Source organism: Pseudovibrio sp. W74 (genome assembly GCF_001623085.1).
Lineage (GTDB): Bacteria > Pseudomonadota > Alphaproteobacteria > Rhizobiales > Stappiaceae > Pseudovibrio.
The window spans coordinates 221,992-307,407 of the sequence record NZ_LMCJ01000021.1 but is presented as its reverse complement, the minus strand read 5'-3'; the positions used below and the strand labels follow the sequence as shown (position 1 = coordinate 307,407).

Below are 85,416 nucleotides of genomic sequence, written 5' to 3'. Positions count from 1 at the left end.
CCAGCCACCATGGTTGTGGCTGGCCCGATGATGACAGGGCGCCACAAAGGCGAGCGCCTCGGCGCTTGCACCGACTGCCGCCGTTTTTGGGCGCAATACCGCGCAGGCACGGTGGATGAGCCCGAGATCAATCAGATCGAAGGCCGATTGGCGACCACCGCCGGCACCTGCGCTGTGATGGGCACCGCCAGCTCCATGGCCGTGATTGCTGAAACTCTTGGCATGATCCTTCCGGGCTCAGCTGGCATCCCGGCAGTGCATGCTGATCGTCTGCGTAATTCAGAGGAGACTGGTGTTGTCGCCGCCAAAATGGCACTTTCTGAGAACGCTCTGACACCAGACAAAATCATGACCCGTGAAGCGGTCGAGAACGCTCTGCGCGTATTACTCGCCGTTTCCGGCTCGACCAACGCGATCATCCATCTGACGGCAATTGCCGGACGTCTTGGCATCGACATTTCACTGGACCGCATGAACCAGCTTTCTGATGAGACACCCGTGGTGGTGGACCTGAAGCCGGTTGGTCAGGGGTATATGGAAGATTTCCATTCCGCTGGCGGTCTGGATGGTGTTCTGGACGCGATCAAAGACAAAGTGCATCGCAGCCCGATCAACATTGAAGGCGTAAGCCTAGGGGATCGTCTGGATACACCAAAGGCTGATCCATTTGACCACAACGTGATCCGCACTGCTGACAATCCGGTTGACCCGCAAGGAGGCCTGATCGCACTGAGTGGCTCACTGGCACCAGAAGGCGCAATCCTGAAACGCGCTGCCGCAACGCCTGAACTGCTGGAGCATGAGGGCAGGGCGGTTGTGTTTACGTCTCTGGAAGACCTCGCCAATCGCATCGATGACCCTGATCTGGACATCAACGCCGATGACGTCATGATACTGCAAAACGCAGGCCCGCGCAGCCCATCTGGCATGCCAGAAGCAGGCTATTTGCCAATCCCGAAGAAGCTGGCCCGTGCTGGCGTGAAGGATATGGTGCGTATTTCGGATGCCCGCATGAGCGGCACAGCCTTCGGCACCATCGTGCTGCATGTAACGCCGGAAGCTGATCTGGGCGGGCCGCTGGCACTGGTGCAAAACGGCGATCGCATTCGCCTCTCTGCCAAGGCCAAAAGCATCAGCCTGTTGGTTTCAGAGGAAGAATTGGAACGTCGCCGCGCGGCCTTCACCTCACCAAACCCGGAACCAGCCCGCGGCTATAAGCAGCTTTACCACAACACGGTTTTGCCAGCGACCAAGGGATGCGATTTCGACTTTCTGCAGAAGGTCTGAGAGTATTTATAAACGCAAGTGGGCAGGGTTTCTCTGCTCACTCCTCAGCGCTAAGTTACGCAATTTCAGCTTGCTTTGAAATGCTGGCGATTGTGCGCAGATTACTCATTTCTGAGGAGGTTGGAGACCCACCAGACGGCAGGCGAACTCCCGGCAAAGTGCACACGTCCAGCATCTCTTTCACCACACCTCTGAACCGGATCCACTCCACCACATCCCCTGTGGCAAGGTTGATGACCTGCACTCCGCACCATGGGTCTGCATCGCGTTTCCTCAACTCCTCATCCAACGGCAGGCCTTTGAATGAACCGTCACGCGGCAGGGAGAGGCCAACGATGGCGTGGTTGTTGTGAAACGCCAGTCCGCGTGCGAACCCCGGCAGAAAACAGCGCGGCTGAAACGTGCCACTGGCAAGGTCAATAGTGCCAAGATAGCCCGTGCCTGAGTTAACCACCCACAGCTCACCCTTATGCCAACGCGGTGAATGCGGCATGGAGAGTTTTTCGGTAATGACCTCATTGCTGGCGATGTCAATCAGGCAGCCGCCTTCCTCCCGGCGATCCCGCCACCCGTTGATCACATCAGCCCGGCTGACCATGGTCACATAGGCTGGCTTACCATTCCTAAGCGCAATGCCATTCAGATGGCATCGATCCTCAGCAGCGTGTTTGGAGATGAAATCAGGGGTCCACCAAGGGGCAAACGAGTGGATGGGATGTAAGGTTGAGAGACAGGAGTACATGGTGTTTGCAAAGACGATACTGCCATCGTCCAGGGTCACGATGTCATGAATGTCCAGATCCCCCGTCGTGTGTGCTACACGAGGCACATAATACTTATCCGCGTCTCCCACACGCTGGTCTTGTTCCAGAATATTCTCAAACCGGATCACCTGATTGGCTGTACCGAGGATCAACCGTTGCGGTTCTGCCCAAAGGCCCATGGCGCGGCCCGTGCCGATGGCATGAAAATGAATACCACCACTGGGTTTGACACCCACCAGAAATAACTGCCCTGTTTGATAGGAGGAAATGGCAAGCGAGACCTGATTGGTGCTGAGCCAGATCGCCATGCCACGAGAGCACGAGATATCGTTGGGCTCCAACCGCGCCACTGGTTCTGCATTTTGCGCAGGGTTGTGTGTTGAACCAGCCATCTCATCCCCTTTTAGATTACGCTTGCAACAATCTGGGACTATAGGCCCATCCCGCAGGAGGGGCCTCAGCGAGTTATGAGGGCTCGATATCTACGAGGCTTAGAATTTGATCGTAAAATCTAACTCGATGACATGAATGGTCGCGTTGTCACCAAACTGGCCATTGTATTCTGCATTTACAAAAAGGTTGTCAGCAGCGCGGGCATCAAGGCCAACTTCCAGCTCAAATGCATCCTGCGAGATTGGTGCCCCATCCACTCCAAAGGCAGTGCTGCCCGCAAAGGCCAGCAAGGCCGAAGGATCAACATCTCCATAGGCGTGGCGCCAGCTGAGGGCTGCATTGACGTTGAACAAGTCATAGACGTTATAAGCACCCCGCACACCCAGATTGGTGAAGGTGCTATCAAAACTGCCGCCTTGTTTCGTCAAGGCCGCTGTTCCGCCATTCTCCGCAAAGCCGTCTGTGTGTACGTCGATATAGGAAACACCAAGGAAAGGCTCAAACGCGAACGCCTCCATAACAGGAAACTCATAGTTGGCTTCAGCATAAAACTGCCAACCACGGCCTTTATAGCTGCTGTGCTCACGCTCGTTGATGGTCGAGAAGTCCACCGTTCGCGACCCTTCAAGGAAGTGCCAGTTGTAAATACCCGCCAGAACAAAGCCGATATCTTTGGCCACAGTCTCTCCATAGATGCCGATGGTCCATGTTGTTGCGGAGCCGCTGGAGGAGCGCGCATCCTGTTTTACATTTGTGCGGCCATAACCACCCAGAACACCCGCGAGCGTTTCCTCGGCAAATTCCCGGTCATACCCAAAGAGCAAACCGCCCAAACTGTTATCCAATGACGCGGTATCACTGGTTCCAAACGTGTTGGACCATGCCCCGTAACCAATGCCCCAGAAGTCGTTTCGGCGATCTTCTTCCGGCTCTGTGGGATCTTCCGGAGCAAGCGCCGCTGTCACGGAACCAAGTGAGGCGTCTGCATTGCGGATACGGTTGTTGATCAAGGCCATCCGGCGATAATTGTTCTCAACCAATGCTCCCTGAATGGAGGCATAGATTTCACCGGAAAGATCATCATAAGCCGCCCGCGCTTCAGCTCCATTGGAAAGAGCAAGCACCGCTTGAGGCAAGGGCGCAGAAAGTGGCAAGCTGTCCAAGCCAACACACGCTGCCGAGCGTTGGTTTTCCGTATCTGCCAAACCGCAGAAGTTGCTGGCAAGTTCTGCCGCGCTGAGTGTGACCGTGGTTCCGCCGTAGTTCAACGTCCAGTCAATGAACAAGGTATCTTCCACACTGTCAAACGTTCCAGTGATACCGCCAGCCGCATCAACAATGGTAAAGGTACCAACAGGGGCAAACGTTGCTCCGCTGGTTCGCACTACACCGCCATTCAACGTGCCATCACCGGAAACATCCAATGTATCGCTTGCAGTCATTCCCGCATTGAACGTGACGATATAGGTCCCATTGGCATCATTTTGGAAGTCACCTGTGATATCTGTTTCCTGAACAACATCATCTCCCCCTGGAGAGAGAATACCAGCGTTGGTGAGTAAATTACCTGCACCCAGAATGATCTCATCCCCTGAGTTAAACCTTGCTCCACTCAGGTTGTTGAACGCGTTGGTGCCCGCATCTAAGTCGATGCCATTGGTTGACGTGAGCGTGCCTGAGTTGTTGATCGTGTCATCCCCAGTCCCGCCTTTAATGTCGTCAACAACGCCTGAGATTGCGTTGGTACCAGTCAGGGTAAACGTCGTGTCACCGACTGTCTGAATGTTAATGCCAAACGATTGTGCATTGATGGTGCTGTCTGTCAGGTTGACCTGAAAACTATTCGCCGGATTATTTCCGTCGGCAACCAATATCCCATCCGAGTTTGTACCATTAGCATTGATCGTTCCGCTGTGTGTTACAGTCGCGGTGTTCTCGGAGTACACCATGATACCATGCGCAGCGTTACCACCCGTAGTAATGGTCCCACTCTGATCAATCGTGACAGCTCCCACACCACGAGCGCGGGCAAAGATGCCATCTGCATTGGCTCCAGCCGTCATCAATGCTCCCACGTGCGTAATGTTAACATCACCTGTTCCATCAGAACGAGCAAACAGAGCTCCACTGGATCCACCTGAGGTCTCCACGTTGCCCGTCTGGGTTATCGTTATGGCACCAGTGCTGCTGGATTCAGTGGTCGCATAGATCCCTTCCGCATAATAGTTGCCTGTCGTGGTGATATCACCGGTATGCGTGATCGTAACTTCTTCTGAGAGAATAGATTCAATGCCCCGGCTGTAGTACCCGTCCGTGGTGATATCACCCGTAAAAGTGATAGTCGCAGTATCAGCAAATACAGCTCCGACCCCAGGCTCAAACATGCTTTCGTTCTTAGGGTTATTTCCGCTGTTAAACGTCTGACTATCGACATTCATCACCTGAACACCAGAGGAATACTGGCTCGTTGTCTGAATATCGCCAGAGTGCGTGATGGAAACATCCCCACCAATCGGCTCCACCTCAATAGCGTTCCGGCCATCCGTTATGATGCTGAAATCACCCGTATCGCTGTTGATGGTGATATCGCCATTGGAAACAACCAGGATACCTGGAAACGCGAAGGACGGAGCAATATTCGACGTCACGTTTTCAATGATAAAGTTGGTATAGACGCCCGCTCCCCCGTCGATATCAACCCCAACCGATAAGTCACCTGAACAGGTCACCGTCGATCCATTGATAGAGCACTGGGGTTGAGGCGACACAGATTGCGCGCGCGCTGGCATGATTGCCACACTCGGCAGCACAATGATGGCCGTAGATAGAAGAAGAGATTGATAGAGACCGCCGGTGTTCAACATCCGTGCAGGTCTGAAAGATGTGACGACGCCGCTCATTTAAAACCTCAAGCTACAAAACTAAGGCACTTAAATTTCTCGAGATACGCCGAGTACTGCTCTCTCTTCTGACAATGTGCAGGTTTGTCAGGTAGATACGCGTTAACAGAAGGGGCTGGCCTGCGAATGGTTTTCCATCAACGCAGACCGTTCGATTCCATCAACAAAGAGATAGGGGCAAACCTTAACGGGGCACTCTTTTGTCACAAGCTTTGAAAAGTGAGGGCACTGGTTCAACTGGACTCAACTGACGAGGCGCAAAAGAGATTCATGGCGGAGTCAAGTTGTAGAACTTACTGTCATGCCTATGTGCTGCGCATATTTGTGGAGGTTCGATAAACCCACAGAGGCAGTACAATACATAATTTGTAGGCAGCCCATATTTCTTAACCTACTGTATATGCGTGGGTTTTCATCGTAACAGTGGAAAGCCACCTAAACTCACATCACATATCAGTGAAGGTGCCTAATCAAAACAATCGATAAGGCATTCGTTAACTCCTCTTCAGCTAGGGGATCTCCCTTATATTTGCTTAGGGGAGAGCATCATGTCATTTCTAGGGAGAGTTGTAGGCCATGTGTCTGCTGCCATTGTATTGGGGCTGACCTCATTTCCCCTGAGTGCTGCAGACATCAATTCACTCAAAGAGCAATATCGCAGACCGCTGGAGATCCCGTTTCCAGAGAGCGCGCCGTATTCTCCGCAGATGGCGACCCTCGGCAAGATGCTGTTCTTCGATCCGCGCTTGTCTGGCAATAAAAACATCAACTGCGTCAGCTGCCATAACCCATCTTTTGGCTACGAGGTGCCTGTTCCGACCGCCGTTGGGTCTGCCAACACCTTGCTTGGGCGTCAGGCTCCAACAATCCTCAACGCCGCGTGGGTTGCTCCAATGTTTTGGGATGGCCGTGCCGAGACGCTGGAAGAGCAGGCCGCCGGACCGATCACCAACCCGGAAGAGATGGACGGCAAGTTTGAAGCCATCGTCGAAATTCTGGATGAGATTCCCGGTTACAACAAATGGTTTGGCCTCGTCTTCCCGCAGGATGGCATCACACGCGACACTGTGCTGACCGCAATCGCCACGTATGAGCGCACGGTTGTTTCCGGTTGGTCCCCGTTTGACCGCTGGGTTGAGGGTGACGAGGGCGCGATCTCAACCTCTGCGAAACGCGGGTTTGAGCTGTTTAACGGCAAAGGCAATTGCGCGCCTTGCCATACTGGTTGGAACTTCACCAACAATAAGTTTCATGACATTGGCACACCGACCGAAGACATTGGCCGCGGGCTTTATGAGGAAGACAATCCCAAAGCTCAGTTTGCTTTCAAAACTCCGGGCCTGCGCAACCTGACCTACCGTGCGCCATTCACCCATAACGGCAGTATTCCTGATCTGGAAACCATGATCGCGCATTACAATGCTGGCGGCATAGAGCGTCCATCCCGATCCGAGCATGTACGTCCGCTTGAGCTGTCTGAACGGGAAGTTCAGGACCTCAAGGCATTCCTTGTTTCGCTCACCGCCGAGCGGACTGAAACACCAATGCCAACGCTGCCAAACTAAGGGCCGGATCCATGACTATTCGCAGTAAAATCTTCATTCCGATCCTGAGCCTCATCATCGTCGCTATGGCGCTGATGGCATTCCTCGTCTGGCAGGCAGCCGAAGGCCGTGAAAACCTTGGCCGTGTAACGCTGAAAGCGCTGGAAGCACAGCGCCTTTCCTTCACCATCGTCAACGACTTCGAACACGCCAAAGAAGTTGTCGATACAGCTCTGGCCATGACCACCTTCATCGAGCCCGAAGAGTTTCGCCGCGAGTTCAAAGACATCAACGCGTCTTTGGGTATGGACATTGAGGAGACGCTAGAGGTCGCGCTCAATAACGAAATGCGGCAGGCCGTTGTCTCAGCGCAGACCAGCTTTAAAAACTGGAGTAAAGACGCCGCTATTTTGCTGGGTGTTACTCCGTCGCGCATGATCCCGACCAAAGAGAAGATCGAGCGTCACAATCAGGCACTTCGGGCTTCCATCAACGCAATTGTATCGTCTACAGTTACCGCCAGCCAGTCAGCTTTGGCGCAGGCCAATGCAGAGGCACGACGGCTGAACATCATCTCTCTCAGCTTTGCATTGATCGCAGGTCTTGGCGGTCTTGGTTTTGCTCTCTGGCTGGCTAACAGCCTCAGCAAACCAATCGTTTCGCTCACTTCCAAGATGGATGAGCTTGCCTCCGGCGCGGTTGATGTTGACCTCAATCTGGCTGCCCGCAAAGACGAAATCGGCAAGATGCAGGATGCGGTCATGGTGTTCCGCGAAAATGCCATCGCCCGCCGCGAGTTGGAAGAACGTGCAAAGGCCGAACGCTCCCGCGAACAATCTCGCCAACAGCAAAAAGAAAAGGTTGTCGAACAGTTCCGCGTGGTATTGGAACGCAATGTATCCATGCTCTCCAACCAGTCTATGGAAATGCGCAGCTCTTCTGAGCGCCTGTTCGATGTTGCCAATCAGGCAACCCAGCAGGCCAACAGCGCGGGGGAAGCCTCTGCCAGCGCATCGCAAAACGTAGAGACCGTTGCAGCTGCTGCAGAAGAGCTTTCTGTTTCCATCCAGAAGATTTCTAGCCAATCCACACGCGCTAATACGCTAGTGACGTCTACCTCTGAAATCGCCCAGACCACGGACAACGAAGTCATTGCACTTGCAAAGTCCGCTGAGCAGATTGGAACTGTCCTCAACCTCATTCGTGACATTGCCGAGCAAACCAACTTGCTGGCCCTCAACGCAACCATTGAAGCTGCGCGGGCAGGGGATGCTGGCAAAGGCTTTGCGGTGGTGGCAACAGAGGTGAAAACTCTGGCAAGCCAGACAGCACACGCCACCGAGGAGATCTCAGCGCAGATCAACGACATTCAGAGTTCAACCCGCAGCACCGTAGAAGCCATTGGCTCCATCACAGCGGCGGTGAAAGAAATCAGCGAGCTGACATCCTCCATCTCTGACGCCGTTGAACAACAACAAATGGCAACCGCAGAAATTGCCGAGGCTGTTCAGGCTGCCTCCGACGGAACAGCACTAGCCGCCAGCAACGTTGTCTCCGTCAGCGGCGCTATCAACGAGACAACTACAGAAGCGGGAGCTGCCAACCAGTCCTCAGCCCTGCTGGAACAGGTCACCAACGACCTCTCCGCCGAAGTAGACACCTTCCTCACCCGCATCGCAGAAGAAGACACTCTGCAGGCAGCGAGAGCTTAAGTGAATTAAAATACCCCTGAAATCTTAACCCAGCTTTCCGAGGTATTTTATTGATCATCAACTTTAGTTTGCTAACGGATTGCGTTTAAAGCTTTCCCAAACCCTTGCAATGGAATGTCGACTATCTGCTCTTTTCCCGGGGAAGGCGCAAATTTGATCATCAACTTACTTCCCTTGCTCCAACTTCTTAACAGATCGGCATTGAGCTGCTTAGAGCTGAAGCAGCCACGCGCATCGCATGTATTGATCGGCAAAGTTTCCTGAAGTTTTTCATCTAAGAACAACTGCCAGCCTGCACTCAAGTGAATACCTAAAGGCCCCTGAATCAATAGGTATGGCTTACGATTGCTTGGCGGTGCAACGACCTCAAACTTGAAGAGAAGCTTCTTTGATTTCTTTAAGGATATGGTTTGGACAGCCACGCACCGCAGCCCTGAAGCCTCTCGCGAAACACCTTCACATTTTGTCTGCCAAAATGACGCGCCTGCAGTTGCATCCTGTACGAACCCAGGCGTCATAACTAAGCTACAAGCTAAAAATACCAAAGTTTGAACCCGTACTCGTCTCGCAAACTTATAGGCACTTCCAAACAAACCCATCACCATTTGTAACTGACCCCTGCATGGAGTTGTCCAGACTGTGCTGCACCTGTCGTGATGTAGCTTGCATTGATCTGCGCATTCAGATTGTCAGACAAAGACATGTCTATCCCGAGAGAACCTTCAAAGGCGTTGCGTCCGGATGTTGCAGCAGCAACATCCCATGAAAGACTTCCCAGAGAACTCTTTACCGTTGGAGTATGAGCATTTCCGAAGCCATGCAGCCAAAACGCTCCAGCATTAATATTCAGAAGCGTCTCACCAAGCTCAAACTCACCACCGATTTTTACTCCGAACTTCGTTGAACCAGAGAAACCTTCGAAGGCCTCTTGCTGCAAAGTCACCACTGCTTCACCGCTCTCTTGGAACTTTTTGCGTTTCGCAAACTCTGCACGCAACCCAACGAGTGGTGAGAGATAGAAGGAGTTTGCCGAAGTTTTCGACATCCAGTCAGAAGCCAAATCAACTTCATGTCCTAGCTCAATATCTGCATATGCTGTATATCCAGATGACTTCCCGCTTAGATCATATGATTGGTTCGATAATCGAACCGAACGATCTGCCTCAAAGTTATCCCAGGACACACCTGTCAACACAGTCGCGTAAGTAGAGTCTTGAAGGAACTTTAAATAACCATATCCGTAATAAGACTCTGTTTTGCCCGATCCGTCAGACTTCCCATCAACTGTGTTTGACGAAATCCCGGTTCCGAGCCCTGCAAGTACGTTTTCCGACAGCGGCATGTCGAGACCAAAGAGGAAGCCGCCAGATCTGGATGTAAAACCGTTTGCATATTGATCAGCATCTACTTCAGCATATTCCCCCATAGACCGGGCCCATAAGCCAAACTGACGGCCCCCTTCCACTTGGGAAGGTACCGCATTTTCAAGCACAGCTGTATGCTGCAAGATGCTGTCACGCACCAATCGATTAGCAAATCGTGCACCTGAAATTGATGATGCGTAGATGCTTCCAGAGACTTGCAGAAGTGTATCACTCGTCTGAGAAGCATTTAAACCCAGTAGCCCATTGTACAAACTATCAAGATCAGCATTACCAGTACTCAAACCACTTTGAGCACGCCGTCCATCAAGTGCGTTAGCAACGGCCACAGCATCAAGCTTTCCCGTCCCCTGAGCAAGTTGTGCATAGCTATTTGCAGCAACGTAAACAGTGACGTCGTTTTCATTGTAAACGACATCTAGGCGCCTGTTTTCATTAAGCCCGTTTGTAGGCTGTTTCACCAGTGCATACGCCCCATCAACGCCGCCTTCCGCAGTCACTATACTAAATGAAGTACCAATCTTTGGCGTATAAGTATTCGTCGCAGCCCCAGTAATACCACGCAGTTTCAAATCCAGCGTTCCGCCTGCTGTGTATACACTGTTAGCGCCAGTCAACACCAATCGATCATAGCTGCCCGCACCTGCTCCCGTGCCAGTCCCATCAATTTCAGCAAGGAACGTACTACTTCCATTTTGTGTTACATTCCCATTCACAACCATTGTGCCTGGAGAGTTACCAGGAGAGATTGTTCCACTGATGTCAAGATCACCCTTAACCGATCCAGAACCTGTAAGAACTGCTCCATCTGCAACCATCAACTTGCTGTCGCCGACATCTAAGTTAGAGCCCGAGGCAAGATGAACTTCGCCATCTTGAACATTGAAACCACCATTGAGCTGGTTTTGGTGTCCGGTAAATGTCATTTTACCAGAACCTTTCTTATTCAATGCGCCTGTCCCACTAACTTTTCCAGTTAGAGAAATGTCGTTTCCGTCTGTATCGAAGGTTCCCCCGTCTTCAGCAACATTGAAGTCAACATTCAATGCTCCGCCCGTTGAGACTTTCAATGTCCCCCCCTTGAATGTAGAGGTTACTTTGCCTTCGTTAAGGTCGTCTGTTGAGTAGCTGTCCTGAGCTGTATCAATATCACCGAGGATATCAGCGTCATCTTCAATGACTTTCAGCGCATCATCGATATCAGTTCCAAAGATCAATGAATAAGTGAAAGTAACAGTCTCGCCTGCCAATACGCTTGCCCAATAAAAACCAAGACCGATTGTATCATCACTACTAGAATATTTACCTGCATTACCACCATTGTAGTAAACTAAGCCGGAATCAGACCACGGCCTGCCAATACCTGCGCCAGAATTATCATGCCCTGTCACGAGCCCGATAATAGACTTAGAAGCAAGCGCTTCTGAATAGACAAAGTTATAGTCTTCTTCATTGATTACATAGTTGTTTGTGGTTGAAGTGTCACCAGCTTGCTGAACTACATCTGGGTCGGTGAACACTCCATAATAGACATCCGCCATATCTATATTTGCAGTCATCGAGATAGTCACACTGACGTGCTTATCATCATCGTTGAATGCAATGTCCTGCTCTAAGGCAGTATCTGTATTTGCGTAATTGAAGACAACACGATTGTCAGTTGTTCTGCCGTTGTATTCTATGCCGCTATAGTCCGCTAACGTACCAGGTTCCACGCTCGGAGAAGTATTGTTGGACGTAACTCGAGAAAACTCATTGTACTGTACATCATATCCATAATAGGGACTGCCTGGCGTAAGATAATCGTAGGCATCATTAAAGGTGCCTGTGCCCGTTTCATCATATTGGATTCCCGGTTTGACATTGCTCCCATATCCGAGCGTGCCATTTTCACTCACACCAAATTTGATGTAGTTCCCTTCGAAAATCATGGATCCCGCAGCTAAGGCAGAGTTTTGCGTATCAGCGTATGCGACCGCGCTTAATAGTATGGTCGTCGTGAGCAATAAGTTCTTGAAAAGCATCGAAAGACTCTGATTTTAAACTAGGCATTTTTACGTTAATCAGAACCTATGCACTCATAAATTGCATAGCAATACCTCAAACCAACGTTGCACGGCCTCAGGTATCTCAATCCTAGAGATATCTTCAACACGTCATGTGCGATGAAGAATTATCGATAAAAATAAATTTAAATAAATATTTATTAGATTAATTATTTCAGCACATTAATTCGATGCAGGTTGCATTAATGAAAGTTCTAACAATCACTTCTCGTTACCTGGCTACCCCAATTATTTTCTATCAGGAATTTGGGGGTAAATAGAATAAAAAGTCTACAAACTTCATTTGGCAAGTGATGTTTTCTTAGGCAACCACCTCTCCCACCATTACTACCTTCGGCTGATTGGCACCAAAACTCAAATTCCACCTGTGTTACAAATCCGTACAATTTTTGGGTTGCGTGATTTTCATATTAGAATATTAGAAAGTAATAATTAACAAGTCACAGCAGAGGTGGTCCTGTGACCCATCACAATGCGCCAAACAAAGATCTGCCTTTGGAAGACACGGGCATTTCGTCTATTTTGGGTAATGCTCGCAAGGGTTTGCCATTCAAGCGGATTATTCTGCTTGTTCCTGTCTTCATTGCTATCATGTTCACCGGTGGTGTCATGGGCATGTACTTCCAACCTGCTGGCCTACGCCTGTTTTATGAGATGACAGGGCTGGAGCCGGGCGGCGGAAGCAATCAGAAAATTGCCGTTCCAATCAACACGACAGTGACCAAGGAAGACATCAAAGCGCTGGAAGCTGGTGCTGTGGTGGCGCTTGGTAAGCTGATCCCGCGGGACGGCGTTTCTACCATAGCCTTGCCATTCGGAGCAGGGGATGCCCGCATTGCGGAGTTGCCAATCTCAGTCGGCGATTGGGTTGAGACAGGCACTGTGCTCGCCTTGTTGGACAATCGCCCTTCACTGGAAGCCAGTGTTGAGGCAGCCAAGGCGGAAATAGCGGTTTCTGAAGCTTCCCTCCGGCAGGTCCAGCTCTCTATCACAGCCAGTCAGGTGGAGAACGAAGCCGATCTTAACCGTTCCAAAACCAACGCGGATCTGTCTCAGGCGGAACTGGAGCGCACCAAGTCTCTGTTTGCCCGTAAGGTGGTTACACAAGCGCAACTGGACCGCGCAGAAGCTGAAGCCGAAAGCGCTTTACTGGATGTAGCTCGCAAGGTGGCAACCCTGCAGCGCTACAGTGGTTCAGCCGATCTCTCTCAGGCGGATGTAGAACTCGCCAAACGCAAGTTACAATCAGCTGCAATCGCTTTGCGCACCGCTGAAGTAGACCTCGAAAAATCTGTTGTCCGTGCGCCGTTTGATGGCACCGTGCTGGATCTGCTGGTGCAACCCGGTGAGCGTCCATCTTCTGCAGGCCTCATTGAGTTTGGTAACACCCGCGAAATGACTGCGGAAATGGAGATTTACCAGAACCAGATTGGCCGTCTGAACATCGGCGATGCTGTCATCTTACGCGCAGAAGCTTTGACGCAGGAACTGCGCGGAACGCTGACAGAGATCGGGCTGATCGTCGGACGACAAAACATCATTAGCGTAGACCCCGCCGCAAACACGGATGCCCGTGTGGTGACAGTCGTTGTGACGTTGGACGAGACATCATCTGAACTGGCGGCGAACCTCACCAACCTGGAAATCCTCGGATACTTTCAGCCAGCAAACGATGAGGCAGCGAAGTGACTCGTTTTCTCACATGGATGCTGGGCCGATTGCCTATTGGCTGGTTGCAGTTGACGCACAACAAAGGACGCTTTGCCGCCGCACTGGCTGGGGTGGCTTTTGCCAACGTGTTGGTGTTCGTGCAGCTCGGCATGATGGGGGCTCTGACTGGCTCCACTTTGCAGCCCTATGAGCTGTTTGAGGCGGACATTCTGATTTCCGCATCTGATGCAAAATCCCTCACCGAAGGCGGCAATGTTGCTCGTGTGCACATGCTGCAAGCGTTGACCCTGCCGGAGGTCGCAGCAGCAGCTCCTGTTTACATTGCCAAGGTGGACTGGCGCGTACAGAAAGACCAGATCGCTGGTCTGCAACTGGTTGGGCTTCCCATTGAGGCCATTGACTTCATGGCTCCTGTGCTGCGCCCTCAGTTTTTGCAGCTGGCTTTGCCCGATACTGCACTGGTGGACCGCAAAACACGTGGTGGAACAGAGGAGTTCTTTAACTCCCTCTCACCGGAAACACCTGCTGTGTTTGAAATGAACAACAGGCAGATCAAACTGATCGGCACCTTGCAGATTGGCGCTGGGTTTAGTGCCGATGGCAATCTGGTGATGTCTGACCAGAGCGTCTTGCGGCTCTCACCCTCCCGCAGTTCCGGTGCGCCAGACCACATCTTGCTGAAGGTGCAAGAAGGCGCTTCTGTTGAGCGAGCGGTTGAACTGCTGAAGCAGGTATTGCCTACAGATACCCTAAAAATTCGCAGCTTTGCCAAAGCAGCATCCGACGAACAAGCCTACCAAACCTCAGAAAAGCCAGTGGGCATCATCTTCGGGTTTGGCACCATCATCGGCGTGCTGGTGGGCATTGTCATCGTGTATCAGGTTCTCAGCACAGATGTGGCCGATCACCTGAAGGAGTATGCAACCTTCAAGGCGATGGGGTTTAGTCAAGGGTTCTTCCTCAGCATCATCTTTGAGGAAGCCATGGTCCTTGCAGTGCTTGGGTTCTTCCCCGGGGTGTTTGCTGCCATGGGCATTTACAAAATGCTGGCATTGAAATCCGGTCTGCCTGTGGGGCTCACTCTGGCGCGGGCACTCATTGTATTCCTTGGCACGTTGGCCGCCTGTGCACTTTCTGGAACCATTGCAACGCGTCGATTGGCTCATGCTGATCCAGCTGACCTGTTCTAGGAGGGTCTGATGATGACATACACACCACATGCTCCAATCAGCGTCTCCGGTCTCAACCATTGGTTTGGCGAGGGGGAAGCCCGCAAACAAGCTATATTCGACGTTAACTTCGAGATCGAAAAAGGTAGTTTGACCGTGCTGATGGGGCCGTCCGGGTCCGGTAAAACCACGCTATTGACGCTCATGGGTTGCCTACGTGATGTACAGAAAGGCCAACTCGCCTTACTGGGACATGAACTGCACAGTGCAGACGAGACGATGAAGATCATGTTGCGGCGACGCCTTGGCTTTATCTTTCAGGCGCATAATTTGCACGAAAGCCTGACGGCGACCCAGAACGTACTGATGGGGTTGCAGGTTCACCAAAACGGCGTGAAGGCAACCGTTGATGCGGCACAGCAGGAGAAGGCTGCACGGCATATGCTCAGCATTCTGGGCCTGGAAGATCGCAGTGATTATCTGCCCGCCCACCTTTCCGGCGGACAAAAACAACGCGTTGCTATCGCGCGCGCACTGGTTTCCTCACCAGATATCATCTTTGCAGATGAGCCGACGGCTGCTCTGGACAAGGACACCGGGCTAACAGTGGTCAAGCTGCTCAAAGAGCTGGGAGAGAAGCGTGGCATCACCACGGTGATGGTCACTCATGACAACCGTATCCTGCGATTGGCGGATCGTATTCTGACCATGGATGAGGGGCATCTGGTTGAGGAAGCTGTGCCTGCATGATCTCTCAAACGAATACATGCAAGCGCCCGTTACACCTTGCGACAAACTATTACAACATTCCCGTTGAAGCGATAGTTGGCTCAACTATTCTAACCTCTAGCAAGCTCAAATTATTCTTATACGGGTATATACATAACTAGACTATGCAAAGACAAGAAATAGACAATGGCCGCTAATGCGATGCCAGAAGATTTATTTCAGATAGAACAATCAAAACAAAAACACCCCCATCAAATACTAGGCAATCACCAAACACGGAGAAATCCATGCGTAAACTATTGATCACTGCGCTGGTCGCTATGACTGCAACTTCAGCTTTTGCGGCAGACACAACCAAAGACGACGTCGTAGAAGCCCGCCGCGCTTACTTTACTCTGCTTGGGCATGATATGGGCGCTCTGGCAGCCATGGCAAAAAGCGAAGTTGAGTACAGTGCTGAGAAAGCAAAAGCGGCTTCTGGCAACATGATGACTGTTGCCAGCTACAATGCAGCTGGCCTGTACACTCCTGGCACATCCAACGCCGACCTGCCGGGAAAAACCCGCGCCCTTCCGGTGATCTGGGAAGACATGGCTGGCTATCAGGCCAAGGGAAAAGAATTCTATCAGGCACTTGTTGCATTGAATGATGTCGCTGGCGAAGGTCGTCCTGCATTGGGCAAAGCACTCGGCAAACTTGGCGGCACCTGCAAAGGCTGCCACAAAGAATTCCGCGCGAAGGACTTCTAAAAATGACGGTTGCGAGCGCTGATCATTCTTTGGAAACGCAGAAGAAAACAGGGGCCTCTGTTTGGGACCTGCCACTGCGCCTGTTCCATTGGCTTTTCGCAGGCTGCGTTGCCGCCGCGTGGGGTTTGGGCAAGTTTGGGCCAGACGTGATGACGCTGCACTTCTGGTTTGGCTATGCAGTGCTCGCCCTCATTGTGTTCCGACTGGTCTGGGGGTTCATTGGCTCAGAGACAGCTCGTTTCTCAAGCTTTGTTTACAGCCCCAAAACGCTGTTCTCCTACATCGCAAAACTGCCAAAACGGCAGGCAAGCAACTGGAAGGGACATAACCCGCTTGGCGGCCTGTTCGTTTTCCTTTTGCTTGGAGTGATTGGAGCGCAGGCGGCACTGGGACTGTTCGCAGATCCGGAGGACTACATCAATGTTGGGCCATTGGCCTCGTGGGCGGGGATAGACAGCGCCCGCACTGCATTGGCGTGGCATGGCATATTAGCCCGTGCAACGCTCATTCTGGTGGTTCTGCACGTGGCAGCGATCTTCTTCTACCGTTTGTGGAAGCGGGAAGATCTTGTCACCCCAATGATCACAGGCTATCGAAAAGCCAAGTGATCTTCGCAATAAATCAGACCGGGGCAGCAACATCTGCTCCGGCTTTTCTTTGCCTAAGAGGTTTCAGTTTCCCGCGCTTTAGCCGTCCGTTTGATCGGCGGTTCCTCAATCGGGTTATTGTCTATCATCCAGGGTTTGTAGCTGATCTCCGGATTGTTCGCCCGCTTAAGCACACTCGGATGAACGTGCGGCTGCCCGCGTTCTCGTGCGTTCAGATCCAACCGCGGCCACATTCTTTGCTTCACTTTGTAGATGTACTCAAAGATGCCTTCACGCGGATTATGGATCGTGCCTGTCTCATCCGGATTTAATTTGGCAACCAGCGCTTTGCGACTGCTTTCATGAATACGCAAGCCGTTCCGTTCTGCGTGCTCCAGCATCCAATTGAATGTGATGTCTGAAAGTCGGGAATCCTCATAGCCACCGCCAATATCAGTGTGCACACCTGCAAACCAGGTTTGCTGCATGATCTGGTTTGGCGCGGTACTCTCATTCCACAGGACAGGATGGAACACCTCACGCTCATCATCAATGGATAGGGCGTGGTAAGCATTCTTCACGGCTGCAGGCAATGTCAGGTCATGGAACTCATGTTTGAAGCCGGGGAGCTTGTTGATGGCAGCTGAAAGAGGCTTCCATGGCAGGCCAAGCGCTGCGACCGTATCCCACACGCCGATAAACTCAACATCTGCCCACATATTGTGGTGCTTTTCGCGAAATTCCTGTGCTTTGGCTTTTCGCGCATGACAATCACTGATCTGGTAAATCTTGTAAGCTTTGGCGATCAGTTCTGGTCGGGATTTGGGTAGGATGCCGAACATCTCGATGAAACCTGCAAGGCTGCGCACGGTGGTGGCGCCGCGGCTGAAGCCGAACAGGTAGATCTTATCCTTGGCCTGATAATTCTCGAAGATGAACTGATAGCATTCCATCAGGTTCTTGCTGATGCCAAGCCCGGTGGCATTGCCCAGTAAACGCGTAACACGAGAGCGGTGCGCTTTCGTGCCCAATCCGCGATCATAAAACAGCACTTGCCGTTTGGTTCTGTTTTCGCAAATCCTGAAGAGCTTATAGACGTTCGTGTCCGGACCTTCGCCACCCTCTTGACCGGTTCCGTCTGAAAACACCACTATGTTCTTCGCCATGGCCTACCTCCCAAAACTGCAGTGTCACTTAAACTTAATCAGCAAATACAGGTAAGTACAGCTTATACGGGTATCTACACCTCATGCACCCCACACATTCTCATGAGCCAGACAAAAAGAAACCCGGAGAGGGGGATCTCCGGGCTTCTGTTTTAGAAGAGAGGGTTCGGATGGAGGTGGCTGTCCTAGCCCTTATGCTTCTGGCAAAAAGGCCAGCCCCTCTTCTTTGAGGTGGATGAAGGCTTCTGCGCCTGTTGGAATAACCGTTGCACTCAGATTGTGATCAATGGCGAACAGCTTGCCAAATCCGGTGTTGAGGGAGTACTGGATCTGGTTGCCGAGATAAGCTGCGTAAGCAATGCTCGCAGCGATGCCATTGGCCCCATCTTGTGTAACGGTGATGCCTTCTGGACGGATCGCCAGCTTACCGTGCTGACACGCCGGACCAGAGTAAGGCAGAACAACAGAGGCCCCACCAACTTTCAGTGAAACTGTGCCTTCACTGAAACCTGCAATCTCACAATCCACCACGTTTGCATCACCAATAAAGTCCGCAATAAACGCGGAATTCGGCTGGTTGTAGAGCTCACGCGGCGTACCCGACTGTGCAATCTCCGCTTTGTTCATCACGATGATGCGGTCAGAAACAGCCATCGCTTCTTCCTGATCATGCGTCACATAGACAGCGGTCAGGCCAAGCTTTTGCTGGATTTCGCGGATCTCTTCGCGCACGTGACGACGCAGTTTCGCATCAAGGTTGGAAAGCGGCTCGTCAAGCAACAGCACTTCCGGCTCCAGCACCACAGCGCGAGCAACTGCCACACGCTGCTGCTGACCACCGGAAAGCTCACTTGGCAGGCGCTCGCCGTACCCAGCCAGACCAACCATCGCCAAGCCTTCTTCTGCTTTTGCTTTGGCTTCCTTGGCAGGCACCTTGTTGACGCGCAGACCGTAGGACACGTTGTCGACCACACTCATATGCGGAAAGAGCGCGTAGGACTGGAACACCATGGACACATTGCGGTACGTTGCGGTCAGGTGAGTGACATCCTTACCACCGATGTAGATGGTGCCTTCAGTTGCGGCTTCCAACCCGGCGATGAGACGTAGGGTGGTGGTTTTGCCGCAACCACTTGGGCCCAGCAGAGTGACAAGCTCGCCCTGCTGGATTTCCAGATTGAGAGGCTTCAGCGCGGTGACAGAACCGTATTTTTTGACGACATCCCGGAACTGTACAGAGCCTGCTTTTTGCATAATAGACATGATTTACTCCAGAAACTCTAGGATTAAGCTGAAGCCAGCTCTTTGTTTTTGTTTGAGGTTTGCAGACGGTTCTGACGACGCAACTTGCGCTGCCCAATGACGACCTGCAGCAGTAGGATTGCCACGAGCATGGTGATGATCAGCACAGAGGAGTACGCAATCGCGATACCGTACTCGCCATGTTCAACACGGCCCACGATGAACGAGGTTGCCATGTTGTGGCGCGCACTCACCAGGAAGATCACCGCACTCACAGACGTGATGGCACGAACGAAGCTGTAAGCCAGAGCTGCGAGGATTGCTGGTCCCATCAAAGGCAGGATCACCTTGCGAACAGTGGTGAAGCTATTAGCACCAAGCGTGATGGAGGCTTCATCAAGGCTCTTATCCAGCTGGGACATAGCCGCGATACCACCGCGCACACCCACAGGCATGTTGCGGAATACGAACACGATGATCAGGATGATACTGGTGCCAGTCAGCTCAATTGGTGGTGTGTTGAAGGCCATGATGTAAGCCACACCAATCACAGTGCCCGGAATTGCAAAGCTGAGCATTGTGCTGAACTCAAACAGGTTCTTGCCAGCAAACTTCTGACGCACCAGCAGGTAGGCAGTGAGCAAACCAACGACAGCGGTGAGTGGAGCCGCGATGGTGGAGATGGTGAGCGTGGTGAAGTAACTGTCCCACGCCACACCCGTCCAGCGGATACCGTTGTTGAAGCTGACAGAGAATGCCCGAATGTAGTGATCCAGCGTGAAGGTGTTATCATAACCCCAAAGCTTCACGAAGCTGCCGAATACGATCATGGAATAGACAACAGCTGTGAACGCTGCCCATGGCAATGCAAAGCCGTAGCATGTCCATTTAAGCGCAGAGTTCAGCGGTGAATGCTGGCCGGAGTCAGCCTTGCCTGTCACAGTCGCATAGGATTTTTTGCCAAGCCACAAGCGCTGCGCCACAAAGGCAGACAGGGTGAGCATGAGCAAGACGACAGCCAGAACAGCCGCTCTGGATGGATCAGCCACAGCACCGACAATGGCAAAGTAGATCTCGGTCGACAGGACGTTGAAGTTGCCACCCAGCACCAACGGGTTGCCAAAGTCGGCGATACTTTCAATGAAGCCAAGCAAGAAGGCATTTGCCAGACCCGGACGCATCAGAGGCCATGTGACGTTCTTGAAGGTCTGCCACTGAGTAGCGTTGAGGGTTTGAGAGGCTTCTTCCATGGAAGGGCTGACGCCCTCAACCACACCGATGAGTACAAGGAAGGCAATCGGCGTAAAGGAAAGCAGCTGCGCGAGATAAATGCCGGAGAAACCGTAGAGCCAACGGCTTTTCGAGATGTCAAAAACATCATGCAGCACATCTGTCACTACACCAGCGCGGCCGAACATGAGGATCAGCGCCAGACCAATCACAAAGGGAGGAGTGATGATTGGAATAATGGTGAGAATGCGCAGCAGTTTTTTCGCAGGAAACGCGGTTTTGGTCGCGACCAGCGCAAAGGCAAGGCCGAGGAGGGTTGTACCAGCACCGGTGAGCACTGCGAGGAAAACAGAGTTCCAGGCTGGACCACAGGTTTTGCCGCCAGCAAGGCAGGCAAGGCTCCAGATATCACTGGAGAAGAAGCGTGTGAAGAACAAGGCAATATCAATGCCTCCATCACTTGCTTCAAACGCGCGGATCAGGATCTGGGAGACCGGGTAGAAAACGAAGGTAATCACCAGAGCAATAATGAGGCCGATGCTGCCAACGATGAACGCATCACCACGGCCCTGACCAAGACCTGAAATGCTGGTGGTGAGGATAAAGAGGAGAGCCCCGGCGGTTATCATCGCCCCAGATCCGAAGCCAACCTGACCTGCTGCAGCTGAGCCGAAGTTGAGAGTATCAATGAACAGCTCTGGTCCGACTCTGCCAATTGCAAAGCCCTGCGCAAACAACAGAGCAAGGCCTGTCATAGACAGAATAACAAGGGCCTTTGCCCGGGTGCGTTCGTCTTTCAGCAAAGCAAACGACAGACCGATGCCGACGAATGCCAATGCTAATGGAACAAACCACCAGCGGCCATAAAGCAGAGCTTGGAAGAGGGCAGGTGCGGCGTCTTCGCTAAGGAATTCGCTGAACAACCAGCTAAAAGACCAAAAGCCGCTTTCTACTGAGTACCAGGGAAATATGCAAAATCCCACTATTCCGGCAGCGAGCCAGAGCGCAATTGTCTTTCGCATGATGTTGATCCGAGAGTTTTGTATTGGCGCAAGCGCGAATACGATGCAACGCATATGGGGTGAAGGGCGGACAGAGAATAAGTCCGCCCTTCAACGCTCGATTTACTTAGTGAGAAGCGTTTTTAACTTCTTCGTTCCAGCGCTTCAGCAGGCGCTCACGAGTGGAACGCTCGCCATATGTTGCAAAGTCGTAGTCGATCAGCTTGATGCTTGCCAGATCTGGAGACTCTGGAGCAACGGATGCTTTGGAGTTGGAAGGAACCTGGAAGGACTTCACTTCAACAGAACGGGATTGAACGTCTGGACGCAGAGCGTATTCAACGAACTGCTTCGCCAGTTCAGGGTGCTTTGCACCTTTGATCACGCTCACAGCGCCAACTTCGTAACCAGTACCTTCACAAGGCGCTACGATCTTCAGCGGGAATCCGGAACCTGCCAGTTTCACCATGTCATGCATAAAGCCGATGGAGATGGTGGTTTCACCGCGAGCAGCAGCTTTACTTGGTGCGGAACCGGATTTTGTGTACTGGTTTACGTTCTTGCCGATTTCGGTCAGCAGACGATAGGCCTCATCTTCACCAAACAGCTGAACAAATGTTGCCAGCTCAGTGTAAGCAGTGCCGGAGCTGTTTGGGTTCGCAACCTGAATTTCACCAGTGTAAGCAGGGTTTGTGAGATCTTTCCAGCAAGCTGGAGCTGGCAGGCCGCGCTCTTCCAGAACTTCAGCGTTATACGCAATGCCGAGTGCGCCAGCGTAGATGCCAACAGTGCCACCATTTGAGATCTTGTGCATGTTGGAAGCCCAGCCCAACAGGTCGCTGGTGTCAACACCCGGATCCTGCGTCAGGCCTTCAAACGCTGCGATCAGGTGTGGATCGCCAGTACCGCCCCACCAAACGTCAATCTTAGGGTTGCTTGCTTCTGCACGCACCTGAGCGAGTGTTTCGCCAGTGCTTTTGCGCACCATCAGAACTTCATTGCCGGTTTCATCCTCAAAACCGCGTGCCATCAGCTCACACCAGTCCTGCTCAGCACCGCAGACCATGTTGAGTTCTTCAGCAGAAGCAGTTGCTGGAAGTGCAGCAAGAAGGCCAACAGCAGCAAGACCACCTAAAAGAGCGTTTTTCATTATCTTCTCCCAAGTCTAAACGCATGTAGGTGTAACAACTTACAAGTACACCCACATAATCCCATAACTTGATTAGAAAATTACATGAAACATCACAGGAGTGCTTATGATTTACAGTTAAGTATGTTCCTATTTAGCAGATATATATTTTAAATGTTACATTTATTACAGAAATGAGTTACATATGAAATATTAGAATTATTGATGACAAGGCACTTTCCCGTGCATTGTCGCCGCAATCTGAAGAAAATCAAAAACGACCTCCAAGTATGCGTCTGGGAGCATGGTACGGGTTGCGAGGAAGGTTACTTAAATGACCGAGAGTTGGGATGGGTCACCCTCAAAGGTAGCTGTCGTTGATGACGACCCGGCTATTCGCGAGGTCTTGCAGGAACTGCTGCATGAATACGGGTTTCAGGCACTGCCATGCCACGGAAGCAAAGAGCTTATCGCGCTCAAAGAGCTGGAAAGCCTTGATCTGGCAATCATAGATCTGAAGTTGGATGGTGAAAGCGGCATGATGCTCGCTCAACGCCTGCGAACATCCTACGATTTTCCTATCATCCTACTCACCGGCACAGGTGATGAAGTAGATAAGATCGTCGGGTTGGAAACGGGTGCAGATGATTTTCTGATGAAGCCGTTCAATCCACGCGAACTGATCGCTCGCATTCGTGCCGTTCTGCGCCGTTACAAGCGCAACGTTCCTGCAGAACCGGAGCCAACAGTCGCGCTCGCTGCACCTCAAGCTCCCAGCGCTGGGATCATTCCTCTCGGTGAACTCTCTTTCATCTCCGATGAACGGCGGTTACTGGACAAGAACCTACGGGAAATTAGCCTGACCAATTCTGAGTTGCGCCTACTGGAGTTTCTCATAGAGAATCCGAACCGCCCGATTGATCGCGTAGAACTGCTGGAGTATCTAGGGGGCGATCTTTCCCGCTATATGGACCGCACCGTCGATGTTTTAATCCTGCGTTTGCGCCGGAAGATTGAGGCCAATCCATCCAAGCCGGTCTTTTTGCAGACCCGCCGCGGCAAAGGCTATGTCTTCGCACTGGATGAAGCCGCTGTAGATCTGCCATGACCCTTCTGCCCCAACGCTTGAAAGCTCTGCTTTCCATCAAAACACGTTTGCTGGCAGCCATCACGCTGCTGACTTTTGCAACACTGTTTGCAGGATCGATCGCTTGGTACTGGCTGGACCAAGCCAACGTGAAACTCGTTGGGCACTACCAAAAAACCATTGAAGCAATCGCAAGCTCACTCCAACTGGCTAATAAATCAGCAGGTCTGGTGAGTTCAGCTCCCTTCATCCTGAACCTTTCCTCGGTCTATCAGATTGAGAACGAAGGCTCTCGCTTGCTTGTTGAGCTGAGTAAGGCAGAACAGCAATATCGAGACAACTTTCCGCTTGCACGGCAACAGGGCAGTCTCGGGCGTTTTCTGCCGCAAGTGCAGCAAAACCTTTCGCTCATGCGCTCTCAGGTGGCTGTGCTGGTCAACGCAGCCCAGCAAATCAGCGAGTCTGAGGATCAGGTCCGCACCCTGCTTGTTGATCTCACTAAGATGGAGCGCCTCGCAGTCAAAAATTCCTCTACGTTCTACCAGAATGCAGAGGAACGTGAGGCGTGGCAGGGGATTGGGCAAGCAGCGAATCTGCTGATTTCCGCAGCTCATGTGACCGATTTCCTCAGTCTGGGCGAGCTGCGTCGCCGCTATCATCTGCAGATGGCCGAGCTGGAAGGCGTATCAGCCCCTGAGGTTCAGGAGGCTGTTGCAGTTCTGAAGACAATAGCAGAGGACAACGCAGGCCTTTACGCCATCCGTCATCTGGCAATGGCGGGACAACTGGAAGCTCGCAACGCACTTTTCAAAATCAAATCCAGTGCGCAAATGATCAACCAGCTGGTGGCTGAATTTGTACGCCTGTCCGGCAACGAAATCGCCAAACAACGGCAGGAAACATCCTCCTACATCTCCAGCGCACAGCTTGTTGTTCTGCTCACAGGCATCGCAAGTATTCTGCTGGCTTTAATGTCGGCACACTACATCGCCGGATATGTAACCAAAAACATCAACCGCATCTCCCATGCCATGTCCAGTCTGGCAAAGGGCAATCACACCACCGTACTCCCACGTCCTACACGGCAGGATGATGAGATCACGCGGCTGTTGCACTCTTTCCGCATTTTCCGCGCCAACTCCATTCGGTTGCGCCGCATTTATGGCCAGTTGCAGCGTAAGACAGAGCTGTTCGAGACCACCTTTAACTGCATTGCTGAAGGGCTGGTTCTGACCAACGATGCCCATGATATGACGGCGTGGAACCCACGGTTGGCAGAAACGCTTCGCATCAGTGAGGCGGAGATCGATACCGCCAAAGACATTCGTGTACTCATCCAGAACTCAGGGTTCAGATGGAAGGATGAAAACGTCCGCCCACATGGCACGCGCTTTCGCTTTGCAGAACTGATAGATGATGACGGTATCCTGATCGAAGTGCGCAAAAGCCCGCTACCTGAAGGTGGCGCAGTCTGGTCATTTTCTGATGCAACGGACCGTCGCTTTGTTCAGGAACAGGCGCAACAAAAGCAGAAACTGGAAAGTCTTGGGCAGCTAACGGGTGAAGTGGCCCATGACTTCAACAATATCCTGACTAGCATCTCTGGCAGTGTCGGAATAATTGAGCGTAAAAGCTCCAAAATCATTGATCTGAAAGGTAACATCCAGCGCATTCACAGCGCAGTAGAGATGGCCACCAACCTGACACAGCGCTTGCTTGCCTTCGCCCGCAAACAGCACCTTGAGCCAGAGGTCGTTGAGATCAACCATCTCATTGAGAGTGTGGCTGAGATCATTTCCTTGAGCATCGATGAACGGATTGTCCTGACGACAGATTTACCGGAGGTCTCAACCTATGTGCGCATCGATCCCGGCCAGCTGGAAAGCGCTCTGCTGAACCTTTGCATCAATAGCTCCCATGCCATTTCAGATGCGGGCACCATCTCTATTCATGTCGTCGTCAATGGGTCCGAGAGCGTTTCCATCAGTGTGACTGATGATGGGTGCGGTATGGATCAGGAAACGTTGGAGCGTGTTTATGAGCCCTTCTTCACTACCCGACGTACCTCTGCAGGATCTGGGCTTGGGTTGAGTATGGTTTTCGGCTTCATTAAGCAATCTGGTGGGGAAATGGGTATCACCAGCGAGAAGAAGGAGGGGACAACAGTAACCCTCGTCATTCCGCAGGCTCCAATGGAAGATTTTGTACCCAACACCGCGATCACATTTGACCAGCCTCGCCGCATTCTGGTGGTTGAGGATGATCTGCAAACTCTATTACGCGCCAAGACTATGCTGCAGGAGATGGATCTAATCTGCATCGAAGCCAACAGCTACGGCTCTGCCAAGGTCCTTATCGAGAACGGAACCAAGTTTGACATTCTTTTCACGGATGTTCAGCTTGAAGATGGCAAAATCGGATGGGATCTTGCTGAAGCCAGCATCAAAGCCTGCGCAGACCAAAAAGTGGTCGTCACCTCAGGCCGTTTCCCCAAAGCACTGGAACCACAAACACAGAGTTTGGAGCGGATTACACGACTGGCTAAGCCTTACAGCAAGGAGCAACTGGCCGAAGCTTTGCTCAGCCAGATAAAGCAGTTTGAGGCTGCTGACTAAGGCTTTGCATCAGTGCCTGTTCTCTGCCCAAAGCGCATCAATGAATTGATGTTGATCACAACCTGCATGACAAGCCTGCGAAAGAGCATAACACCGAGCATCATGACAAAACTCTCTGTCTTTCATACTGCAACCCTTGCCAGCTAATGCCGCTGCGCCGCACTCAGGTTCAAGGGCATGCGAAGCGAGGCCTTCAGAAAGGTCGGTTTTCTTCGGTTCAAACAATCTTGATAAAGAAAGCATAGTCAGTCGCCTTTATTCTACGAAGTTTTCGCGGAGAACCACGGGCAGGAAATGGATCAGGTAAAGAGTGAAAGCGAGCGCAAACAGGCTCCAGGCCAGTGGCATTACATCCAGATCTGGGAGAAGAAGTGGGCCGAGCGAACGGACCAGACAAGCACTTATGAGGGAGAGGATCGCTGCTCCAAGCAGCTTGGAAAGCTTCAGCGAGTACCCTGCGTGTCGCAGACCAGCGATGGTCAAAACCATAAAGGTCGCCAGAGATAAACCACCGATGAAGATCATATGCTGACCGGAAACGTAAGAACCAGCTGACAGCAGTCCCAGCAATCCGCCAGACTCCAAGGCAAAGCCAACTCCAAAGAACCAGTAGACCAGGTAGAGCGCTTTCGCGAAGGTGGTTCGCAAAGAGCCCGCCACATGCCAGTCCTGCAAGATATTGAGCACTGCGCAGGCAGAGGCCAGCGCCAACCATCCTTGCAGAGCATCAGAGACACCCAACACCTTGGCAAGGGTAAACGCGGAGATGCAGAACAACGCCGCACGCCTCATTGGTGGACGCGGAACAAACACAGCGCCATCCTCTCGCGTGGCCAACGCATCATTCACAATCACCATGGAAACCGGAGCAAGAGCCGTGAGGACCATCAGGACGAACGCACCCTCAGCAATCGCGAGTCCCTGATTGAGAACGCCAATCTGCGTGTACTCCCAAAAGCAAACAAGTTGCGCCACGCAAAGCAGAAGCACCGGCCACATGAGATGGCGCATCTTGGCACGCCAGAGCCTTGGCAAAATAACAATCAGCAGTGCAGCAGGAAGGAGAGCCTGAACCACAAAGACAACAGTTGGCGAAAGCGCGCCAAGCATCCAAAACGCAACGCGGCCCATCAGCCAAAGCGCACCCAGCCCCGCCAATTGTGCGCCCGCAATCTTTGGTGTGTTTGACCAAGAGGGGACAGCAGTCGTCAAAAAACCTGCCATCGCACCCGTGAAAAAGCCAAAGAACATCTCATATTGATGGAAGAGGAGAGGATCTGCATCCAGCGGAACTGGCAACACATCAGCAAGCACAAGCCCCCATACGACGATGGAGAACACCGCATAAAGCGCTGACAGTGGAAAGAAGACGCGGAACCCTTCAGAAAACACCGGAGCATCAAAAAAAGAAGCCTGCTGTGCAGGCACATGGGAAAGCTCAGTCATACGAGTTGCTCCCAATTGCTCATGTTGAACAGCTGCGCAATCCGATCATCAGCCAGCAAGCTCACCTCAAGTTCCAAAAGGTTTCGACGCGTACGCTCCGAGCGAGCCAGTGGCACTTCATATTCCTTGGCAAAATGGCCCGGATCCGGCGCCATGACCAAAACACGGTCGCTCAAAGCCAAAGCCTCTGTCACATCGTGAGTGACCATCAGAACGGAACACTGTTTCTCATCAACTTCATGCAACACCAATCGGTAAAGATCGCGGCGGCGGCCAATGTCGAGAGCGCTAAACGGCTCGTCTAAAAACAGCAGATCAGGTTCTACCGCGAGCGCACGTGCCAACGCTCCACGCTGACGCATGCCACCGGAGAGCTCTGAGGGATACTTGATCAGATCATCCTCAGTGAAACCCATGGCATAAGCGACGGCCCGTGCTTTCTTCATACGCTGGAACTTGGAGAGCTTTTGTCCCTGAAGACCAAAGCTGATGTTGTTCAGAAGGCTCTTCCATGGCAGTAACCGGTGTTCCTGAAACAGGATCGCCGTTCGATCTGCAGTGCTTGAGATCTTCCCGGAACTTGCCTCAATCAACCCTGCTGCAATGCGTAGAAAAGTCGACTTCCCACATCCAGATGGGCCGATGATACTGACTACTTCCCCTTTTTTCAGCTCCAGCGCACTCGGTGCCAATGTTTGCTGCAAAGGATGATAGCGGTGGTCTTCCACTGAGACAGATAAAACGGTTGGCTTTGTGTCTGCTGCGCCACTTGGCACGACGGAGAGCAGGGGAGCTGTATCATTCAGCATGCTTCCAACCCTCCACATAATCTTTCACCGGGTTGAGCAACATACCTTCGATGACCAGCAACAGCCCAACAACCACAACAATCCACGCCATGGTGGATGCTGTATCAATGTTGACGCGCGCTTCCGCAAGGCCTGCGCCAATGCCACGCGTGCTGGAGAGAAGCTCTGCCATCACCACAACTTTCCAGCTCAACCCCAACGCTGTTGCCCATGCCGGAAAGAGGTAGGAGACGATTTGCGGTGCCTGCACCTGCCAGAACCGCTGAACCAGCGGCACATGAAAACTCTGCGCCATCTCATCCAGCTCCTTCTCCCGCATCCGCACGCCTTGCAAAGCGCCTGCGAAAATGAGCGGTATCGTTGAGATGAATACTGTAAAGATCGGCGTGCCGTCATCGCCACCAAACCACAGCAGCGCGAGCACGATCCATGCAATCGGCGGCACCCCAAGGGCCACAGTGATAAACGGCTTACAGAGTAGCGACAGTGTGTTGGACCAACCGGCTATCAGGCCAAAGAAAATACCAAACGCGCTGGCAAGCAGAAAGCCAGCAAAGGCCCGCTTGGCAGTGATCAGAATGTATTCGAGCCCGGATGGCAAAGCGACAAGATCCACCAACCGGCTCAATGCTTCCAATGGCGCAGGCAACACCAAAGACCCGAAGGTCTCAAAACCGACTTGCCATAGCGCGAAAATGAGAAATACCCCGGCAAGTGTGCCCCAACCACTCCAAAGTTTACTCATTAACGTCGATAGCATGTGATGGATCATCAGGTATGTTCTCGTTGTGTGTTGGGCTCAGCAGACCAGGTGACCGTAACCTTTGCGCAGCCTGCCAAGCCTGCTTCGCTACAGATAGAAGTCTGCGTTTGGCAGTTTTCCGCCAATGATAGATGGGTTCTTTTCCGCCAGAATGGAGTAGAACTGCTCCAACTCGGCCTGAATGTCTTTGGCACGCTCTGCTGTCAGATGCGTATGCGGAATGGACTTGGCGATCACAGGCGCAGGAAGCGTGATGCTTTCAGATGCAACAGCCGCCGCTTCCTTGGGGTTTGCCTTCACCCACTCAGTGCCGGTGACACAGGCTTTGTGGAAGCCTTCAATCAGCTCTGGCTGTGCATTGAGCAGATCTTCATGCACCATCATGCCTGCCATCGGGAAGCGACCTTCGCCGCCCGTCACAGACGCCCATTCACTGGCCAGATCGATAGAACGATGGATCGACTTGCCCATCTTTTTGCCTTTGACCATACCCGCTGTCGCAGCTGGCTCTGGCAGAACGCAATGCTTGATGCGACCTGAGAGCAGAAGCTGTAATGCTTCAAACGGGGTGCTGACATAGTGCAAGGAGTAGTCTTTGCCCTCAGTCAGCCCGTTTTGCTCCATGACACGACCAAACACCAGGTCCGGCATATCATTTCGGAAGAACATGCCGATCTTCTCACCGGCCAGATCCGCAGGGGACTTCACAGAACCATCATAACTGAGCACGTAAAGCATGCCCCAGGTCATAATGTTCAGCATCTTCACGGGCAGGCCTTTGTTGGCAAGGTTCGCGGCAACATAAGACGGGGTGCCCGCCAATTTCCAGTCACCGGAAACGAAACCAGCGCGCAGGACATCTGGTGACTTGTAAACGGAGAAATCTACTTTCTCTGTAAAGTCAGAGAGCAAGCTTTTATTGGCAATGTAAGACAGCACAACAGATGGCCCCACTGGCGGACCATGCAGGGCCAGCGCCGGATTTGCCGCTTGTGCTACAAATGGCAGCGTACTACCCAGAGATGCTGCAGCAGTAAACCCTGCAGTGTGTGAAAGAAAAGAACGACGTGTGATCATTTTTGAGTTTCCATCGAAACGGGATAGAAAGCGAACAGCTCGCAAATGCGAATGAATTGCAATTACTGTAGATCACGATCACTCCTTCGCTTATTTGACAAAAGTCAATAACCTGAAGATTAAACTCATATTAAAACAATTTAAGATGTGAAACCCTGCCTAAAGGCTCCAAGATGCGCGGGAGCTTTGTGCGACTTGCCCGAAATCGCACAATCTCTCTTTGTAGGGGAAAGCCTCCCACGCACCTATGTTCCTGCAATTATGCAGAAACTAGGTAAACTGTTGCATGGTCTTTTTGAGTCTCAGCTTTTGGAAGAAGTTGCCATTTCCGGAGGGGAGGCGCTTGGTCACGAACTTACCCTCATAGGCGTCAAAGTGATGATACCACGGCGCTGGCTTCAATGGCCCGCGACCCAGCAGCAGCTTAATGGCTTGCGCTCCAACCACCCCAGCAGCCAACTGGCAACCCGCAGCAGTGGATGGGCCACGCTCCTCCTTCAGGTTCAGTTGAGAGGTGTCCACCAGTGAATGGCGATGCAACGCGCTTGGTGCCAAACCCAACAAAAACTTGAAGTACTGATGTAACTCATCTTCCCCTTCGAACTGGAAATAGTCCTCAAAGCTCATGCCATCCGGAGTAAAACACAGATATGCAGTGCCCATACCAAGCGGAGCAGCCGTAACCGCTGGAATCCCAAGGTCGCGGCACTTTGCAAAAACCTTTCTGCGCATACCCAGCACAAAGAAGTCGAAGCCATCGACAAACATATCAACGCCTTCCAAAAAGGCATCTATGTTCTCATCGGTTACACCATCGGGAAAGGCCCGCAGATCCACCTCCGGATTAATGTTACGCACCTGTTCAGCCATCACTGAAACCTTAGGTTCTTGCAGGGTGCTGACAGTGGCCCCAATCTGGCGATTAAAATTGACGATGTCGAAGTGATCGAAATCAGCCACGCTGAACGCACCGATTCCCAATCGAGCCAATGTGACAGCATGAATGCCGCCGACACCGCCCATACCAGCGATCGCAACACGCTTACCACGCAGAGTTTGCTGCTCTTCCGGTGTCACCCAACCAATGTTGCGGGAAAAAGCAGCGTCATATGAAAAGCCTGCACATGTGCCTGACTTAGACCCTTGTGCTTGAGATGCAGCTAAAACAGTCAACATCTTCCTCCACTAATAAAATTTCCAATCAGTGCGAGTAATAAAACCGCACACAAACAAATATTTATCGATTGCACGCAAACTTATTGTACAACCTGAACAAGTTTATCTTTCACAAACTAAGTATATGTCAATACTATTTATAATATTAACGTTAATAATATTTTTGCTCTATTCAAATCAATAAAGTCATATCAGATTTATAACTTTAGCTAATATCGATTTTTATTCTCACTTGCACAACGTTGTTCAAGTAAAGGTTATTGAGCATGAGCAATACAATTAAATCAGAAACAGCCCACGAAGCCCAAAAGGCACGTCGTTTTTCCATTCACAGAAGAAGGGTGAAGCTGCAAAACACACCGCCCGAGAATGTTATTTTCAAGCTCGCGGACACACCTGATGAACTCTCTCAGGTTTGCAGATTACTCTACGAGTCCTACACTCAAGTCGGCTATATGAGGGAGGACGGAAGCGGCTATCGGTTCACCCCGTTTTATGTCCTTCCATCCTGTTACACACTCATTGCAAAGCAGGGTGATACCGTCATTGGCACCACCACCATCATCATCAAATCTCTTGAAGAACTCCCCGTGGAGCAGATTTTTTCACTCAAACACATTCAACGCTGGAACCGCCGGATTGCCGAAGCATCCTCACTAACTATTCATCCTGATTATCGCTCACAGGATGGCGCACTCATCCACGCTCTATTGAAGTACATGTTTCAAGTTGCCCGTGAAGATCTGGGCATCCACGATCTTGTGATGGCCTCCACTCCAAAACACATGGTTTTCTATGAGGCCCTCCTGCTCTTTCGCAGATTGAGTGAGGAGGTGATCGATGCGTTCGATTATGTAAACGGCACAACCGCGACGGGGGCCTATCTAAATTTCACAGAAATGCACCAAGACTATGCGGCGATGTACAAAGACGCTCCGGACGAGAAAAACGTGTTCAAATATTACATGGAATACGAATTCAGCAGCTTCCAAAGCCTTAGCAAAGTCACCTCCGCTTACAACGGTAATCGTTGGCGCCCAGAACACCTTGACCACTTTTTGCACGGACTAATTCAAGGCGCTAACTCGCTCACACGAGAAGATCTTGACCTACTTCGCCGTCACTATCCTTCCCATGATTACGACGAAATTTTCGCTCGTCATAGCCTTTCAAACGCGGCAGCTCTCATTGATACGAACGCAACAGGTGTCATCCAATCCAGCACTGGCAATAAGACACCTATCATCCTCCGCCGTATAGAGGAGGATAGGATTCACCTGACTTCAGAGCGGCCATATGAATTACTTGAAGGGAAAGAACTCCAGCTTCTCCACCAGAATCAACAGGCAGAGCCAATTCGGGTTCAATCCATCACGCTCACTGGAGGGTTAGATGCCACAGCACGATATGACCCAACATCGTCACCTGGCATTATGGCTTTGCTGACAAACAAACAAACAATTTCGTCTCCAGAAGAAGAGACGACCTCAAAAGCACAAAGCTATCAAGGGGATGAGCTTGCTCATGTAGGATAGGCTCAAAGATACCCAAACTGCACGAAATCAAGTTAACCTCTCTTGCGGTAAATGCGCAAAAACACATTCCTCATAATAATTGTGCGCATTCGCCGCAGGGGTAACCTTGCGTAGATCAAACCAGTATTATTACAGTTTGATATGAGAGTTTTCACATAGCTGAAAAAACAGAAGCGCAAGGAAGACCCCAGATGAGAATTGCTTACACCCTACCAAAAGGGAAACTGGTGCTGACAGAGCTTTCCGAGAAACTTCGGAAAAACGGCATACGGACCTGCGGTATCGTGCAGGCAGATACGGTCAACGAAGATCGCCATCGCTGCGACATGGACGTTCTGGTCCTCCCAGACGGACCACAGATCTCCATCACACAATCCCTTGGCAAAGAGTCTTCAGGCTGCCGGTTAGACACATCAGCCCTCGCGCAAGCTGCAGGCGAAGTTACTCAGCGGATCGACGAGCCGTTTGACGTGTTTATCCTGAACAAGTTTGGTGAGCAGGAAGCCAATGGCAGCGGTTTTCGTGATTTGATTGTGAAAGCCCTGGAAAGCGGAGCATCTGTCCTTGTTGGTACCAACCACATCAACATCGATGCTTTTAAAGAATTCTCCGGTGGCATGGCAGAGTTCGTAGAACCAAACGTTACTGACCTCACCGCTTGGGTTGAAAATCGCTAGGCACTGATAACATGGATCATTCGCCATAGCCGTTGCGAATGATCCTCTCTATTCCCAATACGTAAGAGTGGTAATTATTCTTCACCTCTTTGCAACGCAAAGAGTTTTGAGGAGATAAGCTCACGGCGCTGTTGATCCTGTCCGAGACGGAAAGACGTCTCCACGAAATCAATGTGCCGATGCGCGGCCTCTTCAGCCTTTGCGCCATTTCGCGTGAAGATAGCCCTGCCGATTTCCTCGTGCTGCTCTAACAGCTGCTCCCCAGTCCCATCAATAGAGCGCAAGAATTCGCGATTATAGAAGACACCCTTCTGCGTCAGCTCATAGATGGAAGACATCATATGAATAAGCATGGCATTGTGACCTGCATCCACAATCGCCAAATGGAACGCGATATCATTCTTCTTTGAAGCAATATCGTCGCCATTGGCCTGCGCTTCCCTTAGATTTACGAGAATAGCCTCAAGTCGCTCAAGATCCAGTTTGGTTGTACGCTCAGCGGCCAGACGAGCTGCAAACCCCTCCTGAACGCGTCGATATTCAAGGTAGTCATAAAAAGCCGTCTGATTGCGGCTGATCAGATTGATCAAGGCAGGGCTCATAGCTGCACTGATAAGAGGCGCTATGAACGATCCTTCACCGTGACGGATAGCAATGAGGTTGGAATCCTCCAGCCGCTTCAGTGCTTCACGAACCTTCGGACGAGAGACACCCATACGCTCAGAAATATCTCTTTCAGAGGGCAGCTTAGTCCCCTCTTTCAGCACGCCGGCCAAAATGAGTCCCTCAATCTGCTCAGTTACAGAATCCACCACTGTATCGTGGTCGATAGGCTCAAAAAGATAATCTACAGACACCATTTCACACTTCCTGCCGGTCACAATTCCAATATTGGTCGATTTTATTTTCCAATTCAAGGGGAAGAGTGCCGAGAGCCACAATATTGATATATCAAAGCATGTATTACGCACTAATACGTTGTTTTACAGCGAATTTTCTATCCCTTAGGTATACAAACCCAACAATTCTACGCATCCACACCATTAGTATTTACCCCCGTGTCAAGCCCGAAAAACGGCTAAAACTGCAAAATATATTTCTTGATTTATTTCAGAGGTCAATATTATTTACCATTAGTCAGCTGCTTGGGAGGACAGCGCAAAAGCGCGTTTAGCAGCCGAATGCCATTTGGAGGAAACATGAAAAAATCTGTCTTAAGCCTTGCTCTCGCCGCCTCTGTAGCTGCATCTGTGCTCGCAGCTCCTATCGCAAACGCAGCCGACAAGCTGCTGCTGAAGACACCAATTGCCTTCTCTACCTCTCTGCCAGGTTTGGGAAGCCCAATTCCTCGTGTCGCTGACCAGCTGAAGCTGATGTCTGGCGGCACCATCAAAATGAAGGTGTATGAGCCGGGCAAGCTGGTTCCACCATTTGAAATTCTCGACGCTGTTTCTTCAGGCAAAATCAATTCCGGCTACACAACAGCTGGCTATTGGGCTGGTAAAATTCCTGCAGCTCCGCTGTTCTCTGCTGTTCCTTTTGGCCCAGAAGCTGGTGAATATGCGGCTTGGCTTTACTACGGCAACGGCCTGTCCCTGTACCAGGAAATGTACGATCAGGCTGGCTACAACGTAAAAGTTATGCCATGTGCGATCATCGCTCCAGAGACATCCGGCTGGTTCGCTAAGGAGATCAATTCTCCTGAAGACCTGAAGGGCCTGAAAATGCGCTTCTTCGGCCTTGGTGGTAAAGTTATGCAGAAGCTTGGCGTTGCAACTTCTCTGCTGCCAGGCGGTGAAATCTTCCCGGCGCTTGAGAAAGGCGCGATTGACGCGACCGAATTCTCTATGCCTGCCATTGACGCACGCCTCGGCTTCCACAAACTGGTAAAGTATAATTACTTCCCAGGTTGGCATCAGCAGGCAACCGTCTTCGAACTGCTGATCAACAAAGACGTTTGGAACAAAGCAAGCGACACTCACAAAGCGATCATTGAGAACGCATGTAAGGCATCTGTCACCGACAGTTTTGCTGAAGGTGAAGCAATCCAGCACGAAGCTCTGCTCGACAACGTCAACAACAACGGCGTTCAGATCAAGCAGTGGTCTCCTGAAATGCTCGACGTGTTCCGTTCAACATGGAACGACGTTGCTCAGGAAGAAGCTGCAAACGATGCATTCTTCGCAAAGGTTCTGACTGACCTCAACCAGTTCCGCGATAACTACAAAATCTGGAAAGAAAACGCGTTCCTGCCGCGTAAGTAATAAAAACCTGGGAGCGGCTTTTCTTTGCCGCTCCCATTTCTACTATTGGCCTCAGCCTTCCAGACCAGATAGTTGCGGCGTTGACCTGCAAGAGTGAATGCTATGATAAAAAATCCTCAGGACACTTCAGATCCAATTGAGCTCTTTGAAGAAATTCTCGAGCACGAAGACACTGACAAACAACCCATAGCCGTTGCACTGGATCACTTTGTAAAAGGCGTTGGCCACGTTGTAATGTGGGCCAACCTGCTGCTGATCCTTGCAATCGTCACTCAGGTAACAATGCGTTATCTGTTTAACTACAACTTCCCTAAGCTTGATGAACTTCAGTGGCACATCTACGGTCTGGTGACCATGGTGGGCATCTCCTACGCGCTGGTCACAGATAGCCACGTAAGGGTGGATCTGCTGCACATGCAGCTGAGCCCGCGGACACAACGCTTCATCGAAATCATCGGCATTTCTGCGCTTTTGGTTCCTTTCATCTACCTCATGGTGGATCAAGGCTATGACTATTTCTACGACAGTTTCCGTGTGAGCGAACGCTCCTCCAGCCCAACTGGCCTGCCTGCGCGTTGGGCACTCAAAGCGGTGATCCCGCTAAGCTTTGTTCTGCTGGGAGTTGCAGCACTCGCCCGCCTTATTCACGACGTTCACGCAATCTGGGTCGACAGTGAGAGCGAGCGGAAAGGGAAGGACATCCGCCTGATCCTCCTCGCATTCCTTGGCTTTGCTATTGTTGCGTATGGCTTGTCTTTCCTCGTCGAGACCACCGAAGAAAAACTCGTCATAGCAATGTTCCTGAGCTTCATCGCACTGCTCTTTTCCGGCTACCCAGTTGCATGGGTGCTGGCGGGCGTAGGCATTGGTTATTGCGGCTTGGCTTACCTGTTTGACAATGACTACATGGTCTGGACCGGCCTTGAAAGCACCTTCACCGGCCTCGACTATCTGACATTGGGCGCTACCGTAAACCGTGTTTATGCGACCATGTCCAATGCTGTTCTTGTTGCTCTGCCTATGTTCATCTTCATGGGCCTGATGTTGGACGAAAGCGGCGTGGCTGAACGCCTTATGACCTCCATGCAGAAGCTGTTTGGTACAGTACGCGGCGGTCTCGCGATCACGGTGACGCTGATCGGCATCATCCTAGCAGCCTCTACCGGCATCATTGGTGCCTCTGTTGTGCTGCTCGGTGTGTTGTCTCTCCCGTCCATGATGCAGCAGAAGTACTCTAAGTCACTAGCTGCGGGCGTGGTGTCTGCATCTGGTACATTGGGCATCCTCATTCCGCCATCCATCATGCTGGTGATTATGGCAGACCAGATGGCGCTGTCCGTTGGTGACCTGTTCATGGCAGCAGTCTTCCCGGGCATCATCATTGGCATGCTGTATCTGGTGTACATCTTCGTTGTTGCTCTTGTTAAACGCGATGCAGCACCAGTGCCAGAAGGCGCGAAGGCACCAGATTGGCACGCGATCAAGGATGTTTTGATCGCCGCCCTTCCAACCTTGTTGCTGATCCTTGCCGTGCTGGGCTCTATCTTCGCAGGTCTGACCACGCCAACAGAAGCTTCCGGCATCGGTGCACTCGGCGCAACTCTGCTGGCACTCGGCTATCGCAAGCTTACATTCCGCAAGTTGGTCAACGTGCTGAAGTCGACCTTCAACACCACCGCTTACATCTTTGCCATCTTCCTCGGCGCAACCATTTTCTCCTACGTCCTGCGTGAGATGGGCGGTGATGCGTTGATCGAAGAGATGGTGGCTTCCACCGGCTTTGGCGCCAACGGAACAGTTCTGTTCATCCTGTTCATCGTTTTCCTGCTCGGCTTCGTGTTGGATTGGATTGAGATCACGCTGATCGTGTTGCCTCTGATGCGTCCAATCATCAACGGCCTTGGCCTCGATATTGGTGGCTATGGGGTGATTGATGAGCCTGCACTGATCTGGTTCGTAATCCTTGTTGCAGTCACCCTGCAGACTTCGTTCCTGACACCGCCCGTTGGCTTCGCCTTGTTCTACCTGAAGGGCGTGTGTCCGCCTGAGATCAAACTGACAGACATCTACCGCGGTATCATTCCGTTCGTATTACTGCAGTTGCTGGGCCTAATGCTGGTGTACTTCCTGCCTCCATTGGCCACATGGCTGCCATCCGTCGCCTATTAGGATGCCGAGATGAACAACGCAGAGCTGATCAAGCAGTTTGAGAAAGTCGTTGGCACTCGCCACGTTCTCAGCGACCCGAAAAAGACAGAGCGGTTCCGTAAAGGGTTCCGCTCTGGAGAAGGGGAGGCGATTGCAGTCGTACGTCCCGGCACGCTGTTAGAGCAGTGGAAGGTGCTGGAAGCCTGTGTTGCGGCAGATAAGATCGTCATCATGCAAGCCGCCAATACCGGACTGACGGAGGGCTCGACGCCAAAGGGGACTTATGAGCGCGATGTCGTGCTCATCAACACCAACCGGATGACACAGATTCAGGCTCTGGACGACGGCAAGCAAATCATCAGCTTTCCCGGCTCTACTCTGTTCGATTCGGAGAAACTACTGGCTCCACTGGGTCGCCAGCCACACTCGGTCATCGGCTCGTCCTGCATTGGCGCTTCCATCATTGGTGGTGTCTGCAACAACTCTGGCGGCTCGCTCATTGAGCGTGGTCCCTCTTACACTGAGCTTTCTCTGTTCGCACAGCTCAATGCGGATGGTGAGCTGGTTCTCGTCAATCATCTTGGGATTGAACTTGGCAACTCAGCTGAGGAAATTCTGAGCAATCTGGAAAGTGGCAATTACGTTCCAGCTGATGTGAATGACACCAACCAGAAAGCGTCAGACAGTGAGTACCACAGCCGTGTCCGCGATGTGGACGCCGCGACACCGGCGCGTTTTAATGCCGATAAACGCCGTCTTTATGAGGCCAGCGGCTGTGCTGGTAAGCTTGGCGTGTTTGCTGTTCGTCTGGATACGTTCCCCAAAGCAGGTGCTGAAAAGACCTTCTACATTGGCACCAATGATCCAGCAGAACTGACTGAGCTGCGCCGCCATATCCTGTCGAACTTTGAGAGCCTCCCGGTTTCTGCGGAGTACATGCACCGCGAAGCCTATGACATCTCAGAGAAGTACGGCAAAGACACCGTCGTTATGATCAACCACCTCGGCACAGATCGCCTGCCGACTTTCTTTGCTCTGAAGGGGGCGGTGGATGCGTATCTGAACAAGATCAGCTTCCTCCCAAAGAACCTGACGGACCGCTTCATGCAAGTGCTTGCGAAGGTCTGGCCGGATGTTCTGCCAAAACGCATGTCTCAGTATCGCAGAGATTACGAACACCATCTCATCCTTAAGATGAGCGACGAAGGCATTGATGAGGCAGGAGCCTTCCTAAAGGATTTCTTTGCATCTCGTTCAGGTGACTTCTTCGCTTGTGATGCGACTGAAGGCAAGATGGCCGCACTTCATCGCTTTGCAGCAGCAGGTGCCGCAATCCGTTACAAAGCGGTGCACGAAGATGCTGCAGAAGACATTCTTGCACTGGATATCGCACTGCGTCGGGATGATCGCAGTTGGTTTGAGCAATTACCTGCGCATATCGAAGACAAGCTGATCCATCGGCTCTACTATGGCCACTTCATGTGCCATGTGCTGCATCAGGATTACATCGTGAAAAAGGGCGTAGATGTGGCAGCCCTCAAGCAGGAAATGCTTGAGATTTTGGACACACGCGGCGCGGAATATCCGGCGGAACACAATGTCGGGCATATCTATAAAGCCAAACCGGACCTGGTCGAGTTCTATAAGTCCATAGACCCGACAAACAGCTTTAATCCGGGTCTTGGCAAAACGTCCCGTTGCAAACACTACCACTGACACAAAGGCCAGAGTGTCTGCTCTGGCCTAAATTCTTTTGGTGCTTTCTCGCGCTGAAATAGTGTAGCTCAAGTCAACAATCGGAGTCGAAGGCACACCTTCCTCGCCAATCACCATTGCACCGGCAAGACGACCGATCTCTCGCAACGGAGTGGTCACCGAGGTGATGCTTGGGACGGTCTCGGATGAGATGCCCAGATCATTAAAACCGCAAATGCCAAGCTCTTCAGGAACCTTGATGCCACGTCGCTGACATTCAAACAGCACACCCACAGACAAGTCATCGTTGTTGCAAAAAACTGCGTCGCACTCGGGGAACTGCGAGGTGAGCTTATCCAGCAACGTTGCACCCAACCGCACGTTGGAAGGCTCGTTCGTCACCGCAATGCACTGCTCGCGTAGCTCGCCATTGTCTTTGATTGCTTTTTTGAAGCCAGCCAGACGTTTCAGAGAACGCGGGTCCATTTGCGCGCCAATGAAGCCGATGTTTTTGTAACCCGAATCGATCAGATGTAGCGTCGCCGTCTCTGCGGCCTGATCATGCGAGAAACCAACAATCATGTCGATGGGTTTCGGGCTGATGTCCATAATTTGCACGACAGGAACGCCTGCATTCTCAAGCATTTGCCTGGTTTCTTCAGTTTGCTCAAGACCAGAAATAATCACGCCGGAGGGAGTAGGGTTCAGGAATGATCGCAGGATGCGTTCTTCTTCCTGCGAGTCGTAATTGGTGTAACCGATCTGCATATTAAAGCGCGATCCGTGCAACGCATCGCTGATTCCGCCAAGCACATCAGTGAATACGTTGTTGGAGATGGAAGGGACCATAACCACGATGGAGCTGGACTTATTTGACGCAAGAGTAGAAGCCGACTGGTTTGGCACATAGCCAAGTTTTTTCACAGCAATTTCAACTTTCGCACGCAATGCCTCAGACACCTTTTCCGGTGAGCGAAGTGCGCGGGAAACTGTGATTGCGCTAACGCCAGCTTCTCGTCCAACATCTACAAGCGTTGGTTTTGGCATCAAAAAATTCTCCCTATTCCTGAGCGCCTTTGTAGATATTTCAGATACCTCTTGCAAAATGATTGCGCAATCATTTATGATCAAATTCTCTTAGGAGGAAAATTAGGGCCGTGGAAGACTATAAAAAATCAGTATTTGTCGTCATGGGTGTTTGTGGCGTCGGCAAAACTTCAGTGGCACGCGCTTTGGCTACGTGTTTACCGGCGACCTATGTCGAGGCCGATGATTTTCATCCTGAAGGCAATATTGAAGCAATGGGTCGGGGGCATCCGCTAACGGATGATATGCGCCGACCTTGGCTGAATGATCTTTCGCAAGCGATCGTTGACTTAAACAAACAAGAAGCAACACCTGCTGTTGTTGTTGCGTGTTCCGCCCTTAAGCGATCTTACCGTGACATCATCCGCACTTATTTGCCTCATGCCTGTTTTATCTTCCTTTCAGGATCAAAAGATATCATTCGCGAAAGAATGCTCAATCGGCAGGATCATTTCATGCCACTTGAGCTGCTGGACAGCCAGTTAGAAATTTTGCAGCCTCCGTCTTTGGACGAGCTGCACATCAACGTCGACGTGAGTGGCGCTAAAACTGACATCATCAATCAAATTTTGCGCCAGATCATGCCGGAAACTGTGGCCTAAGGCCGCCAATATCGAATACTCTTCAGGGAGGTACTGTGAGTATGAAGTTTTTGAAATTTGCAGCTGCAGCAGTCATTGCAGCATCCACCGCCACAACGGCACTTGCAGCAGATTATTCTCTGCGTTTCCAGTCTTCTGACCCGGCTGGTAACCCAAACTTTGAACTTCAGCAGGCTTGGGCAGCACGTGTTGGCGTTCTTACCAACGACCGTGTTAATGTTGAAATGCTGCCAGTTGGCACAATCGTTCAGCACACTGAAACTCAGGACGCTGTTGCAGCAGGTATCATTGACGGTCACATCACTGACACCTCTTACTTCACCGGTAAAGATGCAGCCTTCGGTCTGATCGCAAACCCGGTTGGTGCATACGGTTCTCCATCCGAAATGCTCAATTTCATGGAGTATGGCGGCGGCAAGCAGCTGATGAATGAACTGCTGAACCCATATGGTCTTCAGTTCATCGGTGCAACCACTCCTGGTCTTGAAGCATTCATCTCCAAGGTTCCTCTGGACGGCGTTGATGACCTGAAGGGTCTGAAAATGCGTGCTCCAGAAGGTCTGGTACAGAACGTATTCGCTGCTGCAGGCGCAGCACCTGTGAACCTGCCAGGTTCTGAAGTGTTCACCGCGCTAGATAAAGGCGTGATCGACGCAGCAGACTACACAGTGTTCTCAACCAACCACCAGCAGGGCATGCATGCTGTAGCAGGTCATCCGGTGTACCCAGGCTTCCACTCCATGCCATTGGTTGAAGTTTCCATGAACAAAGAAACATGGGACAGCATGCCAGCCGACATTCAGGCTATCATGGAAATGTCTGTTCGTGACTTCGCACGTGACATGACTGCTCAGCTGTCCATGCGTGATGCTGTTGCAGTAGCAGAAGCTATTGCAGATCCAAACATCACCGTTCACAACTGGTCTGCAGAAGAACGCGCTAAGTTCCGTGCAATTGCACGTTCTCAGTGGGAGAAAGTTGCTGAGAAGTCTGATAACGCAAAACGCGTTTACGCGGTACTGTCCGCTTACCTGAAAGAGCAAGGTCTGCTTGCTCAGTAAGCTGATTTAAATCGCGTGAAACATACCGGACCGTCAAGTTCCCCGACGGTTCGGTACCTAGCGGGGAGGCAGGGTGAATGTCAGATCACGAAGAAAAAGACGCTGGCCAAAGAGCCATACCTGAAGCGGGGCTGTTCGGGCGCATAATAGCAAAACTCAGCGCACTCTTTTCACTTGCAATCGTATCGTCTGCGGCAATTCTGATTTTTGAAGTCGCAATGCGGTATCTGTTTAATTCACCAACCATTTGGGCCCACGAAACCGTCATCTTCCTGACGGCGACAACATTCCTTTTTGGTGGTCTTTACTGCGCATCGACGAACAAACACATCCGTGTGGTTCTGATTTACGATGCACTCTCTCCCGAGCTTCGGCGTGTCTTTAACGTTGCTATCTCCATTGCCTGTGCGCTCGCCAGCGCCTTGTTTTCCTGGGCAGGCTGGCTCGTTGTAAAACGCGCAATCTGGACACCCGCCGGTGATTTCCGTCTGGAGACCTCCGGCTCTGCATGGAACCCGCCAACACCAGGTCTGCTAAAGCTGTTCCTGCTTGGTATCCTTATTCTCATGTGCCTGCAATTTGCAATTCTGGCCGTCAACTACGCTAAGAAAAAATGACCGATTTACTCGTCCTGATCCCGGATTTTAAAGCTCTGGGCATCGAGCTGGCTACGGTTCTGATGTTCGGCTCATTGCTTCTGCTGCTGCTGACGGGCATGCCTCTTGCTTTCGTCACACTGCTTGTTGCTCTCATTTTCGCACTGGGCTGGTTCGGCCCGGGCGCCGTGCCGCTGATCGTCAGCCGCATCTTCAGCTTCGTGAACTCCTTCGTTTTCGTCTCCGTTCCCATGTTCGTGCTTATGGCCGCGATCCTGGATCGATCGGGCATAGCCAAGGACCTGTTTGACGCCATGCGCCTCGTTGGTGGGCGTCTGCGCGGTGGCATCGCTATCCAGACACTTCTCGTGGCTGTTGTTCTGGCGGCCATGTCCGGCATCATCGGTGGTGAAGTTGTTCTACTCGGCGTCATCGCCCTGCCGCAGATGCTGCGTCTTGGCTACGACCGCAAACTTGCCATTGGCGTATGCTGTGCAGGTGGTGCACTGGGTACAATGATCCCGCCATCCATCGTGCTAATCATCTACGGTCTGACAGCGAGTGTTTCTATCGGCGATCTGTTCACGGCAGCGTTCTTCCCAGGCCTGATGCTTGCAGGCATGTACGCCGCCTATATTCTGATCCGCGCCTATTCCAACCCTGAAGTCGCGCCAATTCCAGAAGCTGGCGAGATCCCAATCGCGGAAAAAATGCGCCTCCTGAAAGGCCTGTTTCTTCCGATCCTCGTTGTGGTGTTCGTTCTTGGCTCTATCTATGGCGGCATCGCGAGTGTGACTGAGGCGTCTGCCATCGGTGTGCTCGGCGTAACCATCTCAACAATCATCCGCCGTGAATTTTCAGTCAAGCTCATCATGGGGGCAGCTAAGCAGACCTTATCAACTGTTGGTATGATCGTTTGGATTGGAGTAGGGGCCTCTGCACTGGTCGGCGTGTTCAACTTGATGGGTGGTATCCGCTTTGTTCAGGCGCTGATCACAGGTATCTCCGACGATCCAACCGTCGTGATCCTGTTCATGATGCTCATCCTGTTCGTGCTTGGCATGTTCCTGGATTGGGTTGGCATCGCATTGCTTACCATGCCGATCTTCGTGCCAATCGTCTCACAGCTTGGTTACGATCCAATCTGGTTCGGCGTTGTCTTTGCCATGAACATGCAGGTGAGCTTCCTGTCACCGCCATTTGGACCCGCGGCCTTCTACCTGAAGAGCGTGGCTCCGCCCGATATAAGTCTGGGCGAGATTTTCAGAGCATTACTGCCATTCATCATGATCCAGATCGTAGCCGTCGCCCTGCTGATCATCTTCCCCGGCATCGCAGTCAGCTAACAAAAACAATAACCACGCTGAAGAAAGAGCCTGCGACCACCGCAGGCTCTTTTGTTGTTTAAGCCTATCTGCTTCTGGCAGTCACCCACTGCAGCACAATCTTTATTTGCAGTATTATGCTAGATCACCCACTCTCGTTCTAAACGAAGCAACGTATCGACAGTGCCCAGTTTCTGAGAATAGTCCTCTCTCAAAGCGCCCAAGCGATCTGTCGGGTAGGGACCCGGGCCAAGCAAAGAGAGCACAGATTTCAAGTCTTCAGACAAACGTTCCAGCTCAGGCTGCAGATGTTCAACTTTCTCCCAAGCCTTTTGCGCATTTTCTGAATTAACTTTGGCATGCAATTCAGCTTCATGACCCCAGCTGCTTACAACTCGCGGGTGCGTCGCCTCAAAAGTTTGCAAGGCATCTTCTGCCACAGGTAACCAAGAGAGATCCTGCTCGCTATGAGCTTGCTGATACGCTTCTATTTTTGCCTGGCTTTCTTTTAGCTGAGAAATAGCATCTCGCACTTCAATCTGTTTACCAGTCAAATAATAAAGGCTCACCAACACATCGTCTGGCGGCATTGTAGACTGCTTGCCAGCAGGAATAGTTAAGTCTAAAACGGCGGAAAGGCGGGTCTCCAGCAGCTCCAGCTCATGCAAATTCTTTAGTTTGGGCTCTGTCATCAACTGAGGATCAAGCTGCTCAAACTCAGAAACTTCATGCGATAGAATCCTCGAAACCTCATAGGCTTCAGACTCTCGCGCATTTGTATTGTGATGAACAGAGAACTGAGAGAGTGTATGATATGTCTTAGAAACCAGTTCACGTAGCCTCCCAAGGACAGAACTGTCTGCATTGCCCTGTTTTTCAGCTCTGATGACCGTTTTACATTGCTTACCCAGCTCGATAATCGCAAATGCAGCATCACCTTGCGATTCGTTTTTTGCACGCTGCACCAAGACGTTACGCACATCACCAAAAGAGTTTCGAATGTCTTTTTCGGTCACTTGCCGCTCAGAGCGCGCACCTCGGCCATCATATTTAGGATTTGAAACCACATCTTTCAGTACAGATCGGGCTTCACTTTCCTCAATCAGACTATCCTGGATGAAAGAAAGAGAACCTGCTTCAGCGGCATCAGGTCGCTGATTGATGGTGTTCTGTAGTCCGTCCATAAAGCGGGAATAATCTGTTTCAACCGCCGCGAGCCCCGGGATCTTAACTGCGTTTCCTTCATCATCCCTGCTAATTTTCGTTGAATGCCATAGTCCAGCATTTGGCATGTGGTTCTCATCACGAAGCCCTTGTTCAACGCCAGAAAGCAAGGTTGCACCAACCGAGAACACATCGCTCTTTTCGGAAGTTTGGGGATGTCTCGGGTGTACCTCAGGGGCTTTATAGTCTTCGGTAAACCCTTTAGCTGTCTCTCCAGCTTTGGAGTGTAAACCAAGGTCAATTATTACAGGCTCACCAGTTTCTGCGCTCACTACGTAATTGTCTGGTTTGATGTCATTGTGAACTAAACCAGCCTTACTGATATGACCGGTAACATCCAACAGTTTCTGCCCGATGTATTGAACACTGCCCCAATATTGCGCGCTGGAGATATCCCCCGCCTTCCACGCTTGATTCAATTTGCGCATGGTGACACTGCCACGATCGCCAACAACTTCATCCATCACCAAGGCTTCTTTGACCAAACTACCGTAGGGTACCGAGGCCATCCCATAAACTTTCCCTAGGTTTGGGTGCTCACCTGCGTTTTCATAGATTGTCTTATATGCACTCAGTTCAGCCTTCAGGTGCCCGGCGGCAACAGTTCTCTCAATTTTACCGACCAGATTGTGACCATCTGCTGTCGTATAGGTTGAGATATGGCTCTCACCCTCTGCAAACTTCTCAGTAATATTTGGCTTTAATGTCGAAAGATCTGGCGCATCTCCCACTACCGGTTCCCCAACCCAGTCATATGATTTAGGGAGAGTTTCTGGGACTGCTTTTAATGCAGCAGTGCCATTCAGTAAGGGCGATTTCAGCGTCACTTGCGGCAGCTCCTTTCGAAGCTGCTCAAGTTGCTGCTCCCGGTTTCCCTTGAAACTCAGAAACTGCTCTTGCGTTTCAACACCAAGGGAGGAGCCTTTATCAGATGTATAGAGCTTAACCGACTCATTTTGCGCGGCGGTTTCAGCCTCAACAAGTGTATGAAGGATCGGAGAAATCGGCTGAGATACAATACTGGTGCTGGGCAATGGCCTGTCTTTCAAAAAATGGACACACCACTTGCATAAATCAGGGAGACGACCTCCGCTGTATCAATCGATACATGCAACCCACACTAACGAACACTTCAATAATAGCCACACATCTTAAAACGCAGATGTTCCATGCAACCAAACACCCAGTTTCGCAGAACCAACCTTATGGAACTAATTTGACCACTTGATCGAACATCCCATGCTTGGGATCTGTTTTCAGGTCCTCGACCTGTTTCAGCAATTAACTGCATAGCGTCCAAAAGCTCGGTTTTGCGTCCGGTCGGGTCGTTAAATCCTGCATCATCTAAGCGGCCACGATATTGTAGCTCACTTTTGCTGTTGAGACCAAAGAAGTCTGGCGTGCAAACTGCACCATATCTCTTTCCTACTGTTTGGTTTTCATCAACCAGATAAGGAAATTCAAAGTCATACAATTGCGAAAAGTCTTTCATCTTACGCGGAGCATCTGCGGGAACAGAGTGATAGTCATTGGACATCACTGCTAAAACCCCAAAGCCTTCAGAGATGAGCAAGCTGGTATCTGCCGCCAACCGATCTCCAATCGCCTGCACATAAGGGCAATGGTTGCAAACAAACGCAAGCAGGAGCCCCTTTTCACCAATACATTCCGACATGGTGAAACTATTTCCATGAGGGTCCTTAAGCGCAAAATCCGGCGCCTTCCAACCAAAGTCACAAACAGGAGTATTCAGAAGCACAATGCCACCCTTTAACTAATTGATCTATCTAGAGGTTGTCATAGCTTGGTAAGCAATGTCTATTAGAATACCCAACCCAAGAGTTCGAACCTGCACTCTCGCGGTCCGATGTTCTCTTACAGTTTGAGTATGAACCCCAATGCAAAGCACTAAGTCCTGCTTCGCACCGATTACAACTCCCCCGCCTCTTCCAGCACTTTTCTTGCGCTGCGGAAGCATTCTACTCCGGCGGGGACGCCGGCGTAGATGGCGACGATGTGGCAGGCGGCGCGGATTTGTTCTTTCGTGACGCCGTTGCGCAGTGCGCCTTCGCAGTGCAGTTCCCATTCGTGCATTTTGCCGAGTGCGCCGATCATGGCCAGATTCATCAGGCTGCGGGTTGGTGCATCGATAGCGTCATCTCCCCAGCCGAAACCCCAGCACCATTCGGTCATGGCTTCCTGAAACGGACGATTGAAGTCGTCCGCCTTTGCCAGGTTGGCCTCTACATAGTCAGCGCCAAGGGTTGCTTTGCGTTGTTTCAGGCCTTTTTCAAACCGGTCAGACATTCTTGTTTTCTCTCTTAAACGCTGATGCAGATGTATTTCATCTCAACATAATCTTCGATACCGTACTTGGAGCCTTCGCGGCCAAGTCCGGATTGTTTGACGCCGCCAAATGGTGCAACTTCAGTGGAGATCAGACCGGTGTTGACGCCTACCATGCCGTACTCCAGTTCTTCCGCCACTTTGTAGACCGTGGAGAGATCATTGCTGTAGAAGTAAGAGGCCAGACCGAACTCGGTATCGTTCGCTGCTGCAATGGCGTCATCAACTTCCTTGAAGCGGAACAGTGGAGCAAGCGGACCGAACGTTTCTTCTCTTGCCACGTCCATCTCACCGGTCACATTGGCAAGAACAGTTGGCTCAAAGAAGGTGCCGCCTTTGTCGCTGCGCTCACCACCGCACACAATTCTCGCGCCGTTCTCAAGTGCATTCTTGATGTGGGATTCCACCTTTTGAACGGCAGCTTCTGTGATGAGCGGTCCGATGGTCACACCGGATTGGAAGCCATCACCAACACTCAGGTTACGAACAGCATCCGCAAGTTTTTTGGCGAAGGCGTCGTAAACACCATCCTGTACATAGATACGGTTGGAGCAAACGCAGGTTTGGCCGGCATTGCGGAACTTGGAAATCAGTGCACCTTCAACGGCCTTGTCCAGATCTGCATCATTGAACACGATAAACGGTGCATTCCCGCCCAGTTCCAGAGAGAGCTTCTTAATCTGGTCAGCACTTTGGCGCATGAGAATGCGGCCAACATTTGTAGAGCCGGTGAAGCTGATCTTCTGAACAATGTCGTTGGTGCACAGCTCTTCACCGACTGCAACGGCATCCGTTGATGGAAGGATGCTCAGCACGCCTTTCGGAATGCCAGCTTGTTCTGCCAGCAATGCCAAAGCAAGCGCGGAGAGAGGTGTTTCAGCAGCAGGTTTTACAATCATCGCACAGCCAGCAGCCAGTGCAGGCGCAGCTTTGCGAGTGATCATCGCATTTGGAAAGTTCCATGGTGTGATCGCTCCAACAACCCCGACTGGTTGCTTGATCACCATGATGCGTTTATCTTCCTGATGTCCCGGAATAGTGTCGCCGTAAACACGCTTTGCTTCTTCGGAAAACCATTCAATGAAGCTGGCGCCGTAAAGGATCTCACCTTTTGCTTCTGCAACCGGCTTCCCCATTTCCGCGGTCAGTATGGTTGCAAGATCATCTGCATTTTCAACCAGCAAGTCGAACCAGCGTCTCAGAACCTGTGCACGGTCCTTGCCTGTGCGCTTGCCCCATGCTTTTTGAGCAGTCTTCGCGGCGGTGATGGCATCGACCACATCAGAGCGCGAGCAATCGGCAACATTGGCAATCAGTTCACCTGTAGAAGGGTTATTGACTGCAAAGGTTTTCTGGCGCGAAACAAAGCTACCATCGATATATGCACCGGATTGCAACAGGCTTGGGTTGTTCAGCTTCAGGTCCATGGCGACACCCTTTGTCTTTCATTGTTGTCACATCGGCATAGTCATCACGCCGGAAAAGAATGGGGACCAGATGTGGCCCCCATTCCGTTCATTTTCCGTTAAATCGGATTACGCCCGCAGTTCGCGATCCAGAGCCGTTCCGTCAGGAGCGACTTCCTCATGAGGGTCTCTCACCGCACTTGAATCTTGCATGAGCGATTTCACAATTCCCCATGACATGAGAACCACAAGAGCACTGATCGGCAAGGCAGCCGCAATAGCAGCAGTTTGCAGAGCGGATAGTCCACCAGCCAACAAGAGCGCCGCAGCAACAACACCTTGAGCAACACCCCAGATCACACGATGCTGTTTAGGTGGGTGTGCATTGCCCATAGACAGGATGGTCGTGATAACCAAAGTGCCGGAGTCGGATGACGTGATAAACCATGTCGCCAGCAAGAAGGTGGTGAGTGCTGCAATCAACCAGCTGATTGTGCCATTAGAGGTCATCTGCTCAATGGTGCCATAGAGCGCGCCACCAAGGTTCCAGCTGTTAACGGTGTCAATCAGACCTGCAGTACCAACACCGCCTGGTGCATTCATTTCAATGAACAGTGCATTGCCGCCAAAAATGGTGATCCAGAGGAAGGCCATCACGGTTGGCACAAGCATCGCGCCGAACATAAACTCACGAATGGTACGGCCACGGCTGATGCGTGCGATGAACATGCCCACGAATGGTGCCCAGGAAAGCCACCAACCCCAGTAGAACATGGTCCAGCCACCCTGCCATTTCACATCGCCCGGTTCACTTGCGGTCCAGAAGCCCATGGACAGGAAGTTGGACATGTAATCGCCAACGGATGTGAGGAAGAAGCTTGCGAGCCACTGAGATGGACCTGCCACAACAAAGAACAGGATTAGCAGCAGTGTTAGAGCGATGTTCCACTCGGAAAGAATACGAATACCCTTGCCAATGCCAGAGACCGCAGACAGTGTCGCCACAATGGAAATACCGATAACCAAAGCGATCTGAGTAAGCGTGCCCGGATCAACGCCGAACAGCACGTTCAGGCCCTGTGCCATCTGGTTTACGCCAAGCCCCATGGACGTCGCGATGCCGAACACGGTACCAAATACGGCAAGCAGATCAACCGCATGACCTGCCGGGCCGTAGATGCGCTCGCCGAGGATCGGGTAAAGAGCACTACGGAACGTCAGTGGCAGCTTTTTGCGGAATGAGAAGTACGCAAGGCAAAGTCCGGTGATGGTGTAAATCGCCCAACCATGCAGACCCCAGTGGAAGTTGGTCACGCGAACCGCATCAACTGCACGGTCCATGTTCATCTCATTGTGGCCAGCCATATCCGCAAACGGGTTGTTTGGATAACCCCAGCCCGCGGAGTTATCGAAGTAGAACAACGGCTCAGCAACACCAAAGAACATGATGCCAATGGATACACTTGCGGAAAACAGCATTGCAAACCATGCAAAGTTGCTGAATTCCGGACGTGCATCATCATCGCCAAGACGGATGGAGCCAAACCGACTGACCATCAAGCCAATGCAAATGAAGAAGATGATCATGACTGAGGAGATGTAGTACCAGCTCAGCGCTGTTTCGACCCAGCTGCGTACCGCCCCGTACAGCTCACCGGCATAATCAACATTCAAAATCGTGAACACAACAAAGGCAGCAACCATAGCCTTGGCTGCGATAGACATTCCGTTGTGCAGACCCTTAAAGAGCCCCGTTTCGGCTACATTCAGATCTTTCTGAATGTGCTCTTTTTCGATAGCCATAGTTCCCTCCCAGGCTAAATTAATCGGACATTGTGTCCGTGCCGGGTTTCACCGCCGGCTTATCTCCAGCCCCTGCTGAACAGGAGCTACGGATGGGGTTCTCCCTGTTCTCAGCGCATAACGAATGGATCCGGAATCGGATCATCAGAGGTGCGCAACCAAACTGTTTTAACTGTTGTGTAATCCAAAGCTGCCTGCAGTCCGCCTTCGCGGCCATGGCCGGAAAGTCCCTGTCCGCCAAACGGAGCAACGGGGGAAACTGCGCGATAGGTGTTCACCCACACGATGCCGGAGCGAATGCCCTTTATCATGCGGTGTGCCCGCGTCAGGCTTTGTGTGAAGATGCCGGAAGCCAGGCCAAATTTTGTGTCGTTCGCCATCTGCAGGGCTTCAGCCTCTGTCTCAAAGGTAAGAACAGAAAGGACTGGGCCAAACAGCTCGGTTGTCACACAAGGAGCGTTCGGCACATCGGAGCAATCCAGAATGGTTGGCGGGAAGTAGAAACCATCACGGTCGCAATCCACGCCGCCTGTCAGGACCTTGGCACCAGCCTCAACAGAAGCTTTGATGACTGCATTGATGTGGTCGCGCTGGCGCTGGCTGCACAACGGGCCGACCTCTGTCGCCATATCCTGCGGATGCCCGATGACGACGGCTTCAGCTGTGGCCTTCAAACGAGCAAGAAACTCATCCTTGATGCTCTTTGCGATGATCAGGCGAGAACCTGCAACACAGCTTTGGCCTGTTGCTGCAAAAATGCCGGATATCTGCGCATTTACGGCGCTGTCGATATCTGCATCTTCAAACACGATAAATGGAGATTTTCCGCCCAGCTCAAGCGAGGTACTGGCAAGGTTTTCCGCGGAATTGCGCACGATGTGCTTTGCTGTTTCCGGTCCACCAGTAAAGGCAACGTGAGCCACTGATGGATGCGATGTCAGCACCTGTCCACATTCAGCACCAAATCCAGTGATGATGTTGACCACACCTTTCGGGAAGCCAGCTTCTTCAATCAGCTTGGCAAACTCCAAAAGAGGCGAAGGCCCTTCTTCAGACGCCTTCACAATCAAAGTACAGCCGGCAGCCAATGCAGGGCCGATCTTAACGGCAGACAGGAACAGCTGGTTGTTCCATGGAACAATGGCAGCGACCACGCCAACTGGCTCGCGGCGCAGCCAGACTTCCATGTCCTGCTTGTCAATCGGAAGGTGTGCCCCTTCAATCTTATCTGCCAGGCCAGCATAATACCGATAGTAATCCGCCACATACGCCACCTGGGCAGATGTTTCGCGGATGATTTTCCCGGTGTCCTGCGTTTCCAACTGTGCCAGCTTTGGCGCATTCGCCTCAACCAGATCTGCCAGTTTGTAAAGCAACTTGCCGCGCTGTGTGGCTGTCAGGCTGCTCCAGGCAGGATCAAAGAAAGCCCGCTCAGCTGCAGCAACAGCACGGTTTACATCCTCAGTCCGCGCCTCGGGCATTTCTGCCCAAGGTTGACCCGTTGCCGGGTCCAGACTTTGAAATTGTGCTGAGCCATCTTCAAAACGACCATCGATATAGTGCTGGAAGCGTTTCATTATGCATCCTTTTGGAAAGCAGGCATCACTTCGTTTATGAAGCGTTCAAGAGACGCTTTCTTGCGCTCAAACGTCATGCCGCTATCAATCCAGAATGAGTATTCATCGTAACCAAGGTCTTCGTAGTGCTTCAGGCGCTCGATGACTTTGTCAGACGTACCGATCACATTGTTGGTGCGCATCTGCTCTGCGCTGTAGAATGGATGGTTCGCGATATCTTCGTCGCTGAGCGGCTCAATAAGACCCTGAGTGATTGGGCGTTCGTTTTTGAACCATGCACCAAAGTAGTTGTAGAAACGGTTGACCTCTTCAGCGCCTTGCTGAACATCTGCCTCATCACCACCAACATAGGTGTGACGTAGCAACATAATCTTTGGACGTGGAACGGATGGGCTTTTCTCACAAGCATCGTTGAAGCGCTCCATGAGGCTTTCAACTTCATCATCCCCGTTCCAGAGCGGCGTTACCTGAACATTACAGCCGTTCGCCACCGCAAAATCATGGGAGTTTGGATCACGTGCAGCAACCCAGACAGGTGGGTGCGGATCCTGCATTGGTTGTGGTGCAGACGTCGTTTTCGGGAACTGCCAATACTCACCTTCGTGAGCATAATCACCATCCCAGAGCTTTTTGACGGCAGGAACCAACTCGCGCATGCGCTGACCAGCTTCCCACGCATCAAGGCCCGGGATCATGCGCTCATATTCAAAACTGTAGGCACCACGAGCAATACCCAGCTCAAGACGGCCATCCATAATGATATCCGCCATAGCTGCTTCGCCAGCCAGCTTGATTGGATGCCAGAAAGGCGCGATGACAGTTCCTGTTCCAAGACGTACATTTTCGGTCCGCCGTGCCAGATCTACAAGGTTGATGAAAGGGTTCGGCGCGATGGTGAAGTTCATGCCATGGTGTTCACCAGTCCAGATCGCATGCATGCCACCTTTGTCTGCAATCTCACAGAGCTGCAGAAACTCATCATAGAGTTTTTGCTGGCTTTCATCAGCGGAAATGCGCTCAAGATGGATGAAAAGTGAAAATTTCATGGCTTACTCTCCCAGTGCGATTTTGCGCACTTCGCCGTTTTCATGATTTCCAAAATAGATGCCGAAATTGCCCTTCTGCGTCTCCTTCGCAAACCGGCCCAGCATTATCTGTGTGGCCGCATCCTGCACGCGCGCCAGCACATCATCTGTCAGCGCGAGGAAGGTTCCAGACTGGCTGGCCCCTTCACCGGCTGAGCAATGGAAAGCCAGATGCTGGGCATTCGCTTCTTCATCTTCGTAGACGGAGTAAATGAAGCCGACAGAAGACGGGACACCGACCTCTTCCAGTAATGCTGTAAGTTCTTTGGTTGGTGTGCCTTTGCTGACATTGCGCGTTGGCAATCGCAGTTGGCCTGCATCATCTTCAAAAAACAGCACTTTTTTGTCTCGTTCCAGGAGAGCGCTAACAACGGTTTCACTATCTACCTGAATGGAGCTGACTTCTTGTGTGGCAGTAAAATATGCACCGCGCGCGTAACCCAGACCGTTGGCAACGCCGGTCTCAAAAGCCTTTACTTCACCGATCAGAATTGCATGGTCACCCGCGTCCACCACATTGTGCATTGAGCAATCAAACCACGCAGCTACATCAGAAAGAACCGGAGAGCCATTCGGACCGACTTTCCAGTCAACCGTCGCAAAACGGTCTTCGACACGGCTTGCAAAGGTGTTGGACACATCTTTCTGGGTTTCTGCCAGAATATTGACGGCGAAACCGGATGCCTCAGTCAACGCATCATAATTGCTGGAGCTTTTCGCAAGACACACCAGCAACAATGGCGGATCGAGGGAAACGCTTGAAAAGGAATTTGCTGTAAAGCCGAGCGGCTCACCATCCTGCCCATGGGCTGTCACAACCGTAACACCGGTAAGGAATGTACCAAATGCATTCCTCAATGTACGTGGGTCCATCGCTGTCATCGGGTAGATCTCCCTTTCTATCCGTTTGTTCTTATTGGCTGTTTTAACCAGCTTGCCATTGCGGCGTTGACTTGTTCCGGCGCTGTCAGATTGACCATATGACGATGGCCTTCAATGATGCAGACCATGCCGTCCTGCGCTGCCTTGGCCATATCCACCGCCATTTCCTTGGTGGAGTTCGGATCACCATCACCCGTTAGCAAAAGCGCCGGGCATCTGATTTCCTCCCATTTGTCAGCATAGGTCGCGTCCCCATGTGCAAATGCGTTGTAAGTGACCGCATAGCCAACCGGATCAACCTCCCGGAGCCAGTTGCCGACTTTTTCTTTCGCCTGCTGATCCGCAATGCTCTCACTAAACCAACGACTTAAAGGTCCGTCGATGTTGATGTGACCCTCTGCAATTTCCTTAGCTCGCGCCTCCACAGCACTGCGAGCCTCTGGAGATCTGCGGTAAACGCCGTTCAACAAAGCAACGCGTTTTACGCGTTCCGGGTACGTTGCTGCGTAACCACCGCTGATCAGCGCGCCCATGGAATGACCGGCAAGATTCACCTGCTCAAATCCAAGCGCTGAGATCGCTGCATGCAGCCACGCCACATAGTCTTCCAGCTGAGAGCCTTGAGGAAGCGCAGTGCTTCCTCCATGCCCCGGCATGTTTACCGCGATAACACGATGCGTTTTCGCAAAGTGCTCGATTTGCGGTTCCCAGGAAGCATCCTGCATGCCAACCCCGTGGACCAGCACAAGCGGCTCACCTTCGCCTACCTCACGGTAGCAAACAGTGCCCTTAGGATGTGACAGCTGCAGGGTTGTCAACGTCATGTCCCAGCTCCTTAAGGTCCTGATAGCGATCACCAATCCGGTGGTGCGGGCGTCCTGAGAGTGAAGCTCCCAGTGCGATGACGATTTCATCTGGGCCCGGAGCATCGGGAATAGCAAGCTGAATGGTGAGATAGTGTGAACGGCGACCACCATCATTCTTGTCCATCAGCGGAATCATGATCGGAGCGTTTGCGCCAGCGCGGGTGTTGCAGAACGCCAGATAGGTTTTGGCGCCGACAGCTTCACGGTAAAAATTACCAAATTGCAGTGTGTGAATGAGCGCAGAGGCATGCTCGACTTCACCGTTCACACCAACAACAGCTGCTTTACCGTAACCCTCAACAGCTTCACCAGAACCTGCAAAGTTGATGATCATATCCGTCAGCAAACTGCCAACATCTGGTGCAACATCATGGATGCCCGGACGCAGATCTTCAACAAAGCCCTGCCCAGCCCATGGGTTCTTGATCACAGCAACGGCCGCAATCATCCGCAATGAGGTCTCTGCTTTTTTGCCACCTTCAATCAGCGTGTCTTCCACGTGAAGAAGTGTCTTGCGTATCTCTGCTGGCATTGGTCTTCCGTTCATTCCACTGTCAAATTCAATGGTGATAAGATGGTATACCATAATACCGAATGTCAATACCTTCTTGCGAATGAAGTCAACGCAAGCTAGATTGCTGCCATGATCTCTACTGCAAATAATCCTTTGAAAATTGAGCGTCCCACCATGACGCTTCGCGATATGGCTCTTGAGAAAATGAGAGCCGCTATCATTGCCGGGCACTTCCAGTCAGGAGACCGTTTGGTCGAGCGTCCGCTCTGCGACCAGCTTGGCGTAAGCCGTTCAGTTGTAAGGGAAACAATCCGGTATCTTGAAGCAGAAGGCCTTGTTGAAATTCTGCCAAACAAAGGCCCGATCGTTGCCAAACTTGATTGGGAAAACGCACAGCAGATCTACGAAATCCGCATGCTTTTGGAGACCAGTGCCGCACAAAAATGCGCTGAACTGGCCAAAGATGGGGATAAGAAAAAACTTGGTAAAGCGCTCGCTCAGCTCAAATTGGCCTACAGCAGCGGCGAAACAAACGACCTGTTTGAAGCAACAACATTATTCTATCAGTGCATTTTTGATATCAGCGGCCAGAACGTTGCATGGGAAGTGGTACAGCGACTCAATGGCCGCATCAGCCGCCTACGCGCAATGACTTTGGGTACTCGTGACCGCCATGATGCAGGTTACAAACGGATCGAGAAAATCTACTCCGCAATCGAAACGAACGACCCTCAGGCCGCCGCAGCTGCCATTCAGTTACATCTGACGGAAGCTGCAAATATTGCCAAGACCCTTCTGACTGCAGAGCTGAGCAAAAGCAAAAAATAATGCCTAAAGCCTACTGGATTGCCCACGTCACAGTCACGGACGCTGACGCCTACACAAACTACACCCAGGCCGCTCCAGCCGCCTTCCAAAAATACGGCGCCCGCTTCCTCGCCCGCGGCGGAAAAACAGAACACTTGGAAGGCACCACACATCCCCGTAACGTCGTCATCGAGTTCGACACCATGGAACAAGCCCTGGCCTGCTACCACTCCCCAGAATACCAAGAAGCCAAAACCCACCGCAAAACCGCTGCCTTGGCAGACATTATGATCGTCGAGGGGATGGACTAAGCTCCTCTCACCCCTCTCAAACAAACCAGATCAGGCCAAGCCAGATCCAGAGGGGGGCTGGGACTATGGCCCAGATGAAGATGGCGGGGAAGTACTCGTAGATTTTCATGGGGCTCTTCCGAATTCCGTCAGATCAATTCAAATGCTTCTGCCAGGGTCACAACGCAGGCGACTGATATGCCGAGTGTTACGAAGACACGAATGTGTTTGAAGAAGGCTAGCTCTGCCTTGGGTTTCACGCCGGAGCCATATCCTCTGCCATCCAGGTAGATGCTTGTGATCATCGTCAAAAACAGTAGGAACCAGAGAGCAACCAATCCTTCTGCGATCAAGACAATGGCGGGCAACATAACAGGTCTCCGTAGTTTAAAAGTTTCAGAGCAGGCGGTGGCACATCAGTGCAATCAGAGTTCTTTACGAGGAAGAAATTGACAGCTTAATTCAATGCCAAACACTGGTGAGACAGCCCCTGCCCTCTATCGTGACAACTTTCCGACTCATAATATCTATTTTATATATATCTTTATCATCGCACATAACAAAAGACATATATTATTTGCATCTTTTCTTAGAAAGAGCTGAGATAGCGATAAATAATGTGTTATTTCATACACTTAAAATATACACAGCACCACATCGCTTTCGGTGTTCAGCATTCTCTGATTTTATGATATACGCACGATATATCTTTGGAGCATCACTATGCGTTTAAATCAGGCAAGCGATTTTGCTTTGCGACTCGTTATGCAATGCGCCATGCAACCAGACATTCTTCAACGCATCGATCAGGTCGTTTTGCAGCAAGGTTTCTCACGGGGCCATGTAATGAAACTCGTCAATCAACTCTCCCGTGCCGGTATTCTTGAGACCATGCGTGGTCGTGGTGGAGGGTTTAAACTGGGCCGTCTCGCACAAGACATCAGCGTTGGAGATGTTGTCCGCGCGGTAGAGAATGATTTTGCCGTAGTCGAGTGCCTGCGACAGAGCGAATGTGGAGAAATCCAATGCTGCTTCCTCCCCTCTTGTCGCCTCAAACCGTTGATGCAAAGAGCATCCAGCGCCTTCCTGAGCGTGCTCGATGAAATGACAATTGAAAGTGCAGTTATCGATTTGCCCGTACCAGCGGCTTTGACTGCACAACAAAGCTAGCAGGAAGAATACTTCTGAAACTCTATTGATCTTCTCATATGTATTTTTGACCAATCCTATATTGAGTTCACAATTAAATCTAATTTAACAAATAAAAACTCTATTAATGACTATATTCGATTCAGTTAATCTATAGCTCATGAGAAGAGTATTGCGTATCACTTCATAGCTCCTCAGTCGAATACAGCATAATTGTGTAGCGCGAAGAAATCCTAACGGATTACTAATGTGATTACTCACACTGAAGCTGCGTTTTGCTCTGCGCAGCCTTCGGTAACGGCTGTGCTCGACTGAACAACTGTCTCAGAACTGCTGTAACTGGCAAATGTGTGAGGGTTGAAATGTGGTATAGTGAGCGTCTTCTGGGAACAATTGCACTTGCGAGTCTCACATTCGCCTGCTTGCTAGGTCTTTTCGTTGATCGAGCAGATGCTCAGGAAATCATAACAGGCACCATCAATGATCCACCGGTTACAGTCAATGGCTCGAATGGCTTGTATATTGGCTTCAACACTGATGGCACGCTGAATCTCTCTTCAGGTCGATCAGTTGCAATCGGGCGTTTTTTGAGAGTTGGTGTCGCCAATGCTGATGGAACTCTGAACATCTCCAATGGCGCGGCCATGTTCCAAACCGGAGGAAGCTCACTTATTGAAATCTCCAATGGTTTCGATCGCGGCACCGTAAACCTTTACAACAGCGGTGAAATATTCGCCCCCAACTTTGATCTCGTCCTCCGATCAGCAGGAATAATCAATATTGGTGGCGAGGAAGGCTCTAGTGCTCTTAGCGCGGGATACCTTGAAGTCGATGACCTCATCATGGTCAATGGCTCCAAGATTGTTGTTAACACAACGAGCGGCGGTGGCGACCATCTAGTGGCCGATTTGATTTCAAACACACCAGGTGCCGGCGAGGTTCTCTTTGAAAACGGAACGACGCGCTTGTTCCGCAACAATAGTCTCTTCACAGGTAAGATGTTCTTTGAAGAAGGTGCAACCGTTGTTGTTACCAGTACCAGTGCTGTCGGAAACGGGGATCTGGATTTCTTAGGCGGCAGCCTCGTTTCCAATGGAAATGTAACCGTAAACGGCGATATTGAAGTTACAAATGTGGGAGCTCTCAACGACGCCACCTTCATCACCTCAAACGGAAACTTCACACTTGCCGGAGACATTATCGGCAACGGCAAAGTCAGGTTTGAAGGCAATGGCGTAACCATTCTGTCGGGCAACAATTCCTGGACCGGCGGAACGGACATTGATGGCACAGAAGTTCAGTTTTCAAACGCGTCCAATCTGGGCAACAGCGCGATTGAACTGAACAGCGGCCACCTCACATTTACCGGCTCTACAGCAACAATCAACAACCTCATCGATCTGGATGGAACCTCCTCAATTGAGGTTGGCACGAACGACACCCTCACTGTCAGCAATGATATCAGCGGGTCTGGTCGCTTAAAGAAACTGGGCAACGGAACGCTCGTTCTTGATGGAGCGGGTAGCAACTTCAGTGGTGGGCTGGATCTGGCAGACGGCACCGTAGAGTTTGGAGCAGCTGCCAACATCGGCAGCGGAAACATCATCTATTACGGTGGTGATCTAAGCTATATTTCTGGCTCGGATGCAACCATATCAAACACGTTTGAGATGCATAATAATGGCAACCTTGACGTGCAATCAGGTCGTACTCTGACGATTACAGGTGACATCGTTGATGGCGGCGGTTCACCCGGCAAACTGACCATCGGCTCCGGCGGTACAGTAGACCTGCAAGGCACCAACACATTCTCAGCCGGTCTGGTCGTTCACGAAAACAGCACAGTTGGCTTCTCTGACTCTGACGATCTTGGCAGTGGCACTGTTGAGCTCGACAACGGCAACCTCACCTTTAACGGAACCACTGCAACAATTACCAACCTGATTGATCTGGACGGCACATCATCCATGACAGTCGGGTCCGGTGACACGCTCACCGTCAGCAATGATATCAGCGGGTCTGGGCGGCTGAAAAAGTTTGGTGATGGAACGCTGGTTCTTGGTGGAGTGGGCAGCAACTTCAGTGGTGGGCTGGATCTGGCAGATGGAACTGTGCAGTTTGGAGCAACTGCCAACATCGGCAGCGGAAACATCATCTATTACGGTGGTGATCTGAGCTACGTGTCCGGCTCGGATGCAACCGTCTCAAATACGTTTGAAATGCACAATGACGGTACCCTTGACGTGCAATCAGGCCGCACCCTCTCAATCACCGGCAACATCGTTGACGGCGGCGGCTCACCCGGCACGCTGACCATCGGTTCCGGTGGGACAGTCAATCTGCAAGGGACCAACACATTCTCGGCAGGCCTTGTCATTCAGGAAAACAGCACTGTCGGTTTCTCAGATTCCAATGATCTGGGCACTGGCACAGTTGGACTCGACAACGGTAACCTCAACTTCACCGGAACCTCCGCAACAATCGCAAATACGATTGAACTGTATGATGATAGTAGTCTTGACCTGCAATCCGGGCGTACTCTGACAATCACAGGCAACATCGTTGACGGTGATGGCACACCGGGCTCCTTCACCATCGGCTCCGGCGGCACAGCCAATCTGCGAGGAACCAACACGTTCTCAGGCGGTCTGATCGTTCAGGAAAACAGCACAGTTGGCTTTGCAGACTCCGATGATCTGGGCACAGGTGCGATTGAACTCGACAGCGGTAACCTCAATTTCACCGGAACAACCACGACGATTGCCAATCTGATTGATCTGGATGGAACATCATCCGTGACGGTGGGCTCTGGTGATACCCTTACCGCAAGCAATACCATCAGTGGTACTGGCCTGCTAAAGAAACTCGGAGCAGGAACGCTGGTTCTAGGTGGAGCGGGCAGCAGCTTCAGCGGCGGTTTGGATCTGGCAGCCGGTACTGTGGAGTTTGGAGCAGCAGCCAACATCGGCACAGGTGACGTTCTCTTTTACGGTGGTGATCTGAGTTATATTTCTGGTGCAGATGCGACCATCGCCAACGAATTCAAGATGCACGATGACGGTACGCTTGATGTGCAATCCGGACGCACCCTGACACTGACTGGTGACATCACAGATGGCGGCGGCACACCGGGGTCTCTCACCATTGGGTCTGGCGGTACGGTCAACCTGCAGGGCGACAACAGTTTTTCCGGTGGCCTCATTGTTCAGGAAAACAGTTCCGTCGAGTTTACCGACCCAGACCGCCTTGGGCTTGGCACAACCACCCTCAACAATGGTAACCTGCTCTATCAGGGTACTACAGACGCCAATCTTTCAAGGATTGCTATCGCCAGTGGCACAAGCAACACAATCGATATTGATGACAATACGGTCAATCTGGAAATCTCCTCCAACCTTTCCGGCTCTGGCAACTTGTCCATCGATGGTGGCCAAACAACCACCCTAACCGGCACCAACAGTTCATGGACCGGTGATCTTGGCGTAACCGATACCGAGTTGATCTTCAATGACGGCACCAACATCGGCAACGGCAATGTCGGCATCACGCTGAACTCCTCAACCCTGACCTACACCGGCGGCAGCACGGTCAACATCAATGAACTGGCGTTTTCCGGCGCCGGGAACGTGGTTGGAACGACCGACATCGTTGGCCAGATCAACATCATGTCCGGGCTGACCGGTTCAGATCAGGTTACCTTCACCGGCCCGGGTGAAGTCAATCTGCTTGGCGACAACTCAGGCTACACAGCAGATATTGAAATCGACACCGGCACGCTTGGTCTGGAAGGCTTTTCTACCTCGGCCATTGGGTCTGGCAACGTGATCGTAAATGGTGGAACTCTTTTCTATCTGGGCACAGGCAGCGAAACTGTTGATACGACCAAGCTGCAAGTGAACAGCAATGATAATACCATCGACATGGCAAACGCAGGTGCAACCCTCACCTGGACCGGAGATGCCACTCCCGGTGGAGGTACCTTCCTAAAGAACGGTGCAGGTACGCTTATACTATCAGACGGCACCAAATCTCTGGTCAGCTCCACCATTAACGGCGGCACCATGCGGATTGGTAAGTCCTTAACGGATAGTTCTACTCTTTCAGGTGATCTGACCGTGAACGCCGATGGTCGGCTCGAGGGGTACGGCACAGCCAGCGGCAGTGTGACACTTAACGGGGGCATCATCGCACCCGGAGCGTCCTTCGGTACAATTACGCTCGGCAGTCTGGATGCGACGGGCACTGGTGGCACGCTGGAAATGGAGTTTGGCTCTGATCCGGTATCTGGAATGACAAATGTTGATCAAATCCAGATCCTCGCGGGTGGCAGCGTGGACCTGAATGATGTTGCGCTTGATCTCGTCAACGTTATGGGTCCAACACCGGTCAAAATCGGCGATGAGTTCGTCATTATCGACAATCTCTCCGCACCGGGGTCAGAGCCACCGACAGGCACGTTCAGTTCAGTCAGCCACGATATGTTCATGTTAGATGTAAACGTGCTCTACGGTATTCCCGGAGACGGTAACGATGTCGCGATCCAGTTCATCCGAAGCTCCAACAATTTCAATGGCCTGGCAGATACACGCAACGAACATTCAGTCACTCTGGCGCTTGATACTATCAATGAAAGCGGCGATCTCTTCACACAACTTGCGCCCATGAACAATGCTCAGATTAAAGCTCTTCTCGATCCCCTCGCAGGTGAGATCAACGCTTCAACCCGTGCAATCCTTCTTGCCGACAGCCGCTTCCTGCGACAAGCGGTGAATGACCGCCTTTACAAGGCCCACAGCGCTTTTGCTGCAGACGTGGATGACAACACCGTTTCCCGCACGGTCAGCAACTTTGCGATGTGGGGACAGGTCTACGGCAGCTGGGGTCAATTCTTCTCCGATGGCAATGCTCGCACCACAGGCAGAAGCGTTGGCGGCGTTCTGGTTGGTGTTGATGCGACTTACTTTGACATGGTGCAGCTGGGTGTGGTTGCAGGCTTCGGCAGAACATCCATCGACATCAGCTCCATCGATGCCTCATCTGACAGTGACAGCTACAGTGTCGGCGGCTACGCCAGTGCCAATCCGATCGACAACGTCAGACTGCGCGGAGGTGTTGCAGGTACATGGTACAACATTGCAACTGATCGCGATGTAAGCCTCTTCCCGGAAGAAACGCTGTCATCTGACCAGTTCGCCGGTTCTGTGCAAGTGTTTGGTGAGCTTGGATATACGCTGGAAAGCACCTACGGTAATCTGGAGCCTTTCGCAGGAGTTGCCTATGCTTATCTCTCCGGTCCCGGCTTCAATGAAACCGGCGGTGCAGCAGCACTCAAAGCAGATGGACAGTCCAACTCCCTCACTTTCCTGACACTGGGAACACGCGGCGAGTTTGATCTTTCCAACTACCTTTACGGGGACACAAGCTTTGTTGGCTTGGCAGCCTGGCAATACTCTTCCGCTGATACGCTCGACTATACCCAAAGCTTCATCGACAGCGGCAACCCTTTCACCGTCGCCAGCGTCCCAATCGCCCGCAACGTGGCCCTGATCGAAACCGGCCTTGAATCCCGGCTAGCCGAGCACATCCAACTCAACATCAACTACTACGGCCTCCTCGCCGACCAAACCCTGGACCACGGCGCCAACGCAAGACTGTTCGTGCAGTATTGAGAAAAGAGATCTAATGAGTATTCAGCATCTAAATGAAGGCGACTGGCACCTACAAAACTAATTCAAATCCTTCAACAGCCGACCATGTTTTCTCGTCTGCTTGATGACTTCTCCGAAGGTGTTGAAGCCGTGGGAGGATAGGAGGGGGAGGAGTTTGCAGAGGGCTTGGGCGGTGGCTTGGGCGTCGCCGAGGGCTGTGTGGCGCAAAGCTATGGGGATTTCTATACCAAGGCGAGTGCAAAGGGCGTCGAGAGTGTGCACCTGATCTGCGCCGAAAACGACTGCAGACAAGAGGACGGTATCAAGGATCGGATGGTCCCAGGCATGGCCGGACAAGTGGCCGTATCGATGTAGGAATGCCATGTCGAACGGCGCATTGTGCGCGACAATGACGGAGTCTTTGGCGAAAGCATGGAACTTAGAAATTGCAGTGACCGGGTCTGGAGCATCTGCCACCATGTCATCTGTGATCCGGTGAACTCCGGTTGAGGCAGCCGGAATAGGTCTGCCCGGATTGACCAACTGATCAACTGTTTCACCGGGAATGATACGTCCGTTGACAACCCGCACGGCCCCAATCTGGACAATGTCGTCCTTGTTTGGCATGAGGCCAGTTGTTTCCGTATCGAAAACGACGAAGCTCAGATCACGTAGTGAGCGTTCCTCAATTTCCTTTTCAAAATGGTGCTGGGCCGCCTCAAAATCATAAATCAGTGGTCGCGGTGCCTCTGGTGCGATGCGTGCGGTCGCATCGTCAATCAGGATCATGTAGCCCGACATCCCTCTGAGTTTTTTAAGGCGCAATTGAAAACTAAGGTTGCCACGGGCTCCTTTCACATCAACAGCAATTTCTGTTTTCAATTCGATCAGCTGATCATAGGCAGCACGCACTTCCTCCTCAATAAAGTAATCAAAGATGGATGCACTCAAACGTGGAACATGAACCTGCCCAAGAATGTCTGCGGCTTGACCGTCATAAAGCATGATTTTGTGTGCAGGGCTGACGAGCACGATGGCGACGGGGATCTCAGTTAACAGCAAGGCCAGCTGCTCGCGCTCGCTCGCCAGCTGCGCCGTTGCATCAGAAACCAACTCATCAGTTTCTGCACTGTCATTGGTTAAACGCCAGGCAACCGCATGAGCCGCAGGCGCAAGGTCGCCAAGGTATTTCGCTTCTTCAAAATCAATTGAGGCATCAACATTAGCATGAGCTGTCGTGCGGATGGCAGCGGAGAGACGTTGCACTGGTTTGGCAACATTTTCGTCAAACAGAAGCCAGATGCTGACTGAGATCGCAAGAAGACCGAAAATGGATAGAATACCGGCCAACAGGAAGCCTGAGGCCGGTGTTGTTTCTGCAATACGGGTGTATCCAAAATAAAGCGCAGCCCCGACAACGGCACAGCTTGCTGCGGCAACACCCGCGAACAAGAGGAAGATCCGAAATCGTAAACTGAGGCCTATTAACATTACCCCGCTCCGCATATTGTTGAGGTGATCCTGTCATTTTCCGGCACTGACACCCATTGAGCCCCAGAGATGCTTCCACCTTCCTCAAAAATGATACCGTCAGCCAATGCTGCCCGTCGGCTGGTGGTGCAATCGGTAAGCACAGGAAGCTTGTTCACCGGAGACCAGCGGCCAAAGAAGTAAGCTTGCGCCAGTTTCATGCCCGGCTGCTTTGGATGTGTCTGGATCGTAGCAGTATCAATCGCGACAAATCTTTCCGTGAAGGGAAACAGATAGGTCCATGGACGATAGAAGGCTTTGCTTTCTACAGTTTCAGCAACCACTATGCCATCAGGGAGCGTATCTTTGGTGCGCGAAAACCAGCTGTACTCGCTGGAGATTGTTGCCAGCAACATGGCAGCACCGGCAGCAACCGGGGCAAACCAGCGCGGCAAACGCCCACCAAGAACATGATTGATCAACATCACAAGACCAGCTCCGGCAACGCCTGCAATGAAGGTCCCGATCAATTCAAGAAACATGTTATTCCTCCCAGGTGACTGTGGTCGCTTTTGTCTCGCCACAGCTTTGATTATTATTGGTCTAGAGCGGAGCGAATTCTTGTTGCTTGATTGAATCCAATCAAACAGAACGCCCTCTAGCTTAGCATTCCACGGCCATGCCCAACTGCTGACTGCATGGTTTTAACAACAACAAACGCATCCCGGACATGGGAGCGTTCAAAATCTGACAGGCTAGAAGGCTGCAGAAAATTATCGGGTTGAGCGCCTTGTTTAACCAGATCGGCCTGATGCTGGATTCGCGTCTCGGCGATCAGGTCATAAGCATCCAGAAGATCTCCTGCGCCTGATTTGCTCAGTTGGCCACTCTCACGAGCTTCTTCCAGCCGTGCGCGGGTATTAACCGCCCCGATCTGTCCTTGCAGCGCATAGATCCGAGCCAGATCAACCACTGGCACCACGCCGTTATGCTTCATGTCCAACGTGTTCTTATGCTCACCAGAGCGGATGGTTGCCAATCCGCGCAGCAAACTGAGTGGCGGCGTATGTTTCAACGAGTTGCTGACCATGTGTGCGACAAATATCGAGTTACGGCTTGAAGCATCCAGTGTTTGTGTTTGCAGGTCTTCAAAGAGGGAAACCTCACCGCCAATTGGCCTGAGGTCAAACATGACAGAGCTGAGCATCTGCGCTTCTGGGTCCGGTTTGTTGATCCAGCCTTCAAAATATGATTTCCAGACAGACAATGGCTGGCACCAGCGCGGGTTGGTTGCCATCATGTTGCCGGGGCAATAAATGTAGCCGCTGGTGTTCAGTCCATCACACACAAACTTTGCCAAATCAGCAAAATACCCAAGCCGCTGCTCATCCGTTACGCCGTCATCCAGAAACAGGCAATTGTCCTGATCGCTGACCCCGGTCTGTTCGCGGCGCCCTTGCGAGCCACAAGCAAGCCAAAGATACGGGACGGGCGGAGGGCCAAACTTTTCTTCCGCCAGCTTCAGCAAGCGACGGGTTGCAGCATCAGCAATATCAGAGATCAACCGTGTGACTATTTCGTGCCGACTGCCACCAGCCACCAGCTGCACCAGCAGCTTGGGTATCCGTGCCGTCACCCGGGCTATGTCATAGGCATCTTTGGCCCTGGCAACTTCGCTGACCAACTCAGCTGAACTGATGGCCTGAAACCGGGTCAAATCCGTTTGCGTCACCATGCCGACGAGGCGTTCTCCCTCCACGATTGGGACATGACCAATGCGCCGTTCCATCATCAAATGTAAAAGATCCGACCCGATGGCTGATGGCGCAAGCACAATGGGATTAGCCGTCATGACAGCTTCAACCGGTGTCTCAACTGATAAAGCAGGCGCCAAAACCTTAAAGGAGAGGTCCCGCACCGTAATGATCCCGATCAGCCCACCTTTTGCATCTGTCACACACAGCGAAGAAACGCGTGCATCCCTCATCTGCTGAGCAGCATGTTGCACTGTATCATCAGGACGGCAGGTAATCGGGTTGGGCGCCATAAACGATTCAATTGGAATGGCGGCTAGATCATTTTCGCGGGTTCGCGGCTTCTGAGTCCGGTCAAAGAAACGGGCGACGGGTTGATGCGCTGCAATCAGTTCTGTCAATAACGCTGGCGGGAGGACCAAAAGGACGGTTGGCTCACCGGCTTTTGCGGATGTAACCGCACGTCCGTCCAGAAACAGACCGCGCTCCCCAAACGAATTGCGAATGCCGAGACGGCTTATGACGGCATCATTCTTATCACGGATTTCAACGCCGCCCTCGTAGATGAGAAACAGCCCCGGCAGTTGATCTCCGAGCTCATAAATACCAGCACCGTGGACACGCTCCCACACTGTTATCTGGTTGGACAACGCCTCTTGATCTGTCTCTGGAAGAACATCATAGGGATGCACGGATTTCAGAAACTGCAGGACTTGCTCTGATGTAAGAGGCATGGCTCCACCTTCAGCTGGAAGAAATAAAGTCCTGCCCAGCATAGGCCGGGCAGGACAGGATCGAAAGACAGCGGGTTACTGAGGTTCAGCAACCCGCGTCAGTTATCAATGGTCCTGAGCTGCACCGGCTCCACGAGGGATACGTACGCTTTCCACGAGGTCCTTGATCACCTGAGGTGTTTCCTTCGTCATGCCTGCAACAAAGTAAGCAACAGCGAAGTTCACAGCCGCACCTATCGCACCAAACGATGTGGACTTGATCGTACCAAGCAGCGGATCAGCATCTGAGAAGCTGGCTGTGCCTGGAATGAAGAACCAGCCCTTGTGCAGGAAGATGTAAACAAGGGTCACAACCAGACCAGACAACATACCTGCAACAGCGCCGGTGTTGTTGATGCGGGTTGAGAAGATACCCATCATCAGCGCAGGGAAGATGGATGCCGCCGCAAGACCGAAGGCCAGTGCCACCGTTTGCGCCGCAAATCCCGGAGGATTGAGCCCCAGATAGGTTGCCACAATAATCGCAACCGCCATGGCCACTCGGGCAGACATCAACTCACTCTTTTCTGAGATTGATGGCTTAATAGCCCCCTTGATCAAATCATGGCTAACCGCTGAGGAGATTGCGAGCAAGAGCCCTGCTGCTGTTGAAAGGGCCGCTGCCAAGCCGCCTGCAGCCACCAGACCAATCACCCAACCTGGCAGGTTTGCAATTTCCGGGTTCGCCAGCACGAGGATGTCACGGTTGAACTTTGTCAGCTCATTTCCAACCCAGCCTTTTTCGCCGGCAAGAGTTTGCATTTTTTCACTCTTGTCGTTGTAGTACTGGATTTTGCCGTCGCCGTTCTTGTCTTCCCAAGCCAGAAGTCCTGTCTTTTCCCAGGTGTGCATCCAGTCATATTTTGGGTCATTCTTAATCTGTGCAACTTCAACAGCACCACCATTAATGCCGCCGTTTGGCCACATCATATCTGTGATGTTGAGACGTGCCATCGCGCCAACTGCAGGAGCGGTGATGTAAAGCAATGCAATAAACACCAGCGCCCAACCTGCGGACCAGCGTGCATCAGCCACTTTAGGCACGGTGAAGAAGCGCATGATCACGTGCGGCAGACCAGCAGTACCGATCATCAGAGACAGCGTGAACAGCACCATGTTGAAGGTGTCAGCATTGTTCGATGTGTATGAGTTGAAGCCAAGCTCAGTCACCACCTGATCCAGTTTGGTCAGAAGTGGTTCGCCACTTGCAACATCATTACCAAACAGACCAAGTCCTGGAATTGGATTGCCAGTCAATTGCAGCGAGATGAAAACTGCTGGAATGGTGTAAGCGGTAATCAGCACCACATACTGAGCGACCTGCGTATAGGTAACGCCCTTCATGCCGCCGAACACAGCGTAAGCAAACACAACACAGGCACCGATCAACAGTCCTGTTGTGTTGTCAACTTCCAGAAAGCGGCCAAAGGCAACACCAACACCCGTCATCTGACCGATCACGTAAGTGGTTGACGCAACAATCAAGCAAACCACAGCAACAATACGTGCAGTCTGACTGTAGAAGCGATCACCGATAAACTCAGAGACGGTGAACTTGCCGAATTTGCGCAGATACGGAGCCAGAAGCAGTGCCAGCAACACGTAGCCACCGGTCCAGCCCATCAGGAAGGATGAGTTGTCATAGCCGGTAAACGCAATAAGACCGGCCATGGAAATAAAGGATGCCGCAGACATCCAGTCAGCTGCAGTTGCCATGCCATTGGTGACAGGATGGACGCCGCGGCCCGCAGCGTAAAATTCAGATGTGGAACCCGCACGGGCCCAGATCGCGATGCCGATGTAGAGCGCAAAGGAGCTGCCCACAAATAGCAAGTTGATAGTAAACTGATCCATGATCTGAAAAGCCCCTATTCTTCTTCAACGCCGTGTTCACGGTCAAGACGGTTCATACGCCAGGCGTAGAAAAAGATGATCGCCAGGAAGACCAGAATGGAACCCTGTTGTGCGAACCAAAACCCCAGATCAGTGCCGCCAACACGAATGCCGCTCAGCAGTGGGCGCAGCAAAATGCCAAACCCGAACGAGACCAGAGCCCATATAACGAGGCTTATTTTGATGATACGCATATTGGCAGCCCAATATGCGTTGTTGGATGAGTTATCTGACATGCTCTCCTCCCGTTTGGGCCGGATGAAATTCAACCGGACGGCATATGCCCCCAAATCTCAAACTGGATTTGCTGTTGATGACCAGTACCTCCCACTGGTCAGCTGGCTTGGAGAGTATTCGTTGATCTTGTTTGGCCTAACAAACCCCATCAAGAAAAGCCGCTCAGGTGACGTAGAATCCCATCAAAACACCACCATTTCCAGAAAGCTAAGCTTTACATTTGCGTAGAGTTTAGAGCTCGCAGACTTACACAGCTAGCCACTTGCTCCCTTAAACCCGCCCCACTTCATCAAGAAAGCGTTGCGTCAGTTCCCAAAGCCGGAACTGAGCTATCACAAGATCCTCCAACGACTCCCACACAAGCCACCTTCAGCAACCAGTTTGTTCCCCCTCGGTCAACTTGTACACGCCTACTTACGTAGAGAATACTTATGTATTACAACCAAAGACTTTGAAACTACTTACAGCTTAGCTACATCTGTAGGGGGCATATGTGGGTGAGATGGTGCAAGGGGAATTGATATGAGATGCTTGGTATTTACGAGCTAAGTAAAGCGACGGCTAAAAGGATTTTGTGCCCCAATACCCTCAAACTTCTGAGAACATCTCCAATTTCAACAAAACCTTGCAGCCAGAACTTCTCTGGGCATATCCTTGGGAATTAAGGGACGGAATGAACGCTGGATAAAGTTCCGTTTGGAGACCCGAGGCGGGTTGCGAAGGAACAGGTGGCGACCTATATGAGCGGTGCCTTTGGTACCACTCTGGATTACTTATGGTTTTTTCAAGAGTGTTCGAGGCTGAGGGGGAAGTCGAGTGAGGGAAAATCTCAGATGATATTCGACAGATTTGGCAAAATCGTTTCCGTGCTAAACGCGCAAGTTTAGGACAATAGCCCTTTTAGGGATGCCACATTCTTCCCATAATAGAAATTTCACAATGCAGTGCTGAAAAATAGAGAGCTTTGAGGAGCATACTTCGCATGACATTTAATCGAATTCTTGCTGCGATCGGCATGACCGGAGCCTTAACAGTTGCAGCTCATGCTGAAATTGTTGTTTCTTCCAAAATTGATACTGAAGGTGGTCTTCTCGGAAACGTTATTGCACTTGCGTTGGAAGATGCTGGTTTGCCAGTAGAACGCCGCCTGCAGCTTGGCGGCACTCAGGTGGTTCGCGAAGCACAGCTTGCAGAGCAAATCGACATCTATCCTGAATATACGGGCAATGCAGCCTACTTCCACAATGAGGCGGACAGCGAAGTCTGGAAAGACGCCAAAGCCGGATACGCCCGCGCAGCTGAGCTTGATGGTGAGAAGAACGGGCTGGTATGGCTTCAGCCTGCGCCAGCCAACAACACTTGGGCTATCGCTGTAACAGGAGCATTGGCCTCTCAGAACAACCTTGCCACTATGTCTGACTTCGGCGCTTGGGTTGCAAACGGCGGTGATGTGAAACTGGCCGCCTCGACAGAATTCGTTTCTTCTCCGGCAGTTCTTCCTGCTATGCAGGAAACCTATGGCTTTAAGCTGTCTCCAGATCAGACAGTCGTGCTTTCTGGCGGTGACACAGCCGCGACAATTCAGGCCGCAGCTCGTGGCACATCTGGCGTCAACGCAGCTATGGCATACGGCACAGATGGTGGCGTTGCTGCAACAGGCCTTATTGTTATGACCGATGATAAGGGCGTGCAGCCAGTCTACGAGCCAGCTCCGGTTATCCGAGCTGCTGTGTTAAAACAGTATCCAGAAGTTGCATCAGTCTTGAACCCGATCTTTGCAGGTCTGGATCTGGCGACACTACAGGAGCTCAACGGTCGCATCCAAGTTGGTGGTGAACCTGCAGCTGCAGTCGCAAAAGACTATCTGACCAAGATCGGTGTTTTGGACTAACTGCGCGCGTTATGCTTGGCAGGATTAAATCAGTCGTCTCCGGACCCGGTCTTTTGTTTGTAAGCCTGGGTCTGGTTGCCTTATACGCACCTTTTATGACGCTTGCCGCCAATCGTATTGTCGCGGGTGAGGGTATCCCTGTGTGGGGCGTGGCCGGACCAGAAGCCGTCATTCCCGGCTTTGTTGGCTTGCTGGCTGGGCTAGTCCTTGGTTTGCCAGCTGCCTGGCAAGTTTTGCGTTTGATGGGCGCAATGATCGGAATAGCAGCGTTGATTTGGCTGCTGATGGAGGGCAGCACCTCGCTTCTTGAAGGCGCTGGAACTTATGCCAGAGTATCCCTGGGCAGTGGTTTCTGGTGTTTGCTTGCAATCCTGTTACTGCTGGCGGCTGATGCTCTGTCCTCTCTTTCTCCTGGCCCCAAAATGCGCGGCGCTTTGTTGGCACTAGCGATTGTGGTGTCGGCGTTGGTCTTGTGGTCAGGGGTCTTGACCGATCTGTCAATCTTCAGAGAATACGCCAGCAGACAGGATGCTTTCTTCAACGCAGCGTGGCGGCACCTCGGCCTTGCTTTTGGCTCGCTTGTTGTGGCCGCTGCTATAGGTTTCCCTCTTGGCGTGTATTGCCACCGGAACGAAGGTTTGCGTAGCGCTGTCCTGCCAGTGCTCAGCTTTCTGCAAACAATTCCCTCACTTGCCATGTTTGGCATCATGATCCCGCTTCTTGCCTGGGTCAGCAGCACGGTCCCTGGTGCCAAGGAACTGGGTGTCGTCGGCATCGGCTTTTTGCCCGCATTTCTGGCACTGGTTATCTATTCCCTGTTGCCGGTGGTGGCAAACACTGTAGCCGGTCTGGAAGCCACTCCAATCGTGACGCTGGATGCTGCACGCGGTATGGGAATGACCCGCCATCAACGCCTCATACAGATTCAGTTGCCGCTCGGGCTTCCGGTTATGCTGGCTGGACTGCGGATTGTTCTGGTGCAGAATATTGGCCTTGCGGTGATCGCCGGATTGATTGGCGGTGGTGGTTTTGGAACCTTTGTCTTTCAAGGCCTCAATCAGACCGCAACAGACTTGATCCTGCTTGGAGCCCTGCCAACAGTCATTCTTGCTCTTATCTCGGCAATTGCAATGGATATTCTGGTCGAACTGGCCCGCCCCAATCAGATGAGGCACGGATGATTGAGATCGACAACATAACCAAGGTTTACGACGGACGGCCTGCTGTCGATTCCGTATCTATGACGATTGAGAGTGCAACAATCACCGCAATCGTCGGCACATCCGGCTCTGGAAAAAGTACATTACTACGTATGGTCAACCGGCTTGTAGAGCCCACGTCTGGTCAAGTTCGGATCAATGGTGAACCAACTGCAGGATTGCCGAAGAACGCCCTGCGCCGCCGCATTGGATATGCAATTCAGGGCCATGGCCTTTTCCCGCATCACACAGTTGCCAGAAACATCGGCGCTGTGCCGCGGCTACTCGGTTGGGACAAGGACAAGATCCATACGCGCGTGAATGAGCTGTTGGACTTATTCTCCATGCCGCCAGATGAGTTTCGCGATCGCTATCCTGCTGAGCTCTCAGGCGGTCAGCAACAACGGGTAGGCGTGGCACGAGCTTTGGCATCACGGCCCGACCTGTTGCTCATGGATGAGCCCTTCGGGGCACTGGACCCCATCATTCGAACGCGCGCGCAGACAGACTTGCACCGGATTCAACGAACACTCGGCTCCACAATTCTTCTCGTCACGCATGATATGGAGGAAGCCATACAGCTTGGTGATCAAGTAGCGGTGATGGATCAGGGACAGTTGGTTCAGCACGGCACGCCAGCAGAGATCATCACCAACCCTGCCACAGAGTTTGTTGCAGAAATGGTTGGCGGTGTCGATCGGCCGCTTCGCCTGTTATCGCTGCTTTCCGTCTCCCAGATACTTGAAGAGGGAGCTGCAGAAGGGGAGTCAATCGACGAGGAAGCCAGCCTGCGAGAGGCTCTTTCTGTTTGCCTTTGGAGCGGGCGAAATGCTGTGCCTGTAGAACGCGACGGTAACCCTATTGGCCGTGTAACACTGGAAGCGATCCGCTCCAGAGCCGAGGGGACACATGAGCCGGGCTAATTTCCTGAGGGTTATCGTTGTTTCGCTGCTGCTCGCTCTTGTCCTTCGGCCTGAGTGGTTTGCACCCATGTTTGCACCCTTCACACCGCCCGGTGCCGCCGTGATCTACGATCGTACCTCGTTGTTGTCGCTTTCTCTGAGCCATCTGGGTATCGTTGCCTTAGCCTCAGTCGCCGCAATCGTTGTTGCGGTGTTACTGGCGATCCTCGTCACTCGCCCACAAGGGAAGGCATTTTTGCCGCTGTCTCGCACCATTGCGAATATGGGACAGACGTTTCCACCTGTGGCCGTTCTGGCTTTGGCAGTTCCGATGCTGGGTTTTGGAGCCGGACCAACGCTTGTTGCGCTGTTTTTGTACGGCATCTTGCCAATCTTCGAAAACACGATGACCGGTCTTTCAACCTTGCCACCGGCAACCATGGAAGCAGCCCGGGGAATAGGGCTCAGCCGCCGGCAACGTTTGCTTCAAGTCGAGCTTCCACTGGCGCTTCCTTTGATCTTGACAGGTGTTCGGCTCTCTGTCGTCATTGCCATCGGCACAGCAACAATCGGCTCCACCGTCGCCGCCCACACGCTTGGCGAAGTCATCATCGCAGGCCTGCTGACCAACAACACCTCCTACGTCTTACAAGGCGGCCTCATAGTCGGCCTGTTCGCAGTCCTGATCTACGACGCACTGACCCAACTTGAACGTTACGCAAGAGAGCATTGTTAGTGCTCACCAAGTCATCCGTCCACCATCAAGTGATGGGTGGGCGGATGACTTTTCCTTTTTCGTTGATGACTTGGACGCTGGCCCATTGTTCTACGGAGAATAAGGCTTTCCATTTTTCTTCTATGCGTGCACGGTTTACGTTTGCTTGCGAGAAGTTTGCGTTGGTGAGGTCGGCGTCGTCGAAGACACTGTCCGTTAACAGACAATAGCTCAGGTCAGGGCCGTGTGTGCTTGATCTCCCAATCAGGCCACCACTGCTCTTCATACCCCGGAAATAAGCTCCGGTTAGATCCAGCTGAATGCTTCTGTCTTTCTTTCTAAGCAACTTTCTCAGTTCAGACACCTTCTGCACTGAAGCAATCAACTCCCCGCGGGCACGAGCATGTTCTTTGCCCGCCATCAAATTTGAGCGTTGTGCAGAGCTTGTGCTGCGAATGTGAGCGGCCAGAAGTTGCAGGACATCCTGAAAGTGTTCATTTGGATTGGACTTGGCGATTTCTGAAAGGATCACAACACCAGCTTCACGCAAAGCGCCATTCCCGGATTCAAGGAGTTCTGCGGCTTTGGTGAACTGTCCCAAAACGTAGTTGCGACGTGTTGCCTTAACTGCTGCGAAAGCTGAACTGGCGATATATGCGAGCAATAAAAACGCTGGAATTGCAACAAAAACAGTGAAGAGTGCACTCAGACCAGCCGCAACATTGTAAAATACCGATGTTTGCTCAATTGGCGTATAAGGGACGCCTTTTGGGACGGGTAACTGACTTCTAAACGTTTCAATCTTACCACCCGCAAGTACGACAAGGTTGCGCACCATGGAATACTCATCGGGAATGAGATTGAGATAGTCGCAAATCAAATAGGCTGGAATTGTCAGAAACCCGAGGGTTACCAGTATCACAGCAATACGGAAACTATGCTTCATTGGAAAAATGCCTGTCTCAAAAAATCAAATTCCTACCAGTGACACGCCTTGCGAAGAGGCGGTAGCATGTCCTGAAGGTTTGCCAAGTCAAATAGGTAGGCACGCGAGCCATCATCTGACACAACATCAAGCTGCACCCGACCTACGTTGGCCCAACGATTAATGTGTGCGATGCTGGTCAATCCACGCGGGCTGATAAGAATGCGTTTGCTTTCCGCGCTCTGCCAGACATCGTTGTCGATACGCTGATCACGCAACATGACGCGGATTGGAACCCGGCGTTTAACGTGTGGCTCATTGAGCACCAAGGCAACTGTTGTGATGTCTTCAACACAGGATAACAGCAAGATCGCGGGCTTTTCCTCGATACCAGCATCAACAGACTGCACAGCTTTCATGCTGAGATAGACATTGGTTTCACCTGGCTGAATAACCGGTTGCTGTCCCTGCTCAGTTTGCAGTGCCTGTGCCTTCTCAGGGATTGCCCCATCACGTTGCTCCAGTGGTTGAGCAGGCATGCTCTCTTCCTGGATCTCATCCCACCTGAATATCGCGGGATGACCGACTGCGCCAAAGCGAAACTGCCAGGCTAAATCCCCTGAAGATCGCACTCGCTCCATCGTTTTCGCCTGTCGCTCCAAGCGGCCTGCAGGTGCATTCACATTCTCAACGAACTCTGGATTGGGTTCTCCTGCAGATAAGACCTCAAGCGGAGTTTTAAGCAACTGGTCAAAGCACGACAAACGATTAACCCGGCCAATGGTGAGAGTGCATTTTTCAACCACCTGTTTTTCCAAGGTGATCGTTTCTGCATAAGAGGTCGTTGATAGAGAAATACTGGTAGGAGCCGCTATCAGGCCGGCCAGCGCTGTTGCAAAAATCGGGTGAGCAAACCTGCTAGTTCTCATGGTCGAATTCCATCGTTGGACAATTGAATTTGCTGAGTTTGTTGGCAAGGGTACGTTTTGGTATTTGTAGGAAATCCGCCATTTTGCTCCGATCCCCTTTGAACTGGGAATACGCGCTCCGTATCAAGTCTAGCTCGAAGTTTGAGACAACCGTGCGAAGTCCTTTTTCTGCCAGTAACAGATCATCGTATACGTTCTCACCTGCAACAGAATTGCTCTGAGCTCCGGACACAGCAACAGTATCGAGTTGCTCATTCATGGCCTGTTTGAGAATACTTCCTGAAATTTCGTCAGTGTCATAAGCGAGAAAGACGGCCTTGATCATGCAGTTCTGCAGCTCACGGACATTGCCTTTCAGCTCTGCTGTTTCCAGCAGGGAGACGGCTTCTTCACTCAGTGCTTTGGAGGTATCTGCATTGCTAACGGCAATCTCCTGCAAGAAGTGCCGTGCGAGATGAACTCTATCGCCTTCGCGGCTACGCAATGGTGGTACGTCTATGGTGAGCTGCGTGATACGGTAGAAAAGATCGGCCCGGAATTTTCCGTTCTCAATCGCTTTTTTCAGGTCAACATGGGTGGCACAGATGAGGCGGAAATCGACAGGCTCGTCTTTACTTCCTCCCAGTGGCCGAAGCTTTTTCTCCTGAAGAATACGAAGCAGTTTGACCTGAAGATCGATCGATAGATCACCAATCTCATCAAGGAACAATGTCCCACCAGAAGCTCTTTTTACAAGACCGTCTCTGTTTTCAGTTGCCCCGGTGAAAGCACCCTTTTTGTAGCCAAACAATTCGCTCTCAATAAGGTTCTCTGGCAGAGCTGCAATATTTTCTGCAATGAAAGGTCCATCAGAAAATTGTGAGAGCCGGTGTAAGGATCGCGCAACGACTTCCTTGCCTGTTCCCGTCTCCCCTTGCACCAAAACCGCGTACTTGTTTTGTGCGTATTGGGCGATTTTCTCTCTAACCTGAGTTATCTGCGGTGAGCGTCCCACGAGGTTATCTGAGAGCATGGAGTCGACCTGCCCTTTTTGGTGCTTCGACTTTTCAACCTGCGTTTCTTCAGTTTTCTGCAGGTTCTCCAAAGAGACAAGCAAAGGGGACAGGTGGAAATAAGAGCGCCACAACACATGCAACGTGTGGTGCTCCTCCTGAAGTCTTGGAGTACTACCTGCTGAAGTGAGCAGGAAAATGTAGACTTGATTGTATGTGTTATGACCTTCTGACGTTTCCAGCAGTATCCGATGGGCAACGAGAGAGCCATGACGACAGAACAAAGCCGTGCTCAGATCATGTGTCTTCGCAGAAGATGGCGTCTTCCCAAAGTAGAATGGCTCAGTTTGCAAGACATCCAGCTCACGGAAGCGCTCGGTGCCGACTTCATTGTCAAGCTGCGGAAGGCGAGCTACCGGTAGTCCGCCATCACATGCAAAAGGTATCAACTTGCGGCCAGTAATATCTGGCAAATACACAGCAATGGCTTGGGCTCTGGTTGACGCCAACACAGTCTTCAACATCATGGCGCGCAGTTCATTTTCTGACCTGCACGTCATCAATGTCATCAGAGCGTCTGTTGTGGAAGATGCCTCCATATCAATACTAATGCGCCTCTTCCAAAGCGAGGTCTTCGGCTGGTTCCTCGTCAGCATCTGCCTCGTAGGCCGCTGCGAAAGTGAAGCCGTCCTCACCTTCCGGGCTGTCAATGGCAATCGCGGAAATCTGCTCACCGCGATGGCCAGCTTCTAACAGCTCAATAGAAAGCGTAGGCAACAGCTGGCGCTGAATAACCTGATCAACAAGCCGGGCACCATTAGAGGCCACTCGGCACATTTGCGTTACACGCTCATAGGCCTCTTCACTAATGGAAAGCGCAACCTTCTGTGTGTCCTTCAAGAGCTGGATGAGATCAGCAAGACGCATTTGCACAATGTCTGCCAGTACTTCTTCAGATAGTGGCAGGTAAACCAATGGTTCCATCCGCGCGAGGAGTGCGGGTTTAAAGTGCTGCGCAAACAGCGGTGTGAGAGATTTCAGCATCGAGCCATGGCTTGGAACCTGACCATCTTCGGCACTGGCAACCCAATTCTCTATTTGGTCAGAGCCAAGATTGCTGGTCAGGAAGAACACCACGTTGCGGCAATCGATAAGGCGCCCTTCCCCATCAGCAAGCTCTCCCTTATCGAATGCCTGATAGAACAAGTTAAGCACGTTCGGGTCGGCTTTTTCAACTTCATCAAGCAGCACGACAGAGTAAGGCTTCTTGCGAATAGCCTCTGTCAGCACACCACCTTCTCCATACCCGACATAGCCTGGAGGGGAGCCAATCAACCGGGAAACCGTGTGACGCTCCTGATACTCAGACATGTTGATGGTGGTAATGAACTCTTCGCCGCCGAACAATCGGCGAGAGACCTCCAGGGCTGTCTCTGTTTTTCCGACGCCGGAAGGTCCAGCAAGAAAGAACACACCAAGCGGTTGGCCTTTCTTGTGCAGATCAAGCCGCGATGCGCGCAAGCGTGCTTCTATGGCATCAATGGCATGGTCCTGACCTTTGATTGCTTTCTTCATAGTTTCAGCAAGGGTCAGTAGACGATGGTAATCATCCTGCACCATGGAGTTGATCGGAATACCTGTCCAATCGCTTATGATTGCAGCAATCTCTGAAGGTCCAACTTCTACCGAAATCAGAGGCTCTGCCCCAGCTTCTGCGATCAGCGCATTCTTGTGGCTTGCAAGATTTGCTCGGACTTCATCCAAGGCGTCTTCGTCGAGTGTTTCAGGTTGCTTCTGAAACAGATCTTCGCGGGCAGAAATGAAATTTTCAGCTAAGGAAACTTGCGTTTCCAGACGTTGCGAAAGCTCCGCCCTACGCGCTTCAAGCTCATTCAACTGGTCTGCGATGGCTTTGAGACGCTCTAATTGCTCAGGCTCCAATGGGCCTGTGTGCTGGTCGCGCTCCAAGCCTTCTCTTTCCCAGCTCAAGGTTTGGAGGCTTTGCTCGACATCTTGTAGTTCGACAGGAGGCGTATTGGCCCCAGCTCGAACGCGGGCACAGGCTGTATCCAGCACATCAATCGCTTTGTCTGGAAGCTGACGGCCTGTGATGTAACGCGCTGCAAGGCGAACAGAAGCGCCAATCGCTTCTTCGGTGATGTAAACACCGTGCGCATCTTCGTAGGCTTTTTTAAGCCCGCGCATGATGATAATCGCTTCATCAATGGTCGGTTCATCCAACTTCACCAATTGGAAGCGGCGGGTCAGGGCAGGGTCTTTCTCAAAGTACTTTTTGTACTCAGACCATGTTGTTGCGGCTATTGTTTTCAGCTCGCCTCTGGCCAGAGCAGGCTTCAAAAGGTTCGCAGCATCAGAACCACCTTGATCACCACCAGCTCCAATGAGCGTATGCGCCTCATCAATAAATAAAATGATCGGTTCAGGACTGGAGCGGACTTCATCAATAACGCCCTTCAGGCGCTTTTCAAATTCACCCTTCATAGATGCGCCAGCTTGCAACGCTCCGATATCCAGTCCCCAAAGAGAGACATTGGCGAAATCTGCAGGGACTTCACCATTTGCAATGCGCAGGGCAAGACCTTCTGCCAGTGCGGTTTTGCCTACACCAGCTTCACCAACACAAATCGGGTTGTTCTTACGGCGGCGGCACAAGATTTCGATAATCTGGCGGATCTCATTATCGCGGCAGAAGATCGGATCAATCTTTCCATCTTTCGCCAGCTGAGTGAAGTTGGTGCCGTATTTTTGAAGGAAGCCGTCTGCCCCCTCTCCTGCACCTGATGCTGTCCCCGGCATGGCACGGTGATCTTTTTCGAAAGAGCCAGCCGTCAACGCTTCAAAATCACGCAGCAAAACATCGGATGAGACGCGCTCTAGCAGCGGGTAGTAGTCCATCTGCATATAGCGGCCACGCTCATTGAGCAGGGCAATGAGAACAGCACCAGAGCGGACGGTTTTCTCACCTTGCTCAACGGAGGCAATCAACCATGCATCCTGCAAGAGGTCCTGAAGCAGCGGTGAGAACGTTGGCGTGCGATCAGCTTCAACTCTGCGATATCGGTTGAACGTCGCACGAAGGGCCTCGTTCAACTTGTCTGCATCCACATTCTGGCTTTGTACCAGTAATCTAATATCCACTGCAGGTTGTGAAATAAGAGAAATGAGGAAATGCTCAATTGTGACTTCCTGATGCGAGTTCGAAACGCACAGGCTGGCTGCTTCTTCAATTGCCTGCCGGCAGCATAGGTTGAGACGCTCAATCAGCGCCTTGATTTCCAGTCGAGCCATACTCGATCTCCAAAATTAAAGCATTTCACGCAGCTGAGTGACGACCCCATCGGTGTATTGGTCTATCTGCCAATAAAACCCGGCGTAGGTCAGCGCGCATAAAATAAAAAGGCTAATCCAAACAAGAGAAACAGGTGTATGCCAATGAACGACATGCGCTTTCTCAATCACTTTGTTCTCTGATTGACCAAGTTCGAAATTCCCCTCACCCCGCTCCTGCCGGATGACGTGGTGAACATCACGCATGATTTCTTCGAGCTGCAGCTTGCCATTGTGCATCACTCGATACTTGCCTTCGAAACCAAGTCCGAGCAGTAAATACAGGAACTCAATCAACTCAATGTAACGAACTGGATCCCGCATCAAACGGCTGAGAACTATAAAAAATTTCTCACCGCCCCAGGTTTCGCTATGAAACAATGCCAGCAAACTGCGCTCGGACCAGTCGGAATTCTGCCCCCAGGGAGAGCACATCACCGCCTCATCAATTGCAGAACACAGGCAATAGCGGTGCGCCAGAATGGTGGCACGATCAAATCCTTCGCGCTGAAGCTCCAGCTCAAGAGATTCAATCTCAGCCCGAACATCTTTGTGCAGGTAGTCTAGCTTGTTGTTCTCAGAGACTTCCGGAATGCGTGAGATCAAAGCAAGTAAGGACTGGCTTGCATCAATGATTTTATTGATGCTGTGCCCACGCATGGGGAAACTGATGTGCTGCACTGGCCTTGGAGAAACATCCTTTAAATTCTGAGGCACTGTTTCAGCACTTGCAATTGGCGCGTCTTCAACAACTTCAGGATCACCAGAGTCAAACAGATTTGCAACTTCACTCATCATGTCGTCCTTTCATTGCGGATAGCCCAGAACTGCAGCTGCAAATCAGCAAATTCACCCGCGATGTGGAAGGCAAAGCCACTTGCGTTTTCAATGTATTGCCAACCTGCTGAGTTGGCATCCAGCTGGAAGTAGGAGAACCCTGCATGATACGGCAATTGTCGTGGCGGAGAAGGAAGCCTTTGAAGCACGACCCCGGGCAGATGCAGATGAATCAACTCGCGAATGCGCTCAATGGACGACACCTTGGTTTGCGCCGGGAACGACTTTGCCAGTTCTTCCAGCTCCATACTGGCTTTCACTGCAACAACAAAAATTGCTGAGTTCAGAAGCGACCGATCACTGAGCGGTGACGTGATGATGCCATACTTCTGCTTGTTCAGCGGTAGTGCGATTGCGTTTGCTTCAAAGATCGTCGATAGCGACTGGCGTAAAGAGCTAATCACTGGATCGAAGCAAATCTGCGGTTCTTCATGATGGTAGGCTGGCCACGTTGTTGGCATGCGTTGTTCATGCGTAAACGTTGCCAACTCTCCGGCTGCCCCAGAGAACATCTTATAGAGCTCTTTTGGGTGCACGCCTTTGAGGGAGGACATGTGCCGGAATTCCGGCCATAAACGGTTGATCGTTTGCAGCATCAGGAAGTCAGAAACATCCGAGACACCTCGCTGACCCGGTGTACCCATGCGGCTTGAAATGTGAGAGGCACGCTGGCGCAGCAGTCCTACGAGATCATCAAGGGTTTTACGCAGGCGGGGTTGAGCATCAATGGTTGAGGCCATTGGTAGAAACTCATCATCCAGCACCACGCTACCGTCTGAGTTTTTGTTCCGGATACGCGTTAGAGGTAGACACGTGAAGGCAGAACGGTCTTCACGTTCGAGCATCAGTCGCAGGCGATACTGAGCCACATCCACCAGAAACGCTTCAGAATCTGAACTGGTGTTGTTGCGCACATCCTGAGAGAACGCACGCATTCGAGTCGCATCCTGAGGGTTGAGCGGGTCTTCTACTTCGGGAACACCATTTGAGCGCAATGGCAAAGCCAGATATACCGTCTGCCCGACTACATTTTCACCGCTCACATCCAAAGGCGCAGGCGCCATTGTTTCGCCAGGTACATCAATCGTTGTACCGTCAGGGAAAATTCCCAGCGCATAGTCAACCAGCAACTTACCGTGCAGCAGGCTTTCCTTATTGATCTCCAACCGGCTTACCCCGTGCTGATAAGGATCAATCGCCTCGCTGCGAGAGCGGATAAGATGTTCTAAATATCGTTGTTGCTGCTGAAAATGGTGGGGCTTCAAAAACAGGCCATCCCGCCAAATTACATGGTTTCGCAGTGACATAATCTAAATAAACCTATTTGCTCTCAAACCTACCGATGAAGGTTCGTGATAATTTTTTTTCTGCTGATGACAGCAAGCAGCTTGTAAGTTTCTCCCTTGGGCTTGACCTGCTCAACGACGCGCCAATCGACTTTCTCAGGCTTCGCGTAGCCGCCCACAAGGCCAATGAAGACCGTGTCTTCATCCAACTCAAGCTCACTCACGACCTTGGATTCACCGGGCATGACCTGAACCTCCTTCACATCAATGAAGGTGGTTCCAAGAGCGTTCTCGTAGTCTTCGGTTGCCTCTTCAAAAGAGGACTGCAGCAACTTGCCATCGTCACCCAGTTGGAAGACCCAAACATCAATCGGCACGCTCTCGCCCAGATCATTCTTGTTCGATCCTGGTTCTGAGAAGATGGTCACATCAATCAGTGTCGGCTGGTCCTTAGGCTCTCCAACCGGAATGCCTGGATCCATGACAACCTTGAAAACCTTCTCAGGAATTTTCTGTGCTTCGCATGCACTCAACGCCAGCAGAGCAGCTAGTGCAAAGGCAAGATGAGAGCTCTTTCGCAGGAGCGCGTTTAGTGTCCAACCCCAGTTCATCGTATGCCTACCGCCTCATTCTTCCCAAAGCTGGACACCCTCAAATCTTCGCTAGCCATCAAACGTCACTCAGCTGCATACAGTTGCTGGCTCCGCATTTCACGATCATAGACTTGCCGGAAGACCTCCCAGAACATGCGTGTCAGCCCGCGCTGACGACCGGACCGCATTTCATGGTAGTAGTGCTCGTACATCTGCCAATTCCAGCCATCCAGGTCACCTGTACGAGGCGCATGCCCCTTGTAGCGCGCAAATCGCTTCTTCAGATTTTCTGGAGAAAGGCCCAGGAGAACCGCTTCCAAAGCTTCATCAGCAGCAACACGGCTCGCTTTCTCATGCAGCTCGATCTGCATCAAACTTTCTTCAATGGCAGACGGTGCGTTTAAATGAACTGGGCTCTGAACAAGCAGAAGGTCCTCAATCGCTTGTTCAGGGCTTTGAGCCAGCCGGATCGGATTGTCTTCCACCGGGTGCAGGTGAGTGTCGTTCATTGACGAACGATCTTCCCACTGCTGCGTATGAATGGCCATCAACCCAGCAATTGCCGTTTTCAAGGCTGCGCCAACATCCTGAGTAATGCGGTTCGCCTCAGGCAAACTCATATCGCCAGCTGGCAGTCCCAATGCTGTCAGAAGAGGTCGCAGCACCACATGATCTACCATGCCCTCTTCTCCCGTTTCTGAGAGAGCAACAGAACCATGCCACCTTTCGGTCTCCTGAATATCGCTGACCAACATTTCTTGCCCGCCTGAGTTCGTCAGAGACTCAAGATAACTGTCCATATCCGGGTCAACCGGCTCTGTACCTGTATTGGTCATTGTATGGTTTCCTTTTGCTTGGGGCATGATCATCAAACGGTGATGTGCTTGAGGATCATCCACACCCAGTGCCTTACCGCTGTTTTCAGGCTGTAGCCCCAGAGTGCTCAACAAGTCCTCGTCCAATTCTTGTTGGTCGGGCTTGCTGTCATGATTTAGTTGAGAAAGTGGGTCTTGGTTGCCAGGCAGACCTTCGTCATCCTGCTGATCAAGAACCTCTACAGGATCACATGCAAGGGCACCTGCCCGCTGATTGCCTGCAAAGAAATCCTCACTCAGGTCGCTCTCTAACCGGTCCGCGAGGATGTATTCGATGTTATCTTGTGTGTGCTCGTCTTCATCCTGCAAGCGTCCAGACACAATTGTGTCTATGGCTGCAAACCGGCCAGCCCATTGCTCGCTTTGGTCTTCCAGCTCGCTGCCTTCCGCAACCACATACGTGGTCAACTTGAACGCCCCGACATTCCAGATATCACCGTCAGAGACACGGAACCGTTGACCTGTTGGGATCGGCCGATTGGAGCCATTTACGATAATGCCTTCATCGCTCACGGCT

67 protein-coding genes are annotated in these 85,416 nt (G+C 51.7%); 28 read left to right on the top strand and 39 right to left on the bottom strand.

Features of this window, described 5'->3' with window-relative positions:
- Window positions 1-1,287: dihydroxy-acid dehydratase (locus PsW74_RS15910; protein WP_244277867.1), on the top strand; the 1,287-nt coding region annotated here is incomplete at its 5' end.
- Window positions 1,288-1,342: 55 nt separating this feature from the next.
- Here PsW74_RS15910 and PsW74_RS15905 read toward each other — a convergent pair.
- Complete coding sequence (locus PsW74_RS15905; protein ID WP_063287780.1) at window positions 1,343-2,443, bottom strand: TIGR03032 family protein; 1,101 nt, start codon at window positions 2,441-2,443, stop codon at window positions 1,343-1,345.
- Window positions 2,444-2,542: 99 nt separating this feature from the next.
- Window positions 2,543-5,344, bottom strand: coding sequence for an autotransporter domain-containing protein (locus tag PsW74_RS15900; RefSeq protein ID WP_208988005.1), 2,802 nt, complete (start codon window positions 5,342-5,344; stop codon window positions 2,543-2,545).
- 548 nt (window positions 5,345-5,892) lie between these two features.
- Between PsW74_RS15900 and PsW74_RS15895 the strand changes: the two genes are divergently transcribed.
- Together PsW74_RS15895 and PsW74_RS15890 are read left to right on the top strand one after the other, a co-directional pair.
- The gene (locus PsW74_RS15895) at window positions 5,893-6,909 is read left to right on the top strand and encodes a cytochrome c peroxidase (protein WP_063287779.1); all 1,017 of its coding nucleotides are present in this window, start codon (window positions 5,893-5,895) and stop codon (window positions 6,907-6,909) included.
- 11 nt (window positions 6,910-6,920) lie between these two features.
- Complete coding sequence (locus PsW74_RS15890) at window positions 6,921-8,600, top strand: methyl-accepting chemotaxis protein (RefSeq protein WP_063287778.1); 1,680 nt, start codon at window positions 6,921-6,923, stop codon at window positions 8,598-8,600.
- A 71-nt stretch (window positions 8,601-8,671) separates the two neighbouring features.
- Here PsW74_RS15890 and PsW74_RS15885 read toward each other — a convergent pair whose 3' ends face one another.
- A complete protein-coding gene (locus tag PsW74_RS15885; RefSeq protein ID WP_063287777.1) occupies window positions 8,672-9,205 on the bottom strand; it encodes an invasion associated locus B family protein in 534 nt (177 codons plus the stop codon).
- A complete protein-coding gene (locus PsW74_RS15880; protein ID WP_063287776.1) occupies window positions 9,199-12,006 on the bottom strand; it encodes an autotransporter outer membrane beta-barrel domain-containing protein in 2,808 nt (935 codons plus the stop codon). Before PsW74_RS15880 ends, PsW74_RS15885 begins: the two co-directional genes overlap by 7 nt.
- A gap of 501 nt (window positions 12,007-12,507) precedes the next feature.
- Between PsW74_RS15880 and PsW74_RS15875 the strand changes: the two genes are divergently transcribed.
- The 5 genes from PsW74_RS15875 to PsW74_RS15855 all read left to right on the top strand — a co-directional run bounded on the left by PsW74_RS15875 (window position 12,508) and on the right by PsW74_RS15855 (window position 16,974).
- Complete coding sequence (locus tag PsW74_RS15875) at window positions 12,508-13,737, top strand: HlyD family efflux transporter periplasmic adaptor subunit (RefSeq protein ID WP_063287775.1); 1,230 nt, start codon at window positions 12,508-12,510, stop codon at window positions 13,735-13,737.
- A complete protein-coding gene (locus PsW74_RS15870; RefSeq protein WP_063287774.1) occupies window positions 13,734-14,909 on the top strand; it encodes an FtsX-like permease family protein in 1,176 nt (391 codons plus the stop codon). Before PsW74_RS15875 ends, PsW74_RS15870 begins: the two co-directional genes overlap by 4 nt.
- 9 nt (window positions 14,910-14,918) lie before the next feature.
- Complete coding sequence (locus PsW74_RS15865; protein ID WP_244271736.1) at window positions 14,919-15,638, top strand: ATP-binding cassette domain-containing protein; 720 nt, start codon at window positions 14,919-14,921, stop codon at window positions 15,636-15,638.
- Window positions 15,639-15,904: 266 nt separating this feature from the next.
- The gene (locus PsW74_RS15860; RefSeq protein ID WP_063287773.1) at window positions 15,905-16,366 is read left to right on the top strand and encodes a cytochrome c; all 462 of its coding nucleotides are present in this window, start codon (window positions 15,905-15,907) and stop codon (window positions 16,364-16,366) included.
- Between the two features lie 2 nt (window positions 16,367-16,368).
- Window positions 16,369-16,974: a cytochrome b/b6 domain-containing protein gene (locus tag PsW74_RS15855; RefSeq protein WP_063287772.1), complete on the top strand. Its 606-nt coding sequence runs from the start codon at window positions 16,369-16,371 to the stop codon at window positions 16,972-16,974.
- A gap of 53 nt (window positions 16,975-17,027) precedes the next feature.
- Here PsW74_RS15855 and PsW74_RS15850 read toward each other — a convergent pair whose 3' ends face one another.
- The 4 genes from PsW74_RS15850 to PsW74_RS15835 all read right to left on the bottom strand — a co-directional run bounded on the left by PsW74_RS15850 (window position 17,028) and on the right by PsW74_RS15835 (window position 22,742).
- On the bottom strand, window positions 17,028-18,119 hold the full coding sequence (locus PsW74_RS15850; protein ID WP_063287771.1) for a DUF2235 domain-containing protein: 1,092 nt from the start codon (window positions 18,117-18,119) through the stop codon (window positions 17,028-17,030).
- Window positions 18,120-18,311: 192 nt separating this feature from the next.
- Entirely contained in the window at window positions 18,312-19,382 is a 1,071-nt protein-coding gene (locus tag PsW74_RS15845; protein ID WP_063287770.1) for an ABC transporter ATP-binding protein, read from the bottom strand.
- 23 nt (window positions 19,383-19,405) lie between these two features.
- The gene (locus PsW74_RS15840) at window positions 19,406-21,613 is read right to left on the bottom strand and encodes an iron ABC transporter permease (protein WP_057462474.1); all 2,208 of its coding nucleotides are present in this window, start codon (window positions 21,611-21,613) and stop codon (window positions 19,406-19,408) included.
- Window positions 21,614-21,719: 106 nt separating this feature from the next.
- Window positions 21,720-22,742 (bottom strand): ABC transporter substrate-binding protein, encoded by a 1,023-nt coding sequence (locus PsW74_RS15835; protein WP_063287769.1) that lies wholly within the window; start codon window positions 22,740-22,742, stop codon window positions 21,720-21,722.
- A 313-nt stretch (window positions 22,743-23,055) separates the two neighbouring features.
- Between PsW74_RS15835 and PsW74_RS15830 the strand changes: the two genes are divergently transcribed.
- Together PsW74_RS15830 and PsW74_RS15825 are read left to right on the top strand one after the other, a co-directional pair.
- Window positions 23,056-23,829 carry a response regulator gene (locus PsW74_RS15830; RefSeq protein ID WP_063287768.1) on the top strand — a complete coding sequence of 258 codons (774 nt, stop codon included), beginning with the start codon at window positions 23,056-23,058 and terminating at the stop codon, window positions 23,827-23,829.
- Entirely contained in the window at window positions 23,826-26,423 is a 2,598-nt protein-coding gene (locus PsW74_RS15825) for an ATP-binding protein (RefSeq protein WP_063287767.1), read from the top strand. The genes PsW74_RS15830 and PsW74_RS15825 overlap by 4 nt, the downstream gene beginning before the upstream one ends.
- Before the next feature lie 255 nt (window positions 26,424-26,678).
- Here the strand turns inward: PsW74_RS15825 and PsW74_RS15820 are convergent, their stop codons facing one another.
- From PsW74_RS15820 to PsW74_RS15800, 5 genes are all read right to left on the bottom strand, one after another.
- On the bottom strand, window positions 26,679-27,869 hold the full coding sequence (locus PsW74_RS15820; protein ID WP_063287766.1) for an NnrS family protein: 1,191 nt from the start codon (window positions 27,867-27,869) through the stop codon (window positions 26,679-26,681).
- Window positions 27,866-28,678, bottom strand: a complete 813-nt coding sequence (locus PsW74_RS15815; protein WP_063287970.1) for an ATP-binding cassette domain-containing protein — start codon at window positions 28,676-28,678, stop codon at window positions 27,866-27,868. Before PsW74_RS15815 ends, PsW74_RS15820 begins: the two co-directional genes overlap by 4 nt.
- Entirely contained in the window at window positions 28,668-29,438 is a 771-nt protein-coding gene (locus PsW74_RS15810; RefSeq protein ID WP_082830601.1) for an ABC transporter permease subunit, read from the bottom strand. The genes PsW74_RS15815 and PsW74_RS15810 overlap by 11 nt, the downstream gene beginning before the upstream one ends.
- Window positions 29,439-29,528: 90 nt before the next feature.
- Window positions 29,529-30,518, bottom strand: a complete 990-nt coding sequence (locus tag PsW74_RS15805) for an ABC transporter substrate-binding protein (protein WP_063287764.1) — start codon at window positions 30,516-30,518, stop codon at window positions 29,529-29,531.
- Window positions 30,519-30,788: 270 nt separating this feature from the next.
- Window positions 30,789-31,694: a ThiF family adenylyltransferase gene (locus tag PsW74_RS15800; protein ID WP_063287763.1), complete on the bottom strand. Its 906-nt coding sequence runs from the start codon at window positions 31,692-31,694 to the stop codon at window positions 30,789-30,791.
- Window positions 31,695-31,960: 266 nt separating this feature from the next.
- Between PsW74_RS15800 and PsW74_RS15795 the strand changes: the two genes are divergently transcribed.
- Together PsW74_RS15795 and PsW74_RS15790 are read left to right on the top strand one after the other, a co-directional pair.
- Window positions 31,961-33,229 carry a hypothetical protein gene (locus PsW74_RS15795; protein WP_063287762.1) on the top strand — a complete coding sequence of 423 codons (1,269 nt, stop codon included), beginning with the start codon at window positions 31,961-31,963 and terminating at the stop codon, window positions 33,227-33,229.
- A 191-nt stretch (window positions 33,230-33,420) separates the two neighbouring features.
- Window positions 33,421-33,906: a DUF2478 domain-containing protein gene (locus tag PsW74_RS15790; RefSeq protein ID WP_063287761.1), complete on the top strand. Its 486-nt coding sequence runs from the start codon at window positions 33,421-33,423 to the stop codon at window positions 33,904-33,906.
- A gap of 74 nt (window positions 33,907-33,980) precedes the next feature.
- On the opposite strand, the gene PsW74_RS15785 is transcribed toward PsW74_RS15790, so the two are convergent.
- Complete coding sequence (locus tag PsW74_RS15785) at window positions 33,981-34,766, bottom strand: FadR/GntR family transcriptional regulator (protein ID WP_063287760.1); 786 nt, start codon at window positions 34,764-34,766, stop codon at window positions 33,981-33,983.
- Window positions 34,767-35,105: 339 nt separating this feature from the next.
- Between PsW74_RS15785 and PsW74_RS15780 the strand changes: the two genes are divergently transcribed.
- The 3 genes from PsW74_RS15780 to dld all read left to right on the top strand — a co-directional run bounded on the left by PsW74_RS15780 (window position 35,106) and on the right by dld (window position 40,034).
- Window positions 35,106-36,170 (top strand): TRAP transporter substrate-binding protein, encoded by a 1,065-nt coding sequence (locus PsW74_RS15780; RefSeq protein WP_057462476.1) that lies wholly within the window; start codon window positions 35,106-35,108, stop codon window positions 36,168-36,170.
- 102 nt (window positions 36,171-36,272) lie between these two features.
- The gene (locus tag PsW74_RS15775; protein ID WP_063287759.1) at window positions 36,273-38,339 is read left to right on the top strand and encodes a TRAP transporter large permease subunit; all 2,067 of its coding nucleotides are present in this window, start codon (window positions 36,273-36,275) and stop codon (window positions 38,337-38,339) included.
- Between the two features lie 9 nt (window positions 38,340-38,348).
- Window positions 38,349-40,034: a D-lactate dehydrogenase gene (gene dld / locus PsW74_RS15770; RefSeq protein ID WP_063287758.1), complete on the top strand. Its 1,686-nt coding sequence runs from the start codon at window positions 38,349-38,351 to the stop codon at window positions 40,032-40,034.
- Between the two features lie 27 nt (window positions 40,035-40,061).
- Here dld and PsW74_RS15765 read toward each other — a convergent pair whose 3' ends face one another.
- Window positions 40,062-41,060 (bottom strand): LacI family DNA-binding transcriptional regulator, encoded by a 999-nt coding sequence (locus tag PsW74_RS15765; RefSeq protein WP_063287757.1) that lies wholly within the window; start codon window positions 41,058-41,060, stop codon window positions 40,062-40,064.
- Window positions 41,061-41,170: 110 nt separating this feature from the next.
- On the opposite strand from PsW74_RS15765, the gene PsW74_RS15760 reads away from it, so the two are divergent.
- From PsW74_RS15760 to PsW74_RS15745, 4 genes are all read left to right on the top strand, one after another.
- Window positions 41,171-41,701, top strand: a complete 531-nt coding sequence (locus tag PsW74_RS15760) for a gluconokinase (protein ID WP_057462462.1) — start codon at window positions 41,171-41,173, stop codon at window positions 41,699-41,701.
- 41 nt (window positions 41,702-41,742) lie between these two features.
- Entirely contained in the window at window positions 41,743-42,762 is a 1,020-nt protein-coding gene (locus PsW74_RS15755) for a TRAP transporter substrate-binding protein (protein WP_063287756.1), read from the top strand.
- Between the two features lie 77 nt (window positions 42,763-42,839).
- Window positions 42,840-43,379 carry a TRAP transporter small permease gene (locus tag PsW74_RS15750; RefSeq protein ID WP_063287755.1) on the top strand — a complete coding sequence of 180 codons (540 nt, stop codon included), beginning with the start codon at window positions 42,840-42,842 and terminating at the stop codon, window positions 43,377-43,379.
- Complete coding sequence (locus tag PsW74_RS15745; protein WP_057462465.1) at window positions 43,376-44,704, top strand: TRAP transporter large permease subunit; 1,329 nt, start codon at window positions 43,376-43,378, stop codon at window positions 44,702-44,704. The genes PsW74_RS15750 and PsW74_RS15745 overlap by 4 nt, the downstream gene beginning before the upstream one ends.
- 119 nt (window positions 44,705-44,823) lie before the next feature.
- On the opposite strand, the gene PsW74_RS15740 is transcribed toward PsW74_RS15745, so the two are convergent.
- The 10 genes from PsW74_RS15740 to PsW74_RS15695 form a co-directional block, all read right to left on the bottom strand.
- Window positions 44,824-46,941, bottom strand: a complete 2,118-nt coding sequence (locus tag PsW74_RS15740; RefSeq protein WP_063287754.1) for a hypothetical protein — start codon at window positions 46,939-46,941, stop codon at window positions 44,824-44,826.
- Window positions 46,942-47,039: 98 nt separating this feature from the next.
- Complete coding sequence (locus PsW74_RS15735) at window positions 47,040-47,666, bottom strand: thioredoxin family protein (protein ID WP_343286501.1); 627 nt, start codon at window positions 47,664-47,666, stop codon at window positions 47,040-47,042.
- A gap of 170 nt (window positions 47,667-47,836) precedes the next feature.
- Window positions 47,837-48,214, bottom strand: a complete 378-nt coding sequence (locus PsW74_RS15730) for a carboxymuconolactone decarboxylase family protein (RefSeq protein WP_063287753.1) — start codon at window positions 48,212-48,214, stop codon at window positions 47,837-47,839.
- Window positions 48,215-48,228: 14 nt separating this feature from the next.
- Complete coding sequence (locus tag PsW74_RS15725; RefSeq protein ID WP_063287752.1) at window positions 48,229-49,680, bottom strand: NAD-dependent succinate-semialdehyde dehydrogenase; 1,452 nt, start codon at window positions 49,678-49,680, stop codon at window positions 48,229-48,231.
- A 108-nt stretch (window positions 49,681-49,788) separates the two neighbouring features.
- A complete protein-coding gene (locus tag PsW74_RS15720; protein ID WP_063287751.1) occupies window positions 49,789-51,462 on the bottom strand; it encodes a BCCT family transporter in 1,674 nt (557 codons plus the stop codon).
- Window positions 51,463-51,572: 110 nt separating this feature from the next.
- The gene (locus PsW74_RS15715; RefSeq protein ID WP_063287750.1) at window positions 51,573-53,039 is read right to left on the bottom strand and encodes an aldehyde dehydrogenase; all 1,467 of its coding nucleotides are present in this window, start codon (window positions 53,037-53,039) and stop codon (window positions 51,573-51,575) included.
- On the bottom strand, window positions 53,039-54,085 hold the full coding sequence (locus PsW74_RS15710; protein ID WP_063287749.1) for an LLM class flavin-dependent oxidoreductase: 1,047 nt from the start codon (window positions 54,083-54,085) through the stop codon (window positions 53,039-53,041). Before PsW74_RS15710 ends, PsW74_RS15715 begins: the two co-directional genes overlap by 1 nt.
- Before the next feature lie 3 nt (window positions 54,086-54,088).
- Complete coding sequence (locus PsW74_RS15705) at window positions 54,089-55,006, bottom strand: flavin reductase (protein ID WP_063287748.1); 918 nt, start codon at window positions 55,004-55,006, stop codon at window positions 54,089-54,091.
- A gap of 17 nt (window positions 55,007-55,023) precedes the next feature.
- On the bottom strand, window positions 55,024-55,830 hold the full coding sequence (locus PsW74_RS15700; RefSeq protein WP_063287747.1) for an alpha/beta hydrolase: 807 nt from the start codon (window positions 55,828-55,830) through the stop codon (window positions 55,024-55,026).
- The gene (locus tag PsW74_RS15695) at window positions 55,796-56,404 is read right to left on the bottom strand and encodes an amino acid synthesis family protein (protein ID WP_063287746.1); all 609 of its coding nucleotides are present in this window, start codon (window positions 56,402-56,404) and stop codon (window positions 55,796-55,798) included. The genes PsW74_RS15700 and PsW74_RS15695 overlap by 35 nt, the downstream gene beginning before the upstream one ends.
- 111 nt (window positions 56,405-56,515) lie before the next feature.
- Here PsW74_RS15695 and PsW74_RS15690 point away from each other — a divergent pair, with 111 nt between their 5' ends.
- Both PsW74_RS15690 and PsW74_RS15685 read left to right on the top strand, forming a co-directional pair.
- Complete coding sequence (locus tag PsW74_RS15690; protein WP_063287745.1) at window positions 56,516-57,214, top strand: GntR family transcriptional regulator; 699 nt, start codon at window positions 56,516-56,518, stop codon at window positions 57,212-57,214.
- Window positions 57,214-57,504, top strand: coding sequence for a DUF1330 domain-containing protein (locus PsW74_RS15685; protein ID WP_063287744.1), 291 nt, complete (start codon window positions 57,214-57,216; stop codon window positions 57,502-57,504). Before PsW74_RS15690 ends, PsW74_RS15685 begins: the two co-directional genes overlap by 1 nt.
- A 128-nt stretch (window positions 57,505-57,632) precedes the next feature.
- On the opposite strand, the gene PsW74_RS15680 is transcribed toward PsW74_RS15685, so the two are convergent.
- A complete protein-coding gene (locus PsW74_RS15680) occupies window positions 57,633-57,854 on the bottom strand; it encodes a hypothetical protein (protein ID WP_063287743.1) in 222 nt (73 codons plus the stop codon).
- Window positions 57,855-58,206: 352 nt separating this feature from the next.
- Here PsW74_RS15680 and PsW74_RS15675 point away from each other — a divergent pair, with 352 nt between their 5' ends.
- Window positions 58,207-58,653: an Rrf2 family transcriptional regulator gene (locus PsW74_RS15675; RefSeq protein ID WP_082830590.1), complete on the top strand. Its 447-nt coding sequence runs from the start codon at window positions 58,207-58,209 to the stop codon at window positions 58,651-58,653.
- A 341-nt stretch (window positions 58,654-58,994) separates the two neighbouring features.
- On the top strand, window positions 58,995-64,301 hold the full coding sequence (locus PsW74_RS15670; protein ID WP_063305840.1) for an autotransporter domain-containing protein: 5,307 nt from the start codon (window positions 58,995-58,997) through the stop codon (window positions 64,299-64,301).
- Window positions 64,302-64,358: 57 nt separating this feature from the next.
- On the opposite strand, the gene PsW74_RS15665 is transcribed toward PsW74_RS15670, so the two are convergent.
- The 5 genes from PsW74_RS15665 to PsW74_RS15645 form a co-directional block, all read right to left on the bottom strand.
- Window positions 64,359-65,771 carry an exonuclease domain-containing protein gene (locus PsW74_RS15665; protein WP_063289830.1) on the bottom strand — a complete coding sequence of 471 codons (1,413 nt, stop codon included), beginning with the start codon at window positions 65,769-65,771 and terminating at the stop codon, window positions 64,359-64,361.
- The gene (locus PsW74_RS15660; protein WP_063289829.1) at window positions 65,771-66,292 is read right to left on the bottom strand and encodes a hypothetical protein; all 522 of its coding nucleotides are present in this window, start codon (window positions 66,290-66,292) and stop codon (window positions 65,771-65,773) included. The genes PsW74_RS15665 and PsW74_RS15660 overlap by 1 nt, the downstream gene beginning before the upstream one ends.
- 116 nt (window positions 66,293-66,408) lie before the next feature.
- Complete coding sequence (locus PsW74_RS15655; protein WP_063289828.1) at window positions 66,409-68,238, bottom strand: DUF294 nucleotidyltransferase-like domain-containing protein; 1,830 nt, start codon at window positions 68,236-68,238, stop codon at window positions 66,409-66,411.
- A gap of 105 nt (window positions 68,239-68,343) precedes the next feature.
- Window positions 68,344-70,131 carry a sodium:solute symporter family protein gene (locus PsW74_RS15650; protein ID WP_063289827.1) on the bottom strand — a complete coding sequence of 596 codons (1,788 nt, stop codon included), beginning with the start codon at window positions 70,129-70,131 and terminating at the stop codon, window positions 68,344-68,346.
- A 14-nt stretch (window positions 70,132-70,145) separates the two neighbouring features.
- Window positions 70,146-70,406: a DUF4212 domain-containing protein gene (locus PsW74_RS15645; RefSeq protein WP_057462081.1), complete on the bottom strand. Its 261-nt coding sequence runs from the start codon at window positions 70,404-70,406 to the stop codon at window positions 70,146-70,148.
- Here PsW74_RS15645 and PsW74_RS15640 point away from each other — a divergent pair.
- The 5 genes from PsW74_RS15640 to PsW74_RS15620 all read left to right on the top strand — a co-directional run bounded on the left by PsW74_RS15640 (window position 70,405) and on the right by PsW74_RS15620 (window position 75,135).
- Window positions 70,405-70,635, top strand: coding sequence for a hypothetical protein (locus PsW74_RS15640; protein ID WP_063289826.1), 231 nt, complete (start codon window positions 70,405-70,407; stop codon window positions 70,633-70,635). The genes PsW74_RS15645 and PsW74_RS15640 overlap by 2 nt on opposite strands.
- 754 nt (window positions 70,636-71,389) lie before the next feature.
- The gene (locus PsW74_RS15635) at window positions 71,390-72,298 is read left to right on the top strand and encodes an ABC transporter substrate-binding protein (RefSeq protein WP_063289825.1); all 909 of its coding nucleotides are present in this window, start codon (window positions 71,390-71,392) and stop codon (window positions 72,296-72,298) included.
- 11 nt (window positions 72,299-72,309) lie between these two features.
- Window positions 72,310-73,479 (top strand): ABC transporter permease, encoded by a 1,170-nt coding sequence (locus tag PsW74_RS15630; protein ID WP_063289824.1) that lies wholly within the window; start codon window positions 72,310-72,312, stop codon window positions 73,477-73,479.
- Window positions 73,476-74,420 carry an ABC transporter ATP-binding protein gene (locus PsW74_RS15625; protein WP_063289823.1) on the top strand — a complete coding sequence of 315 codons (945 nt, stop codon included), beginning with the start codon at window positions 73,476-73,478 and terminating at the stop codon, window positions 74,418-74,420. The genes PsW74_RS15630 and PsW74_RS15625 overlap by 4 nt, the downstream gene beginning before the upstream one ends.
- Window positions 74,407-75,135, top strand: a complete 729-nt coding sequence (locus tag PsW74_RS15620; RefSeq protein WP_063289822.1) for an ABC transporter permease — start codon at window positions 74,407-74,409, stop codon at window positions 75,133-75,135. Before PsW74_RS15625 ends, PsW74_RS15620 begins: the two co-directional genes overlap by 14 nt.
- A 25-nt stretch (window positions 75,136-75,160) precedes the next feature.
- On the opposite strand, the gene PsW74_RS15615 is transcribed toward PsW74_RS15620, so the two are convergent.
- The 8 genes from PsW74_RS15615 to tagH form a co-directional block, all read right to left on the bottom strand.
- Window positions 75,161-76,060 (bottom strand): pentapeptide repeat-containing protein, encoded by a 900-nt coding sequence (locus PsW74_RS15615; RefSeq protein ID WP_063289821.1) that lies wholly within the window; start codon window positions 76,058-76,060, stop codon window positions 75,161-75,163.
- Window positions 76,061-76,092: 32 nt separating this feature from the next.
- A complete protein-coding gene (locus PsW74_RS15610; RefSeq protein WP_082830589.1) occupies window positions 76,093-76,968 on the bottom strand; it encodes a type VI secretion system-associated protein TagO in 876 nt (291 codons plus the stop codon).
- Window positions 76,958-78,529, bottom strand: a complete 1,572-nt coding sequence (locus tag PsW74_RS15605; RefSeq protein WP_063289836.1) for a sigma-54 dependent transcriptional regulator — start codon at window positions 78,527-78,529, stop codon at window positions 76,958-76,960. The genes PsW74_RS15610 and PsW74_RS15605 overlap by 11 nt, the downstream gene beginning before the upstream one ends.
- Before the next feature lie 37 nt (window positions 78,530-78,566).
- Window positions 78,567-81,269, bottom strand: coding sequence for a type VI secretion system ATPase TssH (gene tssH, locus PsW74_RS15600; protein ID WP_063289820.1), 2,703 nt, complete (start codon window positions 81,267-81,269; stop codon window positions 78,567-78,569).
- A 15-nt stretch (window positions 81,270-81,284) separates the two neighbouring features.
- Complete coding sequence (gene icmH, locus PsW74_RS15595; RefSeq protein WP_208980635.1) at window positions 81,285-82,103, bottom strand: type IVB secretion system protein IcmH/DotU; 819 nt, start codon at window positions 82,101-82,103, stop codon at window positions 81,285-81,287.
- Complete coding sequence (gene tssK / locus PsW74_RS15590; RefSeq protein ID WP_082830588.1) at window positions 82,103-83,452, bottom strand: type VI secretion system baseplate subunit TssK; 1,350 nt, start codon at window positions 83,450-83,452, stop codon at window positions 82,103-82,105. Before tssK ends, icmH begins: the two co-directional genes overlap by 1 nt.
- 29 nt (window positions 83,453-83,481) lie before the next feature.
- Window positions 83,482-84,042, bottom strand: coding sequence for a type VI secretion system lipoprotein TssJ (tssJ, locus tag PsW74_RS15585; RefSeq protein ID WP_063289819.1), 561 nt, complete (start codon window positions 84,040-84,042; stop codon window positions 83,482-83,484).
- 65 nt (window positions 84,043-84,107) lie between these two features.
- The coding region (tagH, locus tag PsW74_RS15580) for a type VI secretion system-associated FHA domain protein TagH (protein ID WP_063305842.1) at window positions 84,108-85,416 on the bottom strand (1,309 nt) is incomplete at its 5' end.

What these genes read in the sequence shown, in the direction of transcription:
- PsW74_RS15905 (WP_063287780.1), bottom strand. Translation starts at nt 2,443, where the DNA reads ATGGCTGGTTCAACACACAACCCTGCGCAAAATGCAGAACCAGTGGCG.
- PsW74_RS15900 (WP_208988005.1), bottom strand. Translation starts at nt 5,344, where the DNA reads ATGAGCGGCGTCGTCACATCTTTCAGACCTGCACGGATGTTGAACACC.
- PsW74_RS15895 (WP_063287779.1), top strand. Translation starts at nt 5,893, where the DNA reads ATGTCATTTCTAGGGAGAGTTGTAGGCCATGTGTCTGCTGCCATTGTA.
- PsW74_RS15890 (WP_063287778.1), top strand. Translation starts at nt 6,921, where the DNA reads ATGACTATTCGCAGTAAAATCTTCATTCCGATCCTGAGCCTCATCATC.
- PsW74_RS15885 (WP_063287777.1), bottom strand. Translation starts at nt 9,205, where the DNA reads ATGGTGATGGGTTTGTTTGGAAGTGCCTATAAGTTTGCGAGACGAGTA.
- PsW74_RS15880 (WP_063287776.1), bottom strand. Translation starts at nt 12,006, where the DNA reads ATGCTTTTCAAGAACTTATTGCTCACGACGACCATACTATTAAGCGCG.
- PsW74_RS15865 (WP_244271736.1), top strand. Translation starts at nt 14,919, where the DNA reads ATGATGACATACACACCACATGCTCCAATCAGCGTCTCCGGTCTCAAC.
- PsW74_RS15860 (WP_063287773.1), top strand. Translation starts at nt 15,905, where the DNA reads ATGCGTAAACTATTGATCACTGCGCTGGTCGCTATGACTGCAACTTCA.
- PsW74_RS15855 (WP_063287772.1), top strand. Translation starts at nt 16,369, where the DNA reads ATGACGGTTGCGAGCGCTGATCATTCTTTGGAAACGCAGAAGAAAACA.
- PsW74_RS15850 (WP_063287771.1), bottom strand. Translation starts at nt 18,119, where the DNA reads ATGGCGAAGAACATAGTGGTGTTTTCAGACGGAACCGGTCAAGAGGGT.
- PsW74_RS15845 (WP_063287770.1), bottom strand. Translation starts at nt 19,382, where the DNA reads ATGTCTATTATGCAAAAAGCAGGCTCTGTACAGTTCCGGGATGTCGTC.
- PsW74_RS15840 (WP_057462474.1), bottom strand. Translation starts at nt 21,613, where the DNA reads ATGCGAAAGACAATTGCGCTCTGGCTCGCTGCCGGAATAGTGGGATTT.
- PsW74_RS15835 (WP_063287769.1), bottom strand. Translation starts at nt 22,742, where the DNA reads ATGAAAAACGCTCTTTTAGGTGGTCTTGCTGCTGTTGGCCTTCTTGCT.
- PsW74_RS15830 (WP_063287768.1), top strand. Translation starts at nt 23,056, where the DNA reads ATGACCGAGAGTTGGGATGGGTCACCCTCAAAGGTAGCTGTCGTTGAT.
- PsW74_RS15825 (WP_063287767.1), top strand. Translation starts at nt 23,826, where the DNA reads ATGACCCTTCTGCCCCAACGCTTGAAAGCTCTGCTTTCCATCAAAACA.
- PsW74_RS15820 (WP_063287766.1), bottom strand. Translation starts at nt 27,869, where the DNA reads ATGACTGAGCTTTCCCATGTGCCTGCACAGCAGGCTTCTTTTTTTGAT.
- PsW74_RS15815 (WP_063287970.1), bottom strand. Translation starts at nt 28,678, where the DNA reads ATGCTGAATGATACAGCTCCCCTGCTCTCCGTCGTGCCAAGTGGCGCA.
- PsW74_RS15810 (WP_082830601.1), bottom strand. Translation starts at nt 29,438, where the DNA reads ATGCTATCGACGTTAATGAGTAAACTTTGGAGTGGTTGGGGCACACTT.
- PsW74_RS15805 (WP_063287764.1), bottom strand. Translation starts at nt 30,518, where the DNA reads ATGATCACACGTCGTTCTTTTCTTTCACACACTGCAGGGTTTACTGCT.
- PsW74_RS15800 (WP_063287763.1), bottom strand. Translation starts at nt 31,694, where the DNA reads ATGTTGACTGTTTTAGCTGCATCTCAAGCACAAGGGTCTAAGTCAGGC.
- PsW74_RS15795 (WP_063287762.1), top strand. Translation starts at nt 31,961, where the DNA reads ATGAGCAATACAATTAAATCAGAAACAGCCCACGAAGCCCAAAAGGCA.
- PsW74_RS15790 (WP_063287761.1), top strand. Translation starts at nt 33,421, where the DNA reads ATGAGAATTGCTTACACCCTACCAAAAGGGAAACTGGTGCTGACAGAG.
- PsW74_RS15785 (WP_063287760.1), bottom strand. Translation starts at nt 34,766, where the DNA reads ATGGTGTCTGTAGATTATCTTTTTGAGCCTATCGACCACGATACAGTG.
- PsW74_RS15780 (WP_057462476.1), top strand. Translation starts at nt 35,106, where the DNA reads ATGAAAAAATCTGTCTTAAGCCTTGCTCTCGCCGCCTCTGTAGCTGCA.
- PsW74_RS15775 (WP_063287759.1), top strand. Translation starts at nt 36,273, where the DNA reads ATGATAAAAAATCCTCAGGACACTTCAGATCCAATTGAGCTCTTTGAA.
- dld (WP_063287758.1), top strand. Translation starts at nt 38,349, where the DNA reads ATGAACAACGCAGAGCTGATCAAGCAGTTTGAGAAAGTCGTTGGCACT.
- PsW74_RS15765 (WP_063287757.1), bottom strand. Translation starts at nt 41,060, where the DNA reads ATGCCAAAACCAACGCTTGTAGATGTTGGACGAGAAGCTGGCGTTAGC.
- PsW74_RS15755 (WP_063287756.1), top strand. Translation starts at nt 41,743, where the DNA reads ATGAAGTTTTTGAAATTTGCAGCTGCAGCAGTCATTGCAGCATCCACC.
- PsW74_RS15750 (WP_063287755.1), top strand. Translation starts at nt 42,840, where the DNA reads ATGTCAGATCACGAAGAAAAAGACGCTGGCCAAAGAGCCATACCTGAA.
- PsW74_RS15745 (WP_057462465.1), top strand. Translation starts at nt 43,376, where the DNA reads ATGACCGATTTACTCGTCCTGATCCCGGATTTTAAAGCTCTGGGCATC.
- PsW74_RS15730 (WP_063287753.1), bottom strand. Translation starts at nt 48,214, where the DNA reads ATGTCTGACCGGTTTGAAAAAGGCCTGAAACAACGCAAAGCAACCCTT.
- PsW74_RS15725 (WP_063287752.1), bottom strand. Translation starts at nt 49,680, where the DNA reads ATGGACCTGAAGCTGAACAACCCAAGCCTGTTGCAATCCGGTGCATAT.
- PsW74_RS15720 (WP_063287751.1), bottom strand. Translation starts at nt 51,462, where the DNA reads ATGGCTATCGAAAAAGAGCACATTCAGAAAGATCTGAATGTAGCCGAA.
- PsW74_RS15715 (WP_063287750.1), bottom strand. Translation starts at nt 53,039, where the DNA reads ATGAAACGCTTCCAGCACTATATCGATGGTCGTTTTGAAGATGGCTCA.
- PsW74_RS15710 (WP_063287749.1), bottom strand. Translation starts at nt 54,085, where the DNA reads ATGAAATTTTCACTTTTCATCCATCTTGAGCGCATTTCCGCTGATGAA.
- PsW74_RS15705 (WP_063287748.1), bottom strand. Translation starts at nt 55,006, where the DNA reads ATGACAGCGATGGACCCACGTACATTGAGGAATGCATTTGGTACATTC.
- PsW74_RS15700 (WP_063287747.1), bottom strand. Translation starts at nt 55,830, where the DNA reads ATGACGTTGACAACCCTGCAGCTGTCACATCCTAAGGGCACTGTTTGC.
- PsW74_RS15695 (WP_063287746.1), bottom strand. Translation starts at nt 56,404, where the DNA reads ATGCCAGCAGAGATACGCAAGACACTTCTTCACGTGGAAGACACGCTG.
- PsW74_RS15690 (WP_063287745.1), top strand. Translation starts at nt 56,516, where the DNA reads ATGATCTCTACTGCAAATAATCCTTTGAAAATTGAGCGTCCCACCATG.
- PsW74_RS15685 (WP_063287744.1), top strand. Translation starts at nt 57,214, where the DNA reads ATGCCTAAAGCCTACTGGATTGCCCACGTCACAGTCACGGACGCTGAC.
- PsW74_RS15680 (WP_063287743.1), bottom strand. Translation starts at nt 57,854, where the DNA reads ATGTTGCCCGCCATTGTCTTGATCGCAGAAGGATTGGTTGCTCTCTGG.
- PsW74_RS15675 (WP_082830590.1), top strand. Translation starts at nt 58,207, where the DNA reads ATGCGTTTAAATCAGGCAAGCGATTTTGCTTTGCGACTCGTTATGCAA.
- PsW74_RS15670 (WP_063305840.1), top strand. Translation starts at nt 58,995, where the DNA reads ATGTGGTATAGTGAGCGTCTTCTGGGAACAATTGCACTTGCGAGTCTC.
- PsW74_RS15665 (WP_063289830.1), bottom strand. Translation starts at nt 65,771, where the DNA reads ATGTTAATAGGCCTCAGTTTACGATTTCGGATCTTCCTCTTGTTCGCG.
- PsW74_RS15660 (WP_063289829.1), bottom strand. Translation starts at nt 66,292, where the DNA reads ATGTTTCTTGAATTGATCGGGACCTTCATTGCAGGCGTTGCCGGAGCT.
- PsW74_RS15655 (WP_063289828.1), bottom strand. Translation starts at nt 68,238, where the DNA reads ATGCCTCTTACATCAGAGCAAGTCCTGCAGTTTCTGAAATCCGTGCAT.
- PsW74_RS15650 (WP_063289827.1), bottom strand. Translation starts at nt 70,131, where the DNA reads ATGGATCAGTTTACTATCAACTTGCTATTTGTGGGCAGCTCCTTTGCG.
- PsW74_RS15640 (WP_063289826.1), top strand. Translation starts at nt 70,405, where the DNA reads ATGCTCTCCTCCCGTTTGGGCCGGATGAAATTCAACCGGACGGCATAT.
- PsW74_RS15645 (WP_057462081.1), bottom strand. Translation starts at nt 70,406, where the DNA reads ATGTCAGATAACTCATCCAACAACGCATATTGGGCTGCCAATATGCGT.
- PsW74_RS15635 (WP_063289825.1), top strand. Translation starts at nt 71,390, where the DNA reads ATGACATTTAATCGAATTCTTGCTGCGATCGGCATGACCGGAGCCTTA.
- PsW74_RS15630 (WP_063289824.1), top strand. Translation starts at nt 72,310, where the DNA reads ATGCTTGGCAGGATTAAATCAGTCGTCTCCGGACCCGGTCTTTTGTTT.
- PsW74_RS15625 (WP_063289823.1), top strand. Translation starts at nt 73,476, where the DNA reads ATGATTGAGATCGACAACATAACCAAGGTTTACGACGGACGGCCTGCT.
- PsW74_RS15620 (WP_063289822.1), top strand. Translation starts at nt 74,407, where the DNA reads ATGAGCCGGGCTAATTTCCTGAGGGTTATCGTTGTTTCGCTGCTGCTC.
- PsW74_RS15615 (WP_063289821.1), bottom strand. Translation starts at nt 76,060, where the DNA reads ATGAAGCATAGTTTCCGTATTGCTGTGATACTGGTAACCCTCGGGTTT.
- PsW74_RS15610 (WP_082830589.1), bottom strand. Translation starts at nt 76,968, where the DNA reads ATGAGAACTAGCAGGTTTGCTCACCCGATTTTTGCAACAGCGCTGGCC.
- PsW74_RS15605 (WP_063289836.1), bottom strand. Translation starts at nt 78,529, where the DNA reads ATGACATTGATGACGTGCAGGTCAGAAAATGAACTGCGCGCCATGATG.
- tssH (WP_063289820.1), bottom strand. Translation starts at nt 81,269, where the DNA reads ATGGCTCGACTGGAAATCAAGGCGCTGATTGAGCGTCTCAACCTATGC.
- icmH (WP_208980635.1), bottom strand. Translation starts at nt 82,103, where the DNA reads ATGAGTGAAGTTGCAAATCTGTTTGACTCTGGTGATCCTGAAGTTGTT.
- tssK (WP_082830588.1), bottom strand. Translation starts at nt 83,452, where the DNA reads ATGTCACTGCGAAACCATGTAATTTGGCGGGATGGCCTGTTTTTGAAG.
- tssJ (WP_063289819.1), bottom strand. Translation starts at nt 84,042, where the DNA reads ATGAACTGGGGTTGGACACTAAACGCGCTCCTGCGAAAGAGCTCTCAT.